The organism is Streptomyces sp. CNT372 (assembly GCF_000377145.1).
Map to the genome: position 1 here is coordinate 517,359 of NZ_KB897776.1, position 115,094 is coordinate 632,452.

99 protein-coding genes and 1 pseudogene (1 of these 100 only partly in view) are annotated in these 115,094 nt (G+C 73.3%); 38 read left to right on the plus strand and 62 right to left on the minus strand.

What is annotated here, in order from left to right; translation table 11 throughout:
- Positions 1-81: 81 nt before the first annotated feature.
- The 3 genes from C593_RS0102180 to C593_RS0102190 all read right to left on the minus strand — a co-directional run bounded on the left by C593_RS0102180 (position 82) and on the right by C593_RS0102190 (position 1,807).
- A complete protein-coding gene (locus C593_RS0102180; RefSeq protein ID WP_051093571.1) occupies positions 82-516 on the minus strand; it encodes a (deoxy)nucleoside triphosphate pyrophosphohydrolase in 435 nt (144 codons plus the stop codon).
- A 115-nt stretch (positions 517-631) separates the two neighbouring features.
- Positions 632-811, minus strand: a complete 180-nt coding sequence (locus C593_RS0102185) for an SPOR domain-containing protein (protein ID WP_018845672.1) — start codon at positions 809-811, stop codon at positions 632-634.
- A gap of 243 nt (positions 812-1,054) precedes the next feature.
- Positions 1,055-1,807 (minus strand): GntR family transcriptional regulator, encoded by a 753-nt coding sequence (locus tag C593_RS0102190; protein WP_018845673.1) that lies wholly within the window; start codon positions 1,805-1,807, stop codon positions 1,055-1,057.
- A 241-nt stretch (positions 1,808-2,048) separates the two neighbouring features.
- Here C593_RS0102190 and C593_RS0102195 point away from each other — a divergent pair, with 241 nt between their 5' ends.
- Positions 2,049-3,473, plus strand: a complete 1,425-nt coding sequence (locus C593_RS0102195; RefSeq protein ID WP_018845674.1) for a glycoside hydrolase family 18 protein — start codon at positions 2,049-2,051, stop codon at positions 3,471-3,473.
- 88 nt (positions 3,474-3,561) lie between these two features.
- Here the strand turns inward: C593_RS0102195 and C593_RS30845 are convergent, their stop codons facing one another.
- Together C593_RS30845 and C593_RS0102205 are read right to left on the minus strand one after the other, a co-directional pair.
- Positions 3,562-4,743, minus strand: coding sequence for a DUF4190 domain-containing protein (locus C593_RS30845; RefSeq protein WP_018845675.1), 1,182 nt, complete (start codon positions 4,741-4,743; stop codon positions 3,562-3,564).
- A 350-nt stretch (positions 4,744-5,093) separates the two neighbouring features.
- Complete coding sequence (locus C593_RS0102205) at positions 5,094-6,668, minus strand: S8 family peptidase (RefSeq protein WP_026277273.1); 1,575 nt, start codon at positions 6,666-6,668, stop codon at positions 5,094-5,096.
- Positions 6,669-6,887: 219 nt separating this feature from the next.
- Between C593_RS0102205 and C593_RS0102210 the strand changes: the two genes are divergently transcribed.
- From C593_RS0102210 to C593_RS0102230, 5 genes are all read left to right on the plus strand, one after another.
- Positions 6,888-8,003 carry a pyridoxal-phosphate dependent enzyme gene (locus C593_RS0102210; RefSeq protein ID WP_051093573.1) on the plus strand — a complete coding sequence of 372 codons (1,116 nt, stop codon included), beginning with the start codon at positions 6,888-6,890 and terminating at the stop codon, positions 8,001-8,003.
- Between the two features lie 986 nt (positions 8,004-8,989).
- Positions 8,990-11,662 (plus strand): class IV lanthionine synthetase LanL, encoded by a 2,673-nt coding sequence (lanL, locus tag C593_RS0102215; protein WP_026277275.1) that lies wholly within the window; start codon positions 8,990-8,992, stop codon positions 11,660-11,662.
- A gap of 40 nt (positions 11,663-11,702) precedes the next feature.
- Entirely contained in the window at positions 11,703-11,858 is a 156-nt protein-coding gene (locus tag C593_RS33220; protein ID WP_018845679.1) for a VenA family class IV lanthipeptide, read from the plus strand.
- 302 nt (positions 11,859-12,160) lie between these two features.
- Positions 12,161-13,237 (plus strand): ATP-binding cassette domain-containing protein, encoded by a 1,077-nt coding sequence (locus C593_RS0102225; RefSeq protein WP_018845680.1) that lies wholly within the window; start codon positions 12,161-12,163, stop codon positions 13,235-13,237.
- Positions 13,234-14,106 carry an ABC transporter permease gene (locus C593_RS0102230; RefSeq protein WP_018845681.1) on the plus strand — a complete coding sequence of 291 codons (873 nt, stop codon included), beginning with the start codon at positions 13,234-13,236 and terminating at the stop codon, positions 14,104-14,106. The genes C593_RS0102225 and C593_RS0102230 overlap by 4 nt, the downstream gene beginning before the upstream one ends.
- Before the next feature lie 457 nt (positions 14,107-14,563).
- Here the strand turns inward: C593_RS0102230 and C593_RS30850 are convergent, their stop codons facing one another.
- From C593_RS30850 to C593_RS28630, 5 genes and pseudogenes are all read right to left on the minus strand, one after another.
- Positions 14,564-15,577 carry a hypothetical protein gene (locus tag C593_RS30850; protein WP_051093575.1) on the minus strand — a complete coding sequence of 338 codons (1,014 nt, stop codon included), beginning with the start codon at positions 15,575-15,577 and terminating at the stop codon, positions 14,564-14,566.
- Between the two features lies 1 nt (position 15,578).
- Positions 15,579-17,837, minus strand: a complete 2,259-nt coding sequence (locus tag C593_RS0102240) for a hypothetical protein (protein ID WP_051093602.1) — start codon at positions 17,835-17,837, stop codon at positions 15,579-15,581.
- An 85-nt stretch (positions 17,838-17,922) separates the two neighbouring features.
- Entirely contained in the window at positions 17,923-18,345 is a 423-nt protein-coding gene (locus C593_RS0102245) for a hypothetical protein (RefSeq protein WP_018845684.1), read from the minus strand.
- 79 nt (positions 18,346-18,424) lie between these two features.
- Positions 18,425-18,946 (minus strand): S8 family serine peptidase, encoded by a 522-nt coding sequence (locus C593_RS28625; RefSeq protein ID WP_018845685.1) that lies wholly within the window; start codon positions 18,944-18,946, stop codon positions 18,425-18,427.
- Positions 18,947-19,507: 561 nt separating this feature from the next.
- A pseudogene (locus tag C593_RS28630) lies at positions 19,508-21,280 on the minus strand (SNF2-related protein).
- Between the two features lie 147 nt (positions 21,281-21,427).
- Between C593_RS28630 and C593_RS0102265 the strand changes: the two are divergent.
- Together C593_RS0102265 and C593_RS0102270 are read left to right on the plus strand one after the other, a co-directional pair.
- Positions 21,428-21,679 carry a hypothetical protein gene (locus C593_RS0102265; protein WP_018845686.1) on the plus strand — a complete coding sequence of 84 codons (252 nt, stop codon included), beginning with the start codon at positions 21,428-21,430 and terminating at the stop codon, positions 21,677-21,679.
- Complete coding sequence (locus C593_RS0102270; protein ID WP_018845687.1) at positions 21,679-22,071, plus strand: hypothetical protein; 393 nt, start codon at positions 21,679-21,681, stop codon at positions 22,069-22,071. The genes C593_RS0102265 and C593_RS0102270 overlap by 1 nt, the downstream gene beginning before the upstream one ends.
- Positions 22,072-22,191: 120 nt before the next feature.
- Here the strand turns inward: C593_RS0102270 and ychF are convergent, their stop codons facing one another.
- Entirely contained in the window at positions 22,192-23,280 is a 1,089-nt protein-coding gene (ychF, locus tag C593_RS0102275) for a redox-regulated ATPase YchF (RefSeq protein ID WP_018845688.1), read from the minus strand.
- 325 nt (positions 23,281-23,605) lie between these two features.
- Here ychF and C593_RS0102280 point away from each other — a divergent pair, with 325 nt between their 5' ends.
- Positions 23,606-24,139, plus strand: a complete 534-nt coding sequence (locus C593_RS0102280; RefSeq protein ID WP_018845689.1) for a DUF6542 domain-containing protein — start codon at positions 23,606-23,608, stop codon at positions 24,137-24,139.
- Positions 24,140-24,193: 54 nt separating this feature from the next.
- On the opposite strand, the gene ppgK is transcribed toward C593_RS0102280, so the two are convergent.
- Both ppgK and C593_RS0102290 read right to left on the minus strand, forming a co-directional pair.
- Complete coding sequence (gene ppgK, locus C593_RS0102285) at positions 24,194-24,934, minus strand: polyphosphate--glucose phosphotransferase (protein WP_018845690.1); 741 nt, start codon at positions 24,932-24,934, stop codon at positions 24,194-24,196.
- A 245-nt stretch (positions 24,935-25,179) separates the two neighbouring features.
- Positions 25,180-26,172, minus strand: coding sequence for a 4-hydroxy-3-methylbut-2-enyl diphosphate reductase (locus C593_RS0102290; protein ID WP_199789979.1), 993 nt, complete (start codon positions 26,170-26,172; stop codon positions 25,180-25,182).
- 310 nt (positions 26,173-26,482) lie between these two features.
- Here C593_RS0102290 and xseA point away from each other — a divergent pair, with 310 nt between their 5' ends.
- The gene (gene xseA / locus C593_RS0102295) at positions 26,483-27,691 is read left to right on the plus strand and encodes an exodeoxyribonuclease VII large subunit (RefSeq protein WP_018845692.1); all 1,209 of its coding nucleotides are present in this window, start codon (positions 26,483-26,485) and stop codon (positions 27,689-27,691) included.
- Positions 27,692-27,882: 191 nt separating this feature from the next.
- Positions 27,883-28,122, plus strand: coding sequence for an exodeoxyribonuclease VII small subunit (locus C593_RS0102300; RefSeq protein ID WP_018845693.1), 240 nt, complete (start codon positions 27,883-27,885; stop codon positions 28,120-28,122).
- Positions 28,123-28,252: 130 nt separating this feature from the next.
- Here C593_RS0102300 and C593_RS0102305 read toward each other — a convergent pair whose 3' ends face one another.
- Both C593_RS0102305 and C593_RS0102310 read right to left on the minus strand, forming a co-directional pair.
- On the minus strand, positions 28,253-28,843 hold the full coding sequence (locus tag C593_RS0102305; RefSeq protein ID WP_018845694.1) for a malonic semialdehyde reductase: 591 nt from the start codon (positions 28,841-28,843) through the stop codon (positions 28,253-28,255).
- 203 nt (positions 28,844-29,046) lie between these two features.
- On the minus strand, positions 29,047-29,613 hold the full coding sequence (locus C593_RS0102310; protein ID WP_078521100.1) for a DUF4245 domain-containing protein: 567 nt from the start codon (positions 29,611-29,613) through the stop codon (positions 29,047-29,049).
- A gap of 124 nt (positions 29,614-29,737) precedes the next feature.
- On the opposite strand from C593_RS0102310, the gene glpX reads away from it, so the two are divergent.
- Positions 29,738-30,769 carry a class II fructose-bisphosphatase gene (gene glpX / locus C593_RS0102315; RefSeq protein WP_018845696.1) on the plus strand — a complete coding sequence of 344 codons (1,032 nt, stop codon included), beginning with the start codon at positions 29,738-29,740 and terminating at the stop codon, positions 30,767-30,769.
- Positions 30,770-30,975: 206 nt separating this feature from the next.
- Here the strand turns inward: glpX and C593_RS0102320 are convergent, their stop codons facing one another.
- Entirely contained in the window at positions 30,976-31,341 is a 366-nt protein-coding gene (locus C593_RS0102320; RefSeq protein WP_018845697.1) for a WhiB family transcriptional regulator, read from the minus strand.
- A 153-nt stretch (positions 31,342-31,494) separates the two neighbouring features.
- Positions 31,495-32,169, minus strand: coding sequence for a DUF1707 and DUF2154 domain-containing protein (locus C593_RS0102325; protein WP_018845698.1), 675 nt, complete (start codon positions 32,167-32,169; stop codon positions 31,495-31,497).
- A 284-nt stretch (positions 32,170-32,453) separates the two neighbouring features.
- Between C593_RS0102325 and C593_RS0102330 the strand changes: the two genes are divergently transcribed.
- Positions 32,454-34,124, plus strand: coding sequence for a fumarate hydratase (locus C593_RS0102330; RefSeq protein WP_026277277.1), 1,671 nt, complete (start codon positions 32,454-32,456; stop codon positions 34,122-34,124).
- Positions 34,125-34,319: 195 nt separating this feature from the next.
- On the opposite strand, the gene C593_RS0102335 is transcribed toward C593_RS0102330, so the two are convergent.
- Positions 34,320-35,834: a ricin-type beta-trefoil lectin domain protein gene (locus tag C593_RS0102335; RefSeq protein WP_020610206.1), complete on the minus strand. Its 1,515-nt coding sequence runs from the start codon at positions 35,832-35,834 to the stop codon at positions 34,320-34,322.
- 144 nt (positions 35,835-35,978) lie between these two features.
- On the opposite strand from C593_RS0102335, the gene C593_RS0102340 reads away from it, so the two are divergent.
- The 4 genes from C593_RS0102340 to C593_RS0102355 all read left to right on the plus strand — a co-directional run bounded on the left by C593_RS0102340 (position 35,979) and on the right by C593_RS0102355 (position 42,334).
- Positions 35,979-37,496 (plus strand): class II fumarate hydratase, encoded by a 1,518-nt coding sequence (locus tag C593_RS0102340; RefSeq protein WP_018845701.1) that lies wholly within the window; start codon positions 35,979-35,981, stop codon positions 37,494-37,496.
- 90 nt (positions 37,497-37,586) lie between these two features.
- Positions 37,587-38,270: a cytidylyl-2-hydroxypropylphosphonate hydrolase gene (gene fomD, locus C593_RS0102345; RefSeq protein WP_018845702.1), complete on the plus strand. Its 684-nt coding sequence runs from the start codon at positions 37,587-37,589 to the stop codon at positions 38,268-38,270.
- A gap of 528 nt (positions 38,271-38,798) precedes the next feature.
- Positions 38,799-40,697, plus strand: a complete 1,899-nt coding sequence (locus C593_RS0102350) for a SpoIIE family protein phosphatase (protein WP_018845703.1) — start codon at positions 38,799-38,801, stop codon at positions 40,695-40,697.
- 173 nt (positions 40,698-40,870) lie between these two features.
- On the plus strand, positions 40,871-42,334 hold the full coding sequence (locus tag C593_RS0102355) for a catalase (RefSeq protein ID WP_018845704.1): 1,464 nt from the start codon (positions 40,871-40,873) through the stop codon (positions 42,332-42,334).
- 65 nt (positions 42,335-42,399) lie between these two features.
- Here C593_RS0102355 and C593_RS0102360 read toward each other — a convergent pair whose 3' ends face one another.
- Positions 42,400-44,637 (minus strand): transglycosylase domain-containing protein, encoded by a 2,238-nt coding sequence (locus tag C593_RS0102360; protein ID WP_018845705.1) that lies wholly within the window; start codon positions 44,635-44,637, stop codon positions 42,400-42,402.
- A 352-nt stretch (positions 44,638-44,989) separates the two neighbouring features.
- Between C593_RS0102360 and C593_RS0102365 the strand changes: the two genes are divergently transcribed.
- The 5 genes from C593_RS0102365 (at position 44,990) to C593_RS0102385 (ending at position 49,972) form a co-directional block, all read left to right on the plus strand.
- Complete coding sequence (locus C593_RS0102365; protein WP_018845706.1) at positions 44,990-45,955, plus strand: SPFH domain-containing protein; 966 nt, start codon at positions 44,990-44,992, stop codon at positions 45,953-45,955.
- The gene (locus C593_RS0102370) at positions 45,952-46,242 is read left to right on the plus strand and encodes a hypothetical protein (RefSeq protein WP_018845707.1); all 291 of its coding nucleotides are present in this window, start codon (positions 45,952-45,954) and stop codon (positions 46,240-46,242) included. The genes C593_RS0102365 and C593_RS0102370 overlap by 4 nt, the downstream gene beginning before the upstream one ends.
- 147 nt (positions 46,243-46,389) lie before the next feature.
- Complete coding sequence (locus C593_RS0102375) at positions 46,390-46,914, plus strand: PadR family transcriptional regulator (RefSeq protein WP_018845708.1); 525 nt, start codon at positions 46,390-46,392, stop codon at positions 46,912-46,914.
- Positions 46,911-47,597 (plus strand): ABC transporter ATP-binding protein, encoded by a 687-nt coding sequence (locus tag C593_RS0102380; RefSeq protein ID WP_018845709.1) that lies wholly within the window; start codon positions 46,911-46,913, stop codon positions 47,595-47,597. Before C593_RS0102375 ends, C593_RS0102380 begins: the two co-directional genes overlap by 4 nt.
- A complete protein-coding gene (locus C593_RS0102385; RefSeq protein WP_037744405.1) occupies positions 47,594-49,972 on the plus strand; it encodes an FtsX-like permease family protein in 2,379 nt (792 codons plus the stop codon). Before C593_RS0102380 ends, C593_RS0102385 begins: the two co-directional genes overlap by 4 nt.
- A gap of 285 nt (positions 49,973-50,257) precedes the next feature.
- On the opposite strand, the gene C593_RS0102390 is transcribed toward C593_RS0102385, so the two are convergent.
- Positions 50,258-51,190 (minus strand): LysR substrate-binding domain-containing protein, encoded by a 933-nt coding sequence (locus C593_RS0102390; protein ID WP_020610207.1) that lies wholly within the window; start codon positions 51,188-51,190, stop codon positions 50,258-50,260.
- Between the two features lie 142 nt (positions 51,191-51,332).
- Between C593_RS0102390 and C593_RS0102395 the strand changes: the two genes are divergently transcribed.
- Together C593_RS0102395 and C593_RS0102400 are read left to right on the plus strand one after the other, a co-directional pair.
- Positions 51,333-51,887 carry a peroxiredoxin gene (locus tag C593_RS0102395; RefSeq protein WP_018845712.1) on the plus strand — a complete coding sequence of 185 codons (555 nt, stop codon included), beginning with the start codon at positions 51,333-51,335 and terminating at the stop codon, positions 51,885-51,887.
- Positions 51,888-51,889: 2 nt separating this feature from the next.
- A complete protein-coding gene (locus C593_RS0102400) occupies positions 51,890-52,423 on the plus strand; it encodes an alkyl hydroperoxide reductase (RefSeq protein ID WP_018845713.1) in 534 nt (177 codons plus the stop codon).
- An 87-nt stretch (positions 52,424-52,510) separates the two neighbouring features.
- Here the strand turns inward: C593_RS0102400 and C593_RS28635 are convergent, their stop codons facing one another.
- The 5 genes from C593_RS28635 to C593_RS0102425 all read right to left on the minus strand — a co-directional run bounded on the left by C593_RS28635 (position 52,511) and on the right by C593_RS0102425 (position 58,515).
- Positions 52,511-53,269, minus strand: coding sequence for a hypothetical protein (locus tag C593_RS28635; protein ID WP_018845714.1), 759 nt, complete (start codon positions 53,267-53,269; stop codon positions 52,511-52,513).
- Complete coding sequence (locus C593_RS0102410) at positions 53,266-54,609, minus strand: AI-2E family transporter (protein ID WP_026277280.1); 1,344 nt, start codon at positions 54,607-54,609, stop codon at positions 53,266-53,268. Before C593_RS0102410 ends, C593_RS28635 begins: the two co-directional genes overlap by 4 nt.
- A gap of 173 nt (positions 54,610-54,782) precedes the next feature.
- Positions 54,783-55,484, minus strand: a complete 702-nt coding sequence (locus tag C593_RS0102415; protein WP_018845716.1) for an aggregation-promoting factor C-terminal-like domain-containing protein — start codon at positions 55,482-55,484, stop codon at positions 54,783-54,785.
- A 430-nt stretch (positions 55,485-55,914) separates the two neighbouring features.
- The gene (phoH2, locus tag C593_RS0102420) at positions 55,915-57,237 is read right to left on the minus strand and encodes an RNA 5'-3' helicase PhoH2 (protein ID WP_026277281.1); all 1,323 of its coding nucleotides are present in this window, start codon (positions 57,235-57,237) and stop codon (positions 55,915-55,917) included.
- Positions 57,238-57,753: 516 nt separating this feature from the next.
- Positions 57,754-58,515, minus strand: a complete 762-nt coding sequence (locus tag C593_RS0102425; protein WP_018845718.1) for an isoprenyl transferase — start codon at positions 58,513-58,515, stop codon at positions 57,754-57,756.
- A gap of 115 nt (positions 58,516-58,630) precedes the next feature.
- Here C593_RS0102425 and mgrA point away from each other — a divergent pair, with 115 nt between their 5' ends.
- The gene (gene mgrA, locus C593_RS0102430; RefSeq protein WP_106434524.1) at positions 58,631-59,668 is read left to right on the plus strand and encodes an L-glyceraldehyde 3-phosphate reductase; all 1,038 of its coding nucleotides are present in this window, start codon (positions 58,631-58,633) and stop codon (positions 59,666-59,668) included.
- Positions 59,669-60,011: 343 nt separating this feature from the next.
- Here the strand turns inward: mgrA and C593_RS0102435 are convergent, their stop codons facing one another.
- Positions 60,012-61,001 (minus strand): prepilin peptidase, encoded by a 990-nt coding sequence (locus C593_RS0102435; protein ID WP_037744407.1) that lies wholly within the window; start codon positions 60,999-61,001, stop codon positions 60,012-60,014.
- Positions 61,002-61,086: 85 nt separating this feature from the next.
- Between C593_RS0102435 and C593_RS0102440 the strand changes: the two genes are divergently transcribed.
- The 3 genes from C593_RS0102440 (at position 61,087) to C593_RS0102450 (ending at position 64,290) form a co-directional block, all read left to right on the plus strand.
- Complete coding sequence (locus C593_RS0102440) at positions 61,087-61,452, plus strand: DUF192 domain-containing protein (RefSeq protein ID WP_018845721.1); 366 nt, start codon at positions 61,087-61,089, stop codon at positions 61,450-61,452.
- 286 nt (positions 61,453-61,738) lie between these two features.
- Positions 61,739-63,634, plus strand: coding sequence for an NAD(P)-binding protein (locus tag C593_RS0102445; protein ID WP_018845722.1), 1,896 nt, complete (start codon positions 61,739-61,741; stop codon positions 63,632-63,634).
- An 86-nt stretch (positions 63,635-63,720) separates the two neighbouring features.
- Positions 63,721-64,290, plus strand: coding sequence for a hypothetical protein (locus C593_RS0102450; RefSeq protein WP_018845723.1), 570 nt, complete (start codon positions 63,721-63,723; stop codon positions 64,288-64,290).
- A 19-nt stretch (positions 64,291-64,309) separates the two neighbouring features.
- Here C593_RS0102450 and betT read toward each other — a convergent pair whose 3' ends face one another.
- From betT to C593_RS28645, 15 genes are all read right to left on the minus strand, one after another.
- Positions 64,310-66,433, minus strand: a complete 2,124-nt coding sequence (betT, locus tag C593_RS0102455) for a choline BCCT transporter BetT (RefSeq protein ID WP_018845724.1) — start codon at positions 66,431-66,433, stop codon at positions 64,310-64,312.
- A gap of 28 nt (positions 66,434-66,461) precedes the next feature.
- Positions 66,462-68,033, minus strand: a complete 1,572-nt coding sequence (locus C593_RS0102460; protein WP_018845725.1) for a GMC oxidoreductase — start codon at positions 68,031-68,033, stop codon at positions 66,462-66,464.
- Between the two features lie 102 nt (positions 68,034-68,135).
- On the minus strand, positions 68,136-69,608 hold the full coding sequence (locus tag C593_RS0102465; RefSeq protein WP_018845726.1) for an aldehyde dehydrogenase family protein: 1,473 nt from the start codon (positions 69,606-69,608) through the stop codon (positions 68,136-68,138).
- 286 nt (positions 69,609-69,894) lie between these two features.
- Positions 69,895-70,539, minus strand: coding sequence for an OmpA family protein (locus C593_RS0102470; RefSeq protein WP_018845727.1), 645 nt, complete (start codon positions 70,537-70,539; stop codon positions 69,895-69,897).
- An 11-nt stretch (positions 70,540-70,550) separates the two neighbouring features.
- Positions 70,551-71,150 (minus strand): hypothetical protein, encoded by a 600-nt coding sequence (locus C593_RS0102475; RefSeq protein WP_026277282.1) that lies wholly within the window; start codon positions 71,148-71,150, stop codon positions 70,551-70,553.
- Between the two features lie 28 nt (positions 71,151-71,178).
- Positions 71,179-71,841, minus strand: a complete 663-nt coding sequence (locus tag C593_RS0102480) for a pilus assembly protein TadG-related protein (protein WP_026277288.1) — start codon at positions 71,839-71,841, stop codon at positions 71,179-71,181.
- Positions 71,838-72,077 (minus strand): hypothetical protein, encoded by a 240-nt coding sequence (locus tag C593_RS0102485; protein WP_018845730.1) that lies wholly within the window; start codon positions 72,075-72,077, stop codon positions 71,838-71,840. Before C593_RS0102485 ends, C593_RS0102480 begins: the two co-directional genes overlap by 4 nt.
- 494 nt (positions 72,078-72,571) lie before the next feature.
- A complete protein-coding gene (locus C593_RS0102490; protein WP_018845731.1) occupies positions 72,572-73,459 on the minus strand; it encodes a type II secretion system F family protein in 888 nt (295 codons plus the stop codon).
- A 60-nt stretch (positions 73,460-73,519) separates the two neighbouring features.
- A complete protein-coding gene (locus C593_RS0102495; protein WP_018845732.1) occupies positions 73,520-74,461 on the minus strand; it encodes a type II secretion system F family protein in 942 nt (313 codons plus the stop codon).
- Between the two features lie 8 nt (positions 74,462-74,469).
- Positions 74,470-75,807, minus strand: a complete 1,338-nt coding sequence (locus tag C593_RS0102500) for a TadA family conjugal transfer-associated ATPase (RefSeq protein ID WP_026277283.1) — start codon at positions 75,805-75,807, stop codon at positions 74,470-74,472.
- 110 nt (positions 75,808-75,917) lie between these two features.
- Positions 75,918-76,697, minus strand: coding sequence for a TadE family protein (locus C593_RS31210; RefSeq protein WP_018845734.1), 780 nt, complete (start codon positions 76,695-76,697; stop codon positions 75,918-75,920).
- Positions 76,694-77,149 (minus strand): TadE family protein, encoded by a 456-nt coding sequence (locus C593_RS0102510; RefSeq protein ID WP_486591065.1) that lies wholly within the window; start codon positions 77,147-77,149, stop codon positions 76,694-76,696. The genes C593_RS31210 and C593_RS0102510 overlap by 4 nt, the downstream gene beginning before the upstream one ends.
- A 237-nt stretch (positions 77,150-77,386) precedes the next feature.
- Positions 77,387-78,658 (minus strand): P-loop NTPase, encoded by a 1,272-nt coding sequence (locus C593_RS0102515; protein WP_018845736.1) that lies wholly within the window; start codon positions 78,656-78,658, stop codon positions 77,387-77,389.
- A 7-nt stretch (positions 78,659-78,665) separates the two neighbouring features.
- Entirely contained in the window at positions 78,666-79,400 is a 735-nt protein-coding gene (cpaB, locus tag C593_RS0102520; RefSeq protein WP_026277285.1) for a Flp pilus assembly protein CpaB, read from the minus strand.
- 138 nt (positions 79,401-79,538) lie between these two features.
- Positions 79,539-80,540 carry a hypothetical protein gene (locus C593_RS28645; RefSeq protein ID WP_018845738.1) on the minus strand — a complete coding sequence of 334 codons (1,002 nt, stop codon included), beginning with the start codon at positions 80,538-80,540 and terminating at the stop codon, positions 79,539-79,541.
- Between the two features lie 400 nt (positions 80,541-80,940).
- Here C593_RS28645 and C593_RS0102530 point away from each other — a divergent pair, with 400 nt between their 5' ends.
- Positions 80,941-82,641, plus strand: a complete 1,701-nt coding sequence (locus tag C593_RS0102530) for a glycoside hydrolase family 18 protein (protein ID WP_018845739.1) — start codon at positions 80,941-80,943, stop codon at positions 82,639-82,641.
- Between the two features lie 86 nt (positions 82,642-82,727).
- Here C593_RS0102530 and C593_RS0102535 read toward each other — a convergent pair whose 3' ends face one another.
- Positions 82,728-84,035: an Nramp family divalent metal transporter gene (locus tag C593_RS0102535; RefSeq protein ID WP_018845740.1), complete on the minus strand. Its 1,308-nt coding sequence runs from the start codon at positions 84,033-84,035 to the stop codon at positions 82,728-82,730.
- 249 nt (positions 84,036-84,284) lie between these two features.
- Here C593_RS0102535 and C593_RS0102540 point away from each other — a divergent pair, with 249 nt between their 5' ends.
- Entirely contained in the window at positions 84,285-85,634 is a 1,350-nt protein-coding gene (locus tag C593_RS0102540; RefSeq protein ID WP_018845741.1) for a M14 family metallopeptidase, read from the plus strand.
- A gap of 181 nt (positions 85,635-85,815) precedes the next feature.
- On the opposite strand, the gene C593_RS0102545 is transcribed toward C593_RS0102540, so the two are convergent.
- The 3 genes from C593_RS0102545 to C593_RS0102555 are packed head-to-tail and all read right to left on the minus strand — an operon-like array spanning position 85,816 to position 88,126.
- Positions 85,816-86,247, minus strand: coding sequence for a RidA family protein (locus C593_RS0102545; protein ID WP_018845742.1), 432 nt, complete (start codon positions 86,245-86,247; stop codon positions 85,816-85,818).
- Complete coding sequence (locus tag C593_RS0102550; protein WP_018845743.1) at positions 86,244-87,008, minus strand: IclR family transcriptional regulator; 765 nt, start codon at positions 87,006-87,008, stop codon at positions 86,244-86,246. Before C593_RS0102550 ends, C593_RS0102545 begins: the two co-directional genes overlap by 4 nt.
- Positions 87,005-88,126 (minus strand): sugar kinase, encoded by a 1,122-nt coding sequence (locus tag C593_RS0102555; protein WP_018845744.1) that lies wholly within the window; start codon positions 88,124-88,126, stop codon positions 87,005-87,007. Before C593_RS0102555 ends, C593_RS0102550 begins: the two co-directional genes overlap by 4 nt.
- A 240-nt stretch (positions 88,127-88,366) precedes the next feature.
- Here C593_RS0102555 and C593_RS0102560 point away from each other — a divergent pair, with 240 nt between their 5' ends.
- Entirely contained in the window at positions 88,367-89,671 is a 1,305-nt protein-coding gene (locus C593_RS0102560) for an alanine racemase (RefSeq protein ID WP_018845745.1), read from the plus strand.
- 99 nt (positions 89,672-89,770) lie between these two features.
- Positions 89,771-91,384 (plus strand): D-aminoacylase, encoded by a 1,614-nt coding sequence (locus tag C593_RS0102565; RefSeq protein WP_018845746.1) that lies wholly within the window; start codon positions 89,771-89,773, stop codon positions 91,382-91,384.
- Between the two features lie 35 nt (positions 91,385-91,419).
- On the opposite strand, the gene C593_RS0102570 is transcribed toward C593_RS0102565, so the two are convergent.
- Positions 91,420-92,049: an alpha-ketoglutarate-dependent dioxygenase AlkB gene (locus tag C593_RS0102570; RefSeq protein ID WP_018845747.1), complete on the minus strand. Its 630-nt coding sequence runs from the start codon at positions 92,047-92,049 to the stop codon at positions 91,420-91,422.
- A 202-nt stretch (positions 92,050-92,251) separates the two neighbouring features.
- Here C593_RS0102570 and C593_RS0102575 point away from each other — a divergent pair, with 202 nt between their 5' ends.
- Complete coding sequence (locus C593_RS0102575) at positions 92,252-92,509, plus strand: chaplin (protein WP_018845748.1); 258 nt, start codon at positions 92,252-92,254, stop codon at positions 92,507-92,509.
- A gap of 239 nt (positions 92,510-92,748) precedes the next feature.
- Here C593_RS0102575 and C593_RS0102580 read toward each other — a convergent pair whose 3' ends face one another.
- The 3 genes from C593_RS0102580 to C593_RS0102590 form a co-directional block, all read right to left on the minus strand.
- A complete protein-coding gene (locus C593_RS0102580) occupies positions 92,749-93,609 on the minus strand; it encodes a tyrosinase family protein (protein ID WP_018845749.1) in 861 nt (286 codons plus the stop codon).
- A 17-nt stretch (positions 93,610-93,626) separates the two neighbouring features.
- The gene (locus C593_RS0102585) at positions 93,627-94,184 is read right to left on the minus strand and encodes a tyrosinase family oxidase copper chaperone (protein WP_018845750.1); all 558 of its coding nucleotides are present in this window, start codon (positions 94,182-94,184) and stop codon (positions 93,627-93,629) included.
- 161 nt (positions 94,185-94,345) lie between these two features.
- Complete coding sequence (locus tag C593_RS0102590) at positions 94,346-94,867, minus strand: hypothetical protein (RefSeq protein ID WP_018845751.1); 522 nt, start codon at positions 94,865-94,867, stop codon at positions 94,346-94,348.
- 195 nt (positions 94,868-95,062) lie between these two features.
- On the opposite strand from C593_RS0102590, the gene C593_RS0102595 reads away from it, so the two are divergent.
- Positions 95,063-96,331 carry a cytochrome P450 gene (locus C593_RS0102595; protein ID WP_018845752.1) on the plus strand — a complete coding sequence of 423 codons (1,269 nt, stop codon included), beginning with the start codon at positions 95,063-95,065 and terminating at the stop codon, positions 96,329-96,331.
- Between the two features lie 52 nt (positions 96,332-96,383).
- Here C593_RS0102595 and C593_RS0102600 read toward each other — a convergent pair whose 3' ends face one another.
- Positions 96,384-96,884 (minus strand): DUF5949 family protein, encoded by a 501-nt coding sequence (locus C593_RS0102600; RefSeq protein ID WP_018845753.1) that lies wholly within the window; start codon positions 96,882-96,884, stop codon positions 96,384-96,386.
- 104 nt (positions 96,885-96,988) lie between these two features.
- Positions 96,989-97,522 (minus strand): hypothetical protein, encoded by a 534-nt coding sequence (locus tag C593_RS30855; RefSeq protein WP_018845754.1) that lies wholly within the window; start codon positions 97,520-97,522, stop codon positions 96,989-96,991.
- A 225-nt stretch (positions 97,523-97,747) separates the two neighbouring features.
- On the opposite strand from C593_RS30855, the gene C593_RS28655 reads away from it, so the two are divergent.
- On the plus strand, positions 97,748-98,002 hold the full coding sequence (locus C593_RS28655) for a hypothetical protein (protein WP_018845755.1): 255 nt from the start codon (positions 97,748-97,750) through the stop codon (positions 98,000-98,002).
- Between the two features lie 275 nt (positions 98,003-98,277).
- Here the strand turns inward: C593_RS28655 and C593_RS0102615 are convergent, their stop codons facing one another.
- Both C593_RS0102615 and C593_RS0102620 read right to left on the minus strand, forming a co-directional pair.
- Entirely contained in the window at positions 98,278-99,552 is a 1,275-nt protein-coding gene (locus tag C593_RS0102615) for an NAD(P)-binding domain-containing protein (RefSeq protein ID WP_018845756.1), read from the minus strand.
- Positions 99,534-100,922, minus strand: a complete 1,389-nt coding sequence (locus C593_RS0102620; RefSeq protein WP_018845757.1) for an ATP-grasp domain-containing protein — start codon at positions 100,920-100,922, stop codon at positions 99,534-99,536. The genes C593_RS0102615 and C593_RS0102620 overlap by 19 nt, the downstream gene beginning before the upstream one ends.
- A gap of 146 nt (positions 100,923-101,068) precedes the next feature.
- Here C593_RS0102620 and C593_RS28660 point away from each other — a divergent pair, with 146 nt between their 5' ends.
- Positions 101,069-102,355, plus strand: coding sequence for a glycosyl hydrolase (locus tag C593_RS28660; protein ID WP_037744411.1), 1,287 nt, complete (start codon positions 101,069-101,071; stop codon positions 102,353-102,355).
- On the opposite strand, the gene C593_RS0102630 is transcribed toward C593_RS28660, so the two are convergent.
- The 9 genes from C593_RS0102630 to C593_RS0102670 form a co-directional block, all read right to left on the minus strand.
- Positions 102,321-103,544 (minus strand): GNAT family N-acetyltransferase, encoded by a 1,224-nt coding sequence (locus C593_RS0102630; RefSeq protein ID WP_018845759.1) that lies wholly within the window; start codon positions 103,542-103,544, stop codon positions 102,321-102,323. The genes C593_RS28660 and C593_RS0102630 overlap by 35 nt on opposite strands.
- A complete protein-coding gene (locus C593_RS0102635; RefSeq protein ID WP_018845760.1) occupies positions 103,541-104,242 on the minus strand; it encodes a hypothetical protein in 702 nt (233 codons plus the stop codon). Before C593_RS0102635 ends, C593_RS0102630 begins: the two co-directional genes overlap by 4 nt.
- Positions 104,239-105,543 (minus strand): glycosyltransferase, encoded by a 1,305-nt coding sequence (locus C593_RS0102640; protein ID WP_018845761.1) that lies wholly within the window; start codon positions 105,541-105,543, stop codon positions 104,239-104,241. Before C593_RS0102640 ends, C593_RS0102635 begins: the two co-directional genes overlap by 4 nt.
- Positions 105,540-106,310, minus strand: a complete 771-nt coding sequence (locus tag C593_RS0102645; RefSeq protein WP_018845762.1) for a polysaccharide deacetylase family protein — start codon at positions 106,308-106,310, stop codon at positions 105,540-105,542. The genes C593_RS0102640 and C593_RS0102645 overlap by 4 nt, the downstream gene beginning before the upstream one ends.
- Positions 106,300-108,105 (minus strand): murein biosynthesis integral membrane protein MurJ, encoded by a 1,806-nt coding sequence (murJ, locus tag C593_RS0102650; protein WP_486591067.1) that lies wholly within the window; start codon positions 108,103-108,105, stop codon positions 106,300-106,302. The genes C593_RS0102645 and murJ overlap by 11 nt, the downstream gene beginning before the upstream one ends.
- A gap of 650 nt (positions 108,106-108,755) precedes the next feature.
- On the minus strand, positions 108,756-110,153 hold the full coding sequence (locus tag C593_RS0102655) for an O-antigen ligase family protein (RefSeq protein ID WP_018845764.1): 1,398 nt from the start codon (positions 110,151-110,153) through the stop codon (positions 108,756-108,758).
- A 2-nt stretch (positions 110,154-110,155) separates the two neighbouring features.
- The gene (locus C593_RS0102660) at positions 110,156-111,619 is read right to left on the minus strand and encodes an exopolysaccharide biosynthesis polyprenyl glycosylphosphotransferase (RefSeq protein ID WP_018845765.1); all 1,464 of its coding nucleotides are present in this window, start codon (positions 111,617-111,619) and stop codon (positions 110,156-110,158) included.
- The gene (locus C593_RS0102665) at positions 111,616-112,800 is read right to left on the minus strand and encodes a glycosyltransferase (RefSeq protein WP_018845766.1); all 1,185 of its coding nucleotides are present in this window, start codon (positions 112,798-112,800) and stop codon (positions 111,616-111,618) included. The genes C593_RS0102660 and C593_RS0102665 overlap by 4 nt, the downstream gene beginning before the upstream one ends.
- 54 nt (positions 112,801-112,854) lie before the next feature.
- Positions 112,855-113,886 carry a PLP-dependent aminotransferase family protein gene (locus C593_RS0102670; protein ID WP_018845767.1) on the minus strand — a complete coding sequence of 344 codons (1,032 nt, stop codon included), beginning with the start codon at positions 113,884-113,886 and terminating at the stop codon, positions 112,855-112,857.
- Between the two features lie 456 nt (positions 113,887-114,342).
- On the opposite strand from C593_RS0102670, the gene C593_RS0102675 reads away from it, so the two are divergent.
- Both C593_RS0102675 and C593_RS0102680 read left to right on the plus strand, forming a co-directional pair.
- A complete protein-coding gene (locus C593_RS0102675) occupies positions 114,343-114,642 on the plus strand; it encodes a hypothetical protein (protein ID WP_018845768.1) in 300 nt (99 codons plus the stop codon).
- Positions 114,643-114,796: 154 nt separating this feature from the next.
- Positions 114,797-115,094: the 5' portion of a rodlin gene (locus tag C593_RS0102680; protein WP_018845769.1), read on the plus strand. The gene runs 113 nt beyond the window's last position; 298 of the gene's 411 nt are visible here — the first part of the coding sequence; it begins with the start codon at positions 114,797-114,799; the stop codon falls past the right edge of the window.

Sequence of the window (115,094 nt, forward strand, 5' to 3'; positions counted from 1 at the left end):
GGGACGGGTGTGACGGGCCCGGCGCGCGGGGGCGCAGGCAGGGCAGGCGGCAGCCGCGCGGGGACGCACGCAGGGCAGGCGTCAGCCGCGCGGGGGCTCGTCGGCCCGCTCCCCCGGCTCCGCACGGGCGAGGAGCAGCCGGACGGCCTCCGCGACCGCGGGCCGGTCCTGGTCGAGCCAGTCCACGTCGTCCCGTTCGTGCGGGGCGAGCCAGCGGACGGCGTCGTGCTCCTGGAGCGGGCGGGGGCGGCCGGAGAGGATGCGCACGGTCCACACCTGGAGGACATAGCCGGGCTTCAGGGGCCACTGGCCCGGGACGCGCTCCACGGGCTCGGTCTCGATGTCCAGTTCCTCGCGGAGTTCGCGCACCAGGGCCTGCTCGGGGCTCTCCCCCGGCTCCTGTTTGCCGCCGGGCAGCTCCCACCGGCCCGCCAGTTCCACGGGGGTGCTCCGACGGGCGGCGAGCAGCCGCCCGTCGTCGTACACGGCACCGGCCACCACCACACGCTCGTCCATGCGCCGGAGCGTACTGCGCCGACGCACGGGGGTGCGGACGGGCCGGGGGCGGAGTCACGGGCGGGCGGGCCAGGGGCCGGGGGACGGGCCGTCAGGGGCCCGTCCGGCCGGTGGATCAGCGCCCCGGCTGACCGACCGGTTCGACCGAGTAGAGCTGCTTGTGGCCGCGCACGTCGAGGGAGTCCGCGATCCGTTCCGCTTCGGCCCGGGTCGCGTACCGGCCGACGCGGTACCGGTTGCCGTTGTCGTCCTGCCGTACCACCTGCCAGGGGAGCACGGCGGCGCCTTCCGTCATCGCGTCCCTCCCCAGGTCGTGCCGAGCGTCCGTAACCATCGCCGGGAAACCGCACTACGCATATGCCCAAGCGTACGCCTGACCTTCACTGAGCGGATACGTGTTTTCACAAAGAGACAGCACGAGGGGGCGCATCCGGCTGGATACGCCCCCTCCACGGCCGAGGAAGCGCCATCCGCAGCGCCCTCCCCCGTCCCCGGTTCTCGGCTCCCCGCCCCCGGCTCCTGGCTCCCGGCTCCCGGCTCAGCGCACCGGGAGGTGGTACGCCACGCGGTAGCGGTCCGCCGGGACCACCACGTCCGCCGTCTCGACCGCGCGCCCGGAGGCGTAGTACGTCCGCTCGATCACCATCACCACATGGCCCGGCACCCCGCCGAGCGCGAGCAGTTCCTCGGCGAGGCCGGGGCGGGCGCCGACCTGCTCCACCACGTTGTCCACGACGACGTCGATGGCGGCCATCCGCTCGACCACACCGCAGCCGCCGAGCGGCCCCTCCTCGGGGAGCATCACGGGAGTGCGCCCGGTGACCGCCAGCGGCTCCCAGGAGGTCGAGATCATCATGGCCTCGCCCGCGTCCCGGTAGAGGTAGCGGGTGCGCATCACGCGGTCGCCCAGCTCGACGCCGAGGCGCCCGGCGATCTCGGGGCCGGCGACCTCCTGCTCACTGCTCGACTCCCAGGTGCCGCGAGCCCCCTCGTCCGCCTGCTCCTGCCGGAAAGGGCTGGCGCCCGACGGCGGCCGGAAGCCCGTGCGGGCGACCCGGCGCGGCACGGGCCGCTCGCGCACATACGTCCCCGAGCCGGACCGGCCCTCGACGAGCCCCTCTGCCATGAGCACCTTGCGCGCCTCCAGCGCGACGGTGTCCGAGACTCCGTACTCCTGGCGGATGCGCGCCTGCGACGGCAGCCGGGTGTGCGGCGGCAGCGCGCCGTTCACGATCTTCTGCCGCAGATCGCTCGCAACGCGAAGATAGGCGGGCTGCTCACCGAATGTCACTGGCCACTCCCAACAGGTTGACAGACAGCAACAGAGTGGCAACCGTCGGTTGTTGACCGCAAGTGTGGGCCACAGTTTCACTCGATGTGATGACTTACCGGTGAGCAGGGGTTTACCCGGGGTATGCCCGGTCGCTCCGCCCGACCCCTTGACCCTAATGGTCCAGACCAATAACTTCCTGCGTGCACGCACGACTTCGCTCCTCCCCCGTCGGCACACGCACAGGAACGAGCCCAGCCCCATGCGTCGAAACACCCTCCTCCGCACGGCAGTCGCCGTCAGCGCCCTCTCCCTCGTGGCCACCCTGGCCCCCGCCGCGGCCGCCACGGGCGGCGAGCGGCACGGGGAACGACACGGGGACCGGCCCGGCGACCGGCACTCCGCCCCCGCCTACAAACGCGTCGGCTACTTCACCCAGTGGGGCGTCTACGGCCGCGACTTCCAGGTCAAGGACATGGACACCAGCGGCCAGGCCGCCAAGCTCACCCACATCAACTACGCCTTCGGCAACGTGAGCGCCGAGGGGAAGTGCTTCACCGGCAACATCCCCGGGGAGGCCGACGCCTGGGCGGACTACGCGCGCCCGCTGGAGGCCGCGGACTCCGTGGACGGTGTCGCCGACACCCCCGACCAGCGCCTGGCCGGCAACTTCAACCAGCTTCGCGAGCTCAAGGCCAAGCACCCCGGGCTCAAGGTGATGATCTCCCTCGGCGGCTGGAGCTGGTCCACCCACTTCTCGGACGCCGTCCGCACCCCCGCCTCCCGCAAGGCCCTGGTCTCCTCCTGCATCGACCTCTACATCAAGGGCGATCTGCCGGTCGACGGCGCCCGCGGCGGCGAGGGCGCGGCGGCCGGGCTCTTCGACGGCATCGACCTCGACTGGGAGTGGCCCGGCTCGGCGGGCGACACCGACACCGTCTTCAGGCCGGAGGACAAGAAGAACTTCACCGCGCTGGTCCGCGAGTTCCGCTCCCAGCTCGACGCGTACGCGAAGTCGCAGGCGAAGCCGAACGCGACGGTCAAGGCGCAGGAACACGGCGACGGCAAGGGCAAGCACAGGCCGAAGCCCAGGCACTACGAGCTGACCGCCTTCGTGCCCACCGCACCGGAGAAGATCGACGCCGGCTTCGAAGTCCGCAAGATCATGCGGGACCTGGACTTCGTGACCCTCCAGGGTTACGACTTCCATGTGTCGGGCGAGCCGGTCACCAACCAGCAGTCCGCGCTGCGCGCCCCGGGCGACTTCAGCGTCGACCAGACCGTCCGCGACTGGCTGCGCCGGGGCGCTCCGGCGCGCAAGCTGGTGGTCGGCATGCCGTTCTACGGACAGGGCTGGACCGGGGTGACGGGCGGCGGCGACGGCCTCAACCAGCCCGCCGCGGGCCCGGCCCCGGCGACCTGGGCGAACGGCTACGAGGACTACAAGGCCCTCAAGAAGCTGGCCCGGTCCGGCACGTACAGGATCCACCGCGATCTGCGGAACGGGCACGCGTGGATCTTCGACGGCACCACCCTGTGGACCTACGACGACCCCCAGGTGCTGCGCACCAAGTCCGCGTATGTGCGGTCGATGGGGCTGGGCGGCGCGATGTTCTGGTCGCTGGACGGCGACACGGCCGACGGCGAGCTGATGACCGCCGTCGACCGGGGGCTCGGACGCCGCTGAGGCCCGCGTCCGCCTGCCCGGACGCCCTTGAGAACCCCTGTCCCGGGGCGGGCCGCTCCGGGACGGGGCAGGCGGGACCGGCGTCGGCTCAGACGCCGGTCCCGCCGTCCGGCGTGCGCGCCGTGGCGGCGGCCGCGCGTGCGGCGGCGCGTGCGGCCGGGGCGCGCTCGCCGGTTCCGGTGGCCTCGTCCGTCCCCACCGCCTCGTCCGTCACGGCGGCCTCCTCCGTCCTGGTGGCCTTGTCCGTCCCGATGGCCTCGTCCGTCACGGCGGCCTCCTCCGTCCTGGTGGCCTTGTCCGTCCCGATGGCCTCGCCTGTCCTGGCGGCCTCGTCCGTCCCCGCAGCCTCGCCTGTCCCGGTGGCCTCGTGGGTCACCGCCTCGGCGCCGCCGTCCGTGTCACCGGTACCGCCGGTGGCTCCGTCGGCGCCCTCCCCCGTGCCCTCGTCCGTGCCGGCGCCGTCCGCCAGGGTGCCGGTGAGCTTGCCCTCGGTGGCCGCCAGGGCACAGGTCACCGTCCGGTCGCCGAGGGCCCAGCTTTCCCGGGTCGGCAGGTAGTAGTAGTTGGCGATGTGCGGTGCCAGGGCGGTGGGGTCGGGCACATGGGCGTCGCTGATGGCGTTGCACCGCCGCTCCATGGCCGTGTCGTCCGCGGCCGAGCCGGGGTAGCCGTCCGAGCCGCGCAGGCGGTAGCCGCCGGTCACCTCGGCGTCGTGCGGCTCCGCGCAGTCGACGGTCGGGACGGAGGCCGTCTCGGTCTCGTCGGGGACCTCCGCCCCCGGGATGTCGAAGCAGTCGCCCTTCTCCAGGTCGAAGGGGCTGCTGGAGTTCGTGGCCTCCTCCACGCCCTCGCTGAAGCCGCGCCAGAACTCGCCCGCCGCGCCCGAGACCGTCCAGACCACCACCAGCAGGGTGCTGACCGCGGACAGAGCGACGCCCGCCACGGCCATGCCCTTGCCGCGCTGCCCGGTGCGCCGGATCTGGCGGAGCGCGATCAGACCGAGGATCAGGCCCAGGGGCGGCAAGCAGCAGACGATGCCGGTGACGAGGGCGGCGATGGCGAGGCCGTTGTGGGAGTCACCGCCCTGGCGCGGGGGCGGTGGGTAGGGGCCGTAGCCGCCGCCGTAGGGGTACGGAGCAGCGGGCGGGCCGTAGCCGGGCGGGGGCGTCCCGTACGGCTGCTGCGGGGGCACGGGCGGCTGCTGGGGGTGCGGGGGCCCGCCCCACGACTGCTGCGGGTCCGGCCGGCCGCCGGGGGCTGCGGGGTCCACGACTCGGTGCTCCTCGGTGCTGTAAGGAATCGGCGTCCGGTGTCCGGGGTTCCGGCGGAACCCTGCCCGGTGTCCGGGGTTCCGGCGGACCCGGGCCGATCGGCCGCGCGCGTTCGGAACGGCGGGCGGATCATACGACGAAGCACGGCGGGGGCGGCAGGCGCGGGGCGGTCCCGGCACATGAGAGCGGACGGGGCGGGAACGGGCGCGGGGCGGGGCGGGCGGGACCGGTCGGACGCGGGGCCGGGCGCGCGGAGCGGGCGGCGGCCCGGGAACGCGGGAGGGACGGCCGCGGACGGCCGTCCCTCCCTCACTGCGCCGGCGCGCGCCTCAGCGCACAGCCGGGTACCTCAGAACTGCAGCGACCAGGCGTCGATCTTGCCCGTGTCCCAGTTGGCGTTGTCCGCGACCCGCAGCTTCCAGACGCCGTTGGCCGGCTCGGAGGAGGCGTTCACCGTGTAGGTGGTGATCACGTTGTCCGAACTGCCGCCGGAGCCGAAGGCCTTCAGGTTGTAGACCGAGCCGTCGGGCGCGACCAGGTCGATCTTCAGGTCGCCGATGTAGGTGTGCTTGATGTCGACCGAGACGGCCAGGTTCGACGGCGCGTTGCCGGTCACACCGCTGACGGTGATCGGCGACTCGACGGTGGAGTTGTCCTGGATCGCGTAGTCGCCGGTGTTCTCGAACTTGTCTCCGGGCGGCGGCGTGGTGCCGCCGCCGCCCACGTTGAGCAGCCGGTTCGGCGAACCGGAGCCGGGGTTGGTCACCTTGCCCTGGGTGGCGGCGGAGGTGAGCGCGGCCGAGACCTGCGCCGGGGTGGCGCTCGGGTTCCCGTCCAGGTAAAGCGCCGCCGCGCCCGCGACGTGCGGGGCCGCCATCGAGGTGCCGGAGATCGTGTTCGTCGCCGAGTTGCTGGTGTGCCAGGCGGACGTGATCGAGGAGCCCGGCGCGAAGATGTCCACCACGCTGCCGTAGTTGGAGAAGCTGGAGCGGGCGTCGGTGCTGGTGGTGGAGCCGACGGTGATGCCCTCCGTGACGCGCGCCGGCGAGTAGTTGGCCGCGTTGGCGCCGCTGTTGCCCGCCGCGATCGCGTAGGTGATGCCGGATGCGATCGAGTTGCGGACGGCCGCGTCGAGGACCGGGTCGGCCCCGCCGCCGAGGCTCATGTTGGCGACGGCCGGCTTCACCGCGTTCTGCGTCACCCAGTCGATACCGGCGACGACCTGCTCGGTCGTGCCGGAGCCCTGGTTGTTGAGGACGCGGACGCCGACGATCTTCGCCTTCTTGGCGACGCCGTGGGCGGTGCCGGCGACGGTTCCGGCGACGTGGGTGCCGTGGCCGTTGCCGTCCTGCGCGGTGTTGTCGTTGTCGATGGCGTCGTAGCCGTTGAAGGCCCGTCCGCCGAAGTCGCTGTGGGAGATGCGGACACCGGTGTCGATGATGTAGGCGGTGACGCCCTCACCGGCCGGGTCCGGGTAGGTGTAGCTCTGGTTCAGCGGGAGCGACTGCTGGTCGATCCGGTCGAGGCCCCAGGACGGCGGGTTCGGCTGGGTGCCGGTGATCGTGAACGTGCGGTTCTGTACGACGGACTCGACGGCCGGGTCCGCTGCGAACTTCTTGGCCTGCGCCTCGGTGAGCTGGACCGAGTAGCCGTTGACGGCGGCCTTGAACGTCCGCTTGATCTTGGCTCCGTACTCGGCCGCGAGGGCCTTGCCCTCCTTGGAGCCCGCGTCTGCCTCGGACTCGTCGAGCGTCACGATGTAGCTGCCCTTGATCGCGCCGGGGGCGCCGGCGTTCGCGATGACGCCGTCCGGGGCCGGCTCGGCCGCGGCGGGAAGGGCGGAAACCGTGCCGGCCGCGAGGGCGGCGACGGCTATGGCGCTGGCCGCGGCGATTCTTCGCCGCGAGTTACGCATCACAGACATGTGAGGGGTCCTCCTCATAGGTGGTGCGTGCTGTGGGGGTCATGACAAACGCGAGAGGGGGGCCTCCGAATCACCGACGGCTCGTCAACGATTCGGCATCCACGGGCGGCTCCCCCTTGCACGTCCGCCGTCCGAAAGATTGACCGATCCATAGGAATCGCACAAGGGGCCCGGACACGGTGAAACACAAGCGCCACACGGCTGCCATGCTGACGACCCATGACGCGTTATCAGTGCCCCGACTGCGGAAACGAATGGCCGGGCGATTCTGTCATCTGGTGCTGCCCCGACTGTCAGGGGCCCCTCGACCTGGCCTTTGACGCCGGCGCGGTGCCCCGGGACGCCCTCCCCCACCGGGTCGACTCCCTCTGGCGGTACGCGGAAGCGCTGCCGCTCGCGGCCCCGGGAGCGCCGGGTCCGGGGCCGTCGCTCTCGCTCGGGGAGGGGAGAACTCCGCTGGTGGAGCTGACCCCTGCGGTTTCGGCCAAACTCGACTTCCTGATGCCCACCCTGTCGTTCAAGGACCGCGGCGCGGTGATGCTCGCCGAACTGGCCCGCCGGCTGGGGCCGCGCCGGGTGGTCGCGGACAGCAGCGGGAACGCGGGGACGGCCGTCGCGGCATACTGCGCGAGGGCGGGTCTCGACTGCACGGTCTATGTGCCCGACAGCACACCGGCGAAGAAGACGGAGCAGATCAGGGCGCACGGGGCGGCTCTCGTGGCGGTGCCCGGCGGGCGCGAGGCGGCGGCGGACGCGGCGCGCGCAGCGGCCGGCGAGCCGGGCGTCTTCTACGCCAGCCATGTGTACAACCCGCACTTCCTGCACGGCACCAAGACCTATGTCTACGAGCTGTGGGAGGACCTCGGGGGCGCGCTGCCGGACGCGATCGTCGTCCCGGTCGGCAACGGCACGCTCCTGCTGGGCGCGGCGCTGGCCCTGGCCGAACTGCGTGCGGCGGGGCTTACGGATGCCCGGCCGGCACTGGTGGCCGTCCAGGCGGAGGCGGTGTCGCCGCTGGCCACGGCGTTCCGGGCGGGCGCGGACGACCTCCTGTCCCCCGCCGCCCCGGCCCCCACCCTCGCCGAGGGCATCGCGATCCCGAACCCGCCGCGGGCCCGCCAGATCCTCCGCGCGGTCCGCGAGTCGGGTGGCGAATTCCTGACGGTCACCGAACCCCAACTCCGCACCGCCCAGGCGGACCTGGCCCGCCGCGGCCTCTTCGTCGAGTCGACGGGCGTCGCCTGCTGGGCCGCGGCTTCCTCCTGGACCGACCGCACGGCGGTGGTGCCGCTGTGCGGGGCGGGGGTGAAGACGGGGGTGGCGGGGAGCCCGTGAGGCGACCGGCAACCGGGGGGCCGGTAGCCCGGGGTGTTCACCGGGGCCACCGGTCCACGGCGGCGCCGACGTCCACCGCGTGAGAACCGGTCACCGGCATGGCTCCGGAACGGGAAACGGTCACCGGCTCGGCCCCGGAACGAGAAACGGTCACCGGCATCGAATGTTCCCGCGCGTCCGGGTCCACCGCCGCAGCCGTCACACACAGCCCATCGGTAAGTCCAGGCGTCACATACCTCTGCCATATCGAACGACTGACCGGCTGCACCCTTTTTGATCAAACCCGACGGCGGGCCGTGTTCGCTGTTTTCGGCCGAAGCGTGCGGACGGTGCGAAATTGCAGGTCCCCGGGGGATTTCACGGGGAGGGCGACCCGGACGGATGACCGGGATTCGCCGAAGCGCGACCTGTCACGTACCGCAACCAGTCAATCGCATGGCGAAATGAGGCTCTTTACTCGGGGCTGTTCGGCGACGAAGCTTTGGGCCGGGACATCGCACCGGGGCCGTCCTCGCGGCGGTTGCCGCGACACGGCCCGAACCTGGCGTTCTCCAGGGACCTGGCATGTCGAAGGGGGGCACGCGCACGGTTCGCAGCAGATCCGGGGCACGGCAGGCGGTGCGGGAGCGGGCGGTCGTGTTCGTTGTCCGCGGTAGGGATTTCTGCGTCTGTTGGGGATTCTTCCGCGTGGGTGGGCTTTCCGTCCGACGGCCAGGCCGAATGCGCGATCCGAAAGGGAGAGGGGCTGGGTACCGGATGAATCCTGGCGCAATTCACAGGTGATTCCGGGGCGCGGGAAAATCCGGAGAACCAGGGAATCGAGCCCGAATGCGCCCCCTGCACTCCCTTGCCCGCGCCCTACGAAACATCCGGCACCGTGAACGACACAGTGCGCTCCCTGCGCCGGGGTGACGCTGGGCACTCACGCTCTATATGTTCCGAGGGCATAGTCCAATCCGCAGTCCTCGTGGTGGAGAGGGATGGGCATGACGAGCCAGGCAAGCGAAGTCGAACTCCAGGACCTGCTGAACAGGTCGCTGGAGGCCACCGGGCAGGCCGCGCGGTGGACCGTGGACACCGACGCGATGTGGTGCCGCCTCATACCCGCCTCCGCGGCGCAGCCCGGACAGGGCTGGAAGCTGCACGTGTCGGCCACGTCCGCTTCCGCTCCCGCGGTGCTGTCGCGTTGCCTGGACGTGCTGCTGCCCCGGGAATCCATGTTCAAGTTCGCCCGGTCCGTGGAGCAGGTGAGCGCGCTCAACTCCCGGGCCACACCGAGGGGCAACTCGGGCAAGTTCATCACCGTCTACCCTCGCTCCGACGCCGACGCGGCCGCGATCGCGCTGGAGCTCCACCGGGCCACGGCGGGACTCGCCGGCCCGCGGATCCTGTCCGACCAGCCCTACGCCCCGAACAGCCTGGTGCACTACCGCTACGGGGCCTTCGTCGGTCGCCAACGGCTCTCCGAGTCGGGCCTGTTGGTGTGGTACATGGAGGATCCGGACGGCAACCCCGTGGAAGACGTCCGCACGGGCCGCTACTCCCCGCCGTCCTGGGCGGTGAGTCCCTTCCCGGCCTCCGTGCCCGCCCCGCCGACCACGGAGCGGGCCACGACGGGCCCGGTGCTGCTGGGCGGCCGCTTCTCGGTACGGGAGGCGATCCGCCACACGAACAAGGGCGGTGTCTACCGGGGGACGGACGTCACCGCGGACGTGCCGGTGGTCATCAAGGAGGCGCGGCCCCACGTGGAGGCCGACGCCGCCGGATCGGACGTGCGCGACTGGCTGCGCGTCGAGGCCCGGGTGCTGGAGTTCCTCGACGGCACGGGCCTGGCCCCGCGTCTCCTCGCGATGTTCGAGCACGGCGGACACCTCTTCCTCGCCGAGGAGGAGATCCCGGGTGTCCCGCTGCGCAACTGGGTCGCCGAGCGCTTCCGCGACCTCGGGGACGAGCGTTACCGCGCCGAGGCCCTGGCACAGGCGGGCCGTCTGGTCGACCTCCTCGCCGAGGCCCACGCCCTGGGCTGCGTCCTGCGGGACTTCACGCCCGGCAACATCATGGTCCGGCCGGACGGTGAACTGCGCCTCATCGACCTGGAGCTCGCCGTCCTCAAGGACGACGTCCCGCTCCCGACCACGGTGGGAACCCCCGGCTTCAGCGCCCCCGAGCGGCTGGCCGGCGCGCCGGTCTCGCCGACCGCCGACTACTACAGCCTGGGGGCCGCCGTCTGCCTGGTCCTCACCGGAAGGGTTCCCAGCCTGCTGCCCGAGGAGCCCGCGGCGAGGACCACGCACGAGCGGCTCGCCGGCTGGCTGGCCGCCTGCGACGACGTGCTGCGGCTGCCCGAGGGCCTGACCGAGATGATCCTCGGGCTGATGCGTGACGACCCCGCCGAGCGCTGGGACCCCGAGCGGGCCGGCGCGGCCCTCCGCCGGTCGTTGCGGGGAACCGCGGGCCCGGCCGCCGCCCGCCCGGCCGACCCGCCCCCGCGCACCGACGCGACGCAGAGCGCGGTGGCGGGGATGGTGGACCACCTCATCAATTCGATGACCCCGGAGGACGAGCGCCGCCTGTGGCCGGTGTCCACCATGGCGGGGGAGACCGACCCCTGCACGGTGCAGCAGGGCGCCGCCGGTGTCCTGGCGGTCCTGACCCGCTACTTCGAGCTGACCGGCGACGAGCGCCTGCCGCAGGTGCTCTCCACCGCGGGGCACTGGATGGCGGCGAGGACGGACACCCGCTCCACGCGGTCCGGCCTGCACTTCGGCGGCCGGGGAACCGCCTGGGCGCTGTACGAAGCCGGCCGTGTCCTGGACGACCGCGTGCTCGTCGAACACGCGACGGCCCTGGCCCTGGCCCCCCAGGAACCGGCGCCCCACCACGACATCACCCACGGCCGGGCGGGCGGCGGACTCGCCGCCGCCCACCTCTGGTACCGCACCGGGGACGAGCGTTTCGCCGAACGCGTCGTCGAGGCGGCCGACGCGCTGGCCGCAGCCGCGACGCCCGAGCAGTCCGGCGTCAGCTGGCCCGCGCCTCCCGAAGTGATCACCGGAAGCGCCGGTGAACGCTATCTCGGCTTCGCCCACGGGACGGCCGGCATCGGATGCTTCCTGCTCGCCGCCTCGGCCGTCACGGGCCGTCAGGATTACCGGGACCTGGCCCTGGCGGCGGGAGACGCACTGGCGGCCGCCTCCCTGACGGTCGGCGGGGCGGCACAGTGGCCCTCCAAGGCCGGTGACGTGCCCACAGCACCGTACTGGTGCCACGGTTCGGCAGGAATCGGCACCTTCCTGCTCCGGCTGTGGCAGGCCACCGGCGACGACCGGTACCGCGACCTCGTCCTGGGGGCGACGAGGGCCGTCGTGGAGCGCGCCTCCCGCGCCCCCCTCGCCCAGTGCCACGGCCTGGCCGGCAACGGCGACTTCCTCCTCGACGTGGCCGCCGCCACGGGGGATCCCGCCCACCACGCGTCGGCCGAGGCCCTGGCCCGCCTCATCACCGCCGAGCAGACCCACCGCAACGGCCACGTCGTCTTCCCCAACGAGTACGGGGACGTCTCGACGGGCTGGAGCGACGGGTCCGCAGGAATCCTGGCGTTCCTCCTGCGGACCCGCCACACAGACTCCCGGCTCTGGATGATCCAGCAGCCGGGCTGACAGGAAACCCTGTCGACACCACCGAGAGAAGGAGAAAGTCATGGAGAACCGCGACCTCGAACTGCTGGCTCACCTGCACGCCCTTCCGGAGACCGACCCGGTCGGCGCCGACGGCGTCGCGTTCGCCGACACGTGCGCGTGCGTCGGCCTGCTCACCCTCCTCAACACCGTCTGCGTCGGCGTCAGCTGCGCCTGACCCAGGCCGTAGCCGCCGGGATCCGATCCCGCCCGGCGGCCGCGCCGACCGCTCCGCTGTCGACGAGGCAGTGAACGCCGGTCGCCTGTAGGCCGACAACTCCCGTGCACCCGCGTCGCCAGTCGATCAGGGCAGCACGAGGGATCCGGCCGGCCTCCGGCCGGTGGCCGCCCCCGCGGCAGCCACCGGCCGGAGCGTGGGGCCCCGCCTCCACGGGGCACGAAGAACCCGCCCCGCCGCACCGCCCTTCGAAGCAGCGCGCGCCCAAGTCCCTTGACGCCGACCAGCAAACGAGGACCTGAGTGACCACGCACTCGCACGCCGATGCCGATGCCCCCGCGCGAGCACCCCTTCCCACCTCAGCCACGGCCCCGGACGGCGCGCGGCCCGCGGACCGGAGGCCGTACGCCATCAGCACCCGCGGTCTGGTCAAGAGCTACCCGGGTCCGGACGGCACCCTCACCCCCGCCGTGCGCGGCCTGGACCTCGACGTGCACCAGGGCGAGACCTTCGCGTTCCTCGGCCCCAACGGCGCGGGGAAGTCCACCACCATCTCCCTCCTGTGCGCCCTGACGCGCCCCACCGCCGGAACGGCCACGGTGGCAGGCATGGACGTGCTCACCCACCCGGGCCAGATCCGCCGCCAGGTCGGCATGCTCTTCCAGCACAGCGCACTCGACATGGAACTGACGGTGCAGCAGAACCTGCGTGTCCATGCCCGGCTGTACGGCATGAGCCGCCGCGACGCCCGCCGGCGCACCACCGAGACCCTCGATGCCATCGGCCTCGGCGACCGGCGGCGGGCCCCGGTCCGCACCCTCTCCGGCGGCATGCGCCGCCGCCTCGAACTCGCCCGCGGCCTCCTCCACGAGCCACGGGTCCTCTTCCTCGACGAGCCCACCACCGGACTCGACCCCCACGCGCGCGCCCAGGTCTGGGACTACCTGCGCCAGTTGCGCGAGCGGCAGGGGACCACCCTCTTCGTCACCACCCACTACCTGGACGAGGCCGAGAACTGCGACCGCCTCGCCATCATCGACGGCGGCCGCCTGGTCGCGCAGGGGGCGCCCGCCGCGCTGAAGGCGGCCATCGGCAACGACCGGGTGATCCTGCGCACCCACGACGACCCGGCGGCCGACCTCGTCGTGCGCCGCGCCGCCCCGCCGGGCACCCGAACCGCCCTCGGCCCCGACGGGATCAGCCTGCGCCTGCCCGACGGCAGTTCCTGGATCCCCCGCCTGTGCGCGGCTCTCGCCGCCGAGGGCATCCCCGTCCGGGCCGCCTCCGCGACCCCGCCGACCCTCGACGACGTCTTCTTCCACCACACCGGGCGCAGCATCCACGCCGCAGGAGCCGGGACGGCGGGTGAGGGCCGGTGACCGCCCCCGCCGTCACCGCGCCGGGAAGCCCCGACGGCCACGCCGGCCCGCAGCCGACCCTCCCGGCCCGGATGCGCCGGGAACTGCGCGCGGTCCACGCCCTGGTCCACCGCGACCTGCTGCGCCTGTCCCTGCAGCGCACCCACACCGCGCTGATGCTGATCCAGCCGGTGCTCTACCTCTTCATCCTCGGAGGCGGTCTGGCGGCCCTGATCCCCACCGCCGCGCTCGGCGTGGGCTACCAGGTGTACCTCTTCCCCGGCATGCTGATGATGACCGTCCAGAGCCCCGCCATCATGGTCGGCATCCGCCTCATCACCGACCGGCAGACCGGATACCTGCGGGAACTCCTGATGGCCCCGGTCAGCCGGGCCACCCTGCTCCTGGGCAACTGCGCGGGCGGCACGGTGGTCGCCACCGTCCAGGGAGCCGTCCTCCTCGCCCTGGCCGGCGCGGTCGGCCTGCCCTACGACCCGCTGCTGCTGGCCCTGCTCCTCGCCGGAATGATCCTGTCCTCCTTCACCATCACCGCACTGGCGCTCGCCCTGGCCGTGAGCCTCGGCCGCGCCGAGCTCTTCCACATGCTCCTCGGCCTGGTGATGATGCCGCTGCTCTTCCTCTCCGGCGGCTTCTTCCCCCTCGACAACCTCCCCGGCTGGGCACGCGGGCTGGCCGCCCTGAACCCCCTCGCCTACGGCGTGGACCTGCTGCGCCGCTCCATCACCCTGCGTGTGCCCGACCAGACGACCGCGGCCGGGATCGAGTGGTTCGGCCACCAGCCCCCGCTCCTCCTGGAGGGCGCGGCCCTCCTCGTCGCAGGCGTGCTCGCCCTCCTCTACGCCACCCGGCGCTTCAGCCGCCCGGAGTGACCCCGCCCGCACGGGTCGCGCCCACCCGACGGCCGCCCGCACGTACTGAGCCTCGGCTACGCCCGCGGCCTACAGAATTCACCACGGTGCGGAAGAGCGGCAACACAGCGGCGGATCGCGGGTTGCCGAAACCGGTGATCCGCCGCATACCGGTAGCTCCACCACCACTCACTGGTGCAACCACCAGAAGACAGAAGGCGACAGTCGGGGCGACGTCCAGCAGGACATCGCCCGGGTCGTGGACGGCCCAGCCTCCCTTTGATCACGGCCCTCACGGACACCGTGACCTGGAAGCCGCGGCCACACTGCGGCAAGACTGTCAGAGCACGGCTGCTTCCGTATCCGCTTCACAGCACCAGCAGTCACTGCTAGTGACGTGGTCGAGAGGGCGGGTCTCGGTGCTCGGCGGTCGACCCTTGATTGCTCCTCTAGCTGCCAGGCGTATGCCGCCGCGTGCTCACCGCGCGCCGCAGCCGTACTCCTTGCCTGCGGTCTTCACGAAATTCTCCATGAGCTCGCTCCACTTGGGTGTCTCGGGATAGTCCGTGTCGTCCTGGAATGCCGATCCTGTCCCTAGGGAGAAGTAGGTCGGTTGACCGGAACACTCCGCGACAACGTGCTGTTGGTCGAAGCCGGACACGTCCAGTCCTGCGACTGGCCGCTGCTTTGCGTATTCGGGCGAGGACTGGATGGCGGCGACCAGATGCGGGTCCTGGGTCACCGCATAGGTCGCGCGATCCTCTACCTCGCAGGCCCAGATGACCTTCGTGCGATCCTGCACCGATTCCGTGCTGCCCGCCTGGAACTTCCGCCCGGGGAACGTCAGACCTTCCAGGCCGCACACCGCGCCGTCCCGGACCGCGCGTTGCTTCGCCGAGGCGGTGAGCGAAGCCGGGGCCGCGAGCGGCCCTCCGTCTGCGCACTCGGCTTGCTTGGTCGCATTGTTGGCGATGTCGGTCAGGAGGCGGGCGATGGCGAGCGGGTCGGACTCTTGCCGCAGGGACACCCTGACGGTGGCCGGCCCCTGCTGTGTCGTGCATGCCTGCGGGAGGAGTATCCATCCGCCGAACCCGTCGACCCCACCCGTGGTATCCCCCGTGAAGTACGACGTTCTTGCCGCGCCGTCTCCCTGTTCCAGGGTCACCTCGGGGAGCGCGCCGCGTACGCGCTCTCCATCAACTCTCAGCTCTTTGCGCTCGGAGCCGAGTTGAAACGTCGTGCTGTCGACGACGCAGTGAAACTCCACCGCGTCGTCCGGCTCGCGGTCCAGCTCCACTCCGTCGGCGATACGTCCGGACCCGCCGAAGGCGTCAGCTGCCTTGTCGGCGGACACCAGGCCACCACACGCCCTGTCCTGACCGAAGAGATTGGTGTTCAGCGACACGTAAGCACCGGCGGCCACAAGGCAGAGCGCCAGGGCGCAGACGGTTGCCTTTCGTCCGCGGGAGAATCGACCTTTGGTGTTCGTCATCTCATTTCCTCGTTCGCAAAGCACCGAAGGCGTCCTCACGCCCTGTGATGAAGCTCTGATCCGCTTCGCCCAGTGCGTGCTTGTGGGCTTCTGTTCCCTTGATGCCGTGTTCTTCGCCCCAGCCGTTCAGGAGCTGATTCGTCCCGGTGATGCCGGCTGAAGAGTCGGAGCTTGACTGGTAGCGGGCCGCATCCTCGGCTGCGGCCGACACGTCCTTGGAGTGCTCGTAGGTCACCGCGTCGACCATGCGCTGGATCGGGTCACCGACGATCGGGATCTGCGTGAAAGCACCCCCGATACCGTGGTACGCGTAGCGCATGTCGTCGTTGAGCTGGCCGATCTTGGCGTCGCGATCGTCCAAGATCAAGTCAGCTCCGATGGCGGTCATCGCGCCGTTCACCTCGGCCACATGCCGGGCCTTGTTGTCCCAGTCGCCAACAACGTTGTTCTGCTGGCCGGCTTCAGCCTCCCTGGCGGTGCCCAGGTACTCCGCCGAGTAGAGCTTCTCGTTTTCGTACAGCAGGTCATACACGAGGACAGGATCACCGTCAGGTGTCTTGGCGTACTCGGCGTCGGAAACGCCGCGCATCACGCGAAGCAGACTATCCTTGTTGCTCGTGAGGTTCGATTGGTCACCATTCGCCCTGGCGTTCAGTTCGCCACCGGGGCTGGTCTCTTCGACGCCGCTCAGAATCGAGTGCGTGTCGACCGTGTAGTCGGCCAGAGCGCGTCCGAGGGGGACCTTCAGATTCTCCGCGATCGAGTCTCCCGTGCCGTCCCGGTCGAGGAGCGCAATAGTGTCCTGCATGACGCGGGCCTCTGCTGGAGAGTGGCGCCCGAACTCCGCTCCCTCGGCACCTGGTTCCCGCCCGGTACTCGCCGCTTCGATGGCGGCCGCCAGCCCTTGCTTGCTGCTTGTGAGTTCAGCGTCCATCGAGTCGCCGAGTTCGTGTTCGGCGGCGACGCCCCAGTCGTAACGATCAATGAAGTCGGTCTCCCGATCGAGCAGCCTCTCCAGGCGATCGTTTCCGCGGTGTTCCGCGTCCTTACCTCCCTCGCCGGGGTCAAGGTAGGCAGTGGCGGTGGCAGGGTCCTTGCTCATGATGCCGAGGGCGCCGTCGACCGGGTCGTGAGCGAACCACCCGGCCTCCTTGGTGTCGAAGCTCCCACGCAGGTCCCAGAGGTTGGGTTCTTTCTCCTCCGCATCGAGCATGTCGTCGGTGATGTCGCTCAAGAACTGTGGAGAGTAGCCCTCGCCGTTTTGCATCAGGGTCACCAGGGCCTGGTAACCACGTATCTCCTGATCGCCACCCTTGTGCCCCTCGAACTTCTCCGTGACGGCCTTGAGGTCATATTGCTCGATTCCGGCCTTCTTCAACTCCTTCCGGAAGTCCTTGTAGAACTTGGAGTTGGTGTCCTTCGTCGCGTTGGCGAGCGTTGCGGCAAGGCCTTTCTGCAGGCCAAGGTATTCCTGCTTGCGGCCCTTGTCGTCGAAGTAGGCCAGGTCGTTGAGCTTATTGGTGAACTTCAACGTGCCGTCGGCGCCGAGGCTGTTGAGGAAGGTCTGGGTGAAGTCCTTGTTACCGGCGTTGTCGCGGAAGGCGCGCTGGAGTTCGGCGCGGTCAGCGGCGGAGACGCTTTCGCCACTGTTGATGCGGGTGGCGATATCGGCCGCCTTATCCGCTTCGTACTTCTCGATGTCCTTCTCCGCATCGGCTTGGCCGTTGAAGCCGATGCCGTCCATCGGGTTGCCGTCGACGACGACGGCTTCCAGAGCGATCTTCACGCCCTCGTCCGCGTCGGTGAACGCTTTGACCGCGCCTGTGATGGCCTGGTGCCACTCCCCTTCGCGGGTGCGGACGGTGGACTCGAAGTCCGGGTCGTGCCGGGCGGCGTAGAGAGCCTTGGCGTCGAGTTTGTCGTAATCGTAGGCGACGTTGCCCTGTTCGGAGACCTTCATGCCCGCCGTGACGGCGTCCGCGACGACGGACTTGAGGCGGCCGCGGAGATCGGTGAACTGGGTGTGAGCCTCGCGCAGGATGGCGGCGAGAGCTTTGGCTTCCTTCTGGGCGAACTGGTATTCGCGCAGGGTGGCATCGAAGCGTCCGTTCGCGGCGGTGGCGGCGAAGCCGCGCCAGGTCTCGCCGAGGGATATTTTGTGCACGTCGCGTTTGTAGGCGTCTTCGAGTTTCTTGAACTTGCCCGCCATGTCTTCCCACTTGTCCGCCGCGGAGGTGAGCGTGGACAGGTCGGTGGTCATCGCTTCGTGGTAGGTCGGCATGTTCTCCCCCGTGGAGACGGCGCGGATCGTGGCGCGGGGGTGGCGTGAGCGCGAGTGTGGTGGATCAGTAGTTGTCGAGGTTGGACGACGGGTGGACCTGGTTGGCGATGCCGACGTCGTTGTTCTGGAACAGGATGTGCGTGCTGCGCAGCGCGCTCTTGTCGCCGCCGAGTCGGTCCATCAGCGCTTTGACCTGCTTCTCCCAGGTGCTGTGGGCCTTCTTCAAGGCGCCGGAGGTGTCCCAGCCTTTGCCGTCCTTGCCGTTGAACTCTTTGACCGCCGTGTTCGTCTTCTCCTCGGCGACGTTGCCGGCCTTCTTGGTGTCCGGTTCGAGATGCTGCTCGATCGCGTTCGCGGCGGCCTTCTTCTGCGCCGGGGTCGACGCCAGGTCGGATGCGTTGCCCCCTCCGTTGCCGGGATCCACCTGGTTCAGCCGCATCCGCTCACCGGCCTGCGTCGTCATCTGATCCCACTCGTCCCATCCCACTGCCGTACTCCCTTCTCCTTGTTCCCGTGCTTTGCGTGCACTGCGTGCTGCGCGATCGATGGCAACCGGCCTGTCGAGGTCATGAGGCTCCTCTGCGGCGCACTACCACGGTAGTAACCGCGCCCGCGAGGAGGACCGCGGTGCCGAGGCCCGCCAGCACAGGCCAGGACGCTCCGTCGCCGTCGGATTCGGCTCCCGGGGCTTTCGCGGCGGTCTGGTTGTCGTGGCCCTTGGTCTGCTGCTCGCTGGGCGTCGGTGACGTGGCCGCAGCTGCGAGGTCCGGACGCGGGTACTCGTCGGCGGGGCCGGGATCGCCGGGGTTGGTCAGGGCGATGCGGGGGCGGACGATGCCGTAGCCGATGTGATTGTTGCGCTTCTCGCCGCTGGCAGGGCCGCCGGCCGTGTTGAGCATGACCCGCAGGACCTGGTTGTTTGTCCAGGAAGGACTCTTGGACCAGATCAGGGCCGCGCTGGCGGAGGCGGCGCTGGTCCCGTGACCGGTGCAGATTCCGGGCTTGCCGGTGCATGCCTGCACCATGTCCTCGCCGGGCGCGGCGAGGTCCACCTGCGGGCCGTATTGGGAACCGTCGGTCTTGTGCAAGTCGACCCGCCCCCGTCAGCCACCGTTCCCTCCCGTAAACATTCCGTTGGAGGATCACCCTATCCAGAGCCACCGACACCACAAGGCCCGGGTGCCCCGTTGCCAGCGCCCGATCAAATGCCTCGATGCAGGTGCACCGACCCACACCCACGACCCTGACCCCGGGCAGCCGCGCCGACTCCCGCGAACCTTCGGCGCGGATGCCCGGACCTACCGGACCGGGGATCGTGAGCCTCCGCCCACAGTCAGCACCGAGTCAGCACAGGAGGGCTCAAAAGGGGTGATGACAGGTGCTTAAAGGTCAGCACCAAGTCAGCAAGGGCATAAGAAAGGGGCCTGACCCCGAAGAGTCAGACCCCATGTGACCTGCATGTTTGCCAGACGGGTCACGTCATGCCAACGAGCCCGCTACACGTTGAAGCGGAATGTCAGCGGCCTGATCCTGACCTGCGGCGAAGCCTCGCACAGGGCCCTGAGCTGGGATTTCCTCGTTGGCACGCGTTGGCTCCCGACGGCCGTTTACGGGTGTCCTGCGGACTGGATGCGGACCGGAGGACACCCTCACTCGGATGACGCGGGCCTCTCATCCGTCATACCCAGACGCGCCTGTTCCTCCTCGACGATCCGGCGTGCCAGCTCGGTGTCCGACACGTCGACCGCGTCCGGGGTGGCTTCGGCCACGGCGCTGCGGCGGGCATAGGCATCGAACAGGCGCGTCTTGGTTTCCAGCATCTTCACCATGCGTTCGTCCACGCCTCCGGTGGCGAGGAGGCGGTGCACACTAACCGGCCTGACCTGGCCCATACGGTGGGCCCGTGACACCGCCTGATGTTCGATGGTCGGCTTGATCTGGGGTTCGCAGATGACGACGACGGAGGCGGCCTGCATGTTGAGGCCGACGCCCGCTGCCTGGATCTGCCCCAGGAGCACCGCCGGGCCCTGGACACCGGCGAAGTCGTCGACGATCTCCTGGCGACGCTGGGCGGGGACGCCGCCGCCGCCGTCGAGCATCCGGACGAAATTGCGGAACTCCACGACCCTGTTCTCCATCGGGGTTCCGGTCATGAAAAGGGTGCGCTCGCAACGCTCCGCCCACAGGCCGACCGCTTGGGACCGCTTGGCCTTCGGGTTCTTCACGGAGTGTGCTTCGTCGACCACCAGCAGCCCGACCTCCCCACCGCCCGGTGCGGGAAAGCCGCGCAGCGCGTCGAACGTGGTCACCCCGACGCCGCCCCGCCCCTTCCAGTCGGCAAACGCGTAGTGCCGGTCAGGACCGTGGAGCACCATGACGCGCAGAGCGCTGCGGGCCTCGATCTCCCGTGTCCAGTTCACGAGGACGCTCGCCGGGCAGACGACCATGAAGTGACTCTGTCCCTCGGCAGCCAGGTGGGCGAGGACGGCGATCGCCTGAATGGTCTTCCCGAGGCCCATCTCGTCGCCGAGTATCACCTTGCGCTGCGCAAGCGCGAACCGTGCGCCGAACGCCTGGTAACCGCGCAGGGAGACCCGCCGGTGCGTGTCGTCGAGGTGCTGGGTCCGTACCCGCTCCGCGATCTCGTCCGGCAGAAAGCCCTCTGCGGCAGCCGCCCGGAGATCTCGGCGAGCAGGCTGTAGTACTCGGCAGAGCGGAGTTCGAAGTCCACCCAGGCCAGCGACGTCGGACGAGAGCCCCCGGAGCAGGTCCACCGACGCCTGGGCGAGCAGCTCGGGCAGACCGGCCTGCTCCGCCTCGTCCACCAGCGACCGGATCTCGGCGACCGCCGCCCACGCGCGGGCCTTCTTCTCCCGGCCGGCCAGAAGCATGCGGACCCTTCCGGCGGCGGGCCTCGCGTCGGCCAGCAACGGACCGAGCCGTTCCGCCAGGACGGTGGCCTTGTCGACCGCACGCCGGGCGTCCGGGCCGGCCTCCACCAGGACGTGTAGGGCCATGACGAGCGCGGTGGTGCGCGGTTCCGGCCGGTCCACGTCGATGTGGACGGCCACGGTCTCGTGCACAGCCTCGGAGAGCCGACGGGCGGCGGCGAGCATCTGGTCGACGGTGCGCTTCCCGACTCCGGGAATCTGCCGCAGCCGGTAGGGGCCTGCTTCGAGAACACTGCCCAGGGTGCGCAGTCCGCTCTTCTCGACGCTCCCCAGCCGCAGCCGCCCTTCGGTGACGTCCTGCAGCCGGGCGACGGGAATGGCGTCGAGCTCCCGCTTCACCGCCGCATCGTGGATCGGCCTCAGTGCCGCCCGTACCGCCTCCACCGCCCTTCCGTGGTCACCGACCACTGCCTGCGCCGCCTCATGCAGTCGCGCTCCCCTTGCGACTGTGTCCCGCTCGCCACGCCCCACGTTTCCCGCCCCTCGCCGGCCCTCCCCGCATCTTCCCACCGCCCCCACCGGGCATCGCCGGGCATTCGCAGCTCCCCTGCGGAGCAACCGAACCTCGGGGCGGTCATGCACACCCCCGGACTTACGACCACCGGTAGGATCAGCACCATGAGCGGTAGCAGGAAGTACTCGATCAGCCTGCCCGAGGATCTCGCCGAGGCCGTACGCGCCCATGTCGGACCCGGCGGTTTCTCCGCCTACGTCGCCGAGGCTCTCGAACAGCGGGTCGCCATGGACAAGCTCCGGGAGATCGTCGCCGACTTCGAGACCGACAACGAAGCCCTCACCCGCGAGGAGGTCGAGGCCGCCCGGGCGCTGCTGCGCCACGACCACCGACAGGCCGGCGGGGCCGCCGCCTGATGCCCGGAACGCTCCTGCTCGACAGCGAAGGACTCTCGAAGCTCTACCGCAAGGACCGCACCGTCGTGGCTCTGGTCCAAGCGGCATCGGAAGAGGGTGTCCGCGTCGCCACCAGCGCCATGACCACCCTCGAGGCCGACTACGAGCGCGTCCATCCCGCCCGCATCAAGTGGGTTCTCTCCCGCGTCGACGTTCACGACGTCACCAAAGAGGTCACCGACCAGGCCGCCGCGCTTCTGCGCGCCCATCACCTCCACGGCCACAAGTACGCCATCGATGCCGCCTTCGCCGCCATCGCCCGCAACGCACCCCGGCCGGTCACCGTCCTCACGTCCGACCCCGAGGACCTGACACTCCTGTGCGGCCCTTCCGTGGAAGTCGTCAAAGTCTGAGGCGGCCTGACGCCGGCCAGACCTGCCGCCGCCCCACGTCACAGGACAGGGACTCCACGCGGACAGACACCTGTGCCCGACCTGCCAACAGGCGGGTCGGGCACAGTTCTTGACGAGACGTCACACGTTGAAGCGGAACTCCACCACGTCCCCGTCCTGCATCACGTAGTCCTTGCCCTCCATGCGCGCCTTGCCCTGCGCGCGGGCCTCGGCCACGGAGCCGGTGGTTACGAGGTCGGGGAAGGAGATGACCTCGGCCTTGATGAAGCCCTTCTGGAAGTCGGTGTGGATCACACCGGCGGCCTCGGGGGCGGTGGCGCCCTTCTTGATCGTCCAGGCGCGGGATTCCTTGGGGCCGGCCGTCAGGTAGGTCTGGAGGCCGAGGGTGGCGAAGCCGACGCGGGCGAGGATGGCGAGGCCGGGCTCCTCCGCGCCGACGGACTGGAGGAGTTCCATCGCGTCCTCGTCGTCCAGCTCGGCGAGGTCCGCCTCCAGCTTGGCGTTGAGGAAGATCGCCTCGGCCGGGGCGACCAGGGCGCGCTGCTCGTCCTTGAAGGCGTCGTCGGTCAGCTCGTCCTCGTCCACGTTGAAGACGTAGAGGAACGGCTTGGTGGTGAGCAGGTGGAGGTCGTGCAGGAGCTCGGCCTTCTCTGAGCCCTGGACGATGCCCTGGGAGAAGAGGGTGTCGCCCCGCTCCAGGATCTCCTTCGCCGCCTCGACGGCCGCAACCTTCGGTGCCACGTCCTTCTTGATGCGCGCCTCCTTGGCCAGGCGCGGGAGGACCTTCTCGATGGTCTGGAGGTCGGCGAGGATCAGCTCGGTGTTGATCGTCTCGATGTCGTCCTTCGGCGAGACCTTGCCGTCGACGTGGACGACGTTCTCGTCCTTGAAGGCGCGGATGACCTGGCAGATCGCGTCGGACTCGCGGATGTTCGCCAGGAACTTGTTGCCCAGGCCCTCGCCCTCGCTCGCGCCGCGGACGATGCCGGCGATGTCGACGAAGTCGACGGTCGCGGGCAGGACCCGCTGGGAGGAGAAGATCTCGGCCAGTTTCGTCAGGCGGGTGTCGGGGACACCGACCACGCCCACGTTCGGCTCGATGGTGGCGAAGGGGTAGTTGGCCGCCAGGACGTCGTTCTTGGTCAGGGCGTTGAACAGGGTCGACTTGCCGACATTCGGCAGACCGACGATTCCGATCGTGAGCGACACGTTGGCGACTTCCTGAGTGGGTGGGTGGTGGGCCGATCCCCCAGTTTACGGGCGGCCCGCGGCGGCCGGTGACGGCAGCCGGGACCCTGCTCGGCCCGGCCCGGCCCGGTTCGGGGCCCGCTCGGCGAGGCGCGCGGTCGAACGCACGGCCAAGGTCGGCCAAAGGGCGTGTCTGGTACCTGTACGGCGGTGCCCGGAGACCTACGTTGTGGGGGTGGAGCAGCACAAGACTCGTCGTCCCGGGGCCGGGCAGCGCCCGCAGCGTACGCAACGGCCCGCCCAGGGGCCCCTTCCCGCGCGCGGGGCACTCGCGGACGGTCCCGCCGTGCCCGTGGTTCCGGCCCGCGCCCCCCGGCCCGCGAGCCCGGCGGTCGTCGCGCTGCGCCGGTTCCCGAACCCCCGGCTGACAGGACTGGGCGCCGGTCTCTTCGCCGCCGCCGTGATGCTGGTGCTGGGCTTCTTCGACTGGTTGCTGCTGGACGGCTCTGCCGCGGTGTACGGGGTGCTGTTTCTGCTGGTCAGCGCGCTGACCGCGTTCTGGGTACGAGAAGCGGACCTGGTGATGGCGCCGGTCATCGTGCCCATCGCCTTCACCGTCGGCATCGTGCCGATCTCCGGCGGCGAGGGCGGCATCGGCGGGCAGACCATGGCCGTGATCACCTCCCTCGCCGTACACGCGGGCTGGCTGTACGGGGGCACCCTGATCGCCGGACTGATCACCTGTGTGCGGAAGGTGCGGGCGATGGGACGGCGGCGGAAGGCAGCCGGGGCCGCGGCCAGGCCGGGTGGCTCACCCGGCGGCCGGCCCGGCGGCAGCGCGCAGGCCCGCCCAGCCCGCCGCCCGACGTCCCAGGGCTGAAAGGGAGGGCGGCCGGGCCCGGACCGGCGGGCTCCGCCCGGACCCGCCGAGCCCTCAGCGGCCGGCCGCCGCCATCGCCGCCCCCACGATCCCCGCGTTGTTCCGGAGCTCGGCCGGGACGATCTCCGCCCGGATGCCCTCGATCAGGGGCAGGAACTTCTCCGCCTTGCGGCTGACGCCGCCCCCGATGACGAACAGTTCGGGCGAGAACAGCATCTCCACGTGCGCGAGGTACTTGGTCACCCGCCGGGCCCAGTGCTCCCAGCTCAGGTCGTGGTCCTCCTTGGCCTTGGTGGAGGCCCGCTTCTCGGCGTCGTGGCCGTGGAGCTCCAGGTGGCCGAGTTCCGTGTTGGGCACCAGTCGGCCGTCGGTGAAGACCGCGCTGCCGATGCCGGTGCCGAAGGTGAGGACGATGACCGTGCCCTTGCGGCCGTGCCCGGCGCCGAAGGTCGTCTCGGCGACGCCCGCCGCGTCCGCGTCGTTCAGGATCGTCACGGGCAGGCCGCCGAGCCGGTCGCCCAGCAGCCGGGCCGCGTCCTTGCCGACCCAGCCCTTGTCCACGTTGGCCGCGGTGCGGGTGACCCCGTGGGTGACGACCCCGGGGAAGGTGATGCCGACCGGCCCGCTCCAGCCGAAGTGACCCACCACCTCGGCGACCCCGTCCGCGACGGCGTCCGGCGTCGCCGGGTGCGGGGTGAGGACCTTGTGGCGCGCCTCGGCCAGGTCGCCGCGTTCCAGATCCACGGGAGCGCCCTTGATCCCGGATCCGCCGATGTCCACTCCGAAGACGTTCATGGACCCAACGTTAGACCCAACGTTAGACCCAACGTGACGACCGGGAGCCGACCGTCACGGCGAGGACGGTCGGAGAGCCGGCCCCGGGGCGAACCGGAGAGCGGCCGGGGGCGGTCCGGGAGAACCACGGCCGGCCCCGGGAAACCGGAGACCGGCTCGGAGCGGTCCGGGAGAACCACGGCCACCTCCGGGCCGGTCCGGGAGAACCACGGCCGGCCCCGGGGCGAACCGGGCCGGCCCGCGCGTCACTGCCCCGAGAGCCTCGCCGCCTCCGCGCGCAGGTCGCGGCGGAGTTCCTTCGGGAGGGAGAAGGTGATGGACTCCTCGGCCGCCTTGACCAGTTCGACGTCCTCGTAACCGCGCTGGGAGAGCCACTCCAGCACGCCCTCCACGAGCACCTCCGGAACGGAGGCGCCCGAGGTCACGCCGACCGTGGAGACGCCCTCCAGCCATGCCTCGTCGATCTCCTCGGCGAAGTCGACCAGGTGGGCGTCCTTGGCGCCGGCGCCGAGGGCGACCTCGACCAGGCGGACGGAGTTGGAGGAGTTCTTGGAGCCGACGACGATCACGAGGTCCGCCTCGGCGCCCATCTGCTTCACCGCGATCTGGCGGTTCTGCGTGGCGTAGCAGATGTCGTCGCTGGGCGGGGAGATCAGACCGGGGAACTTGGTCTTCAGCGCGTCGACCGTCTCCATCGTCTCGTCGACCGAGAGCGTCGTCTGGGAGAGCCAGACGACCTTGTCCGGGTCGCGGACCTCGACGTTGGCCACGTCGTCCGGGCCGTCGACGAGGGTGATGTGCTCGGGGGCCTCGCCGGAGGTGCCGATGACCTCCTCGTGGCCCTCGTGGCCGATCAGGAGGATGTCGTAGTCCTCCTTGGCGAAGCGCACGGCCTCCTTGTGGACCTTGGTGACCAGCGGGCAGGTCGCGTCGATGGTGGCGAGCTTGCGCTCGGCGGCCTCCGCGTGGACGGTCGGGGCGACGCCGTGGGCCGAGAACATGACGATCGAGCCCTCGGGGACCTCCGCCGTCTCCTCGACGAAGATCGCGCCCTTCTTCTCCAGGGTCTGCACGACGTACTTGTTGTGGACGATCTCGTGGCGGACGTAGATGGGCGACCCGTACTGCTCCAGGGCCTTCTCCACGGCGATCACGGCGCGGTCGACTCCCGCGCAGTAGCCGCGGGGAGCGGCGAGGAGGACGCGTCGGGCGGTCGGCGCAGCAGTCATGCGTCCCATCGTAGGCCGTCCGGAGGGGGCGGGTGATCGGCGGCGCCCGACGCCGCGGACCGGCCCAGGACGGTAGTGCGTCACCGGCGCGCCGGTGACGCACGCGGGGCGGCCCGGGACCGTAGGGCGCCCGGCGCGGCGGTGAGGGCGGCGCGGGGCGGGGTGACGGGGAGCGCGGGCCCGGATCCGGGCGCGGGGTGACGGGGAGCGCGCGGGCCCGGAGCCGGGCGCGGGCGGCCGGGGCCCGGACAACGGGCCGGGGGCACGCGGCCGGGCCGGGACGCCGGGATTGTCACAGGCGGCCGATACGCTCCCCCGTATGGCTCTCAACACGTCCGCGGAGACGCCCCTGCCCGTCGGCGAGGTGTCCCGCCTCATCGGCGGGTGGATCGACCGCCTCGGCTCGGTGTGGGTGGAGGGGCAGATCACCCAGCTCTCGCGGCGCCCGGGCGCGGGTGTCGTGTTCCTGACCCTGCGGGACCCCTCGTACGACATCTCGGTGGGCGTCACCTGCTTCCGGCAGGTCTTCGACGCGGTCGCCGATGTGGTCGCGGAGGGGGCGCGGGTCGTGGTGCTCGCCAAGCCGGAGTGGTACGCGCCCCGGGGCCAGCTCTCGCTGCGCGCGGCGGAGATACGGCCGGTCGGCATCGGTGAACTGCTGGTGCGGCTTGAGCAGTTGAAGCGGGCGCTGGGCGCGGAGGGCCTGTTCGCCGCCGACCGGAAGCGGGCGCTCCCGTTCCTGCCGCACCGGGTGGGCCTGGTGTGCGGGCGCGCCTCGGCCGCTGAGCGGGACGTCCTGGAGAACGCGCGCCGGCGCTGGCCCCAGGTCCGCTTCGAAGTGCGGAACGTCGCCGTCCAGGGTGTGCACGCCGTGACACAGGTGGTCCAGGCGGTGAAGGAGCTGGACGACCACCCGGACGTGGACGTGATCATCGTGGCCCGGGGCGGCGGCAGCGTCGAGGATCTGCTGCCGTTCTCGGACGAGCAGCTGGTGCGGGCCGTGGCCGGCTGCTCGACGCCGGTCGTCTCGGCCATCGGCCACGAGCCGGACGCGCCCCTGCTCGACCTGGTGGCGGACCTGCGGGCGTCGACCCCGACGGACGCGGCGAAGAAGGTCGTCCCGGACGTCGGCGAGGAGCTCGAGCGGGTGGGCATGCTGCGGGACCGGGCGCTGCGCACGGTGCGGGGGCTGCTGGACCGCGAGGAGCGCGGGCTCGCGCACGCGCTGGCCCGGCCGTGCATGGAGCACCCGCAGCGGATGGTGGAGCAGCGCGAGGACGAGGTGGACGCTCTGCTGGCGCGGGGCCGCCGGGTCTTCGGCCACCTGCTGGACCGGGCCGACTCGGAGCTGGCGCACACCTCCGCCCGGGTCCTCTCCCTCTCCCCCGCGGCCACCATGGCGCGGGGTTACGCGGTGCTCCAGCGGGCGGACGGAGCCGTGGTGCGCTCCCCGGAGGAGGTCGCGGCGGGGGACGGGCTGCGGGCCCGGGTCGCCGACGGCGAGTTCGCGGTCCGGGTGGAGGAGTGAGCGCCTGGCGGACGGCGCGGACGGCGCGGACGGCGCGGACGGCGCGGACGGCGCGGACGGCGCGGACGGCGCGGACGGCGCGGACACGGCGGACACGGCGGACAAGCGGGACGCCAGGGAGCTCGGGGGCATCAGGCTCGCCGGGCACATCGGACGCATCGGGCCCAGCAGGCTCGGAATAGGGTGATCGCATGGCTGCCAGGACGGAAGAGGACGCGCTCGGCTACGAGCAGGCACGGGACGAGCTGATCGAGGTCGTGCGCCGGCTGGAGGCGGGCGGGACCACGCTGGAGGAGTCGCTCGCCCTGTGGGAGCGCGGCGAGGAGCTGGCCAAGGTCTGCCGGCGCCGGCTGGAGGGCGCCCGGGCGCGTCTGGACGCGGCGCTGGCGGAGTCCGCGTCGGCGGAGGGCGCGTCGGCGGACGGCGAGTAGCGGTCGGGAACCGGAACCGGAATCGCCTGCGTGCAGCGAAGGCCGCCGCCTCGGGATGACCGGGACGGCGGCCTTCGCCGTGCCATGAGAGTGCGGGCGCGAACGCCCCGCGCGGCGGCCGGGGCGCGCCTCAGACCGTCGTGACGACCTCGTCGTACGCGAGCCGCGGGGAGCGCGGGAACCAGGCGTCCTCGCCGGGGCGGCCGATGTTGACGACCATCAGCGGGGTGTGGTCGTCGTCGAGGAACTCCTTCTGGATGCCCGCGGCGTCGTAGCCGGTCATCGGGCCGGCGGCGAGGCCGGCGGCGCGGACGCCGACGATGAAGTAGGCGGCCTGGAGGGCGGCGTTGAGCAGGGCGGCCGACTCACGGGCCGGGCGCTCGCTGAAGAACATGTCCTTGGCCTGCGGGAAGTGCGGCAGCAGGGCCGGCAGCTCCTCGTGGAACTCGTTGTCGGCGGCCAGGATCGCGACGAGCGGGGCGGTGCGGGTCTTGGGCTGGTTGCCCTCGGCCATGTGCGCGACCAGGCGCTCGCGGGCCTCCTCGCTGCGGACGAGCACGATGCGCAGCGGGGTCTGGTTGAAGGCGGTCGGGCCGTACTTGACCAGGTCGTAGATCGCCTGGACCTGCTCGTCGGTCACCGGCTCGTCGGTGAAGGTGTTCGCGGTACGGGCCTCGCGGAACAGCAGGTCCTGCGCGGTGGGGTCAAGAACGAGGGACATGGGAACCTTCCCGGGGGCGAATAATGGGCCAACCAACTAACAGGCTCCACGGTAGCGCATTAGATTAAAGTTCAACAAAAATGAGGGCGCACGTGACCCGACTCACACAGTCCGATACGGGGGTGAGCCGGGCCGTGCGCCCTTCGGCGGGCTGCGCCTACGACGCGAGGGGGCGGTGGACTACCAACGCGAGGGGCGGCGGTCTACGACGCGGAAGGGGCCGCGGACGGCTTCTCGCCGCGCTCGGCGACCAGCGCGCCGGCCATCTCGGCGAGCCGGTCCTCGGAGGCCGTGCCCAGGACGACCGTGGTCGCACCGTCGGCGGTCAGCACCAGGGCGTCGTACTTCGGGCCCTCCCAGCGCTGCCAGGTCCGCTCACCGACCGTGCGGGTCTCCTTGGTGGGGCGCGCCTCGCGGGTCACCTCGCGGATGTACTTGTCGCGGGGCTCGGCCGAGGACTGCTTGACGGCCACGTACTGGCGGTCCGGGTCCAGGAAACCGAGGTGCCACGCGTGGGCTTCCGCGCCGTCGAACCGCACCGAGGTGGCCTTCCAGCCGGCGCCCAGCCCCTCGGGGGCCGCGACCGGGTACGGGGCGGCGCGGCGAGCCGTCAGGAGCTCGACGCGGTAGTCCTGCTCCTTGATCGGGTCCGCGTTCTCGTCGTGCGGGACCAGCATGTAGATACCGGCCACGACGATGCCGATGACCGCCATCGACTGGAACATGCCGCGGATTGTCTGTCTGCCTCGATTGCCTGCCACGCCATCCATCGTCGCATCCGGGGTCCGTGCTCAAACGTGGCCCCCTCTGCTCAGTTTGTCGATGTACCGATAGAGTCGGCACCACCCTCTCTTTACCTACGGCCGTCGCGTCGTACAGAAAGGTGCGCTCCCGATGACCGAGCATCAGCTGCCGTCCCCACTGGAGGTCTCGCCCGAGGCCCCCGACCGCAACCTCGCCCTCGAGCTCGTCCGGGTCACCGAGGCCGCCGCCATGGCCGCCGGCCGCTGGGTCGGCCGCGGCGAGAAGAACGGCGCCGACGGCGCCGCCGTCAAAGCCATGCGGACCCTCGTCTCGACCGTCTCGATGAACGGCGTCGTCGTGATCGGCGAGGGCGAGAAGGACGAGGCGCCGATGCTGTTCAACGGCGAGCGCATCGGCGACGGCACCGGCGCCGAGTGCGACATCGCCGTGGACCCCATCGACGGCACCACGCTGACGGCCAAGGGCATGCCGAACGCCATCGCCGTGCTGGCCGCCGCCGACCGCGGGACCATGTTCGACCCCTCCGCGGTCTTCTACATGGACAAGCTCGTCACCGGCCCCGAGGCCGCCGACTTCGTCGACATCAACGCCCCGGTCTCGGTGAACATCCGCCGCGTCGCCCGGGCGAAGAACTCCTCCCCCGACGACGTCACCGTGGTCATCCTGGACCGCCCGCGCCACGAGGGCATCGTCAAGGAGATCCGCGAGACGGGCGCCCGGATCAAATTCATCTCGGACGGCGACGTCGCGGGCTCGATCATGGCTGTCAAGGAGGGCACCGGCGTCGACCTGCTGCTCGGCATCGGCGGTACGCCCGAGGGCATCATCTCGGCCTGCGCGATCAAGTGCCTGGGCGGTGTGATCCAGGGCAAGTTGTGGCCGAAGGACGACGAGGAGCGGCAGCGCGCGATCGACGCCGGGCACGACCTCGACCGGGTGCTGTCCACCGACGACCTGGTCAGCGGCGAGAACGTCTTCTTCGTGGCCACCGGCATCACCGACGGCGAGCTGCTGCGCGGGGTGCGCTACCGGGCGGAGACGGCGACCACGCAGTCCCTGGTGATGCGGTCCAAGTCGGGCACCATCCGCCAGATCGACTCGACCCACCGGCTCTCCAAGCTGCGCGCGTACAGCCAGATCGACTTCGACCGCGCGCAGTAGGCACGCCGGCCGCGAGTGCGTCGCGGCGAGCGCGCACGCGAGAGGCGCCCCTGTGCGGAGGGGCGCCTCTCGCGTTGCGTACGACCGACCGTGGTGCGGGGTGTGCGCCGTGCCGCCGGTGCCGCGCGTGTCCTGCCCGAACCGCGCAGCGAAACCAGAGGCTCGGTCCGCGCGCCGGGACCGGGGCCCGGACCGCGCGACGCGCCTCAGGCCGCGGACGCGGGCTTGGTGACCTCCGTCTCGCGCCGGCGCCGCCGGGCCAGCACCACCCGCCGCTCGGCCGCGGTGAGTCCGCCCCAGACGCCGTACGGCTCGGGCTGGAGCAGGGCGTGCTCCCGGCACTCGATCATCACGGGACAGCGGGCGCAGACCCGCTTGGCCGCCTCCTCGCGGGACAGCCGCGCGGCCGTGGGCTCCTTCGACGGCGCGAAGAACAGCCCCGCCTCGTCGCGGCGGCAGGCCGCCTCCGCGTGCCAGGGCCCGGCCTCGTCGTCCCGGGTGGGGACGCGCTGGCGGGGGACGGCGGCTACCTGCGCGGCTACCTGCAGGGACTGAGGCGGCAGTTGCAGCACGGTCTACTCCTGACGACGAATTCGCGAGCGAGAGACGATGCAGCAGTCCCTACCCGCTGTGCGCACGCCTATGCACTGAGTGGCACGCCGCCGGGAGGCGCGGAATCACGCGCAACCGCGCACGGCGTGAAATCCCCCGCACGCGCCGGGTGTTCAGCCCAGGTGTTTGCGCAGGCGGCCGTGGAGGTCGGAGATCCTGCGCCCCCGCCTGGGCTTCGCCTCGACGCTGCCGAAAACCGAGTACCCGTTGACGACCACGACCGGAGCCTCCGGGTCCTCGGCCTCCAGGGTCACCACCTCGAAGCTGCCGAAGACGCCCGTGCCGCTCCCCCGCAGGGTGATGTTCTCCGGGACGCGGATCTCCACGCTGCCGAAGATCGACGTCGCGTTGATGACGCTGAGGCGCTGGCGGAACAGCGCCTGGGTCAGGTCGATCTCGACGCTGCCGAAGAGGGAGAAGGCGTTGGTGCGGCGGCCGACGCGCCAGCGGCCCTTGCGGGTGGAGCCGGAGAAGACGGCGACCAGGTTCTCCGCGGGGGCGGTGTCGTCCCCGTCCTCGGCGCGGGCGGCCGCGGAGGACGGGTGCCCCGTCGCGGGCAGATCCCGCACCAGGGGCTCCAGTTCACCCATGGTCTTGGCGCGGTAGACCGCGTCGATCCGCTCGGCGTGCTCCTCGGCGTCCAGCCGGCCCTCCGCGAGGGCGTCCCGCAGGATGTCCGCGACGCGGTCCCGGTCGGCGTCGGACGCGCGCAGGGCCTGCTCGGCGTCGGCGGGGACGGCAGGGCCGGCGGGGACGGCCGGCTTCTGGGAGTGCTTCTCGAGGTCCACGGAGCCAGCGTAGCGAAACGCGATAGATCGCGACCAGGGGTGGCACACGGCGCGGCGCGGAACCGGGCAGGGGCCGGCGCCGGGGCGGCGACAGGGACCAGCAGGGGGAGCCGGGCCGGGACCGGGACGGATGCCCGGCCGGGACGGTGGGCCGGAGCCCGGCCGGGACCGGGGCGGCGGCAAGTGAGCCTTACCTCACAAGGTCCGGCTCCGGGGCTCGCCCTACCCTGGATGGCGCTGCCAACGGAGGCACACCGCTGTCTGTGAAGTGAGGAATGGGCGACATGCCGGAGTTCGCGTATACGGATCTGCTCCCGCTGGGCGAGGACACCACCCCGTACCGGCTGGTGACCTCCGAGGGTGTCTCCACCTTCGAGGCCGACGGGCGCACCTTCCTCAAGGTCGAGCCGGAGGCCCTGCGTACCCTCGCGGCCGAGGCGATCAAGGACATCCAGCACTTCCTCCGCCCCGCGCACCTCGCCCAGCTCCGCCGGATCATCGACGACCCCGAGGCGTCGTCCAACGACAAGTTCGTCGCGCTCGACCTGCTGAAGAACGCGAACATCGCGGCGGCCGGGGTGCTGCCCATGTGCCAGGACACCGGCACCGCGATCGTCATGGGCAAGCGCGGCCAGAACGTCCTCACCTCCGGCGGGGACGAGGAGGCGCTCTCCCGGGGCATCTACGACGCCTACACCGAGCTGAACCTGCGCTACTCGCAGATGGCGCCGCTGACCATGTGGGAGGAGAAGAACACCGGCTCCAACCTGCCCGCGCAGATCGAGCTGTACGCGACCGACGGCGGCGCGTACAAGTTCCTCTTCATGGCGAAGGGCGGCGGTTCGGCGAACAAGTCCTTCCTCTACCAGGAGACCAAGGCCGTCCTCAACGAGGCGAGCATGATGAGGTTCCTGGAGGAGAAGATCCGCTCCCTGGGCACCGCCGCGTGCCCGCCGTACCACCTGGCGATCGTGGTGGGCGGCACCTCCGCCGAGTTCGCGCTGAAGACCGCGAAGTACGCCTCCGCGCACTACCTGGACGAGCTGCCCTCCGAGGGCTCCGAGCTGGGGCACGGCTTCCGGGACGAGGAACTGGAGAAGAAGGTCTTCGAGCTGACCCAGAAGATCGGCATCGGCGCGCAGTTCGGCGGCAAGTACTTCTGCCACGACGTGCGCGTGGTCCGGCTGCCGCGCCACGGCGCGTCCCTGCCGGTGGCCATCGCGGTCTCCTGCTCCGCCGACCGCCAGGCGGTCGCGAAGATCACGGCGGAGGGCGTCTTCCTGGAGCAGCTGGAGAAGGACCCGGCGCGCTTCCTGCCCGACACCACGGACGAGCAGCTCGCGGAGGAGGGCGAGGTCGTGCGGATCGACCTCAACCGGCCGATGGACGAGATGCTGGCGGAGCTGACCAAGTACCCGGTCAAGACCCGGCTCTCGCTGACCGGCCCGCTGGTCGTCGCGCGCGACATCGCGCACGCGAAGATCAAGGAGCGGCTGGACGCGGGTGAGGACATGCCGCAGTACCTGAAGGACCACCCGGTCTACTACGCGGGCCCGGCGAAGACGCCGGAGGGCTACGCGTCGGGGTCCTTCGGGCCGACGACGGCGGGCCGGATGGACTCCTACGTGGAGCAGTTCCAGGCGGCGGGCGGCTCGAAGATCATGCTGGCGAAGGGCAACCGCTCCCGGCAGGTGACGGACGCGTGCGGGGCGCACGGCGGCTTCTACCTGGGCTCGATCGGCGGCCCGGCGGCCCGGCTGGCGCAGGACTGCATCAAGAAGGTCGAGGTCGTCGAGTACGAGGAGCTCGGCATGGAGGCGGTCTGGCGGATCGAGGTGGAGGACTTCCCGGCGTTCATCGTGGTGGACGACAAGGGGAACGACTTCTTCACTTCACCGGAACCCGAGCAGCCGACCTTCACGGCGATTCCGGTACGGGGGCCGGGGCTGGGCTGACACCCCGGGCGCCGGAGGGCTCGTCGGCCCGTCCGGCGACCGGGCCACCGCGCGGAGCGTGGTGCCCGGGTACGGCGGGTGCACCGCCGTACCCGGGGCTCCGCCCCCGGACCCCCGCGCCTCCAACGCCGGCGAGGCCGGCAGGTCTCCGGCGAGGCCGCGAATCCGGCCCGTCCGACGGGGGCGGACGACCGCCTACGCGAAGCGCTGCCCCGCGGACCCGTCGCACGCCCGCAGCCGCAGCGCCTCCCCCTTCACCGCCGCCGTCGCGCACAGGGACTGCGCCCCGGCCGGGCGCAGCGTGTCGCCGACCCGTACGAAGCGCTGGTTCTCGCCGCCGTGGCAGTCCCACACGATCAGGCCCGCGCCTGCGCGGTAGTCACCGCCGCGGACGTCCAGACAGCGGTCCTGGGTGAGGGCGGTGTGGACCGAGCCGCGGGACGTGTCGTGCCACCACGCCTGGTTGCGGCCGTCGTGGCAGTCCCAGCCCAGCACCGCCGTGCCGTTGCGGGTGACGGCGCCCTCCACGTCCGCGCACGGGCCGGCCGCCGACCTCAGCGGGCGGAAGGCGTCGTCCCAGGCGAACGGGAAGAGCTTCGGGCTGCCGGTGGACGCGACGTCCGCGCAGCTCGCCTCGTTCAGGCCCGAGTTCCAGAGCTGGGTGAGGCAGCTCGCGAAGGCCGCGTGCCCGCGCGCGTTCGGGTGGAAAGACTGGCGGACCGAGTTGGAGTCCGGCGGGAAGGGGTTGGAGAGGTCGATGTAGAGTCCGCGCGCCCACGCGTCCTCGTGGCAGACCTCGTGGCCGTGGAAGAGGCGGGAGTTGTCCAGGTAGACCGCGCCCGTGGTGCGGGCCGCCTGCCGGATGCCGCGTTCGAAGGCGGGGACGGCGGTGTTGCGGCCCCACACCGTGTCGGAGTCGTAGCCCATGCCGCCGCAGATCAGCTTGCCGGGGAACTTCGGGTTGTCGCGGAAGTCGGGGCCGATCGGGCTCGGGTAACTCATCAGGACGAGCTTGTAGTCGGTGTCCGCGTACCCCGCGTCGCGCATCACGGTGCGCAGGTCGCGCGCGGTCTGCTCGACCTTGGGGACGAGGCCGTCGACGCGGGCCTGCCAGCCGGGCGCGTACTTCGGCTCGCACGGGCCCTGGATCAGGATGAAGCGGGTGACGCAGTCGGTCATGACCGGGCCGAACTGGAGGTCGTCGTTGGCCCCGGCGACCAGCAGGACCATCTTGATGCGGGTGTTGCGGGCCTTGATCGCGAGATTGTCGCTCTGGACCAGTTCGTCGGCGTACTGCTTCGTGCCGCCGATGCGGATGTTGACCGAGGAGGCGCCGGAACAGGAGACGTTGTAGGTGACGTCAACGGCGATGCCGGTGCGGTGGACGGCGGCCTGCGGGGAGCGGTGGCACCAGTTGTCGGGGCCGTTGGTGCCGCTTTCGTAGGTGCCCACGCCCTCGCCCGAGATCTCGCTGTCGCCGAGCGAGATCAGGCCCGTCTTCCGCTGGGCGAGGGGACGTTCGGCGGGGCTGCCGTAGAGCGCGGTGGCCTCGGCGGCGCGGATCGCCTCCAGTTCGGGCGGCAGCGGGACGGCGGCGGTGCGGGGGCCGGTGCCGGACGCGGCGGGGGCCGGGGCGGGGGCCGCCGTCGCGGCGGACCCTCCGAGCACGGTGGCGAGGAGGACCGCGGCCGCCACCGTTCTCGAGAGCATGCGAAGTCCTGTTCCTGAACGCTTCATTGCGCCTCCGCGGGTTGTGGTTACCCGGGGTATTTACTGGCGGGTAGTGCGGTTGGGAATACGCAGAACAAGACAACTGCTCAACTTTTCGAGCGGAAGCCGGAGGAAGGACGAGCGATGAGCGGCACCGAGGCGGCGGCGGACGGCGGCAGGCACGAGACCACGAGCGGCGACACGGCCGGTGGGACGACCGGCGGGACCGGCGAAGCGGCAGGCGGGGGGACCCGGGAAGCGGCGGGCGGCGGGGCCGGGGAGGCGTTCCGCGTCGAGCAGGACTCCATGGGCGAGGTGCGGGTCCCGGCCGACGCCAAGTGGCGGGCCCAGACCCAGCGGGCGGTGGAGAACTTCCCCCTCTCCGGACAGCGGCTGGAGCGCGCCCACATCGAGGCCCTGGCGCGTGTCAAGGGCGCCGCCGCCGTGGTCAACGCGCGGCTCGGCGTGCTGGACGGGGAGGTCGGGGAGGCGATCGCGGAGGCCGCCGAGGAGGTCGCCCAGGGCCGGTGGGACGCCCACTTCCCCGTCGACGTCTTCCAGACCGGCTCCGGCACCTCCTCCAACATGAACGCCAACGAGGTGATCGCCACCCTGGCGGCCGAGCGCCTGGGCCGCGGTGTCCACCCCAACGACCACGTGAACGCCTCCCAGTCGTCCAACGACGTCTTCCCCTCCTCCATCCACATCGCCGCCACCGCCGCCGTGACCGGCGACCTCGTCCCGGCCCTGGAGCACCTGGCGGCCTCCCTGGAGCGCAAGGCGGCCGAGTTCGCGGCCGTGGTGAAGTCGGGCCGCACCCACCTGATGGACGCCACACCCGTCACCCTGGGCCAGGAGTTCGGGGGTTACGCGGCGCAGGTGCGGTACGGGATCGAGCGGCTGCGGGCGGTGCTGCCCCGGCTGGCCGAACTGCCCCTGGGGGGCACCGCGGTGGGGACCGGCATCAACACCCCGCCCGGCTTCCCGGCGGCCGTCATCGCCGAGGTCGCGCGGACCACCGGGCTGCCGCTGACCGAGGCGCGCGACCACTTCGAGGCCCAGGGCGCGCGGGACGCGCTGGTGGAGACCTCGGGGCAGCTCCGCACCATCGCGGTCTCGCTCACCAAGATCTGCAACGACCTGCGCTGGATGGCGTCCGGGCCGCGCACCGGCCTCGCCGAGATCGCCCTGCCCGACCTCCAGCCCGGGTCCTCGATCATGCCCGGCAAGGTGAACCCGGTGGTCCCGGAGGCGGTGCTGATGGTGGCCGCGCAGGTCACCGGCAACGACACCACGGTCGCGGTGGCCGGGGCCGCGGGCAACTTCGAGCTGAACGTGATGCTCCCCGTGATGGCGAAGAACCTGCTGGAGTCGGTCCGGCTGCTGGCCAACGCCTCCCGGCTGCTCGCGGACCGGACCGTGGACGGCATCACGGCGAACGCGGAACGCGCCCGCGCGTACGCGGAGTCCTCCCCCTCGGTGGTCACCCCGCTCAACAAGTACATCGGCTACGAGGAGGCCGCGAAGGTCGCCAAGCGGTCCCTCGCGGAGCAGAGGACGATCCGGGAGGTGGTGCTGGAGTCCGGCTATGTGGAGCGGGGCGCGCTGACCCTGGAGCAGCTGGACGAGGCGCTGGACGTGCTGCGCATGACCCATCCCTGACCGCGCCCGGCCCGGTCCCGGCCGGCCGCCGCGGCACGCCCCGTGACCGGGATCGCAGCGGGGCGGTGGCACTCCTCCTAAGATCTGCTCATGACAGGCACGGAACGCATCGCACGCTGGACGCCGGGAGACCACATCCTGTGGCGGTACCGCGGCCATGCCCCGGACCTGGACGGCTCCTCCGTGCACATCTGCCGGCCGGTGACGGTCGTCCAGGACACCGAGGACCTGCTCGCCGTGTGGATGGCGCCGGGCACCGAGTGCGTGAAGCCGGTGCTCGCGGACGGTACGCCCGTCCATCTGGAACCGCTCGCCACCCGCTACACCGCCCCCCGGACCCTCACCACGGACCGCTGGTTCGGCTCCGGGGTGCTCAAGCTCGCCCGGCCCGCCGACCCGTGGTCGGTGTGGCTGTTCTGGGAGTCGGACTGGCGGTTCAGGAGCTGGTACGTGAACTTGGAGGAGCCGCGCACCCGTTGGGCCGGCGGGGTGGACTCCGCGGACCACTTCCTCGACATCTCCGTCTACCCGGACCGGACCTGGCTCTGGCGGGACGAGGACGAGTTCGCCCAGGCGCAGGCGGTCGGGCTGATGGACGCGGCCACGGCGGAGCGGGTGCGGGAGGCCGGGCGGGCGGCGGTGGCGGCGATCCGGGCCTGGGAGGCGCCGTTCTCCTCCGGCTGGGAGCACTGGCGGCCGGACCCGTCGTGGACGGTGCCGCGGCTGCCCTCGGACTGGGCGGCGGGCGTCCCGGAGCGCCGGCTGGCGTCGTAGGGGCCCGGCCCGGCGCGGACCACGGGCGGGCCGTGGCGGGCCGGGCGCAGCCGGGTACCGCGGGGGTCCGGCGGGCGGACGTGGCGCGCGCCGGGGTTGACGCGGACCGGATCTGGCCGAAAATTTGCGTTTCGCACCTCGCGGTGCCCGATCTCTCCGGTCCTGCCGCCTCCGCCGCTGCCGCTCTCTGTCCGGTTCCGGTCAGGGAACGCGCTCCGGCGCGTACGACCTCGTGAGACTCTTGATGCGCCCCCTGGGGGCAAACGTAGGATCGTCCTCCGCGGTGCCGCATGTCACGAGGGAGAGTGCGCAGGACAGGCCGCACGTCAGTACCAGTCACCGAAGTCAGCACGCGTCGCACAGAGGGGGTCGAACCGTGCCGGACGTCCGCCGTCCCGCCGGGGCCGGTCCCCGGACGGGTACCCCGCCCTTCGCGGCAGACCCGCGCAGCGGTGTCCGCCGCACCGGCACCGGACACCCTCCAGCGATCACCGCGTACCACCGGCACGGACGGACGGAACCCCAGGCGTGACGGAGCATCCCACCGCCCATGAAGGCCGGCAGCCCCTGGCTGCCCGGTCGCAGGAACGCACCCGGCCGCGGGCGCAGGCCGCCGGGTCCGTGCCCGCCGGTCCGGCGCCGGCCCCCGGGCCCGTGCCCCAGCCGCACACCGTCCAGGCCCCGGCGCAGGACCTCGCCGGGATCGCCCGGCGGGAGGGCGACCGGCTGCGCTTCGTGGGCGCGGCGACCCGGCGGATCGCGCGCGGGATCGACCTGGACGAGATCGTCCTCGGGCTCTGCCGGGCCACCGTCCCCACCTTCGCCGACGCGATCCTGGTCTATCTGCGGGACCCGCTGCCGGTCGGCGACGAGCGTCCCGTCTCCCCGTTCGTGCTGCGGCTGCGGCGCAGCGACCGCCTCCGTTCCGCCGAGGAGGGCGGCGCCGAGGCCGCCGGCTCCGGTCCCGGCGCGCTGATCCCGGTACTGGAGCCCGGCACCGACCTGGCCCCGGCCGCCGAGCTGTGCGAGGTCCGCTCCGGCGGCGCGCTCTCCGAGGTGCTGCGCGGGGTGCGCCCGGTCTTCGGCGACTCCGCCGCCGCCCGCGCCGCACTGCCCGAGCTGCTCGGCGACGGGCGCAGCGTGCCCAGCGGCCACCGGGCGATACTCGCCCCGCTGCGCGGCCGCCGCCGGGTGATCGGCGCCGCCGTCTTCCTGCGCCGCCCGGACCGGCCCGCCTTCGAGCCCAACGACCTCCTGGTCGCGGCCCAGCTCGCCACCCACACCGCCCTGGGCATCGACAAGGCCGTCCTCTACGGCCGTGAGGCGTACATCGCGGACGAGCTCCAGCGGACCATGCTCCCGGACTCGCTCCCGCAGCCCACCGGCGTCCGCCTCGCCTCGCGCTACCTCCCTGCCGCCGAGACCGCCCGGGTCGGCGGGGACTGGTACGACGCCATCCCGCTGCCCGGCAGCCGGGTCGCGCTGGTGGTCGGCGACGTCATGGGCCACTCCATGACCTCGGCCGCGATCATGGGTCAGCTCCGCACCACCGCGCAGACCCTCGCCGGCCTCGACCTGCCGCCGCAGGAGGTCCTGCACCACCTGGACGAGCAGGCCCAGCGCCTGGGCACCGACCGCATGGCCACCTGCCTGTACGCGGTCTACGACCCGGTCTCGCACCGCATCACCATCGCCAACGCGGGCCATCCCCCGCCCATCCTGCTGCACCTGGGCGGCCGCGCCGAGGTGCTGCGGGTGCCGCCCGGCGCGCCCATCGGCGTCGGCGGCGTGGACTTCGAGGCCGTCGAGCTGGACGCCCCGGCGGGCGCGACCCTCCTCCTCTATACGGACGGTCTGGTGGAATCCCGGCTGCGGGACGTCTGGACCGGGATCGAGCAGCTGCGGGAACGCCTGGCCGCGACCGCCCAGCTCACCGGCCCGGACCACTCGCCGCCGCTGGAGGCCCTCTGCGACGACGTCCTGGACATGCTGGGCCCCGGCGACCGGGACGACGACATCGCCCTGCTCGCGGCCCGTTTCGACGGGATCGCGCCGAGTGACGTCGCCTACTGGTTCCTGGAGCCGGAGGACGCGGCCCCCGGCCGCGCCCGCCGCCTCGCCCGCCGGGCGCTGGAGCGCTGGGGCCTGGCGGACCTGTCGGACTCGGTGGAACTGCTGGTCAGCGAGGTCGTGACCAATGCCGTGCGGTACGCGGAGCGGCCGGTGATGCTGCGGCTGCTGCGGACCGATGTGCTGCGCTGCGAGGTCGGCGACGACTCCCCGCAGCTGCCCCGGCAGCGCCGTGCCCGGGACACCGACGAGGGCGGCCGCGGCCTGTTCCTGGTGAACCGGCTGGCCCGCCGCTGGGGCGCGACCCGGCTCTCCACGGGCAAGGTCGTCTGGTTCGAGCTGCCCACCCGGGGCTGACCCCCCGGGGCGGACCCGGAGCTGCACCCCCCTGAGCCGGTCCGTCGGACGACCCCGCTCGGATGCGGTACAGGTCCGGATTCCATCCACATGTTGCCGGAGGGGTGTCGTAGGAGTTCACTGGGGCACACGGCCGAAGCGACCACAAACCCCAGATCGACGGGAGGACGCTCGTGTCCGAGTCACCCCCCAGGGCACCCTTCACCACCAACAACTCCGGCATCCCGGTCGAGAGCGACGAGCATTCCCTGACCGTGGGACCGGACGGCCCGATCCTGCTCCAGGACCACTACCTGATCGAGAAGATGGCCCAGTTCAACCGTGAACGGGTCCCCGAGCGGGTGGTGCACGCCAAGGGCTCGGGCGCCTACGGCTTCTTCGAGGTCACCAACGACGTCAGTCAGTTCACCAAGGCCGGCCTCTTCCAGCCCGGCCGCCGTACCGACATGCTGGCCCGCTTCTCCACGGTCGCGGGCGAGCAGGGCTCCCCCGACACCTGGCGGGACCCCCGGGGCTTCGCGCTGAAGTTCTACACCGAGCAGGGCAACTACGACCTGGTCGGCAACAACACCCCGGTCTTCTTCGTGCGCGACACGATCAAGTTCCAGGACTTCATCCGGTCCCAGAAGCGCCACCCGGTCACCGGGCTGCGCGACCACGACATGCAGTGGGACTTCTGGACCCTCTCCCCCGAGTCCGCCCACCAGGTCACCTGGCTGATGGGCGACCGGGGCATCCCGAAGACCTACCGGCACATGAACGGCTACAGCTCGCACACCTACATGTGGATCAACGAGGGCGGCGAGCGGTTCTGGGTGAAGTACCACTTCAAGACCGACCAGGGCATCGACTTCCTCACCCAGGAGGAGGCGGACGAGGCCGCGGGCTCGGACCCCGACCTGCACCGCCGCGACCTGTTCGAGGCGATCGAGTCCGGAGACGCGCCCTCCTGGACCCTGAAGGTCCAGATCATGCCGTTCGACGACGCACCGGACTACCGTTTCAACCCGTTCGACCTGACGAAGGTGTGGCCGCACGGCGACTACCCGCTGATCGACGTCGGCCGGATGGTCCTCGACACCAACCCCGAGGACTACTTCATCCACATCGAGCAGGCCGCCTTCGAACCGTCGAACATGGTCCCGGGCATCGGCCCGTCGCCGGACAAGATGCTGCTGGGCCGGCTGTTCTCGTACCCCGACACCCACCGGTACCGGATCGGCCCGAACTACGCGCAGCTGCCGCCCAACCGGCCGCGTTCGGCCGTCAACTCGTACGCGAAGGACGGCCCGATGCGCTACGAGCCCTCCTACGCCTCCCGGCCGTACGCGCCGAACTCCTACGGCGGCCCGGCGGCCGACGTGGAGCGCTTCGGCGACCCGGCGGGCTGGGCCACGGCGGGCGAGATGGTGCGCGAGGCGACGAAGAAGCACCGTGACGACGACGACTTCGGGCAGGCGGGCACGATGGTGCGCGAGGTCCTCGACGACGCCCAGCGCGAGCGGCTCGCCTCCAACATCAGCGGCCATCTCCTGGACGGGGTGAGCCGGCCGGTGCTGGAACGGGCGCTGCAGTACTGGCGGAACGTGGACAAGAACCTCGGCGACACGGTCGCCAAGAAGGTCAACGGCGGCTGACGCCGACGCCACCACCCGCGACGAAGGGGCGCCCCCGCGGGGGCGCCCCTTCCCGTGTGCCGTGCTCACTCCTCCCGGAGGAACCCGCTCTGCGGGCGGACCGGGTCGGTTTCGTCGTCCGGTTCCACCGGCGGGGAGAAGGTGCCTCCGCCGGACGGGGACGGGAGCGGCGGCCTGCTGGTCGGATCGCTCGGCGTCGGGTCCGGGGACTCGGACTCGGACCTGGAGGGCGAGGGGTCGGGCGACTCGGACTCCGACTCGCTCTCGCTCGGCGTCGGCTCCGGGGACCGCGACTGGGACCTGGAGGGCGAGGGGTCGGGCTCGGGGCTCGCGGGCTCGGCCACCTCCAGGTCGAAGCGGGCGTCGGAGCCGCCGTTCAGCGCGTCGGTCGTGTAGGCGGCCCAGATCCGGGCCGGGAAGCCGCCGCCGTTGGCACGGCCGGAGTTGGCCGTGCCGGTGAGGCTGACCTGACCGGTACCGTCCGCCTTCTCGCCGAAGAGGGCGACCACCGTGGTCAGCTCGGGGGTGTAGCCGGCGTACCAGGCCGAACGGTTCTGCTCGGAGGTGCCGGTCTTGCCCGCCGCCTGGTAGGGGCCGGCGGCCGCGACGCCGGAGCCGTTGCGCACCACACCGGTGAGACCGGAGGTCACCGTGTCCGCGGTCTCCCGGCTGACGGCCTGGCCGCCGACCGGGTCCGCCAGCTCGACGGTGCGGTCCTTGTGCTCGGCCTTGGCCACCACGGCGGGCGTGATCTTCTTGCCGTGGTTGTCGAGGGTCGCGTACACCCCCGCCATGTCCATGGTGGAGGCGCCCATCACACCGAGGGAGATCGCCGGGCGCTCGGGGAAGTTGACGTCCGGGACGCCCAGTTCCAGGGCGGTCGCCTTCACCTTGCCGAGACCGACGTCCACCGCCATCTGCGCGAAGGCGGAGTTGATGGACCGGTTGAGGGAGGTCTGGACGCTGACCGGGCCGTAGCTGCGGCCGAGGTCGTTCTGCGGGGCGAAGGGGGTGTCGCTGCCGACGACGGGACGGCGGCTTGTGCCGTCGTAGACGGTGTTCAGGCCGATCGGCGAGCCCTTCTGGGTGGTGGACCCGTTCTCCAGGGCGGAGGCGAACACCACGGGCTTGAAGGTGGAGGCGGGCTGGTAGTCGCGGCGGGTCGCGTTGCTGATGTAGTGCTTCACATAGTCCGTGCCGCCGTAGAGTGCGACGACCTTGCCGGTCTTCGGGTCGACCGAGGTGGCGCCGGCCTGGACGGTGGCGTCGACCTTGCTGCCCTCGCGGTCGAGCTCGTCCTCCAGCTTCTCCTGGACGGCGTTCTCCAGGGCCTTCTGGCGCTTCTTGTCGATGTTGAGAGTGATCGTCCAGCCGCCGGCGTCGAGGTCCGCCTCGGTGAGGCCCTGGCGGGCCAGCTCCTTCTTCGCGGCGTCGACCAGATAGCCGGTCTGGCCCTGCATACCGGGCGCGGGGCGGGGCTCCTCGGGCACCGGGAAGGACATCCCGGCCCGCTTGCCCGCGTCCAGCCAGTCCTCCTCGACCATGTTGTCGAGGACGTAGTTCCAGCGCTCCTTCACCAGCGCCTTGCCGTCCTTGGAGGCCACGGCCCAGTCGTACTGGCTCGGGGCCTGGAGGAGGGCGGCGAGGTACGCGCCCTGCTCGACGGTCAGCTTCTCGGCGTCCACGCGGTAGTACGCCTGGGCGGCGGCCTGGATGCCGTAGGCGCCGCGGCCGTAGTAGCTGGTGTTCATGTACCCGGCGAGGATCTCGGACTTGCTCTTCTTCTGGTCGACCTTGAGGGAGATCACCAGTTCCTTGAGCTTGCGGGTGACCGTCTGGTCCTGGTCCAGGTAGTAGTTCTTGACGTACTGCTGGGTGATGGTCGAGCCACCCTGCTTCCCCTGGCCGCTGAGGGTGTTCTTCAGCCCGCGCAGGGTGCCCTTGATGTCGACGCCGGAGTCCTGGAAGAAGGTCTTGTTCTCGGCGGCGACGAAGGAGTACTGGACGTCCTTGGGGATCTCGTCGAGCCCGACGATCTCACGGTTGACCTCACCGGTGCGGCCGAGGATCGAGCCGTCGCTGTACTTGTAGACGTTGCTCTGCATCTCGGCCTCGGCGTTGGCCTTGGGGACCGGCACCAGCAGGTAGACGACGAAGAACGCGCCCATCGCCAGCAGGCAGAGCCCGAAGAAGGTGCCCAGCATCTTCCGCCAGGTGAAGAAGCGGCGTATGCCGCCGCGTCCGTCCCGCCCCGCCCGGCGCGCATCGCGCTGCCGAGCCTGCCGCTCTTCCGCTCGGCCCATCGTGTCGCCGCTCCGCTCTTCCGTGTCGCCGGTCGTGTCCGTGGTCGTGCCCGTGGTCGTCTTCGCGGTCGGTCCCGCCGGGTCGTCTTCGCGGTCGGTCCCGCCGGGTCGTCTCCGCGGTCGGTCCCGCCGGGGCGCCGGGCCCCGAATCAGCTCAGAAAGGTAACACCGGTAGTGCAGACAAAGGGGATTCGATCCGCCCTTTTCCGGACGTGAGAATCAGCACCCCCTCCCATGGAACCGACTCACCAGGGGTGCGCAGGGTTGCCGCGTGGGCTAAAGTGATATCACTTTGCTAGGCAGTGGGCCGGCCGCCCGGGGCGTCCGGACGATCACGAACGGGGAGTGGGACATGAGCACGAGCGACCAGGTGGCAAGGCCGCACACGACCGCGACACAGGCGGCACCCGCCGACGCCCCGCAGATGCCGGCGCCCCGGGTGCGGGAGTTCGCGGCGCACAGCATCGGGGGCGGGCTCGCCCTGCTGCTCGGCCTGCTGGGGCTGGCGGCAGGGGCCGGGATGCTGGTGAGCGCCGGCCCGGTGGAGTCCGCGGGCGGCACGGCGGCGCTGATCACCGGCGGGATCCTGGTGGCGGTCCTCGCCTTCCTCGCGATGTGCGGGCTGAACATGGTAGCGCCCGGCGAGGCCCGCGTCGTCCAGCTCTTCGGCCGCTACCGGGGCACCATCCGCACCGACGGACTGCGCTGGGTCAACCCGCTCACCTCCCGCACCAGGATCTCCACCCGGGTGCGCAACCACGAGACCGCCGTCCTCAAGGTCAACGACGCCTACGGCAACCCGATCGAGCTGGCGGCCGTGGTGGTGTGGAAGGTCGAGGACACCGCCCAGGCCATGTTCGAGGTCGACGACTTCCTGGAGTTCGTCTCCACCCAGACCGAGGCAGCCGTGCGGCACATCGCGATCGAGTACCCGTACGACGCCCACGACGAGGACGGCCTCTCGCTGCGCGGCAACGCCGAGGAGATCACCGAGAAGCTCGCCGTCGAGCTGCGCGCCCGGGTCGAGGCGGCCGGTGTCCACATCATCGAGTCCCGCTTCACGCACCTCGCCTACGCGCCGGAGATCGCCGCGGCGATGCTCCAGCGCCAGCAGGCGGGCGCGGTCGTCGCCGCGCGCCGGCAGATCGTGGACGGCGCGGTCGGCATGGTGGAGGTGGCGCTCGCCCGGCTCACCGAGCACGACATCGTGGACCTCGACCCGGAGCGCAAGGCCGCGATGGTCTCCAACCTGCTGGTCGTCCTCTGCGGCGACCGCGCGGCCCAGCCGGTCGTCAACGCGGGCACGCTGTACCAGTGAACCCGCCGCCCCCTCCCCCGCCCGCCGGGGAGCGCAAGCAGGTACTGCTCCGCCTCGATCCGGCGGTGTACGAGGCCCTGGCCCGCTGGGCCGGCGACGAGCTGCGGAGCGCCAACGCCCAGATCGAGTTCCTGCTGCGCCGGGCGCTCGCCGAGGCCGGGCGGCTGCCGGGGGGCGTCTCCCCGCAGCCGCGGCGCGGACGGCCGCCGCGCACTCCGCCGCCGGGTCCGGGGGGCCCGGCGGGCACGGGCGACCCGGCGGGCACGGGGGACCCGGCGGCGGGATAGCGCGGTGGCGGGCCGGGTCCCGCCCAGGCCCCGGACACCGGGGCTGCCGCTTCGGCCGCGAGGCCCCGACCCCCCGGGTCCCCCGCTGCACCGAAACGGGGGACCCGCTATACACCGCGCGTATACACCCCGTGTACGGTGACCGCCATGTCCATCGGCCACACCCTTCTCGCCCTGCTCGAAGCCGGCCCCCGCCACGGCTACGACCTCAAGCGCGCCTTCGACGAACGCTTCGGGCAGGACCGCCCCCTGCACTACGGCCAGGTCTACGCGACCATGTCCCGCCTCCTGAAGCACGGCCTCGTCGAGGTCGACGGCACAGAGGCGGGCGGCGGCCCCGAACGCAAGCGGTACGCGATCACCGACGCCGGGATCACCGATGTGTCCCGCTGGCTCGCCGAGCCCGAGAAGCCCGAGCCGTACCTCCAGTCCACGCTCTACACCAAGGTCGTCCTTGCGCTGCTCACCGGCCGCGGCGCGGCCGAACTCCTCGACACCCAGCGCGCGGAGCACCTGCGGCTGATGCGCGCGCTCACCGACCGCAAGCGCCGGGGCGACCTCGCCGACCAGCTCATCTGCGACCACGCGCTCTTCCACCTGGAGGCGGACCTGCGCTGGCTGGAGCTGACCGCCGCGCGCCTGGACCAGCTCGCCGCGCAGGTGCGCGCGTGATCCCCGACGGCTCCCTGCTCGCCGCCGAGGACCTGCGCAAGTCCTTCGGCCCGACCACCGCCCTGGACGGGGTCTCGTTCTCCGTCCACCCGGGCGAGGTGGTGGCCGTGATGGGCCCCTCCGGCTCCGGCAAGTCGACCCTGCTGCACTGCCTCGCCGGGATCGTGACCCCCGACGCGGGCTCCGTCCGCTACGACGGACGCGATCTCGCCGCGCTCGGCGACGACGGCCGCAGCGCGCTGCGGCGCGCCGAGTTCGGCTTCGTCTTCCAGTTCGGCCGGCTGGTCCCGGAGCTGACCTGCGTGGAGAACGTGGCCCTGCCGCTACGGCTCGGCGGGGCACGGCGCAAGGACGCGGAGCGGACGGCCACCGAGTGGCTGGAGCGGCTGGAGACCGCCGACCTGGCCCGCAAGCGGCCGGGGGAGATCTCGGGCGGCCAGGGCCAGCGGGTCGCGGTCGCCCGGTCCCTGGTCACCTCGCCGCGGGTGCTCTTCGCCGACGAGCCGACCGGCGCGCTGGACTCGCTCACCGGCGAACGCGTGATGGAGCTGCTCACCGGGGCGGCGCGCGAGCGGAACACCGCGGTCGTCCTCGTCACCCACGAGGCACGGGTCGCGGCCTGGTCCGACCGCGAGGTCGTCATCCGCGACGGCCGCTCCCGCGACCCGGAGTTCGCCCGATGAGACGGTTGCTCCACGAACTCGCGCTCGGCGCCCGGTTCGCCCTCGGCGGCGGACGCGAAGGGCTGACGCGGACCGCGCTGACCGCGCTCGGCACCGGCCTGGGCGTCGCCCTGCTGCTCCTCGCGGCCTCCGTGCCGCAGATCATGGCGGCACGCGAGGCCCGGGAGGCGGCGCGGACGGCCTCCGACCGGTACAGCGCGGAGCCCGTGCAGCGCTCGGACCGGACCGTGGTGCATCTGGAGGCCCGCACCGAGTACCGGGGCGAACCCGTCGCCGGGGAGCTGCTGCGCGCCGACGGCACCCGGCCCGTGCTGCCGCCCGGGCTGGAACGGATGCCCGCAGCGGGCGAGATGTTCGTCTCCCCCGCGCTCGGCGAGCTGCTCCGCTCCCCCGGCGGCGCGCTGCTGAAGGAACGTCTCGGCGCCCGGACGGCGGGCACGATCGGTGACAAGGGCCTGCACGATCCGCACGATCTGCGCTACTACGCGGGCAGCGACGCCCTGACCACCGCCAACGGCGGCACCCGCACGGCCGGTTACGGCACCGGCCGGCCGCACGATCCGGTGGACGCCCCGCTGGTCGTGCTGATGGTGCTGATCTGCGTGGTGCTGCTGGTCCCGGTGGCCGTCTTCCTCGCGACCGCGGCGCGCTTCGGCGGCGAGCGCCGCGACCAGCGTCTCGCCGCACTGCGGCTGACCGGCGCGGACGTCCGCGCCACCCGCCGGATCGCGGCCGGTGAGGCGCTGATCGGCTCGCTGCTCGGACTGGCCGTGGGGGCCGGGGTGTTCGCGGCGAGCCGGCGGTTCGCCGGTTCGGTGCGGCTGTGGGATCTGAGCGCCTTTCCGCACGACGTGGTCCCGGCGCCGTGGCTCGCGGCCCTGGTGCTGGTCGCCGTGCCGCTCTGCGCGGTGGTGACGACCCTGGTCGCGATGCGTTCGGTGACCGCCGGACCGCTGGGCGTCGTACGGGGGTCGGCACCGGTGCGGCGGAGGCTGTGGTGGCGCCTGGCGATACCGCTTGCGGGCCTCGGGGTGCTGCTGGCGATCGGCAGGGTGACGCCCGGCGGGGCCGTGGACACCTTCCCCATCGCGGCGGGCGCGATCCTGGTGCTGCTGGGGCTGTCCACGCTGCTGCCCTGGCTGGTCGACGCGGTGGTCCGGCGGCTCGGCGGCGCCGGACCGCTGCCGTGGCAGCTCGCCGTGCGGCGGCTCCAGCTCAGCGGCGGGACGGCGGCCCGGGCGGTGAGCGGCATCACGGTCGCGGTCGCCGGGGCGATCGCGCTCCAGATGCTCTTCGCGGGCATGCACGCGGAGTTCGCCCGTGCGATCTCCCACTCGGCCTGGGCCGGGCGGATGACCGTCCAGGCCGAGTACGCGGCTCCGGGCCTCGCCTCCGAGGCGGAGAAGGCGTTCCGCGCCACGCCGGGGGTCCGGGAGGCCACCGCGGTGATCGAGGCGAGCGCCGTCGGCACCGGCCCCGTCACCGGGGACGGGACCCGGTCGATGACCTCCCTCGTGGTGGCCTCCTGCCCGACCCTGCGACGCCTCGCGGAGGTCTCCCACTGCTCGGACGGCGACGCCTTCGTGGTCCACAAGCGGGGCGACGCCGAGCTGAACCGGTGGACCGACCGGACCGCCCGCAAGGGGCAGGCGGTCGATCTGAGCGACCCGTTCGAGCGGGAGGGGAAGCGCGAGCCGCTGCTGTGGACGCTGCCCGCGGACAGCCCGACCGTCCCGGCCCGGCCGGACGCGGGCGGCGAGGAACTCTTCGGCATCTTCGTGACGCATGGCGCTCTCACGGGGGCGACCGCGCGGGGCGCCGCGGGCCCGGTGGATCCGGCCGCGCTGCCGGACGCGCGGACGATCACACAGGTGCACCTCGACGCCGGGGTCCCGGACGCGGCCGAGCACGTCCGCAACACGGCGGCCCGGCTGAGCCCCCTGCTCGCCGTGCACGAGGCCGCCGACGCCGACCGGGACCAGCGGTACGCGAGCGTGCAGCGGGGTCTGCCGGCCGGCGCCTGCGGGACGCTGGCGCTGATCGCCGCGTCCCTGGTGGTGGCGCAGACCGAGCAGTTGCGGGAGCGGCGGCGGCTGCTGTCGGTCCTGGTCGCCTTCGGGACGCGCCGCGCCACGCTGGCCTGGTCGGTGCTGTGGCAGACCGCCCTGCCCGTCGCCCTGGGCATGGCGGTGGCGACCGCGGGCGGGCTGGCCCTGGGCGCGGTGATGCTGCGGATGACCGGCAAGACGGTGACCGACTGGTGGGTCTTCGCGCCGCTGGCGGGGGCGGGCGCGGGCGTGGTCGCGGGGGTGACGCTGCTGACACTGCCGGCCCTGTGGCGGCTGATGCGGGCGGACGGGCTGCGGACGGAGTGACGCCGGGGGACTCCGCGGCCCGGGCCCGGGCCCGGCGAGAGGGTCCCGTGTGCCCGTCGCGCAGGCCCGCGAATCCGGCGCGCCGCGGAGGAGTCAGGCGGACGGACGGGCCGGGACGGAGTGAGCCCGGGGGCCCCGCGGCCCGGGGCCGGGCCCGGCAAGAGGGCCCCGTGGGCTCGCCGCGCAGGCCCGCGGCTCCGGCGCGGCTCGGGCGGACGGCGGGGCCCGGCGGCTCCGGCGCGCCGCGGACGGCGGGCCCCGGGGCGGGGCCGGGGCCCGGCCCCGTCAGTCCGCCACCCGTACCGGCAGCTCCCGCATCGCCTCCCGCAGGGCCCCCGCGAACTCGGCGAACTCCCCTGCCCGGGCCGTGCCCGCCCGCATCGCCAGGGCGATCCGCCGGCACGGAGCGGGCGCGGCGAAGTGCGCGGTGCCCAGCCCGCCCCGGCCCGCCTCCACCTCGACCGCGGTGCGCGGCAGCAGGGTCACGCCCATACCCCCGGCCACGAGCTGGACCAGGGTGGCGAGCCCGGCCGCGGTCGTGGTGACCGGCGCCCCGGCCTCGCGGCCGGCCTCCCGGCAGATGTCGAGCGCCTGGTCGCGCAGGCAGTGGCCCTCGTCGAGGAGGAGCAGCGGCAGCCGGCGCAGGGCCTCGCGCGGCAGGTCGTCCCGGCCGCCCAGCTCGTGGCCCTCGGGGGTGACCAGCACGAAGTCCTCGTCGAAGAGCGGGAGTTCGGTCACCCCCGGCACCCCGAGCGGCACCGCGAGCAGCAGCAGGTCCAGCCGCCCGGCGGTGAGCCCATCGAGCAACGAGGAGGTCTGCTCCTCGTGGACCTGGAGGTCCAGCTGCGGGTAGCGCCGGTGGACCAGGCGCAGCACGGTCGGCAGCAGATAGGGCGCGACCGTGGGGATCACCCCGAGGCGCAGCACGCCGGTGAACGGTGCGCGCACCGCCTCGGCCTCCTCCAGCAGCAGCCCGACCGCGTCCAGGACGGCCTTGGCGCGCACCGCGAGGCGCTCACCGGCGGGCGACAGCAGCACCCTGCGCGTCGTACGCTCCAGCAGCTGGACACCGAGTGCCTCCTCCAGCGCGGAGACGGCGCCGGACAGGGCGGGCTGGCTCATCCCGATCGCTGCCGCCGCGTCCCGGAAGTGCAGATGCTCCGCCACGGCCGCGAAGGCGCGCAGCTGGGCGATGCTCGGCTGTTTGCCCCGGTTCATCTGTGCCACTGATAAGTACCTCCGATCGCGATGACCGAGTCTAGCTATTTCCGCGATCAATGCACCCTGTGCCACTATCAAGATCCGTCCAACCCCCATGGAAGACCCCAAAAGGGAACCTTCCGGTATGCAAGGAGAGCGCGTGCTCACTGTCGGTGACCAGTTCCCCACGTTCGAGCTGACCGCCTGCGTCTCGCTGGAGAGCGGCAAGGAGTTCGAGACCATCGACCACAAGTCCTACGAGGGCAAGTGGAAGGTCGTCTTCGCGTGGCCCAAGGACTTCACCTTCGTCTGCCCGACCGAGATCGCCGCCTTCGGCAAGCTGAACGACGAGTTCGCCGACCGCGACGCCCAGATCCTCGGCTTCTCCGGTGACTCCGAGTTCGTCCACCACGCCTGGCGCAAGGACCACGCCGACCTGCGTGACCTGCCCTTCCCGATGATGGCCGACTCCAAGCACGAGCTCATGCGGGACCTGGGCATCGAGGGCGAGGACGGCTTCGCGCAGCGTGCCGTCTTCATCGTGGACCCGAACAACGAGATCCAGTTCACCATGGTGACCGCCGGTTCCGTGGGCCGTAACCCCAAGGAGGTCCTGCGGGTCCTCGACGCCCTGCAGACCGACGAGCTGTGCCCCTGCAACTGGACCAAGGGCGAGACCACCCTGGACCCGGTCGCCCTCCTGGCCGGTGAGTGAGCATGGCCCTCGACGAGCTGAAGTCCGCCGTCCCGGACTACGCCAAGGACCTGCGCCTCAACCTGGGCTCGGTCATAGGCAACAGCGACCTGCCCGAGCAGCAGCTCTGGGGCACCGTCCTGGCCTGCGCCATCGCCTCCCGCTCCCCGCGGGTGCTGCGTGAGCTGGAGCCGGAGGCCAAGGCCCGGCTGTCGCCCGAGGCGTACACGGCCGCCAAGTCGGCCGCCGCGGTCATGGCGATGAACAACGTCTTCTACCGGACCCGGCACCTGCTGTCGGACCCCGAGTACGGGACGCTGCGCGCCGGTCTGCGGATGAACGTCATCGGCAACCCGGGTGTGGAGAAGGTCGACTTCGAGCTGTGGTCGCTCGCCGTCTCCGCGATCAACGGCTGCGGCCAGTGCCTGGACTCGCACGAGCAGGTGCTGCGCAAGGCCGGTGTGGACCGCGAGACGATCCAGGAGGCGTTCAAGATCGCCGCCGTGATCCAGGCCGTGGGCACCACCCTGGACGCCGAGGCCGTGCTGGCCGAGTAGTCCTCCCCGCACGACGAAGAGCCCCCGCGGGCCGGAACATCCGGCCCGCGGGGGCTCTTCGCATCGGCGGCTCTTCGCGTCGGCGGTTCAGCCCTTGAGGCGGGCCAGCAGCGCCCTGGCGTCCTCGATCAGCAGGGCCTCCACGTCGGCCGTGTCGACGGTCTGGTCACTGCCGATGGCGCCCTCGTAGGTGAAGACCACCAGGCTGAACGTCGCCTGGCCGTCGAGGACGTCCAGCTTCACGCTCGTGGAGTCCCGGGTCACCAGGGCGCGTTCGCCGAGGCCGTCGACCGTACGGGGCTCCTCCCCCGACTCCAGGAGGTACCGGGCCCCCACATGGATCCGGCCCTCGAAGTCCACCCCGGGGTCGGCCTTGCGGTGCAGCGTGTAGGTGATCATCAGCTCCGGGTTCGACCAGTACTCGTTGCCCTCGTCGTCGACCTCGGGCTCGGCGCCCTCCGGCTTCAACGACAGCTGGCAGGTCGCCTCGGCGAGGTCGGGGTGCCGGCGGACCTCGGCCGGGGTCACCTCCTCCGGCCTGCCCAGCACGCCCTTGATCGAGGCGAAGTCCCCCTCCTCGCAGATCTCCGCCGTGTCGCGGTACCCGCCCAGGTCCGGCTTCTGCTGGCCGTACGCGTACAGCCCGCCCGCCCAGACGGCCGACGCGGCCAGCGCGCCGCCCACCGCCCACAGCCAGGCGCGGCGCCGGCCGCCGGGGCCGCCGCCCGGGACGGGGTCCTCGCCCGAGACCGTGTCGGGGCCCTGACCGGCGCCCGGCTGCCCGGGAACGGTCCGGCCGGGGCCCTCGAAGCCGTGGTCACCCACCAGTTCGGGCTCGGAGATCACCGCTGTCCCTCCTCGGTTCCGGAGCGGGGCGCCGAGGGCTGGGCCGAGGGCGCGGGGGTCGGCGCGGTGGCCAGGGCCGTCGCGCCGTGCGGCGGCGGTGAGGCGCGCAGCGCCTGCTCCTGGCTGTACGCGCGCAGATAGCCGACGACGGTGTTGGTGACGGCCACCAGGGGCACCGCGACCACCGCGCCGCCGATGCCCGCGGTCAGCCCGCCCGCCGCGACGGCGAGGACGACCGCGAGGGGATGCACGCGCACCGCCCGGCCGAGGATGAACGGCTGGAGGACGTGCCCCTCGATCTGCTGCACCGCGAGCACGACGACCAGCACCATCAGCGCGGTGAACACGCCCTGGGTCACCAGCCCGACGACCACCGCGAGGGCACCCGAGATCACGGCGCCGACGAGCGGGATGAACGCGAAGAGGAAGATGAACACGGCCAGCGGCACGGCCATGGGCACGTCCAGGAACCAGATCCCGAGCCCGATGAACACCGCGTCGATCAGGGCGACCAGCACCGTGCCCCGCACATAGGCGGTCAGGGTCCGCCAGGCCCGCGGCCCGGCCCCGGCGACACCCGCCCGCGCCTGGGCGGGCACCAGCTTGAGGCTCCACTCCCAGATCCGCCGCCCGTCGTGGAGCAGGAAGAGGGTGGAGAACATCGCCAGCAGCATGCCGGTGAGGACCTCGACCATGACGGTCACGCCCTGGAGGCCGGCCGAGGTGATCTCCTCGGTGTTGGTGCCGATGGTGTCGCTCAGGTTCTGGGCGATGTCGTTGATCTGGCTCTCGGTCACATGGAACGGGCTGACCAGCAGCCAGCGCTTGAGCTCGTCGATGCCGTCCCGGACCCGGGCGGAGAGGGTGTCCAGGTTCTCCATGACCTGCCACACCACGAACCAGCCGACCAGGCCCATGATGACGAAGCCGAGGACGGCGGTGACCGCGGTCGCCAGCCCGCGCGGCAGCCCGGCCCGCTTGAGGCGGGCGACCGTGGGCTGGAGCAGGGCGGTGACGAGGAGCGCCGCGACGAAGGCCAGGACGACCAGTTGGACGGCGCTGATGACCCGCATCAGGACCCAGAGGGTGCCGGCGAGGACCAGCAGACGCCAGCCGGCCTCGGCCGCCACGCGCATGCCCCACGGGATGGCCGCGACCGGGTCGGGCCGGGCGGCGACATCGGGGGCGTAGGACGGCGGCGCGGGGACCAGTTCCTCGGACGGCGGGGCGTCCGGCAGGTCGTCGTCCGCCACGGCTTCCTTGCGGCGCTGTTCCAGCCGCGCCCCCGCCCGGGTGAGCCCGGAGCCCACGCGCCCCAGCCACCCTGGAACCTTCGACATCATGCTCCCTCGTGTGCCCCCGCTCTCCCCCCGCACCCGGAGGGGGCGCGGAGGTGCTCCCGCCCGGGACGTTCGGCCCCGAACGCTACACGCACCGAGCCCCTCACCGTAGGACGGCGAGGGGCTCGTGGAGGTTGCGCGCCGGGCCGGGCCGGCCGGGGCCGGTGGCCGGCCTAGTACCAGTGGTTGGCCTGCCAGAAGGACCAGGCACCGCACGGGCTGCCGTAGCGGCTGTCCATGTAGTTGAGGCCCCACTTGATCTGGGTGGCGGGGTTGGTCCGCCAGTCGGCGCCGGCCGAGGCCATCTTGGAGCCGGGCAGCGCCTGGACGAGGCCGTACGCGCCCGAAGACGGGTTCTGCGCCTGGTAGTTCCAGGTGGACTCGCGCTGGACGATGTTGCTGAAGCACTGGAACTGGTCCGCGGGAATCATCTGCCGCGCCATCGCCTGGACCTGCGCGACGGTGTACGAGGCCTGCGGGGCGAAGTCGGAGGCGGAGCGGATCGAGTCGCGGTTGGCGCGTGCCTCGGCCTCCTCGCGCTCCTTCTTCTCCTTCTCCGCCTTCTCGACGGCGGCGGCCTTCTTCGCCTCGGCGGTCTTGGCCGCCTGGACGCGGGCCGACTCCTCGGCGGACTTCTTCGCGGCGGCGTCCGCGGCGGCGGCCTGTGCGTCGGCCTGCTGCGTCAGCGACGAGAACTGCACCTGGGCCTGCTGGCCCACGGGGATGTCCGCGAGGAGCGTCGTGTCGGCGGCGGCCGCTTCGAGGTTGTCCCCAGCGGGCTGGGTGCCGCCCGACGCGACGCCGACGACGGCGCCGACGGTGGTGACCGCTGTCGCGGAGGCGACGGCGAATCCCCGGACCGAGATCCGGCTCACACGGTTTCCTTCCAGCAGCGCCCACCCGGGTGACCTCGCGGACGCAATCGTGCCCCTGGCACTGGCCTCCGCACTGCATGGGTCACGGGAGGCGCGGGCCCGGTGGGCAACTCCTTTCCGGAGTTGCCGCATTGTGCTCGCGGGCGGCATGCGACGGCAAGTCTTGAGTTGTGTGTTGCTGTGCACCACGGGTGGTGCGGTCGAGTCGCATGCGGGGCCTGACGGAAGCAAGACTCTGCCGGACGCCGACAGCGCAAGGCAATTATTCGTTGCGTGGGAAAGGTCACACCCCGTTTGGCCCAGGGGTTTTCGAGGAAATACCGCGCAGCACGGCGCCGCCCGGCTAGGCTCTCGCGCTTCGCCGGACGGCGCCAACTGCTATGTCCCGGTTGCCGGGAGAATCCCTGAAGCCACCTCAGGGACGAATCGGTCAGACGTGCCCGTCCTCCAGCATTTCGGTCACCAGGGCGGCGATCTGCGAACGCTCCGACCGGGTGAGCGTGACATGGGCGAACAGCGGATGCCCCTTCAGTTTCTCGACCACGGCCACGACTCCGTCGTACCGGCCCACCCGGAGGTTGTCCCGCTGGGCCACGTCGTGGGTGAGGACGACCCGGGAATTCGCCCCTACCCGGGACAGAACGGTCAGCAGGACGTTCCGCTCCAAGGACTGGGCCTCGTCGACGATGACGAACGCGTCGTGCAGGGACCGGCCGCGGATGTGGGTCAGCGGCAGGACCTCCAGCATCCCGCGCCCCAGGACCTCTTCGATGACCTCCCGCCCGGCGACCGCCGAGAGGGTGTCGAACACGGCCTGCGCCCAGGGGCTCATCTTCTCGGCCTCGGTGCCCGGCAGATAGCCCAGATCCTGCCCGCCCACCGCGTACAGAGGCCGGAAGACCATGACCTTCTGGTGCTGCCGCCGCTCCAGCACCGCCTCCAGACCCGCGCAGAGCGCGAGGGCCGACTTGCCGGTGCCGGCCCGGCCGCCGAGGGAGACGATCCCGACCTCCGGGTCCAGCAGCAGGTCGAGGGCGATCCGCTGCTCGGCGCTGCGGCCGTGGATGCCGAACGCCTCCCGGTCGCCGCGCACCAGGCGCACGTTCCCGTCCGGCGTGAGACGGCCGAGCGCCTTGCCGCGCTCCGACTGGAGGACCAGACCCGTGTGCACGGGCAGCTCGGCGGCCTCCGGCACGTACAGCCGCTCCTCCCCGTAGAGGAGGTCCACCTGTTCGGCGGTGAGGGACAGTTCGCTCATCCCCGTCCAGCCGGCGTCGGTGATCGCCAGCTCGGCCCGGTACTCCTCGGCGAGCAGGCCCACCGACGACGCCTTGATGCGCAGCGGCAGGTCCTTGGAGACGACCGTGACGTCGTACCCCTCTGCCTGGAGGTTGCGGGCCACGGCCAGGATCCGCGAGTCGTTGTCGCCGAGGCGGAAGCCCGCGGGCAGGATGCCGGGGTCGGAGTGGTTCAGTTCGACACGCAGGCTGCCGCCCAGGTCGCCGATCGGGAGGGGAGCGTCGAGACGGCCGTACCGGACGCGGAAGTCGTCGAGCAGGCGCAGGGCCTGCCGGGCGAAGTACCCGAGTTCGGGATGGTGTCTCTTGGCCTCCAGCTCCGTGATCACCACGATCGGGAGCACGACCTCGTGCTCGTCGAAGCGGCTCATGGCGCGCGGGTCGGCCAGCAGGACGCTGGTGTCGAGAACGTAGGTGCGCCTGTCGGGCAGGCGGCGCTTTGTGCTGTTCACCACGGAAGGACGTACCCCCTCGGACGAGGTCGGGGCGCGGCGCCGGACGGCGGCGTCGCGGACCATGGGTCCAGCCGGCGGAGCGGCGGACGGGCCGGGACGGGCCTCTGCGCGCGGGCCGGGGACGGGCCCCCGGCGCGGACCGCCGCTGCGGCACGGACCGCGCGGTCCGTACCTCGGCCGCGTGGGCCTGAGCAGTCCTCGGTGTGCAAAGGGCCTCCCGGGTGAGCGGTGTCGGCCGCTCACTGAGATACGACGTTCGTGGATCGGACGTCGACCTGGAGGGGGTATGCCCGCGAACAACTCCGGCCATGCCATGGCACGTGTCGTCATGCGGATGAACAGGGGATGACACCTGGCGGGCGCGGGGGGCGCGGGGTCGCACACGGGGCGCGTGGCGGGGTTTCCGGGCGGCGCGGCCGGGGCCCGGCGGAGGCCGCCGGGACTTCACGGGGCGCCGGGGGGCGCGGGCCGGCGGGGGCTTCAGGTCCGCCCCGGAGCTTTCGGAGGGTCCCGGGCTCAGGCGCCGTAGCGCCGGTGGCGGGCCGCGTAGTCGCGCAGCGCCCGCAGGAAGTCGACCTTGCGGAAGGCCGGCCAGAACACCTCGCAGAAGTAGTACTCCGAATGCGCGCTCTGCCAGAGCATGAATCCCGACAGCCGCTGCTCACCGCTGGTACGGATGACGAGGTCGGGGTCGGGCTGGCCGCGGGTGTAGAGGTGCTCGGAGATGTTCTCGACCTCGACGGTCTCGGCGAGTTCCTGGAGGCTCGTCCCCTTCTCCGCGTGCTCCAGGAGCAGCGAGCGCACGGCGTCGGCGATCTCCTGGCGGCCGCCGTAGCCGACGGCGACGTTGACGATTATCCCGTCGATGGCGCTGGTCGCCTCCTCCGCCTCCTTCAGCACGGTCTGCGTGTGCGCGGGGAGGAGGTCGAGGGTGCCGACGTGGTGGACCCGCCAGCGGCCGTCGGCGGCGAGGTTGCGGACGGTGTTCTCGATGATGCGCAGGAGGGGGGTGAGCTCGTCCTCGGGGCGGTCGAAGTTGTCCGTCGACAGCAGCCACAGGGTGACGACCTCGACGTCGGTCTCGTCGCACCAGCCGAGCAGTTCGGAGATCTTGTCGGCGCCCGCCTGGTGGCCCTGGGCGGCGGTGCCGCCGGACGCCTTGGCCCAGCGGCGGTTGCCGTCGAGGATCACCCCGATGTGCTTGGGCACCTGGGCGTGGTCGAGGCGGCCCTCCACCCGGCGTGCGTAGAGCCCGTACACCAGGTCGCGCAGGTTCACTGTCTTACACCCCTCGAAACGGCTGTCCCCGAAGGCGCAACAGTACTGCGGCCGGGTCACGGCGGCCCAACCCGGTGTGTCACAAGTCCGTGATAGCCCGTGATAGCAAGAAAGGGTGAACGCATCCCCGCACTGGACCCCCGCACCGGACCGCTACGACGCCATGGAGTACCGGCGCAGCGGCCGTTCCGGCCTGAAGCTCCCCGCCATCTCGCTCGGCCTCTGGCACAACTTCGGCGACGACCGCGCGCTCGACTCGCAGCGCGCGATCCTGCGCCGCGCCTTCGATCTCGGCGTGACGCACTTCGACCTGGCGAACAACTACGGACCGCCGCCCGGCTCCGCGGAGCTGAACTTCGGCAAGCTCTTCGCCCAGGATTTCGCCCCCTTCCGGGACGAACTGGTCATCTCGACCAAGGCGGGGTACCTCATGCACCCCGGCCCGTACGGCGAGTGGGGCTCCCGCAAGTACCTGCTCTCCTCGCTCGACGCCTCCCTGAAGCGGATGGGCCTCGACCACGTCGACATCTTCTACTCGCACCGCTTCGACAAGGACACCCCGCTGGAGGAGACGATGGGGGCGCTCGCCTCCGCCGTCCGGCAGGGCAAGGCGCTCTACGCCGGCGTCTCCTCCTACACGGCCGATCAGACCGCCGAGGCGGCCCGGCTGCTGCGCGAGATGGGCGTCCCGGCACTCATCCACCAGCCCTCCTACTCCATGATCAACCGCTGGATCGAGGACGACGGGCTGCTCGACACCCTGGAGGGCGCGGGCATGGGCTGCATCTCGTTCGCGCCGCTGGCTCAGGGGCTGCTGACCGGCAAGTACCTGAAGGGCATCCCGGAGGGCTCCCGTGCCACCCAGGGCAAGTCCCTCGACCCCGGCCTCCTCTCGGACGACGTGCTGCGGCGGCTGCGCGGGCTGAACGAGATCGCGGCGGGCCGGGGCCAGTCCCTGGCGCAGCTCGCGCTCTCCTGGGTGCTGCGCGACCCGCGGATGACCTCGGCGCTGATCGGGGCGTCGAGCGTGCGTCAGCTGGAGGAGAACATGGCGGCCCTCGCCGCTCCCGCGCTGACGGAGGCGGAGCTGGCGGAGATCGACACCTTCGCGGTGGACACCGCGGGCACCAACATCTGGGCCGCGCGGAGCTGAGCCCCCTTCGTCCCCTGGCGGGAACGGAAAACGGGCCGGTCCGTGGGGGGGATACGGACCGGCCCGAGGGGGGGTTTCCACCATAACCCTTCGTCAGCGGTGATGAGTGCCATGACCTGCCAACGCGGCGTGGCGGATCGCGCGGACGGGGTGGAGGGGGCCGCCGGAGGGGGTGCCGGACGGCCTGTGGCCTGGGGTCCGCCCGGTCCGTTGCGGGGGCACCGGCGGTGCGGGTCCGGCGCGGGCCGGGCCGCCGAAGAGTGCCCGTCCCTCCCACGGGTGACCCTGCGCGACGGGACCCGCGTTGACGAACGGACGGTGGCGCCCCGCCGGGCGGGCGGCCTCAGGAAGCGCCCAGGGCCCCGGCGAGCAGCCCCAGGTACGCCCCGGCCAGCATGAACGGCCCGAAGGGGATCGCCGTCCGCCGCCCCGCTCGGCGCAGCGCCATGAGCCCCAGCCCGTAGACCGCGCCCAGCAGGAACCCGGCGAACGCCCCGGCGCACAGGACCGTCCAGCCGTACCAGCCGAGGAACACCCCCAGGGCGAGGGCGAGTTTGACGTCGCCGAAGCCCATGCCGTCCGGGTTGACCAGGAACAGCACGAAGTACGCGCCCCCGAGGGCCGGCCCGCCCATCAGCGCCCCCGACCAGGACCCGGCCGCACCGGGCACGAGTGCGGCGAGCCCGAGCAGCCCGGCGGCCCCGGCGGCGAGCGGCAGCGTGAGCCCGTCCGGCAGCCGGTGCACCGCCCGGTCCACGACGGCGAGCAGCACGGCGACCGGCGCACCGAGCAGCCAGACGGCCACCTCGGGCCGGGGCCCGGTGGCGAGGGCGAGCAGCACGCACAGGAGCGCGGTGACGAAGGGCAGGGCGGGGGCGGGGCGGTAGCGGGGGGCCGGGGCGCCTGGGGCGCCGGCCGCCGGGCCGGGGACCTCGCCGGGGCCGCCGGCCGCGGGGCCCGGGGGCGGTCCCGGGCGGGGTGCATCGGGGCGGGGTGCGCCGGGGCGGGGCACGTCGGGGCCGGGTGCGCCGGGGCGGGGCACGTCGGGGCCGGGTGCGCCGGGGCGGGGCGCGTCGAGGCCGGGTGCGCCGGGGCGGGGCGCGTCGAGGCCGGGTGCGGGCGGTCCCGTCGTCGCCGCGCGGTCGGGGGCCGGGCTCGCGCACTCCCGGCACCGGGCGAGCCCCACCCAGCCGCGCACCGGGCCACCGATCGGATGCCCGGCGGGGCACGCGTCCCGCCACGCCTCCCCCGGCTCGACGGAGAGACGGTAGGCGGCCCGGGGCACGAGCAGCCCCGCACCGCCGCCCCACAGGGCGGCGGCCACGGCGAGCATCGGCGTCGGCTCCACGCCCGGATCCTAGGGCCCCTCTCCGGGTCCGTGGGGGCCCGGAGTGAGGACGGCCCGCTACCGTCCCCCCATGGGTGAATGGCGGGACGGCGCGGCCGAGTTGTGGATACCCGGGCGGGCCGAGGCGGTCGGGCTGGTGGTGGCCGCGTCGTACCGGGCGCGCAGGCGGGGGCTGCTGGGGCGGGACGGGGTCGAGGGGGCGATGCTGCTGACGCCGTGCGCGTCCGTGCACACCTTCCGGATGCGCTTCGCGATCGACGTGGCCCATCTGGACCGGGATCTGCGGGTGCTCGCCGTGTGCACGATGGCGCCCGGGCGGCTCGGGCCCGTGCGGCCCCGGTCGCGCCATGTGCTGGAGGCGGAGGCGGGCGCGATGGCGGGGTGGGGGCTGGCGGCCGGCGTACGGGTGGACGTCCACCAGGTCGCCGGGGGCTGAGCGCACCGGGGCGGGATTCACGCCAACGCCCCTGCGGGCACGTCTGGTTGTGGACTGGCCCGGCGGAGGGTTCCGTGCCACCGGCATCCGGGACGAGCCGGGAAGTGCCGGACACCGGCAATGCGGAACCGGCCTCCGCGATGGCACGATCACCGCGAACGCCCGCCGCACGCGGGCAGCTTGGCGGGCGTCCCCGGTGGCGTCCGGGGTGCGACGGGGAGGCGGACGCGTGGTGGCACAGCGGGGCGGAGGGGCCGGGCAGCGGAGGGCCCCGGCCCAGGGGCGGATGGTCGTCTGCGGGGACGACGGGCTCGCCCACCGGCTCGCCGTCGAGCTGCGGGACGTCTACCGCGAACGCGTCACCGTCGTCGTCCCCGCCGACCGCGAGCCCGCGGCCGACAGCGGCGGCCGGACCCTGCGCTTCCTGGGCTCCGGCCTCCTCGGCCGCGTCCCGTCGCCGGGCGCGCGGCCGCGGCCGGGTGAGCGTCGGGCCGCCGGTGACCTGCGGGTGATGGAGGCCCTCGAACCGGACGAGGAGGTCCTCACGGCCGCGGGCGCGGCCACCGCCTCCGCCCTGGCGCTCGTCTACGAGGACGACGAGACCAATCTGCGCGCCGCGCTCGTCGCACGGCGGCTCAACCCCCGGCTGCGCCTGGTCATCCGGCTCTACAACCGCAAACTCGGCCAGCACCTGGAGGAGTTGCTCGACCAGGCGGCGATCGTGGCCGAGCCGGACATCGACCTCGCCGAGCTGGACTCCTCCACCACCGTGCTCTCCGACGCCGACACCGCCGCCCCCGCCCTGGCCGCGACCGCCGTGGCCGGCACCGGCAAGGTGATCCACGCCGACGGTCTGCTGCTGCGCGCCGTGGAACGCACCCCGCCCGGGGAGGGCGCCGTCGCCGACCCCGGTCTGTGCACCCTGGCCCTGCTGTCCGCGACGACCACGGACCCGGCGGGCACCGAGGGCTCCGAGGACAGCGGCGAGCAGGGTCCCCAACTGCTGCCGGACGACGAGGCGGTGGCCCGCGCCACCGGCCGGGGCACGGTCGCGCTGGAGGCCGTGTCGTACGCCGGTGGCCCCCAGGCCGCCTCCCGGCTGGCGGGCGCGGCGCTGCCCATGGGGTCGCTGTTCTCGCGCCGGCTGCGCTGGACCCTGTTCGGGCTGCTCGCGGCGGTCGGGGCGCTGGCACTGACCGCGTGGGCCGTCTCCGGCGAGGACCCCCTGCATGCCGCGTACATGACCCTGCTGGACATCTTCGCCATCAACGACCCGGCCGTGGACGAGGCCGCAGGCCGCCAGGTCCTCCAGCTGCTCGCCGGGCTGGTGGGAATCCTGCTGCTGCCGGTGCTGGTCGCGGCCGTGCTGGAGGCCCTCGGCGCGTTCCGTACGGCGACCGTGCTGCGCCGGCCGCCGCGCGGGCTGTCCGGGCATGTGGTCCTCCTCGGCCTCGGGAAGGTCGGCACCCGGGTGCTGGCCCGGCTGCGCGAGCTGGAGATCCCGGTGGTGTGCGTGGAGAACGACCCCGAGGCGCGCGGCCTCGCCCTCGCGCGCAGCCTGCGGGTGCCGGTGGTCCTCGGTGACGTCACCGACGAGGGCGTCCTGGAGACCGCCCGGATCCACCGCGCCCACGCGCTCCTCGCGCTGACCAGCTCGGACACCACCAACCTGGAGGCGACCCTGTACGCGCGGTCGATCCGGCCCGATGTGCGCACCGCCCTGCGGCTGTACGACGACCAGTTCGCCACCGCCGTCCACCGCACCCTGCGCACCGCCCACCCGCGTGCGCTGACCCGCAGCCGCAGCGTGACGCACCTGGCGGCACCCGCGTTCGCCGGGGCGATGATGGGCCGGCGGATCCTCGGGGCGATCCCGGTGGAACGGCGGGTGCTCCTGGTCGCCGCCGTGGACGTCGCCGGCATCCCGCAGCTGGAGGGCCGGACCGTGGCGGAGTCCTTCCGGCCCGGCGCGTGGCGGGTGATCGCCCTGGACACCACGGACCCGGAGAACCGCCGTGCCGACCTCGGTCCGCAGGGCGGGGCCCCGGCCGGCGAGCACGGCTCGGGCCTGGTCTGGGACCTGCACCCGGGCCATCTGCTCACGGAACGCGACCGGGTGGTGATCGCGGCGACCCGGCTGGGGCTCGCGGAGCTGATGGGCCGCCACACCGTGCGCGTCTGAGGGCGGACGGGCCGGGTGCGGCACCCGTCCGGCGAACCGGGCATCATCGAGGGCGGCCGTGGACACGGCCCGAGGGGGGACACGGGGTGGAATGGGGAACGCTCGTCGCCACGCTGGGCGGCGGTCTGATCGCGATAGCGGGCACGGTCCTCGCGGACCGGCTGCGCACCCGCCAGGAGCACCGGCGCGGGCTGGAGGCGCGCCGCCGGGACGTCTACACGGAGTTCATCACGGCGGCGGGCGCGGCCCACACGGAACTGCGCCGCCTCGCACAGGGCGGCGCCGGTCAGTCCGGCCTCGAGGAGGCGAGCCGCGCCGCGCTGACGGACGCACGGATCTACGAGGTGCGCGAGCGCCTCTTCCTCGACGCCAGCACCCGGATCGCCGGCGCGGGGCAGACCATGTTCGAACACCTGCGGGCCCTGCGGAAGACGGTCGCGGCCGGTGCGGACATCGCGTCCCCCGCCTTCCACGACGTCTACCACCCCTACCTGGACGCGGTCTGGGCCTACCGCGAGGCCGTCCGCGACGAACTGGAGGGCCGCGCCCTCGCCCCGGCGGACTTCGGCTGGTCCGCCTGGGACGGCCGCGAACGCTGCCCGCACTGCGCGGGGCAGGGCGCGAACGCGCTGACCGCGCCGCGCCCCGCTCCGTGAACTGCCGTGCTCCGGGCCCCTACTCCGGCAGGTGGACGTCCGGGGCGTCCGGGCGGTGGTCGGGGAAGGCGGAGTCGGCGGTCGCCTCGTGGTGGAGGCGGAGGAATTCGAGGTGGCGTTCGTACTGGTCGAGGATGTCGGCGATGAGCTGCTCCTTGGTGTAGCCCATCACGTCGTAACCCTGGTTGCCCTCGGCGAGCTGGACCTCGAAGCGGACGTAGCTGTCGTGGGTGCTGACCGAGCGGGTGGCGAAACCGGGAGTGGGCCGTTCCACCGGCCAGACGCGGTAGACGAACTGGTCCCTGGTGCCGATGGGCACCATGACGCCGACGTGCGGGAGGCCGTTCTCCTCGTCGGTGCCGGTGAGGATCTCCGCCTCCGCGCCCTGCTCCCGCAGGGCCTGGCCGACTTCGTCGAAGGCCGGCCGGCACACCTCGTCCACGAAGCGGACCGCCGCCCGGCGCCCCGGGAAGGCCATCGCGCGGCCCAGCCGGCGGCGCCAGTTCTGGGCGCCCAGCGGGCCCTGCTGGGTGGTGCGTCCGGAGAGCGAGCCCGGCAGTGTGGTGGCCAGCGCCTCCTCGCGCATGCGTTCGGACCGGAGGGCCAGATAGAGCCCCGCCATGATCAGGAACATCACGAAGGAGAAGGGCAGGCCCATGATGATCGTGGCATCGGTGAGCGCCTGCACACCGCCCACGATCAGCATGGCGAGGGTGAGCAGACCGGTGGTCACCGCCCAGAAGACGCGCATCCAGGTCTTCGCGTCGGTCACCGGGGTGGGCAGGTCCGAGCTGAGGTTGCCCATCACGAGCGCGCCGGAGTCGGCCGAGGTCACGTAGAGCAGCAACCCGACGAAGGTCGCGAGTCCCACGCTGAAGGTCGCCCCGGGGTACAGGTCGAGCAGTCCGTAGAAGGCCTGTTCGGGGGAGTTCAGCGCGGTCTCCCCGAAGGCGGCGTTCCCGTCCTGCACGACGAACAGCGCGCTGTTCCCGAACACCGCGAGGAAGAGGCCGGTGAAGAGGAAGGGGATGATCAGGGTCGCGGCGACGAACTGGCGCAGGGTGCGTCCGCGGGAGATGCGGGCGAGGAAGAGACCGACGAACGGGGCCCAGGCGATCCACCAGGCCCAGAAGAACAGGGTCCACGCGTCCAGCCATTCGGTGGGCTGGTCGTAGGCGAAGGTGTTCAGGGTCATCGACGGGAAGCCGCTGATGTAGTCGCCGACGTTCTGGACGAGGGCGTTCAGCAGCCGGAACGGCTCGCCGACGACCAGGATGTACAGCATCAGCAGCACGGCGAGAAGGACGTTGAGCTGGGACAGCCGGCGGATGCCCTTGTCGACGCCGGCGACGGCGGACACGGTCGCCATGACCACGGCCACGGCGATCAGGCCGATCTGGGCGGGCAGCCCCTCGGGCACGTCGAAGAGGACGTAGAGGCCGTAGTTGAGCTGGACGACGCCGATGCCGAGCGAGACGGAGATGCCGAAGACGGTGCCGATGATGGCCGCCAGGTCGACCGCGTCGCCGAACCGGCCGTGGATGCGGCGGCCGATGATCGGGTAGAGGGCGGACCTGATCGCCAGCGGGAGCTTGTAGCGGAAGGCGAAGTACCCGAGCACCATGCCCATCAGGGCGTACATGGCCCAGCCCGTGATGCCGTAGTGGAACAGCGTCCACACCACGGCCATCCGGGCCGCCTCCAGCGACTCCGGGTCCCCCTCCGGCGGGGCCAGGTAGTGGCTCACCGGCCCGGCGACGGAGAAGAACATCAGGTCGATGCCGATGCCCGCCGCGAACAGCATGGCCGCCCAGGCGAAGAGCCCGTAGTCGGGCTTGTAGTGCTTGGGGCCCAGCTTGATCGTGCCGTACTTGGACACCCCGATGAAGACCACGAACACCAGGTACAGGGTCGCGGCGAGGAAGTAGTACCAGCCGAACCAGCCGGAGATCTTGTCGACCACCACGCCGATGACGCTCTCGGCTCCCGAGGGATCGATGATCGCCCAGATGGAGATGGCCAGGATCAGGGTCGCCGATCCGTAGAAGACGAGGGGTTTCAGCGTGCCCGTGCCGGGCCCGTCGGCCTCGTGCTGGATCTCGTCCGGGGCTTCCCCGGTCTCTCCGGTTCCTACCGTCGGCACGATCGGCTCCCTTCGTCTGGAGTGCGGCTCATCGGGCGGTGCCGGCCGTGGCGGGCCCGGAACGGCCGGTGAGCAGGTCGGCGGCGCGTTCGGCGACGAGCAGCACGGTCACCATCGGGTTGATGGTGGGCATCGTCGGGAACACCGAGGCGTCCACGACCCGCACGCCCTCGACGCCCCGCAGCCTCAACTGCGGGTCGCAGACGGCCATCGGGTCGTCCGCCGCGCCCATCCGGCAGGTGCCCGCCGGGTGGTAGACGGTGTGCGCGACGCGGCGTCCGTACTCGGACAGTCCGGCGTCGGAGGTGACCTCGGGACCGGGTGCGACCTCGCGGACCAGCCAGTCCCGCAGCGGTTCGGTGGCGGCGACCTCGCGGGCGATCCGCAGCCCGTCCACGACGGTGCGCTCGTCGTACCCGTCCGGGTCGGTGAAGTACCGGAAGTCCAGGGCGGGATGTTCGGACGGATCGGAGCTGCGCAGCCACATCCGGCCGGTGGAGCGGGCGCGCGGCACGTTCGGCGTCATGCACACCCCGTGCTCGGGGACGGGGTAGCCCAGGCGTTCCGTGTTGACGGTGAACGGCACCTGGTAGAAGTGGAACATCAGGTCCGGGCGCGGCTGGTCCGGCTCCCGGCGCAGGAAGAGCCCCGCGTCGGAGTCCATCGCGGAGTTGGGCGGCAGCGGCCCGGCGGTCTCCCACACGATCACGGACTCGGGGTGGTCCAGCAGGTTCTCCCCCACGCCCGGCAGATCGGCCCGCACCTCGATGCCGAGGCCGCGCAGGTCGTCGGCCCGGCCGATGCCGGAGAGCATCAGCAGCCGGGGGGTGTCCACCGCGCCCGCGCAGAGCAGGACCTCCCGCTCCGCGCGGACGGTGGCGGGCTCGCCGTCCGCCCCGCGCACGGCGACCCGGGTGAACCGCCCCGCCTCGTCGGGCAGCAGCCGGTGCGCCCAGGTCTCCAGCTTCAGGGTGAGGTTGGGCCGGTCCAGGACGGGGTGCAGGTAGGCGACGGAGGCGGAGGAGCGCAGATTGCCCTCCGGCTGGTACGCCAGGGAGAAGAAGCCGGTGCCGTCGGCGAAGGGCCGGGCGTTGAAGTCCTCGACGACGGGGACGCCGAGGGCGCGGGAGGCCGCGGAGACGAAGTCCCGTGCGATCGGGTTCCGGTCGGCCTCGGCCACCGGGACGATGTTCGTCAGCAGGCGTTCGCGGTAGGGCAGGATCGTCGCCGGGTCCCAGCCGGTGCAGCCCTCGGCCACCCAGTCGTCCAGGTCCTCCGGCAGCGGCAGAAAGCTGATCAGGGTGTTGTGGGAGGAGCAGCCGCCGAGCACCCGGGCACGGGAGTGCAGGATGTGCGAGTTGCCGCGGGGCTGCTCGACGGTGGTGTAGCCGTAGTCGAACTCCGAGCCGAGCAGGTTGATCCAGTTGCGCAGGCGCAGGATGCGGTCGTCGCCGACGTCGCTGGGGCCGCCCTCGATGACGCAGACACGGCAGTCGGGGTCCTCGGTCAGCCGGGCGGCGAGCACGCAGCCGGCGGTGCCGCCGCCGACGATGACGTAGTCGTAGGCGGACTCGGCGCCGTGCGGGGTGATGGGAGCCATGGGGTGCCTGGGGGCCTTCCTGGGTGGGGGCGTTGGGGGCGTGGGGGCCGGGGAGTGGGGTGGGCGCGTGGTCAGCCCTTGAACCAGCCGGTGGGCGCGTGGTCAGCCCTTGAACCAGCCGGTGGGCGCGGGAGCGAGGTTCTGGTAGATGTGCTTCGCCTCCTGGTACTCGCGCAGCCCGGTGGGCCCCAGTTCGCGCCCGACGCCGGAGTGGCCGAAGCCGCCCCACTCGGCCTGCGGGACGTACGGGTGGAAGTCGTTGATCCACACGGTGCCGTGCCGCAGCCGGCGGGCGACGCGCTGGGCGCGGCTCGCGTCGGAGGTCCACACGCCGCCGGCCAGGCCGTAGCGGGTGTCGTTGGCGAGGGTCACGGCCTCGTCCTCGGTGCGGAAGCGTTCGACGGTGACGACCGGTCCGAAGACCTCCTCCTGGACGATGCGCATGGACCGGTCGCAGTCGGCGAAGACCGTCGGCCGGAGGAAGTACCCGCGGCTCAGGGCAGGGTCGTCGGGGCGTTCGCCGCCGGTGACCAGGCGGGCGCCCTCCTCCCGGCCGACCGCGATCATGGCCTCCACCTTGGCGCGGTGCTCGGCGGAGCTGAGCGGTCCGCTCTCGGTGCCCTCCGCCATGCCGTCGCCGAGCCGGACGGCGGCGGCGCCGCGGGCGAGGGCGTCGACGAAGCGGTCGTGGAGCGGGTCCTCGACGATGAGGCGCGATCCGGCGGAGCAGACCTGCCCGGAATGCAGGAACGCGGCGTTGAGGGCGTTGTCCACGGCCGCGTCGAAGTCGGCGTCCGCGAAGACGACGTTGGGGTTCTTGCCGCCCAGTTCGAGCGCGATGTTCTTCGGCCCGTCGGCGGCACCGGCCATGATGGTGCGCCCGGTGGCCAGGCCGCCGGTGAAGGAGACCAGGTCGACCTCGGGGTGGTTGGTCAGGGCCGCGCCGACCGTGGCGCCGGAGCCGAGGACCAGGTTGGCGACGCCGGGCGGGGCGCCGGCCTCCTCGATGAGCCGGATCATGGCGATGGTGGTGAGCGGGGTGACCTCGCTGGGCTTGAGGACGAAGGTGTTGCCGGCGGCCAGGGCCGGGGCGACCTTCCAGGACGCCTGGAGCAGGGGGTAGTTCCAGGGGGCGACGAGGGCGCACACCCCGATCGGCTCGTAGACGACCCGGCTGAGGACGTCCGGGCCCACGTCAACGACCCGTCCGCCGTCCTTGCCCGCGAGTTCGCCGAAGTACCGGAAGGTGTTCGCCACGTCCTCGACGTCGATCCGGGCCTCGGTGAGCGTCTTGCCGGTGTCGAGGGTCTCGGTGCGGGCGATCTCCTCCTTGTCGCGCAGGAGGAGGTCGTGGACGCGGCGCAGGAGGTCGGCGCGGCGGCGGGTGGGTGCGCCGGCCCACTCCCCGTCGTCGAAGGCCCGCCGCGCGGCGCGGACGGCGCGGTCGACGTCCTCGGCGTCGGCCTCGTCGACGGTGGTGACGACGGAGGCGTCGTACGGGTTGACCACCTCCCGCCGGCCGCCGGCCGCCGCCCGCGTCCACTCGCCGTCGATGTACAGCTCGCCCTCGCCCACCGCGGGCCTCCTTCGCGTCCGGCCGGCGCCGTGGCGGTCCGTACCCGGTCCGTACCGGTCCGTACCGGCATGGGCCGATCCGTGCTGATCCGTGCTGATCCGTTTGACGGTCAGCAAGATGGCCCATCGGACGGCCCACGGCCACGGGACGCACCGCCGCGAGGGCGAGCGGATGCTCCAGGCACCCCGGGCGGGCTAACGGGACGGGGGTGCGCGGGCGGTGGCGCGGGAGTGCGGGAGGCGGGGGCGGGGGTGCGGGTAGCGGGGGTGGGTGGGTGGCGTGGTGCTAGCCGGGGGCGCCGGCCGCGCCGCGCGGGTAGGAGACCTCGACGCGGCGGTTCTTCTTGCGGCCCTCCTCGGTGGAGTTGTCGGCGATCGGGAACTGCTCGCCGTAGCCGCGGACCTCGTAGGTGATGCCCGCGTCGGTGAGCGATCCGGAGAGGACCGAGTGCACGGCGTCGGCGCGCTTCTTGGACAGCACGTCGCCGTGGGCGGAGGACCCCAGGTCGTCGGTGAAGCCGAAGATCCGGACGCGCCGGGCGTTCTCCTTGGTGATCTCGGCGGCGATCGCCTGGATCCGGGTCCTGGCCTCGGGCCCGAGTTTGGCGCTGTTCTTGCCGAACAGCACCTCGGCCTGGAGCGCGAAGGTCACGTCGGAGTTGGTGTCCTCCCGGCGCTCCTCGCCCCCGGGCGACTCGACGACGGACTTGATGTCGAGCACCTTGGCGGGCGCGAGCGTCGCCCCGTCGACCATCTTGAGCCCCGGCGAGGAGGGATCCACCTCCACGGGCGGCGTCGCGGACGCCTCGGTCCCGGGCGGGACGCTGGGCGTCTCGTCGGCGTGGGCCGCCCCGGGGGCGGGGGTGACGGTGAGGAGCAGAGCGACGGCGACCGCGCCGAGGGCGAGGCGGGGGGTCCGGGTGGGGGGCATGTCGTGGCCGCTCATCCGGTGATCTCGACGGTGGTGGTCTGGAACGTGGGGAGTTGGAAGTCCACCGACGTCGTGTCCTGCGGGGGCGCCGGGAACTGGATGAAGATCGGGAGCTCCTGACCAGCGTCGACCTGAGTGAAGCCCGAGGTACACAGGCAGCGGCCGTCCGTGTCCCGGAGCACGTAGTAGCGCTTCTTCCCCACCTTGTCGACCAGGGTGGCCCCGCCCACCGACTGGCCGCCGCCCTGGAGTTCCTGCTCGTTCCCCCGCCACGGCGTGGTCTGGTAGTAGGTGGCACTGCCGGTGTTCTTGATCTGGCCGTTCACCGTGACGAATCCGCCGGAGTCACGTTCGACCGAGGTGACCTCCAGAACGATGCCGTTCCTGCCCCTCGCTGTGGCGATGACTTCGGTGGGCTCGGGCTGCGGTGCGCCGGAAGCTTCTCCGGCGCCTTGGCCTTCCTTCTTCGGCGGAGCGGAGGAGGAGCCGGACTTGTCCGCGCTGCTGTTGCCCTCGCCCCCACCACAACCGGCCATCGCCAGAGCCAGCACGGCGCACACCACGGCCGCTGCCGCACCCCTGCGTACCGCCGTGACGCGCCGAATGCTCATCGATCGGATTCCCTCTCTCGTTTCATTGTCAGTCGACCAGCCGGACTTCGAAGAGGTCCTTCGCCTCGGGCAGGTCGTGCGGGTCGTCTCCCAGGTCCCAGATCCTGTCCTGGCAGACCAGCGTGGGAAGTCGCGGGCCCTCGCCCTCCCCCGGATCAGGGTCAGGCGTCGCACTCGGGCTAGGGCTCGGTGAAGGGGTCGGCTCCGGGGGCAGGCGACCAACCGTACACAGGGGCTCCACCACCGCTCTCGCGTCCGCCTTCGCGTACTTGCCCTCGGTCCCGGGGACGACCGACGCGCCGATCGGTTCGATGGTCTCGACCTCGACGCCGTAGGTGAGCCACGGCGTCATGTCCGCACGGCAGGGCGCGGTCAGCCGAGCTCCGTTGCGGGCGGCGAAACCCTCGGCCTCACCGCAGGCGAGCACGTCTCCCCCGCCGTCAAGAATGGCCTGCCAGGCAGCAGGGTCATCGAGCGCGTCGAGCCACTGGCCGGTGAGCTGACGACGGGCTTCCTGGGCGGCTGCCAGGGCTGCGGCATCCGCCGCGCCTTGCGCGGTGCTCCGCGTCGCGGACGCCATACCGACGGCGAAAAGGGCGAACGCGAGGAAGAGCAGACCACCCACCATCACCAGGTACAGAGGGAAGGCCTGCCCTTGATCCCGGGGGCGTCGGCGCGCAGTCGGATTCAGCCGGCCTTGATCTTGTCGATCTGCTCGTTGATCTTCTCCGTGATCTTCCCGCCGATCCCCGTCCCCACGATCGCCCCGATGATCACCACCACCACCATGATGATCCCCAGGTACTCCAGCGCCGTCTGGCCCTTCGAGCGGTCGGGGCCGGTCATGCGGCGGACGACGGTGTTCCGCCAGGTGGCCAGGCGGAGCTGGGTGCTCACCGCGGCCTTCAGCAGCGAGTCGTTGGACATGTCGTCCCCCTTCGGGTCCGGCCGGATCGGGGCCGGCCGGTGCGCGTGTCTCGGTGTCGGTGCCGACACCCGGAACGTACGGGGGGCGGGGCGTTCCCGTACAGGGCTCCTGGGCCCAATTCCGGCCGAAATAAGCCGTCATGGCGCGATCAGACATGGTCCCGCACCACCCCTCCCCCTCCCGTACAACCCGGCCGTGCCCGACGACGTCACGGGGTGGACGCCGGGCCGCACCGGACCCGGGACGGGCCGTCCGCGTAGCGGACGCGTCACCCCTCGTGTTCGGGAACGACTGTCCCACAGCCGGTTGCAGGTGCGAAGCAAGTTCGCCTGAATTCAACGAAGTCGAGACGTTCGGGCCGCACGGCCCCGGCCGCGCAGCCGCTCGGACCCCCTGCCCCGGGCCCGCAGCCACTTGACCCCCGCGCCCCCGCCCCGCAGCCGCTCGGACGGCCGACTCAGCCACCGACTCGGCCACCGACTCGGCCGTCACCTCAGCCGCCCACCGAGCCGAAGTCCGCGTCCGCGCCGAAGACGAAGGCCGCGATCAGGAGGATCATCGTCGCCGGGACCATGACCGAGGTGATCGTCAGCGTCGCCTTGGGGACCGCCTTCGCCGCCCGCCGCCGGGCGTTCTGCGCGTCCGTGCGGCGCATGTCGTTGGCGATCTGGATGAGCGTCTCGGTGATCGGGGCGCCCAGTTCCTCGCCCTGCTGCAGGGCGGTGACGAACTGCGCGACCTGCTCGCTGTCGTTGCGCCGCCGCAGTTCGTCGAAGGCCTGCCGGCGGCCGACGCCCATGTCCATCTGCCGCAGTGTGATGCGCAGTTCGTCGGCCCACGGCCCCTCGTAGCTCTCCGCGACCCGCTCCAGCGCCTCGCGGAAGCCGAGCCCCGCGCTGACCACCACCGCGAGGACGTCCAGGAAGTCCGGCAGCGTGCGCTCGATGCGGTCCTTGCGCTGGCGGATGGCCGCGAGGATGCCGACCTCGACCCAGAAGAGGCCGAAGGCGACCATCAGCAGGGCGAGCAGCGGCTGCCCGCGCAGGACCATGGCGAGCGCGCCGAACGCGCCGAGGAGGCCGTAGACGGCCCGCCGGGCGGCGTAGCGGTCCAGGGTGAGGCCACCGGGGTTGCCCGCGAGGTCGATACGGCGGCGGACCTTGTTGACGCGCGCGGGGCCCATCAGGCGCAGCACCGCGGGCGCCCACCGCATGCCGAGCCGGTCGACGGCCGAGCCGACGGCGGTGGTGCGGGTGGCGCCGACCTCCAGGGCGAGGGCGAGGTCCCCGGGCAGCCGGGCCTCGGCCCGGTACATGCGGACGCCGTGGAAGACGCCGACGACGCACAGGGCGATCACCAGGGCGAGGGCGAGTGAGGTCATGGTGGCGTGCGTTCCTCTCGGGCCGCGCGGGCCGCTCGGGGCTCCCGGGGCGTCCGGGCCTCAGACGTCGATCTTGGACAGCCGGCGGATGACGAACACGCCCAGCCCGTACAGCACCAGGGCCACGACGACCGCGGCCTGGCCGAGGAAGGAGTCCGTCATACGGTCGATCGCGCCGGGCAGGACCCGGTCGAGCAGCAGCAGGGCGGCCAGGCCCATCGCGGGCACGGCGTAGGCGGTCAGGTTGACCTGGGAGAGCTGGGTGCGCACCTCGCGGCGGGTCTCCTTGCGCTCCTCCAGGGTCTCGGTGAGGTTGCGCAGCGAGCCGACGACGGTGCCGCCCGCCCGGTTGGAGAGCACCAGCGTGGTGACGAGGACGACGAGTTCACGCGAGGGGAGGCGTTCGGCCAGCTCCCCGAGGGCGGTCTCCACGGAGTGCCCGACGGCGAGCTGGTCGGAGACCCGGGCGAGTTCCTCGCCGGCCGGGGCGTCCAGTTCCTCGGCGGCCATCGACAGGGCGGTGCGCAGGGCGAGTCCGGCCTGGGTGGCGTTGGCGAGGATGCGGGACAGTTCGGGGAGCTGGTTGATGAACTTCTCGATCCGCTTGTTCCGCTGCCAGTCCAGGAACCCGAACGCGCCCCAGACGGCGAGGAGTCCGGCGATCGGTCCGAAGAACGGGGCGAACAGGACGTGTGCCAGGATCCAGAGCCCCCCGGTGGTGGCCGCGGTGCCGACGAGGAACTCCGCCGGGGTCAGGTCGAGCCCGGTCACCGCGAGCCGCAGGGTGATCCAGCGGCCGAGGCGGGTGCGGCGCAGCCGCCGGTCGACGCCCCGGAAGCGCCGGCGACGGCCACCGGGCGTCTCGGCGGGGCCGGTGCGGTCGAGCCGTTCGACCAGGGCCTCGTGGCGGGCCCGGCCGGTCGACCAGGCGTGCACGCCGAGGACGGCGAGGACCCCGCACAGCAGGGTGGCGCCGATCGTCAGCCAGACGGTGGTGGTCATGTCGTCGCCTACCGGGCCTCTCTGACGGTGAGCTGGTCCTCGCGCGCGGCGACGCCGAAGGACTGCGGGACGGGCTGGCCGGCGAGAAAGAGCCGGTCGGCCAGCCGGCGGGGCAGCGGCAGATGCTCGTGGACGCCGTGGACCCGCCCGTCCGCGCCCATCGGCCGGGCGGCGAAGCGGGCGACGGTGGCGAGCCGGTAGGGCTCCTGCCCGCGCGAGTCGAGGACGGCGATCTCCCGTACCCGCCGGGTGCCGTCGGCCTGCCGGGTGAGCTGGACGATGCAGTCCACCGAGCTGTTGATCTGGTCCCGCAGCGCTTCGAACGGGATGCGCACCTCGGACATGGACGCGAGGGTCTGGAGCCGCATCAGGGCGTCCTCGGCGCTGTTGGCGTGGACGGTGGCGAGGGAGCCGTCGTGGCCGGTGGACATGGCCTGGAGCATGTCCAGTGTCTCCCCGCCGCGGACCTCGCCGACCACGATGCGGTCGGGGCGCATGCGCAGGGAGTTGCGGACGAGGTCGCGGATGGTGATGCGGCCCTTGCCCTCGACGTTCGCGGGGCGGGACTCCAGCCGGATGACGTGGGCCTGCTGGAGCTGGAGTTCGGCGGAGTCCTCGATGGTGATGACCCGTTCGCCGTCGGGGATGAGCCCGGAGAGGGCGTTGAGCAGGGTGGTCTTCCCGGTGCCGGTGGCGCCGGAGACGATGATGTTCATCCGGGCCTGCACCAGCGCGGAGAGCAGCAGCACCATGGGCTCGTCCAGGGAGCCGACGCCGATCATCTCGTGCAGGGTGAAGGCGCGGGGGAAGCGCCGGATGGTGAGGGTGGCGCCGGAGAGGGCGAGCGGCGGGATGATCACGTTGACGCGCTCGCCGGTGGGGAGGCGGGCGTCGACCATCGGATTGGACTCGTCCACACGCCGGTTGACGGTGGACACGATGCGTTCGATGGTCTGCATCAGCTGCTCGTGGGAGGCGAAGCGCAGTGGCAGGAGTTCCACGCGGCCGTCGCGCTCCACGAAGATCTGGTCGGGCCCGTTGACCATGATCTCGGTGATGGAGGGGTCCTCCAGGAGGGGTTCGAGGATGCCGAGGCCGAGGGCCTCGTCGACGACGCGGCGGATCAGCCGGCCGCGTTCGACTGCGGAGAGGACCGGGCCCTCGCGGCTGATGATGTGGCCGAGGACGCGTTCCAGCCGGGTGCGGCGCTCGTCGGCGGCGAGCGCGGACATCTCGGCGAGGTCGATCTCCTCCAGGAGCTTGGCGCGGTAGGTGGCGACGAGACGGCCGTCGTCGTGCCCGCCCCCGCGGTCCTCGGGGGCGGTGAGGCGTGCCCGCAAACTCATCTGTGACTCTCCTCGGAGGGCGGAGGGCGGAGGGCGGGGGGCTGGTGGTGAGCCGGGACGGACGGGCGGCGGGGCCGTGTCGGCCGACCGGGCGGTCAGTCGGCCGGGGGTCAGTCGGCGGGCATGGTGGAACTCCGTTCGGCGTGGCCCCAGTCGACGAACGGGATCACGGACGGGATGCGGATGCGGACGGTGGCGGTGGCCTCCCGTCCGCCGGGGCCGCCACTGTGGACGAGGTCGTCGGCGAGCCAGCCGGAGACGGCGGCGCGGGCGGCCTGGCCGCCGGTGGTGGCCGGGTCGTCGTCGCTGTCGGCACGGGCGGCGGCGCGGGCCGCGGTGCCGGCCTGGAGGGCGGTGTACGCGCCGACGCCGAGCTGGAGGGCGGCGAGGGCGAGGATCATCAGGATCGGCAGGAACCCGGCGAACTCTAGGGCGACCTGCCCCAGGTCGCGGCGAGCGGCCGCACGGGCGGGGCGGTACCGGAGGGCGCGGTGCCACCGGTGGGGGCGCCGCCACCGGTGGGCGGCGCGGGCGTCGCGAGGCGGCTCCTCGGGGGTGCGGAGGGCGGGACGGACCGGAACCGGAACCGGGGCCGTGCGGAGGACGGGACCGACCGGAACCGGGGGCGTGCGGAGGACGGGACCGACCGGGACCGGGGGCGTACGGAGGGCGGGACCGACCGGAACCGGGGCCGTGCGGAGGACGGGACCGACCGGAACCGGGGGCGTACGGACGACGGGACCGACCGGAACCGGGGGCGTACGGACGACGGGACCGACCGGAACCGGGGGCGTACGGACGACGGGGCGAGGCGGGCACGGGGGCGGCGTCCGGTGTCCGGGGCGGGCCCGGTCCGGGGGCGGCGTCCGGTGCGCGGCGGGGCCCGTCATCGTTCCTCCACCGTCGCCGCGCGGGAACTCGCCTCGAAGGGGAACGGGGCGAAGCCCGGGAAGAGCACCGGCACCCGCAGTGTCACCGTCGCCCGGTACATCCCGCCGCCCGCGCTGCCGCAGGCGACATCCGCGCCCTGCCGCCACGTGTCCAGGTCCTCCAGCGCCGCCGCCTGGCAGCGCCCGGCCCCGCCCTCACCCACCGCGCCCTGCCGGGCGGCCTCGTCCGCCGCGTTCCCCGCGAGGACATAGGTGTAGCCGAGGAGGGCGGCCTGCCACAGCAGTACGCAGGTGACCGCGATCGCGGGCAGCATCCCGACGAACTCGACGGCCACCTGCCCCCGGTCGCCGCCCCGCCGCCACCCGGGCGGGCGCACCCAGGCGCCGCCGCCCCGGCGGCCCTGTGGGGGCCCGCCCGCGAGGGCACCACCCGGATCACGCCCGGCTGCCACCGCCGGTGCGGTGCGGCGGCCGTCGAGCGCCTCGCCCGTGCGGGGCGTTCCGGACCCGGCGCCTCCCGCGGGACCGGCGGGGCCGGCGGGGCCGCTCCCGTCCGCGCCCCGCGGGCCGGTGGCGCGATCCCGGGCCGCGGGGGCGCCGCCGGCGCGCCGCAGGCGCGCGCCGGCCCCCCGGGCGGGGGTGCGCCTCCGGCCCGCCGGTGTCCGCCGTGCGCTCGCCTCGCGCATGGTTCAGCCCTCCCCCTTCGCCCCGCCGATCGCCCGGCGGCGGCGCAGGACGGTCGTCGCGGCGGCGGCCCGGCCTATGCGTTCGCCGGTCTGCTCCTCCGTCGTCCCCTTCACGATGCCCAGTTCGCCCGCCAGGGACCAGAGGGCCTGCTTCACCGAGGACTTGGCCTCCAGGTCCTGGAGCCGGCCGGCGTCCACGACCGCGTGGAGTTCCTTGAAGTTGGCGGGCACGGCCGCGCGGGCGACCCGGGTGCCGGTGATCCGGGCGACCAGGGCGGGCTGGATCTCGGTGCTGCGCACATGCCGGTTGACCACGGTGGTGATCTCCTCCGGCTTGCGGATCTGGAGCCGGTCCCAGAGCCGGATCATGCGCTTGGCGGCCCGGACGGCGACCACATCGGGCGTGGTGACGAGGACCGAGGTGTCGGCGCTCTCCACGACCGCCGCGTTCGCGCCGGTGACCTGGGTCCCGCAGTCCACGACGACCACCTCGTACCGCCCGCGCAGCGCGCCGAGGATCTGGCGGACGGCACGCTCGTCGACCTCCTCGCCGCGTTCGCCCTCGCCGGGCGCGAGGAGGAGTCCGAGGCCGCTGTCATGGGCGAAGACGGCGTCCTGGAGAACCCGGGGGGAGATGTCCTGGATCCCGGCGAGGTCGACGACGGACCGGCGGAACTGCACGTCCAGGTAGGAGCCGACGTCCCCGGACTGGAGGTCCATGTCGACCAGGGCGGTGGTCAGACCGGAGGCCCGGGCGGCGAGGGCCAGCTGCACGGCGGTGACGGTGGTGCCCACCCCGCCCTTGGCGCCGGAGACGGTGACCACCCGCCCGCCGGGCCCGGCGGGCGCGACGCCCGCGTGGCCGAGGTGCCGCCGCACCCCGAGCGACCACGAGGCCGCGGCCTGCACCCGCTGGGCCAGTTCGTCGTAGGTGAGCGGCAGGGCGACCAGCCCCCGGGCACCGGCGTCCATCGCGGCCGAGTAGAGCCCCGGCCCGGTGCCGGCGGCCACCAGGACGACGCCGACGCCGGGGAAGCGCAGCGCGACCTCCCGGACGAGTTCCAGTGCGGGGACCGGCCCGATGCGTTCATGGACGAGGACGACCTCGGGCAGCTCGTCCAGGGACTCGGCGGCCAGCCGGGCAAGGGTGTCCAGGAGGGCGGTCGAGTCGGCGACGGGTGCGGCGGGGTCGGCGTCGGGCAGCCGGCCGAGCAGCGCGGTGACCGTCCGGGCGGCGTCGGGGTCGCCGACGGCCGGGAGGATGCGTACGGTCATCCGGCCCTCACCTGTTCCTGTCCTCTTCGAGGGTGTACGTGCCTTCGCCCGGCCCGAGTTCGGCGGATCCGCCCTTCGCGACCAGGGCGAGGCGCACATGCACGGCGAAGGACTCGGCGTACGCCACCCGTTGGGCGTCCTGGGTGCCGAGGGCGAAGGTGATGGGGACCGCCTGGCTCGCGGCCCCGGCGCGGTCGTCGCCCCGGGGCTCCAGCGCGGTCAGCCTGCCCACGTCGATGACCCGGGCGCCGGGGACGATGATCCGGGACTCGGCGGCGGACCGGCTGCCGGAACCGCCGGAGCCGCGTTGCTCGCCGTCGAAGGTGGCGAAGATGTTGACCCGGTCGCCGGGGGTGATCTTGCCCGCGACCCCGGTGGCCGCGTCGATCATGATGGCGATCTCCTGCTCGCCCTCCTCCAGCGCGGGGCGGTCGACGACCATGTCGCTCTGGAGCAGGGAGCCCTCGCGCAGTTCGGTGACGGCGATCTTGCCGTCGACGGCGGAGATGTCGGTGACCGCGCTCGGGGACAGCCAGCGCTCGGGCATCGATATCCGCTCGAACTGGTCGGCCCGCAGCCGCGTGTAGGGCGCGACCTCGGACTTGACGCGGTAGGCCGTCACCTCGGGCCCGACCTTGGAGTTCACGTCGCCGATCACCGACAGGACGCCGGCGAACGCGGCGAGCGCGCAGAGGACGGACAGGAGCAGCAGGATCACACCGCGGCGTTGCCGTGAGTTCATGAGCGCAGCGACCTCGTAGGGGAGTTGCGGGAGCGGTCAGGGGGGTCGGGGGTCGTCTCGTGGGCGGGGGTCGTCTCGTGGGCGGGGCGGGACAGGACGCGGGCGGGACGGGCAGGCGGGCCGGGGTGCGGCGGGCCGTCAGCCGCCCCCGTCCACGGACCGCGGCAGCGCGCGCGGCGCACGCCCCGGCAGGGTGCGGGGCGCCCGCCCGGGGAGCCCCCGGGCCGCCGCCGGGGACAGCTCGCGGGCCCCGGTGCCGGCGGGCTCCCGGCCCGGCACCGGCCGGTCCCGCCCCGCCGAGCCCGGCAGCAGCGGCGCGGCGCAGAAGCAGCAGCGGTCGCCGATGATCTCCAGCCCGCACCAGGTGCACCGCTCGCGCCGCACCGAGGAGACGAGTTGGTGGATCATGCCGATGTCGGGGAGGTACGCGGCGAACTCGACGAGCTTCGCGGTCGCCCACCAGCGTGTGGACTCCGCAGGCAGCGCGGCCTCCAGCACGGCGGCCGACTGCCAGGCGGGCGCGAGGCGGGCGGTGGGCCAGTCGCTCGGCGACTGACCCCGGGCGACCACCAGATGGTGTCCGAACTGGGGCCCCTCCAGACCCACGGCCTCCCCCGCGTCCCGGACGCCGCCGCCGATCCGGATGAGCTGCGGCACCGGGTTGGCGAGGACCGCGAACTGGGAGCCGGGCACCCAGGAGCGGGCGTGCGAGGTGAGGCTCACCGGTACCCGGTCCAGGCGGGCGACCGAGTGCAGCACCGCCCCCGCGTGGACGTAGTGGGCGAGCAGCCGGGCGGCGCAGGCGACGACCCCGGGGCCGAAGTCGCAGATCGACAACTGCCGCAGCTGGCGCACCAGGACGGCCACCGCGAGGGGCGGCAGGGCGAGCTTCAGCAGGGCGATCCGGTCGCTCTCCAGCACGGACCGGACGGTGTGCAGCCGCCGTTGGTGGGCGTCGGGAAGGGAGGCGGGGTAGAGGGCGACGACATGGCCGTGCTGTTCGAGCAGGAGCTGCATGTCGACGAGGGCGGCGTCCAGGGACTGTTCGGCGGGGGCGGGGAGCAGGGCGGCGGTCGGGGTGTGCGGGTCGGTGGGCGGCAGCACCAGGTCGGCGCTGGTCACGGCGATGGCGGTCTGCACGCTCGTTTCCCCGTTCGGATCCGGTCGCCGGCCAGGCGGCTGCCCTTCTGCCTGACGTCTCTGCCCTGATCGTGCTCCTGTCGTGCTCCTGCAGCAGCACTCTAGCCACGTCGTCCGAGGCGGAGAACACCTTTCGGACTCCCCGTGCACGGTCCCTCACCCGATGCGCCCGGACGAAATCCGGAGGAAGCGGTCAGTGGTGAACTCCCGTACCACCGCGCGGGCTTGCCGCGACGGAGCGTCGAGTCCCGTACTCCGGGCCGGGTTCCTGCCGGAGGTCTTGACAAGCAAATTGGTCTGGACCAACTTGGACCTCCACGGTGGCCGCCGCACGCACCGGGACCCGGAACGCCCCGGGCTCCCGGCCCTCCCTCCCCGACTCCCCCACCGGAGGACGCACGTGGACCGCAGCACTCCCGCCCGGAAAGGGCTGGGCGCCGCACTGGCGCTCGCCCTCGGCTCCGGGCTCGCTCTCATGGGCACGGCCGGGCCCGCCTCGGCCGCCGACGTGAACGTCGTCAAGAACGCCGGGTTCGAGTCCGGGCTCGCCAACTGGTCCTGCTCCGGGGGCAGCGGCGCGGCCGTCTCCTCCCCCGTGCGCACCGGGACGGGCGCGCTCCGGGCGACCCCCGCCGGGCACGACAACGCCCGCTGCACCCAGACCCTGAAGGTGAAGCCGGGCTCCAGCTACACCGTCAGCGCCTGGGTCCAGGGCGGTTACGCCTACCTCGGCGCAACCGGCACCGGCACCCAGGACGTGTCCACCTGGACCCCCGGCGGCAGCGCCTGGACCAAGCTGTCCACGACCTTCACCACGGGCGCGAGCACCAGCTCGGTGACCCTCTACACGCACGGCTGGTACGGCACCGAGGCGTACCACGTCGACGACGTCAGCGTCTTCGGCCCGGACGGCGGAGGCGGCACCGACCCCGAGCCGACCGTGCCCGCCGCCCCGGCGGCACCCTCCGTCGGCACGGTGACCTCCTCGTCCGTCGCCCTGAGCTGGGGCGCGGTCACCGGGGCCACCGGGTACCACGTCTACCGCGACGGGACGAAGGTCCAGTCGGTGAGCGGCACCTCCGCCACCGTCACCGGGCTGGCCGCCGACACCGCGTACCAGTTCCAGGTGACGGCCGCCAACGCGGCGGGCGAGTCCCCGAAGTCGGCCGCCGTGACGGGCCGGACCAGCAAGGGCGGCACCAACCCGGGCAACCCGGCGGTGCCGAAGCACGCGCTGACCGGCTACTGGCAGAACTTCGACAACGGCGCGACCGTGCAGAAGCTCCGGGACGTGCAGGCGCAGTACGACATCATCGCGGTCTCCTTCGCCGACTCCACGGCCACGCCCGGTCAGATCGTCTTCAACCTGGACCCGGCCCTCGGCTACTCCTCCGTCGCCGAGTTCAAGTCCGACGTGGCCGCGAAGAAGGCCGCGGGCAAGTCGGTGATCATCTCGGTCGGCGGCGAGAAGGGCAACGTCCTGATCAACAGCGACGCGGCCGCCACCGCCTTCGCGGACAGCGCCTACGCCCTGATGCAGGAGTACGGCTTCACCGGGGTCGACATCGACCTGGAGCACGGCATCAACTCCACCTACCTGACGAAGGCGCTGCGCCAGCTCTCCGCGAAGGCCGGCCCCTCGATGGTCCTGACGATGGCCCCGCAGACCATCGACATGCAGAACACCAACACGGAGTACTTCAAGCTGGCACTGGCCGTGAAGGACATCCTCACGGTGGTCAACATGCAGTACTACAACAGCGGTTCGATGATGGGCTGCGACAACAAGGTCTACTCGCAGGGCTCGGTGGACTTCCTCACCGCCCTGGCCTGCATCCAGCTGGAGGGCGGCCTCGACCCGTCCCAGGTGGGCCTGGGCGTCCCCGCCTCCACCCGGGGCGCGGGCAGCGGCTACGTCTCCCCGACGATCGTCAACAACGCGCTGGACTGCCTGACCCGCGGCACCCACTGCGGCCAGTTCAAGCCGTCGAAGACGTACCCGTCACTGCGCGGCGCGATGACCTGGTCCACCAACTGGGACGCGACCGCGGGCAACGCCTGGTCCAACGCGGTCGGCCCGCACGTCCACAACCTGCCGTAGCGGCGTCCCGAACGGCGAAGGCAGGCCCTGGGGCCGTGCGCACCGCTCCCCCGGTGTGCACGGCCCCGGCGCTTGCGGAAACAGCCTCACCAGGGCAGTTCGCGCACCTGCTGCACGCACAGCACCACGAACAGCAGCCCGGCCGCCGCCAGCATCGTGTTGCTGACGATGCCGTTTCGCCACTGGGCGGGCGTCCGCGAGGAGTTGAGCAGCCAGAGCAGGGTGAGCGCCAGGAACGGCATGAAGAACGCGCCCAGCACCCCGTACGCCACGACCAGCCCGAAGGGCTCGTCCAGGAAGAGCAGGGAGATCGGCGGGAAGGTCAGCCACAGCAGGTACGCGCGGAACGCGGGCGAGCGCTCCTTCGCCCCCGCGGCGACCTCCCCGGTGGTGCCCGCCTCCACCACGACGCCCGCGCGGTCGCGCCGCAGCCGCTCCACGAAGTCGGCGAAGAGCAGGCTCACGCCGTGCCAGACGCCGATCAGGGAGGAGAAGGAGGTCGCGAAGAAGCCGACCAGGAACAGCTTGGCGGTCGCCGTGCCGTAGCGGTCCTCCAGGACGGTTCCCAGGTCGATCAGGCCCCGGTCGCCCTTGGTGAGGGCGAGCTGCGAGGAGTGCAGCAGCTCCGCGCCCACGACGAGCATGGCGACCACGAACACGCCGGTGGTGAGGTAGGCGACCCGGTTGTCCAGGCGCATGACCTTCATCCAGCCGGAGTCGGTCCAGCCCTTGGCGTTCACCCAGTAGCCGTACGCGGCCATGGTGATGGTGCCGCCCACGCCGCCGATCAGGCCCAGGGTGTAGAGCAGGGAGCCGTCCGGCAGCACGGGGGCGAGGCCGGCCAGGGAGGCGCCGACGTCGGGGCCGACCCGGATCGCGACATAGACGACGACCAGGAACATCACGCCGACGAGCACGGTCATGACCTTCTCGAAGACCGCGTACCGGTTGAACCAGACGAAGGCCAGGCCGGTCAGGCCCGTGACCACCGCCCAGGTCTTCAGCCCGGGGCCGTCCGGGAAGAGGGCGACGACGGGCAGGGCGGTGGAGGACATGGCCGTCGCCCCGTAGACGAATCCCCAGACCACGACGTAGAAGGCGAAGTAGACGGTGGTCCACCGTCCGAGGGAGCGCCAGCCCTCGAACAGGGTGCGACCGGTGGCCAGGTGCCAGCGGCCGGCCGCCTCGGCGAGGGAGATCTTGACGACGCAGCCGATGACCGCCGCCCACATCAGGGTGTAGCCGTACTTGCTGCCGGCGATCAGGGTCGCGACGAGGTCGCCGGCGCCGACACCCGTGGCCGCGACGACGATGCCGGGGCCGATGTAGCGCCAGGCGGACTTCCGGGGGACGGCGTCGGTCCCCTTCGGCTGCTCCTCGGTGGTGTCTGTCATCGCACCGTCGCCTTCCCTCTCGTTCCCACTCGTCCCACCAGGTGACCGTGGTCACGTAAGCCTGGCGCGGGTGATCGCGCAAGAGGCCCTGCGGTGATCGACTGGGGCGGAACCTGTGCAGGCGCGGAGCCGCGGGCTTGGCCGGGAGTGGTATTGACCGGGACATGCCATGACCTCAGGATGGGTCCGCGGCCGGTCCGCCGGGGCCGTCCGATCCCCGCGCAACCCCCCACTCCTCAGGAGCAGTCCATGAGACGTCGCACCCTCGGGAAACGCACGGCCGCACTCGCGGCCGTCGTCGCCCTCGCCGTGGCCGTCCCGCTCACCGCCAACGCGAGCCCCGCCGCCGAGCGCCCGGCAGGCGCCCGCGCGACCGGGGCGGCGGCGGACGAGCAGACCCGGCAGTACCTCATCCACGGGCCCGAGACGCCCGCCGACCGGACCGCCGTCGCCGCCACCGGCGCGTCCATCGACGAGGTCGACGACCACACCCTGGTGGTCAGCGCCGACGCGGCCGAGGCCAAGCGGCTGCGCGCCCTCGGCCACAGGCTCACCGCCCTGCCCGGCCCGCCGCAGCGGCACGGCGCGGCGGCGGACGTGGAGCCGTTCGACTTCCCGCCCGCCGACTCCCGCTACCACAACTACGCCGAGATGTCGGCGGAGATCGACCAGCGGATCGCCCAGTACCCGTCGATCATGAGCAAGCGGGTCATCGGCAAGAGCCACCAGGGCCGGGACATCGTCGCCATCAAGATCAGCGACAACGTGGGGACGGACGAGAACGAGCCCGAGGTCCTCTTCACCCACCACCAGCACGCCCGCGAGCACCTCACCGTCGAGATGGCGCTGTATCTGCTGCGCGAGTTCGGCGAGGACTACGGGAGCGACTCCCGGATCACCAACGCGGTGAACAGCCGGGAGATCTGGATCGTGCCGGACCTCAACCCGGACGGCGGCGAGTACGACATCGCCACCGGCTCCTACCGGTCGTGGCGCAAGAACCGGCAGCCCAACTCCGGCTCCACGGCGATCGGTACCGACCTCAACCGCAACTGGGCCTTCAAGTGGGGCTGCTGCGGCGGCTCCTCGTCCTCCCCCGGCTCGGACACCTACCGCGGCCGGGCCCCCGAGTCCGCGCCCGAGGTGAAGGTCGTCGCCGACTTCGTGCGCAGCCGGGTGGTCGGCGGGAAGCAGCAGATCCGCACCGGGATCGACTTCCACACCTACAGCGAGCTGATCCTCTGGCCGTTCGGCTACACCTACAGCGACACGGCCCCCGGGATGACCAGGGACGACCGGGACGCCTTCGCCGCGGTCGGCCGCAAGATGGCGGCCAGCAACGGCTACACGCCCGAGCAGTCCAGCGACCTGTACATCACGGACGGGTCGATCGACGACTGGCTCTGGGGCGACCAGCGGATCTTCGGCTACACGTTCGAGATGTACCCGGCCGGCTGGGGCGGCGGCGGCTTCTACCCGCCGGACGAGGTGATCGAGCGGGAGACCAGCCGCAACCGCGACGCGGTCCTCCAGCTCCTGGAGAACTCCGACTGCATGTACCGGTCCATCGGCAAGGAGGGCCAGTACTGCACCGGGTGACCCCGGGCGACGCAGCGTGCCCCGCCCCTCTGTGCGCGCGAGGGGCGGGGCACGGTGCGTCCGGCCGCACCACCGGGTTGGGCGGTGCGGGGCGGGTCCCCGGTGCGGCGAAGGGGCCCGGGCCGGGCCGGCGCGCGGCACGGCGGCGTGCCGTGGCGCGCCGGGTGCGGTGTGTCCGGGATCAGCCCAGGACCGCCAGGGCGTCGATCTCGATGAGCAGGCCGGGGGGCAGGCCGACGTAGACCGTGGTGCGGGCCGCCGGGGCGACCGTCAGGTCCTTGAAGTACTCGTTGTAGATCTCGTTCATCTCGGCGAAGTGGGCCGTGTCGGTGAGGTAGACGCGGATCATCATCACGTCGTCCCAGCTCGCGCCGCCCTCGGTGAGGATCGCCTCGACGTTGGCGAAGGTCTGGAGGGTCTGCTCGCGCAGGGTCGGACCGGCCGGGGTGGGCGCCCGGCCCTCGACGGCGGGCAGGAAGCCGACCTGGCCGGCGACCTGGAGGATGTTCCCCTTGCGGACGCCGTGGGAGAACTTCGCGGGCGGCGCGGTGTGGGTGGGGGGTGTGAGGGCGGTCTTGGCGGCCTTGCCGTGGGGCGCGGTCTGCTCGGTCATACGCGTGCGTCCTTCTGCGGGGTGTGTCCGGAGTAGTCCCGGCTGATGGCGTCGGCGGTGCGGCGCACCAGCGGGAGGAGGGCGAGGAGTTCCTCGGCGGTGACGACCACGTTCGGCGCGGACACCGACATGGCGGCGACGACCCGGCCGTCCGCGCCGCGCACGGGGGCGGCGACGCAGTTGATGGACTCCTCGTGGCCGCCGAGATCGGTGGCCCAGCCCTGTTCGCGCACGGTGGCCAGCTCCTTGAGGAAGGCGGCGGCGTGCGGGATCGAACGGGCCGTGTACATGGGGTAGTCGAGCTTCTCGGCGAAGGCGCGCCGCTCGGTCTCGGGCAGGTCGGCGAGGAGGAGCTTGGCCACGGCGGCCACGGTGATGGCGACGGGCCTGCCGATGCGGGAGTACATCCGCACCGGGTAGCGGCTCTCCACCTTGTCGATGTAGACGACCTCGCTCTCCTCGCGTACGGCGAGGTGCACGGTGTGCCCGGTCCGCTCGTTGAGGGCGGCGAGGTGGGGGTGGGCGACCTCCCGCACGTCGAGGTTCTCCACGGCCTCCTGGGCCAGCGCGATCAGCCGGGCGCCGAGCCGGTAGCGCTGGTCCTGCTGCCGGTAGACGAGGCCGTGCTCGTGCAGGGTGCGCAGCAGCCGCAGGGCGGTGGACTTGTGGACGCCGAGCCGGTCGGCGACCTGCCCGAGGTCGGCCGGCCCTTCGGCGAGCAGCGGCAGGATGCTGAGCGCCCGGTCGACGGTCTGGCTCATGGCGTGCGTACCTCCTGGTCCTGGCCCGTCCAGCCGGGGCCGAGGTGCAGTCTCCCCCAGGCGTCGTCGTCGAGGGCGGTGAGCCGGTCCGCGAGCGGGCCCGCGGGCGGGGCGCCCAGGTCGCCGGGGACGGTGAGGGCGGCGGCGGCGAACAGGTGGCCCAGGCGCAGCCGCTCGCGCAGCGGCACCCCGCGCAGGGTCCCGGAGAGGAAGCCGGCGGCGAAGGCGTCACCGGCACCGACGGCGGCGACGACCTCCACGGCGGGCGCGGGGACGAGGACCCCCGCCGGCTCACCGGCCGTGTACGCGACCGCCCCGGCCGCGCCCCGCTTGACCACCAGCACGGCGGGCTCGGGCAGCGCGGCCCGGATCGCGTCCGCACCGGTGAGCCCCCACGCCTCGGCGGCCTCGTCCTCGCCGGCGAACACCACGTCAGCGCCGCGCGCGAGGTCCAGCAGCACCCCCGGTCCGTCCCCGTGGCCGCCGGCCGTGGCGAGGGCACCGGCGGTGCCGCTGGCAGGGTCGGTGCCGGGGGCGGGGTCGGTGCCGGGGGCGCGCCACAGGCCCGGCCGGTGGTTGACGTCGAAGGAGACCAGCGGGCGGCCGGGGCGGCGGACGGTCACCTCCCGCATCAGCGCCAGGCACTCCCCCGAGAGGGCGGCGGTGATGCCGGAGACGTGCAGCACCCGGCCGGCCCACAGGTCGGCGCGGGCCACGGTCGCGGGCGACATGGCCGAGGCGGCGGACCCGGCGCGGTAGTAGAGGACCTCGTGGTCCTCGGCCGCGCGGTCGGTGGCGGTGCGGAAGTAGATGCCGGTCGGCCGCCCGGGGTCCCGGGCGACGGCGGAGGTGTCCACCCCGTACGCCGAGATCGCCGAGACCAGGTGGTCGCCGAAGCCGTCCGCGCCGACCCGGCCGACCCAGCGGACGCGGTGCCCGGCCGCGGCCAGGGCGCAGGCGACGTTGGACTCCGCGCCGCCGATGGCGCGGACGAAGGAGGTGACCTCGGCGAGGCGGCCGTCCCCCTCGGGCAGGAACGTGACCATGGACTCGCCGAGGCAGACGACGTCCACGGACCCGGTCGCACCGGGGACGGTCGCGTTCAGGGTCGCGGTCATCGCGGCGGGGGCTCCTCGCTGGTCGGCGGACGTTCCGGTGGGTGGCGGCGGGTGCGGTCCCGGAGCGGGGTTCCGGATCGGGTTCCGGGTCGGGTTCGGGATCCGATCCGGGGTCCGGTCCCGGGGCCGGGCACGGAGCCGGACACCATTGACCCGGCATTGGCTCGGATGTTAGACAGCGCTGAGCGATATACGCAATGACCGTTGCACACAACGCAACGGTGTGGAGGAGGACGCCTCATGGCCGCCGACGACCCCGCCGCACGACTCGCCGCGGAACTCGCTTCGGGACTCGCCGGGGAAACGGTCGACCACCGTTTCAAGGCACTCCCGCCCGACGCCCTCGGCCTGACCGTCGGCGAACTGGCGGCGGCCCGCCGCAACCTCTTCACCGGCGGCTTCACCACCCCGGTCCTCGCCCTCGCCGCCGAACCCCTGGCACACAACCTGGACCTGCTGGAGCACTACGCCGAGCAGCACGGCCTCGCCTTCGCCCCGCACGGCAAGACCTCCATGTCCCCCCAGCTCTTCGCCCGCCAGCTGGAGCGCGGCGCCTGGGGCATCACCGCCGCCGTCCCCCACCAGGTCCGCGTCTACCGGGCCTACGGCATCCGCCGGATCTTCCTCGCCAACGAGGTGGTCGACGCGGCCGCCCTGCACTGGATCGCGGGCGAGCTGGCGGCCGACCCGGAGTTCCGTCTGATCGTGTACGTGGACTCGGTGCGCGGGGTCGAGCTGATGGACGAGGCACTGACCGGGGCCGGGGCGTCCCGCCCGCTGGACGTGGTGGTCGAACTGGGCGCGGGCGAGGGCGCGCGCACCGGGGCGCGCACGGAGGCGGAGTGCGCCGCCGTCGCCGACGCGGTGGCCGCCTCGGTGCGCCTGCGGCTGGTCGGCGTCGCCGGGTACGAGGGCGAGGTCCCGCAGGCGGACGAGGAGCGGGTGCGGGCCTGGCTGCGCCGACTGGTCGCACTGGCCGGGGACTTCGACGCGGCGGGGCGCTTCGACGGCGCCGGGGAGATCGTGGTCAGCGCGGGCGGCAGCGCCTGGTTCGACACGGTCGCCGAGGTGTTCGCGAAGATCCCGGAGCTGTCCGCCCCCGTCCTGAAGCTGCTGCGCTCGGGCGCCTATGTCTCCCACGACGACGGCCACTACCGGCGGCTGACCCCGTTCAACCGGGTACCGGCCGAGGGCGCCCTCCAGCCCGCGTTCCGGCTGTGGGCGCAGGTCGTCTCCCGCCCGTCCGGCGAGCAGGCCTTCGTCAACGCGGGCAAGCGGGACGCCGCCCACGACCTGGACCTGCCCGAGGCGCAGGTCGTCCGCGACGGGCGCACCGGGGAGATCCGCCCCGCCGAGGGGATGACCGTCACCGGCCTCTCCGACCAGCACGCCTGGCTGCGTACCGCGCCGGACGCGGACCTGGAGGTGGGCGACTGGGTGGGCATGGGCCTCTCCCATCCGTGCACGGCCTTCGACAAGTGGCAGCTCATCCCGGTCGTGGAGCGGGACGGCACGGTCACCGACTACATCCGCACCTTCTTCTGATCACAACGCTTCTGATCGCACACGGCCCGCGCACAGGCCCCGGCCCGCGCGGGCCCGCGCCCCCCGCCCGACCTGGCCGTCCCCGTCCGAAAGGCCCCCATGGACCTCGTCATCCGCGGCGCGCGTGTCGTCGACGGCAGCGCCGGCCCCTCCTACCGCGCGGACGTCGGCCTCCGCGGCGGCCGGATCGCGGAGATACGCCGCGACCCGGGTGCCCCGTCGCTCACCGGCGCCCGGGTCCTCGACGCGTACGGCCTCGCCCTGGCCCCCGGCTTCATCGACATGCACGCGCACAGCGACCTGGCCCTGCTGCGCGATGCGGACCACTCCGCGAAGGCCGCGCAGGGGGTCACCCTGGAGGTCCTCGGCCAGGACGGCCTCTCCTACGCCCCGGTGGACGACGCCACCCTGGCCGCCGTCCGCGCCGCGGTCAACGGCTGGAACGGCGGCGGTCCGGACGACGACCGGGTGGACTTCGACTGGCGCACGGTCGGCGAGTACCTGGACCGCATCGACCGTCAGGGGACCGCCGTCAACGCCGCGTACCTGATCCCCCAGGGCACGGTCCGGATGCTCGCCATGGGCTGGGAGGACCGCCCGGCGGGCCCCGCCGACCTGGACCGGATGCGGCAGCTGGTCGCCGAGGGCCTGGAACAGGGCGCGGTCGGCATGTCCTCCGGGCTCACGTACACCCCGGGCATGTACGCCTCGGAGGCCGAACTCACCGAGCTGTGCCGGGTGGTGGCCCGCTACGGCGGCTACTACTGCCCCCACCACCGCTCCTACGGCGCGGGCGCCCTGGAGGCGTACGCGGAGATGGTGGGCCTGACCCGCAAGGCGGGCTGCGCCCTCCATCTCGCGCACGCCACCATGAACTTCGGTGTCAACAAGGACCGGGCCCCCGACCTGCTGGCCCTGCTGGACGAGGCCCTGGACGCGGGCGCGGACATCACCCTGGACACCTATCCGTACACCCCCGGCTGCACCACCCTGGTCGCGATGCTGCCCAGCTGGGCGGGCGAGGGCGGACCCGAGGCGGTCCTCGCCCGGCTGCGGGACGAGGCCACGGCCGAGCGCATCCGCCACCACCTGGAGGAGACCGGCTCGGACGGCTGCCACGGGGTGCCGATCGAGTGGGACACCGTCGAGATCTCCGGCGTCACCGACCCCGCCTTCGCCGACCACGTCGGCCGGACGGTCGCGGAGACGGCCGCCGCGCGCGGTGAGGCGCCCTGGACCACGGCCCGGCGGCTGCTCATCGGCGACCGGCTCGGCCCGACGATCCTCCAGCACGTCGGCCACGAGGAGAACGTCCGCGCGATCATGCGCCACCGGGTCCACACCGGCGGCAGCGACGGCATCCTCCAGGGCGCCAAGCCCCACCCGCGCGCCTACGGCACCTTCCCCCACTACCTCGGCCACTACGCCCGCGAGCTGGGCATCCTCTCCCTGGAGGAGACCGTGGCCCATCTGACCTCCCGCCCGGCCGCCCGGCTGCGCCTGCCGGACCGGGGCCTGGTGCGCGAGGGGTACCGGGCCGACCTGGTCCTCTTCGACCCGGACACGGTCGCCGCCGGCTCCACCTTCGAGCGGCCGCGCGCCCTGCCGACGGGCATCCCCCACGTCCTGATCGACGGCCGCCCGGTGATCGAGGACGCCCGGCGCACCGATGTCCTGGCGGGCCGCTCGGTCCGCCGCACCCCGGTGGGCTGAGCCCGGTCGGCCGCACCCCGGTCCGGCGGCGGCGGTCAGCTGACCCCGCGCGGGCGGAACTGGACGCTGATCCGCGGCCCGGTGGGGCGCGCGGTCTTCGGCACCGCGTGCTCCCAGGTCCGCTGGCAGGAACCGCCCATCACCACCAGATCGCCGTGCCCGAGGGCCCGCCGGACGGACGTGCCCCCGCCCCCGGCCGGGCGGAGGACCAGGTCCCGGGGCGCGCCCACGGAGAGGATCGCGACCATGGTGTCCTCCCGGGCGCCCCGGCCGCTCCGGTCGCCGTGCCAGGCGACGCTGTCGTGGCCGTCCCGGTAGTAGCAGAGCCCGGCCGTCACGAAGGGTTCGCCCAGCTCCCGCGCGTAGTGGCGGGACAGAGCCTCCCGGGCCTCCACCAGGACGGGGTGCGGCAGCGGGTCGCCGGCGCCGTAGTACGCGAGCAGCCGGGGCACGTCCACCGTGCGCTCGTACATCCGGCGGCGCTCGGCGCGCCACGGGACCTCTGCCTCCAGTACGGCGAACAGGGCGTCCGCCCCGCTCAGCCAGCCCGGCAGGACGTCGAGCCACGCCCCCGCCCCGAGGACCGTCCGCCGCAGCCCGCCGAGCGGGCCGGGCCGGATCTCGTCGGCCTGGTCGAACAGGGAGCCCTGGAGATGTGCTGCCATGACGTCCAGCGTACCCCGAAAATAGAACACACGAACGAAAGCACCGTCGCAGAGGGCGCTCGGACTCCTCCGGGAGGGTGCCGACGGGACCGTTGGGGTCGGAGTTCGTCCTGATCCGTTACCGCCGTCCGCTTTCGGCGTTGAACGGTGCGTGATGGCCGCAAACCCCTGCGGCCGCCTCTGATCGTGCAAGGAGAAGTTGATGTCGCGTATCGCGAAGGCCGCCGCCGTTGTCGCGGGCACGGGTGCCATCCTGGCCGGCGGCGCCGGCATGGCTGCCGCCGACGCCGGAGCGCACGGTGCGGCCGTCGGTTCCCCCGGTGTCCTCTCGGGCAACATGGCTCAGGTCCCGGTCCACATCCCGGTCAACGTCTGCGGCAACACGGTGAACGTCATCGCGCTGCTCAACCCGGCGTTCGGCAACACCTGCGTCAACGCCGACGGCAACGGCGCCTACTGATCACCTCGGTGACAGGGCTGTACCGCACCACCACGGCATGACCGGCGGCCTCCCCCGTGTTCCGCACACGGGGGAGGCCGCGGCCGTGTGTGCCGCGCCCAGAGCGGGGGCGCGCACGGAGAACCGGCGCGGCACGCGGAAGCGGCGCGGCCACAGAAGCGGCGCGGCACGCGGAAGGGTCCGGGCCGGACGCAGAAGGGGCCGGTCCGGATGATCCGGACCGGCCCCTTCTCCCCGCCTCAGACGTAGCGGTAGTACCGGGTGTGGTCGAGGAGCGCCGAGGGCTTCACGTCCCACGGCGGCAGCGGCTGGTCCGCGGCGAAGACCTGCCCCGCCGCCGGGTCGGAGGCCGGCAGCGGTTTCGCGGGCTGATAGCCGGACTCGGGGTGCGCCGTCTGCCAGCGCGCCCACAGCAGGTCCACGAAGGCGTGGTGCAGCCAGAACACCGGATCGTTGGGCGAGGTCGCGCCCATCATCAGCCCGCCCACCCAGCGGTGCACCCGGTTGTGGTTGAGCCAGCGCGCCTCCGCGCCTCCGTTCCAGCCCTCGATGGTGTTGCGGAAGCCGCGGGGCGCCGTGGAGTTCCAGGGGGCGGTGTCGTAGACCGGGTCGGCGAGCGCCCTGGCCACCTCCTCCTTGGTCGGCAGGGCCACCGGGTCGCGGGGCCGGCCGAGGTCCCGCGTGAGGAACCTGCCGTCCGTGATCCGGCTGTTGATCCGCCAGTTGCCGTTGGTGTGCGCGAACGGGCCGGTCATCACCTGCCGGTCACCGAGGCGCCCGGTCCCGCCCATGAAGTCCTCCGCCCAGAGGGAGGAGGTGGGGCTGTTGTCCACCGTCCAGTCCCAGTACGGGACCGAGACCCCCGGGTCGATCTGCTGGAGGGCTCGCTCGAACTCCAGCAGGTAGCGGCGGTGCCAGGGGAAGAACGAGGGGGTCATGTGCGCGGCCCGGGCCCGGTCCTCGGCGTCGGTCACATAGAACTGGCCGTGCATCCGCACGAATTCGTCGTAGCGGCCCGAGCGCTTCAGCGCGAGTACGGCGTCGACGAAACGGCGTTTCTGCGCGCGGGTCAGGTTCCGCTGGTTGGCGCGGGTGTACACGGGCGCTCCCTCCCGGGTCAGACGTGGTGCAGGGGGGTCAACGAGAGCTGTGCGTCGCCCAGTTCGTCGACGGCGGCCCGGGCCACCTCGCGCAGGGTCGGGAACGACTCGTAGTGGTTGACCAGGCTCAGGTAGCTGCCGTCGGCGCGGCGCATCACATGCAGGGGGCGGCCGTCGATCCGCACCTCGACGCTCGGCACACCGGCCCGCGCCCGGGCCTCCGCGTCCGTCCCCCGGAGGAGGCCGTTCGCGACGGCGGCCGGGACCATGACGGTGGCGCTGCCCTGGATGTGGCGCCCCCGGTAGGTCTCGGCGAAACGCTCCAGCGAGTGCGGAGTGCCGCCGCCGGGCGCCTGCGGGCGGCCGGGTGCGCCCTCCCGGCGCAGCAGCAGGGGGGCCAGGGCGCCCGCCGTGCCGGCGATCGCACCGGCCGTCAGCAGGGCGCGGAGCAGCAGACGGCGGGCGAGGGAGCGGCCCTCCGTCGCCCCGGCGTGTTCACCGGTGGCGGTGGCCGGTTCCCCGGCGGCGGCCGCACGCACGCCGCCGGTCCCCGTGCTGCCGTCGGTCCGGTCCATGTCGTCACCCTCCCCGTGGGTCCGTTCCTGCGGTGCAGGCAGGCTCTGCCCGGGACAACGAGGGCGCGCCCGAAGGGTTGCTCGGCCGGACGGGGGCCGAAGCGGCCCGCACGCCCGGCGCGGCCGGACCGCCACCCGGACCGCCCGCGCCCCCGCCGCGATCAGCCGAGCAGCAGCGCCGCCGCCGGCGCGCCCCGCAGCACCGGGGCGACGATCCCCGCCTGCGGCAGGGTCGGCTCCGGCTGCCCGAGCAGCTCGGGCCGGGGCTGGGTCAGCGGCGCGCCGAGGGAGGCGCCGGGGCTCTCCAGCGTGAGGTCGGACGCCTCGGACACCACGTGGGCGACGCCGAGGTTCCCCTCGCCGAGCGGGCTCTCCACGGGCAGCTCCAGCAGCGTTTCGGGCAGCTCGGCGGTGAACGGGACGGCGGGCAGGGTGTTCTCGGGCAGCAGGTTTCCGGTGACGTGGCGCGGCCCCTCGGGCGCACCGGGCACCGGGACGGGAACGCCGGTGCTCAGCGCGGGCGCGTCGACCGGCAGCGCGGCCTCCACGCTCTCCAGCGGCACGGTGACCGGCACGGACCCGGCGGCCGCCGCGGGCGTGGCGCCCATGGCCGACGCTCCGACCGCCGAGGCCACACAGGCCACGACGGCCGCCAGGGTTCCGCGCGTTGTCGACTTCTTCACTGTCTTCGTCTCCTCGGGAGTGACCCGGACGCCTGTCGGTCCGTTGCCTGCAACAGCAGGCACAACGAGAACAACGAGCACACGGCCGCGACCCGTGCGGATTTCCGCCGTCTTTCCCCTGTCCGCAGCAATCCGGGGACGGAAACTGACGGGGACGGAACCGACGCGGGCCGGCCCTGGCGACAGGAGGTCGTCGTGGCACAGAGGATCCCGGGACAGCAGCAGACGGTGCCGCCGCCGGAGTCGGCGGACCTGGCGGACCCCGCGTTCTGGTCCCTGCCGCGCTCCGCGCGCCTCGCCGCCTTCGCGCATCTGCGCACCCTGCCGGGGCCCGTCCGCTTCGGGGAGGCCGCCGGGCGGCCGTTCCACGCCCTCGTCCGGCACGCGGACGTGGCCGGGGCGAGCCGGCGGCCCCGGGACTTCGCGAGCGCGCCGGGGGTGACCACACCGGAGCCGGCCGCGTGGGCGAAGGCGCTGTTCGGCAACTCGATGGTCAACCTGGACGGCGCCGGACACGCGGACCTGCGGCGGATCGTGGGCCGCTCGTTCACCCCGCGTCTGCTCGCGGCGGCCGAGGAGAACGTGCGGGAGGTGGCCCGGCGGATCGTCGACGAGATGATCGCGCGCTACCCGTCCCGGGGCACGGCCGCGGACTTCGTGCCCGCCGTCGCCTCCCGGATGCCGTTCGAGGTGATCTGCGACCTGATGGGCGTCCCCGCTGAGATGCGCGCCTCGATCGCCGCCCGGATCGACCGGGCCTCGGAGAACGTGGGCGTGCGGCGGGGACTGCGGGTGCCCGGCCGGGGTGTGGCGGCGCTCGCCCGGATGCAGTGGGAGATGGCGCGGCTCGGCCGGGAACGGCGGCTGCGGCCCGCCGACGACCTGGTGTCGGCGCTGGTCGCCGCCGATGTGGACGGACGCGGCCTGACCGGACGCCAGTTGGGCGCCTTCTTCTCGCTGCTGCTGGTCGCCGGTGTCGAGACGACCCGCAACGCGATCGCCCACGGCCTGGACCTGCTCACCGCGCACCCGGAGCAACGGGCCCTGCTGGAATCGGACTTCGACCGGTACGCGGACGGGGCGGTGGAGGAGATCGTGCGCCACTCGACGCCGATCATCCAGTTCCGCCGGACGGTCGCGACCGAGTGCGAACTCGGGGGCCACCGCTTCCTGCCCGGCGAGAAGGTGGTGCTGTTCTACGCCTCGGCCAACCGCGACGAGGCGGTCTTCACCGACCCGGACGTCTTCGACATCACCCGGGACCCCAACCCGCATCTGGGGTACGGCGGGGGCGGTCCCCACTACTGCCTGGGCGCCCATCTGGCCCGGCAGGAGATGAAGGCCCTGTTCCGTGAGTTGCTGACCCGCGCCGAAGGACTGCGGGCGGTCGGGGAGCCCGGGCTGGTGGACTCCAGCTTCGACAACCGGGTCCGCAGTATGCCGTTCGCGCTCGGCCCGTCGTGACGCCCGGCCGGTCCGGGCCCCCGAGGAGGCCCGGACCCGGGGCGCGCGGGGGTCAGCCGCGCAGGCGGGAGACCGGGAGCAGGACGTGGGCGGTGTCGGCGAGGACGGCCTCGTCGCCCAGGAACGCCTGGAGGACCGCCTCGGTGAGCGGCTGTCCGGGCGTCGCCTCGGGCCACGGACGGGCGGCGATCATGAAGTGGACGGTGCCGCGCTGCTCGGCGGCGGCCAGCCATTCGGCGGGCGCCGGGCACTGGGCGTTCATGTGCGGCATGGTGACGACGGCCTGGCCGGCCTGGATGAGCAGCTGCACCGGGAACGTGCCCTCGCCGGTGCGGTCGTGGAGCACGTCCCCCGTGGCGAGTCCCAGCTGCCCGATGAGCGCGGTGAGGGCCCGGCCGGCCGCCTCCGGGCCGCCCCGGCCGTCGCCCAGCGAGTAGGCCACGAGGTACGGGGTGTCGTGCCCCTGGTCCGGGTCGCCCGTCCAGGCGAGGAGCACGAGGGTGCCCAGCTCCGCCGGGTCGACGGCCGTTGTGAGGGAGTTCGCAGTGGTCATGGCTCGGCACCCTAGTGCCCGGCCGGGGCTCTCCCGGTCCGCGTTCACCTGCGCGGGTGAACGCGGACCGGGGGCCGTGCCCCGCGCGGTGCGCGGCCGTCCGCTCACAGGGTCCAGCGGTGCTCCGCGTCCCCGGACGGCCAGTGCAGGCTCACCGCGCGGGAGCCGTGCGGGAGCGCGAACACGAGCCAGCCGTCGCGGTGTTCGCCGGCGCCGAGCCGCGCCCGGGCGAGCGGGAAGCCGGTGGTCAGCTCCCCGGTGGTGACGGCGCGGTGCCTGCGGCCCCGCTCGTCGGCCACCCAGGCCCCGCCGCCCACGGCCTGCTCGTACGCCGTGCCGCCGACGTTGACCACGGACAGGTCGAGGCCGACCCAGCGGTGCCCGGCGGCGGGGCGGGGCTCGGCCCGGACGCCGAGGGCGGGGTCGACGACCCCGTTCAGGGTGACGCGCAGATGTCCGCCGCCCGCGCGGTCGTCGGCGTCGGCGGTGCCGCCGATCCCGGCGACCGCCGGGGCCGCGCCGGCGGCGCGTCTGGCGTCCCGGGGGGCCGTCTCCCCCGGCTCCCCCGGTCCGCCGTCCGCCTGGCAGGCGGTCAGCCCCAGCACGAGCGCGAGCGCCGGCGTCAGCGCAGTGGCCATACGTCTCATCGGTCCCCTTCCCGCGGCCCGTCGTCGGTATCTTCGGGTCCCACCGACCCAAACGACGGCGACGCGCCCCGTGTCACGCGGCTGATCACGCGGGCGGCCCGGGGCCCGCCCGTCGAATGGCCGTTCCCGACGTCCCCCGGCGCCCCGGCGCGGCAGTGACCTCCCCCGCGCGGCGCGCGTTGGCCGCTCATGGCAAGCACTACGGCGCCGGCTCGCATGCAACGCGTCCGGCCGACCGCGGACCCGGCCCCGACCGCCCCGCCACCGGTCGCCCCGAGCCCGATCTACGACCAGCTCGCCCTGGAGTGGGCGGCCGCGGGCCGCACCCTCCCGGGCCGTGCGGACGGCGAGTGGCAGCGCCTGACGCTCTACCCGCCCGCGTCCGGCCCGTCCCCGGACGCACCGGACGCGATCCCGTCCCCACCACCCCGCCGCGGCTGGCTCCACGACCACCACCGCGTCTCCGCCTGACGGCCCGAACCCGCCCGGCCGCGGACGCCGGCCGGACCGGCCGAGCACCCGCACCCCTGCGGGCGCGAGCCGGCCGGGTGGCCTCCGGAGCGCGGCCGACAGGCCGGGGCCGGGGGCCCGCGGTCGACCCGCACCCGGGCGCCGCCCCGTCCGGCCGCGGGCCCACCGGCCGGACATCCCGCGGCCGGACGCGCACCCTCCCGCCCGCGGCGCGAGCTGCTCCGGAAGGCGGCTGCGGGCTCGGCCGGGGCCTGCCCGCCCGCGCCCCCTGAGGCTCAGTGGCCCGCGCCCCTCGTCGCTTCCGGCGCGGGCAGCGGGCGGGCCGGGCGCGGGAACGCGGTGCGGCGCGGGGTGTCGCGCAGCCGGCGGCGGACGCCCGCGACGAGGCGGGGGGCCGTGTACGTCGCACCGTGGACGAAGCGCATCGCCGGGCCGAAGGTCGGCGCGGAGAGCAGGCCCGCGAAGAACAGGCCCGGGTGGGAGGACTCGAAGGCGGCGCTCAGGTCCGGGGCCCGTGTCCCCGGGGAGAGCCGCAGCGTCCGGCCCAGGGCGTCGTCCAGGAGGTCCAGGCGCTCCAGGTCGGGGGTGAAGCCCGTCGCGGCGACGACATGGCCGGTGTCGAGGGCGCTCGTGGTGCCGTCCGGGCCGCGCAGTTCCAGGCGGACGCGGCCGTCGGGGCGGGCCTTCGCGGCGCGGACGGTGCTGCCGAGCAGTTCGGGCACCCGGCCCTCGTAGCGTTCGCGCAGCCACCACGCTCCGGCCGGGCCGAGCGCCGTGTCCGCGCGGCGGCGGCGGGTACGGGCGGGCAGCCGGCGGACCGCGCCCGGGAGTTCGGCCCACACCCAGGTGCTCCAGCCGGTGCCGAGACCGCTGTGCGGGGTGCGCATCGCGCGCGGCAGGGGCCGGTCGAGCGGTGCCGGAAGGGTGTTCCAGCGCAGGCGGTGGGTCCGGGCGACCAGGACGGGCCGGGCACCCAGCTCCGCCAGGAGGGTCGCGGTCTCCAGCGCCGCCTGCCCCGCGCCGACCACAGCCACCTCCGTCCCCGCGAAGGCCGCGAGGTCCCGGTGCCCGCTGCTGTGCGTGCACAGCCCGGCCGGCAGGGCGGCGAGCGGGTCGGGGACGTCGCGGAAGGGCATCACACCGACCGCGAGCACCACCGTCCTGGCGCGGACCTCCTCCCCGTCGGCGGTCCGCACCCGGAAGCCGCCGTCCGCCGGGGCCACCAGGGTGACGGTCCGTTCGTCGACGGCGGGCACGGCCCGCCCGGCGAACCACGCGCCGTACCCGGCGAAGGCGTCCACCGGGATCGGCCGCCCGTGCACCGCCTCGAAGCCGTGCGCGGCGGCGTACTGCCCGAGGGTGTGGCCGCCCCCGGGGTGGGACAGGCTGGACGACCAGGGCTCGGACTTGAGGAACATCCCGCCGGGCATGTGGTCCCGCCAGGACGCCATCACGCGTCCGAAGACCCGCAGGTCCAGTCCGGCGGCGGCCGCGTGCGCCGCCACCGACAGCCCGTAGGGGCCCGCGCCGATCACTGCCAGGTCGTACATGGTGCGCTCCCGTTCCTCGGGTCGTTGTCCGTACCGGCGGCTCCGGGCGCGCCCGTCTCCGGCCCGTTCCCGGCGGCTCCGGGCGCCGGGGTGCCCGGTCCCCGCATGGCCTCCCGCCCCGGCGCGGCCTCCCGCCGTGCCGCCGGCACGGCCGCCGCCCCCGGTACCGCGGCCCGCAGCCGCCCTGCCGCCTTCGCCAGGCCCCGCCCGGCGAACGCCCCGGCCATCGCCGCGAACGGCGCCGGGTCGTCGCCCGCGAACCACGCCGTCTCCACCCCGGCGCCCGCCCGCAGCCGCACCCCGGAGCCCGGCCGGGCGGAGGCCAGCGCGGAGAGGACCGCGTAGTTCTCGGCGAGGAACACCCGGCCGGGCCGGTCGCCGGAGGCGTTGACGGCCCGCCCGGTCAGGTCCAGGTGCAGGGCGCGGACGACGTCCAGTCCGTCCGCCCCCGTGAACAGCCGGAACTGCGCCCCGGGCCGCGGGTTCGCGTCCAGCAGCCGGTACGCGCCGTCCGCGTCCCGCCGGAAGTCGAGATCGAGGATGCCCCGGTAGCCCGCCTTCTGAGCGAGCCGGCGGCCCGCCTGCGCCACCTGCTCGTTGTGCTTCCAGCGCCCGAGGGCGGTCAGCCCGGTGCGCGGCGGCCAGGACAGCTCCTTGCGCCCGGTGCCCCCGTGCAGACAGACCGCCTCCGCGCCGAAGCAGCCGTGGAAGAACCAGTCCGCGTGCGGTCGGTCCGGCAGCCGGCGCTGGAGGAGCAGCCGGCTCCCGGCTTCGGCGCTGCGCTCGAACAGCCGGGCGGCGGCGGCCGGGGAGCCCACCAGGCTGGTGCTGCGCAGGCCGGACGCCGGGTCCAGCAGCCACGGCCGGCTCCACTTGGCGACCAGCGGCACCCCGATCCGCCGGACCGCCGCCGCGGCCTCCCGGGCGTCGCCGGGGACGGCGGTCTCGGGGTGCGGGATGCCGTGCGCGGCGCACAGCTCGGCGAGTTCCGCCTTGTCGGCGAGGGTGCCGGGCAGGTCGGCGGGCTGGGGCGGCAGCAGGAACCGCCCGGCGAGGCGGTGGGCCTGCCCGGCGACGAGGACGGCCCCGAGGTCGTCCATCGGGATCAGCACGGCGGGCCGGCCGATCCGCTCGGCGACCCGGTGCAGGGCGTCGACGAGGACGTCCGGTTCCGGCGCGCCGGGCGGCCGCGGATGGGCCCGGCGCAGGTGGCGGGAGCGGGCGACGGGGCTGCGCGGCGACTCGACGACGGCGTGCACCTCCACGCCCGCGCGGCCCAGGGAGCGCACGGCGCCCAGGGTGCCGTGGTGGAAGGGGTTCCGGTCCAGCCGCAGCACCAGCGCGGGCACCGACCGGTCGAGTTCGGGCATTCGGGTCACAACTTTCACCTGGACGGGCCCGCAGCATGCGCGCCTGTTCGCTAATGGCCTAGGGACGTGCCTCACGACAGCTCGCCGCAGGAGCTTTCTGCCTAACGTCGTGTCAGTCGCAGAGAACGCTCCACAAGGAGGAAGGCATGCCGCGAAGGCACCATCTGATCAACTCATGCATAGCGGCGGTCGCAGCCGGACTTCTTGTGTCCGGCGGACCGCTCACGACCCCCGCGTCGGCCGATTCCCGGGCCGGTTCCGCAGTTGATTCCGCGTCCGATTCCCCGACCGCCCACGGCGCGTATCTCCACTACGGGCCGGAGGGAATCCAGCGCATGTCGGAACTCTCCGAATGGCTGGGCGGACGCGAACTGACCGTGGCTCACACCTATCTCCCCGGGGATGTGTGGACGAACATCGAGGGCCGCCCGGAATTCCTGCGGCCGTGGGCCGAGTGGCGGCGGGCGTCGGCCGGGCGGACCTTCGTCCTCAACGTGCCGATGCTGGACCGCAACGAGGACCGGCTCCCGGACGCGGCGGTCGCGCGGCTGCTCCGGGCCGGCGCCAAGGGGCAGTACGACCACCACTTCCGCACCCTCGCCTCCCGTCTGGTGGACCTCGGCGCGCAGGACACCGTGATCGTGCTCGGCTGGGAGATGAACGGCGTCACGTACACCCACCGCTGCGGGCCGGACCCGCAGGCGTGGCGGACGTACTGGCGGAACATCGTCGCGGCCATGCGCTCCGTTCCCGGGCAGGAGTTCCGATTCGATTTCGCGCCGAATCGCGGACTGGACGCCATCGCCTGGACCGAGTGCTATCCGGGCGACGACGTGGTGGACATCATCGGAATGGACTCGTACGACCAGCCTCCCGGCGGTTCGTTCGACGACCAGGTGAACGCGCCCTACGGACTGCAGAAGCAGGTCGATTTCGCGGCGGAGCGGGGAAAGCCGATCTCCTATCCGGAGTGGGGTCTCTTCCGCAACGGCGACAATCCCGAGTACATGCGGCGCATGCTCGAATGGATCGAACGCCATCAGCCGCTCTACCAGACCATCACAGACTACTGTCCGCACGGGGTCTGGCAGTGCGGGAGCAATCCGGAGTCCTCGAAGGTGTTCCGCTCGAAGCTTTTTGCGAAGAGCGAGGAGCCCGGAGCCCCGGAGGAGCCGGCGCCGAACGAGCCGGCGCCCACGGAACCCGTCCCCACCGACCCGGCGCCCACCGACCCGGCGCCGACCGACCCCGCTCCGCAGGAGCCCGCCCCCACGGACCCGGTGCCCACCGAGCCCGTCCCCGTGCCCGGTGACCCGGGCACCAACCCGGACGACTGGTGCGTGCCCCTGGACCTGGGCGACTGGGTGTCCCAGTGGGTGCCGGCGCGGGACTACTGCGTCAACCTCCCCGCGGAGGCCCGCTGGGCGCTGTGACCGGGGTCTGCCCGGGCGGACCGCCGCCCGTGCCCCGGGCCCGCCAGTCGTTGAGCCGGCCGCGCCACTCGCGCGCGGCCGGCACTCTGCTGCGGACCATCTCCGCCGCCCGCTCCCGCAACCGCGCCCGTGACTCGTGCAGCCGCAGCAGCGGCTCCAGCGCGGGGCGGGCGAGCAGCAGCCGGCCGCTGGTCACGGCCTCCGGGCGCCAGTGGTTCTTGTACGGCTCCGAACCGCGCAGCAGGCTCAGCACGGTCAGGCCGTGGCCGGTGGCCTGCCGGGCCTCCTCGCGCAGCAGCATCGCGGCCACGTCCGCCTTGCGTTCCCGCAGCACCGGGTCGGCCCCGTACAGATAGCCGCCGCTGAGCCGGCCCGCGCGCAGGGTGAGGCCCGCGGCGACCGGGCGGCCGTCCATCCGGAACTCGGTCAGCGAGGCGTGCCCGCGGGCCGCCATCGCGCCCGTCGCGCGGACCAGGTGGTCGCGGAAGCGGGGGCGCAGGTGCTCGACGTTGACGCCCCGGCCGCGCCACTGGAGTTCGTGCAGCCGCAGCAGCAGGTCGACGCCGCCGGGGACCTCGTGGGGCGGTACCGGGTGGGCCTCGATCCCGAGGGCGTCCAGTTTGCGGAGCTTGGCCCGGACCCGCTGGGCCCGGTTGGCGGGCATCCGCGCGACCAGGTCCTCGACGGGCAGGGCGGGCAGCTCCATGCAGACCGAGTCCGCCAGCCGGGCGCGCGGGCCCGGCCAGCTCTCCCACAGCCGCTCCGCCGCCCCACCGGGTCGCACCTCACGCAGGTCGACGACGGCGTGCCGGGCGGCGCGCCCGATGCCGTGCGCCAGGGCGGGCAGGGCGAGACCTGCGCGGGAGTCGTCGACGAGGACGTCCCCGTAGTCGGAGATCGCCCCGCCGAGTGGGACCAGCAGGGGCAGCGGGCGGTGCACCAGCATCAGGGGCGCGGCCGCGATCAACTCCCCCCGCCCGGGCGGGCCTTCGGCACGGACCAGGACGACGCGCAGCCGCCCCGGGGTGCCGTAGGAGAGCCACCACGAGTGGAGCCAGGCATGGCTCTGGAACGGGGTGGCGGAGCCGCAGGCGCGGTGCAGCCGGTCCCACTCGTCGGCCAGCGCCGCGAACTCCGCCGGGTCGCGGCACAGGCTGACGGCGCATCCGGCCGGGGCCTGGGCCCTCACACGCGCTCCCGCTCGGCGGGCGCCCCCACGGGCTGGGCGGGACCGGGCACCGCGGTGCCGCCCGCACCGGGCCCGCGCCGCCCGGGCCGGGGCCGGACCAGCAGGAACAGCCCGCCGACCAGTCCGCCCGCGCAGGCGCCGACGGCAGTGGCGACGGGCAGCGACGGGGAGACGGCCTCGTTCGGGGTGACCGCCTCGGAGAAGGTCATCAGCTTCACGCCGGTGTTCTTGGAGACCTGGTTGCTGCTGACGATGATCGCGTCGGAGACGGCGTTGGCGATGCCGGCGGCCTGGGCGCGGCGAGTGGAAGTGCCGGTGACGGCGATCATCGGCGAGTCCGGGGAGGTCTCCGTGCGCACCCGGTCCCGGAGTTCCCTCACGGGGAGGCCGGCGTCGCGGCGGGCATGGGCGAGGGTGGCGTCGCTGGTGGCGATCCGGCCGTACGCCTGGGCGAAGCCGAGGGCGGCGCCCGGTTCGGTGCCGCTCGCCGGTACCGCGACGACATAGCCGGTCGCCGCGTACTCGGGAGCCTTGACCAGGCCGTACGTGAGACCGGCGGCCGTGCCGAGGAGGGCGAGGGCCGGTACGGGCCACCAGGCGGGCCCGGCGGGGAACGGCATGCGCAGGCGGCGCGGTCGGCGCGTCCGGCCGGTCTCGGCGGGCTCCTGCTCGTGCTCGTGCTCGGGGGTGGTCGTCATGGGCGTGCCGCTCTCTCGGTGGTCTGGTCGGTCGGGGTGGTCGGGGTGTTCGGTTTGTTCGGGGTGGTCCGGGTGGTCGCCACGGGGACGGGGGCGGGGCCGGGGGCCGGGCGGGGGACGCGCGGCGGGCCCGGGGGTCCGGTGAGGTGCGCGTAGAGCTCGGCCAGCAGGGCCGCGCCACGGGCGATGTCGTAGTGCGCCACGGCGGGCGGGGGCGGCAGACGGGGGGCGCCGGCCCGGTGCAGGGCGGTCAGGGCGGCGGCCAGTTCGCGGGCCGTCCCCTCGCGCAGGGCGTGGGCGCCGGGGGCGTGGCCGACGGGCAGGTCGTCGACGGCCGGGCAGGCGCCGTGCAGCACGGGCAGGCCCGCGGCGAGGGCCTCCACGACCGCGAGCCCGAACGCCTCCTCCCGGGAGGTGGAGACGAAGGCGTCGGCCGCAGAGAGCACGGCGGGCACATCGTCGCGCTCGCCGAGGAGGCGCACCCGGCCGGCCGCGCCGAGGCGGACCGCGAGCGCCCGCAGCGCCTCCCGCTCGGGGCCGTCACCGGCGAGCAGCAGCACCGTCCCGGGCAGCGCGGCCACCGCCTCGATGAGGACCTCGAAGCGTTTGCCGGGCACCAGTCGGCCGACCCCGGCGACGGCGAACGCCCCCTCGCCGACGCCGAGCCGCGCCCGGAGGGCGGCGCGGGCGGCGGGGTCGAAGCGGAACCGGGCCGCGTCGACGCCGTTCGGTACGGTCCGCACCCGCCGGCCGGGCACGCCCCAGGCGCGCAGCCGGGCGGCGACCGTCGGGGAGACGGCGACGGTCGCGGCGCCGAGCCGTTCGGTGGCGAGGTAGAGGGCGCGGACCCCTCGGGTGAGCGGCCGGCCCTCGATCTCCGCCTCGCCCAGGGAGTGCTCGGTGGCCACGGACGGCACACCGGCGAGCCGGGCGGCGAGCCGTCCGTAGACGCAGGCGCGGTAGAGGTGGGTGTGGACGAGGTCGTAGCGCCCGGCCCGGATGCGGCGCACCAGCCGGGGCAACGCGGCCAGGTCGCGGTTGCCGCGCATCCCGAGGTCGGTGACCGCGACCCCGTCGTCCCGCAGCCCGGCCGCGACGGCACCGGGGTTGGTCAGCGTGATCACGTCGCAGACGTAGGAGGCGGGCAGATGGCGCAGCAGCAGCCGGAGTTGCTGCTCGGCCCCGCCGACGCCGAGGCCGGTGACGACGTGCAGGACCCGGACCGTCCGCTCGGGGGCGGGACCGGGACCGGGGGCGGGGCTCGGGAGGTTCGCGGTGTTCGGGAGGTTCGCGGGGGTCATCGGACGGACTCCTGGAGGGCCGGGAGACGGACGGGCCGCAGACCGGGGAGGCGGCGCAGGCGGTGGCGCAGGCCCTTGACCGCGAGCCGCCCGCGCCGGTCGGCGTGGCTGATGTGGGTGCGCGGCAGGGCGTACGGGCCGGCCGCCGGGCCGGGGTCGATGGCGCAGGCGTACGCGTACCCGGCCGCGCGGACCGCGTCGGCGGCCCGCGCGTCGAAGGTGCCGTACGGGTAGCAGAACCCGGCGGGCGCGATGCCGGTCAGCTCGCGCAGCAACTCCCGGCTGCGGACGGTCTCCTCGCGCAGCTCCCCGTCGTCCAGGGTGGTCAGGTCGCGGTGGAGGAGTCCGTGGGAGCCGATCTCGACGCCCGCGCGGGCCGCGGCGCGGATGCCGTCGGCGTCGAGGAGGGGCCGCCGGGGGCCCTCCGGGTCCCAGACGTTGACACCGCCGTTGCGGCCGGGGAGGACGAAGAGGGTCGCGGAGCAGCCGTGGCCGCGGAGCACGGGCAGCGCGGAGGCGGTGAAGTCGGCGTAGCCGTCGTCGAAGGTCAGCCCGACGAGGCCGTGGGCGCGGCCCTCGGCGTGGGCGCGCAGCAGGTGGGAGACCGTGACGCCGCGCAGTCCGCGGTCGCGCAGCAGACGGAGCTGGTGGTCGAGCCGGCCCGGGCCGACCGTGATGCCGTAGGGGTCGTCGGTGGGGTCGCCGACCGCGTGGTACATCCAGATCCACGGCTGGGGGCGGCGGGCGGTCGTCGGGTCAGTGGTCATGACGCAGCCTCCGGCGTACGAGGGCCAGCAGGTGGAGTGCCTCGGGCGCGCCCAGGGCTCGGGCGGCGCCCAGGAACACGGCGGGGACGAGGAGGGCTCCGGCGGCGAGGGAGAGGACCGGGCCGCCGGTCAGGGGCGCGGTGAGCAGGGCGGCGGTCACGGCGGCGGCCGCGGCGAGCAGCAGCCGGGCGATCCGCGCGCCGATGGCGCGGACCTCGATGGCGACCACCCGCGAGCCGAGGCCGTGCAGCAGCAGGACGGCGGTGGCGGTGATGCCGGCCGCGTTCGCGGCGGCGATGCCGTGGACGCCGTACGGGCCGACGGCGGCGGCCCCCGCCGCGACGGTGACGGCGAGTCCGGCGGCCATGGCGGCGGCCGGGTACCAGGTCGGGCGGCCGGAGGAGAAGAACGGGCGGCCGAGGGCGCCGACCAGGCAGTGGCCGAGCAGTCCGGCGGCGTAGACCCGCATCACGGCGGCGGTGGTCGCGGTGTCCTGGGCGTCGAACGCACCGCGCTGGAAGAGGACTTCGATGATGCCGGGGGCGTAGCCGATGACGAACGCGGTCCCGAGCAGGACGAGCGCCCCGGCGGTGGCGAGATCCTCCTCGACGCGGCGGCGGGCGCGTTCGCGGTCGCCCCGGGCCATCGCGCGGGCGACGACGGGAAAGGTGACGGTGCACACCATCAGGGAGAGCACCATCGGCATCTGCGCGACCTTCTGCGCGTAGTTGAGGTGCGAGATGGCCCCGGCGGGGAGCGGCGCGGCGAGGAAGCGCTCGACCAGCACCTGCGACTGCCGGCTGACGGCGAACAGCACGACGGGCGCGAGGACGGCCGCGCCGAGCAGCGGGGCGCCGGCGGGGGCGCGACGGGAGCCGCCCGGGGGGACGCGACGGTTTCCGGGGCGGGGCACGCGGAGCGGGGCGAGGAGGGGGCGCAGGCCGATGTTCCGAGCGAACGCGGGGAGTTGGACGAGGATCATCAGGACCCCGCCCGCCGCGACACCCGCGGCGGCGGCCCGCACGCCCCACCACTGGTGCAGGGCGAGGGTGACACCGATGATGCCGACGTTGTAGGCGCTGTAGACGGCGGCGGGCTGGAGGAAGCTGCCGTGGGCGCGCAGGGCGGCGCTGCAGTAGCCGGTGACGCCGAAGGTGAGCACGGTCAGGGCGGTCAACCGGGTGCACTCGACGGCGAGTTCCGGGTCGTCGAAACCGGGCGCGAGCAGCCGCACGACGAGCGGCGCGCCCGCCATCAGGGCGACGGCGACGCAGGTCAGCAAGGCGAACAGGCGCGGGAACGTGGCGGACACCAGGGCCCGGACCGCCCCCGGGTCGCGGGCGGCGAGGGCGTGGCTGAACGCGGGCACGAGCAGCAGCGCCATGGCGTCCTCGATGAGGAGGGTGGACGCCATCTCGGGCACGGTCCAGGCGATGAGGAAGGCGTCGCTCTCGGCGCTCGCGCCGAAGAGGTGTGCGATGGTCTGATCGCGCAGCAGCCCGAGCACCGCGCCGGCCACGGTGAGCGCCCCGGTGACGGCCGCGGCCCGCACCAGCACCCGCCCGAGCCGCGCCCCGCCGCCGGCCTCCTCCCCGCCGCCCCGCGCGGCGCTCCCGGCGCGGGGCTCGGCCCGCCGCGCGTGCCGGCCACGGGCGGGGGGCGTGGGCGCGGTTGCCCCGCTGCCGGGCCCGTCCGGCTCGGCGACGGGCTCCGCACCCCCACGCCGGGCGGGGCGGGCCGCGGCCTCCGCGCCGCCGGACGCGGTGCCCGCGCCGGTGCCCGGCGTACGCCGCACGTGCGGACCGGGCGCACCGGGCCCGTCCGGCACGGCGACGGGCTCCGCACCCCCACGCCGGGCGGCGTGGCGCGCCCGGCCCGGGCGGCCCGGGGCGACGGCGGGCGGCTGCCCGCCCGCGCCGGGCAGGGCGTCCGTCACGGCGGCACCGCTGTCCGGCGCGTGCGGCGGGACACCACCGGGCGCGGGCGTGGCGGCCGGACCGGGCGCGGATACCGCGGGCGTCACGCCCGAACCGGGAGCGGATACCACGGGCGTGGCGGCCGGACCGGGCGCGGCGGTCGGAACGGGAGGGGTGAACGCGGCGTCCGGGACCGGGTTCTGGACCCGCCGTGTGATCGGCCCGGCGCTGCCCGGGGTGGCGGCGGACCCCGGCTGCGACCGGCGGCCGGCGGCCTGCCGCCCGGACGGCGGGCGGGGCGGGGTGCCTGCGGGCCGGTCCCCGCCCCGGCCGGCGGCAGCGCCGTCCGGGCCCGCTGGGCGCCCGTCCCGCTCGGACGCGGACGCGGCGTCCGGGCCCGGGGCGGGGAGCTCGCTCGCGGGCGCGGCCCCGCCGGGCACGCCTCCCCCGCCCGGCGCGCGGGGACGGGGAGCCGTCGGCGGTGGGGCCGTGTCGTCGGGCCCCGCCGTGCGCGGGGTGCGGTCGCGGGTCATGGGCGGCGTTCGCGGGGGGCGAGGGCCCACCATGCGGTGAGGCCGAGGATGACGCCGGTCAGGACCGTGGAGGGGCCGCCGATGTCCGCGTACAGGAAGTCGACGGTCTGCCAGAGCATCAGGCCCACCGCCGCCAGCCCGCAGTCCGCCGCCGCGGCGCGGCCGCCGCCGCGGCGGACCAGGACGCGGCGGATCGCGCCCGCCAGGATCGCGGTCCAGGAGGTCAGGAACGCGGTGAGCCCGATCAGGCCCTGCTCGGCGAGGATGAGCAGGTACATGTTGTGCGGCGAGAGCAGCGGCTGCTTGACGAACTCCCGCCCCGCGCCCGCCGTGTCGCTGCCCGCGGAGAGCCCGATCGAGGCGTGCCCGTCGCGGTGGGCGGGAAAGCCCTTGAGGCCGACGCCGGTGGCCGGTTCGTCCCGCCACATCGCCGCCGCCGCGGCCCACATGCTGTACCGGTCGGTCACCGACCGGTCCGGTGTCCCGGTGACCTGCGTGATGCTGCTGACCCGCTGGGCGATCATCTCGGAGCCGACGCCCAGCCCGCCGACGAGGACGACCCCGAGCGCGGCGAGGACCGCCAGCACCCGGGCCGCCCGGCGCAGGCCGGACAGGAGCAGGATCGCCAGCGCGGCCGCCGCCGTGGCGATCCACGACCCGCGGCTGAACGACAGCCCGAGCGGCACCACCAGCGCCCCGGCCGCCGCGAAGGCGCCCGGCCGCAGCCAGGCGGGCGAGCCCGGCGGGGTGCGCAGGGCGAGGGCGAGCGCGGCGAGCAGCCCGTAGGAGACGACCGTGGCCATGCCCATCACGTCGGTGGGCCCGAAGGTGCCGACCGCGCGGATGTCCTGGCCCATGTACGAGGCGCCGGTGCCGGTGGCGTACTGGTAGGTGCCGACCGCGCCCTGCACCAGCGCCACCGCCACCATCGAGACGGTGACCAGCCGGAACGCCCACGCGTCGCGCAGCACCAGCAGCACCGCGCCGGGCACCAGGACGAACACCTGGAGGTAGCGCACGAGTCCGGGCAGGGCGGCCCCGGGGTCGGCCGCGGTCACCGTGGCGACGGCGAAGCCGGCCACCGGCAGGGCGAGGACGACGGCCCCGGTGACCGTCAGCGGCCGGGCGCGCAGCGCCAGCACGCGGGCGAGGCAGGCGAGGACGAGCAGCCCGGAGGCGATGTCGGCGGGCGCGACCGTGCCCGGTTCGCCGGATCGGCCGATGGGCAGGGCGACCAGCAGCACGGTGACCAGCAGCGGCAGCAGCAGGAGCCGGTCCAGCCGGGGCACCCGGCGGGCGGCGGCGAGCAGGACGTGCGGGGCTCCGGACGCGGATGCGGCGGGCACGGACACGGGCGCGGGAGCGGGCGCGGAGGGCGCGGCGGCGAGGGCCACGGTCAGCTTCCCCCGAGCCGGAACAGCGACGCGGCCGTGCGCGCCATGATGCACACGTCCTGCCACAGGGACCAGGTGTCGATGTAGTGGTTGTCGAAGCGGGCCCGCTCCTCGATGGAGGTGTCCCCGCGCAGCCCGTTGACCTGGGCGAGCCCGGTGAGGCCGGCGGGCATCCGGTGGCGCTCGGCGTAGCCGGGGTAGGTGTGGGCGAACTTGGCGACGAAGTAGGGGCGTTCGGGCCGCGGCCCGACGAGGCTCATGTCGCCGCGGAGCACGTTCCACAGCTGCGGCAGCTCGTCGAGGGAGGTGCGCCGCAGCAGGCTCCCGGTGGCACTCATCCGCCGGTCGCGGGCGACGCTCCAGCGGGTGGCGGACTCGTGCTCGTCGGAGGGCCGCAGGGTGCGGAACTTCAGCAGCACGAAGGGCCGCCCGCCCAGCCCGATGCGCTCCTGCCGGAACAGCACCCCCGGCCCGTCGGAGATCCGCACGGCGAGGGCGCAGATCGCGAGGACGGGCGCCGCCGCGACGAGGCCGACGGCGGCGAGGGCCGCGTCGAGGACCCGTTTGGCGGGCGGGAAGCCGCCGCGCGGGGGGTCCGTCTCCAGCTGCCGGACCGCGAAGCCCCACAGATGGTCCGCGTCCCGCCGCGATGGCGGGGCGGTGCCCTCGGCGGCGGGATGGGCGACCTGCCACACCCGGCAGCCGTACCCGCTGAACAGGCGCACCAGATGGGCCGGGAGGTCGGGCCCGGTGAACAGCGCGTGCCGGACCGCGTTCTGGATGACGGCGCGGCTGACGTCCTCGGGGGTGACGAGGACGGGCAGCCGGCCCTCGTCGGCCGGTCCGCCGCGGTGGCCGGGGTCGACCCGGCCGACCGGGCGCATGCCGTAGCCGGGGTGGGCGTACAGGGCGGCGGTGAGCTGCTGGGCGCAGGGGCCGCGGCCCACCACGAGCGCGGAGCGCGGCCTGCGGGCCGCGGCCCGGCGGCGCCCCTGGTGGACGGCGGCCCGCCCCGCGCAGGCGAGGGCGGCCTGGAGTACGGCGCCCGCCGCCGCGGCGGACGGCCCGGCCGCGTACCCGGGGTCGTGCACGGTGAACGCCGCGTCGAGGAGGAGCCAGCCGACGGCGGACAGCAGGAGCAGCGCGGGCAGTTCGGCGAGGGCGGAGGGCGATAGGCGCAGCCGGTACAGGCCGCGCCCGGAGTGGAGGGCGACCCCGGCCGCGGTGAGGACGAGGGCGGCCGGGACGACGGGCCAGGGCACCGCGGGGGCGAGCGCGCAGGCGGCGAGGACGGCGGCCGAATCGGCGGCGATCAGCGCGACGGGCCGCCGCTGCCGCCGGATGCGCCGCCTGGCGTGCGCGGCCGGGCGCCGGCCGGCGGTGCCGCGGGGCGGATGGACCGAGGGTGCGCGGCGGGTCGTCGCCACGGGGGCGGTGCGGGGCGCGGGAGCACTCTCCGTCGTCATCGTTCGGTGCGCTTCCTCGTCAGGGGTCGGTGCGTGCTGAGAAGTTCCTGGTAGAGGCCGAGCACGGCGTCGGCGGTGCGCGACACGCAGGAGGTGGCGCGGACGTGCGCGGCGGCCCGGCGGCCGAGGTCGCGGGCGAGTCCCGGCTGGGCGAGCAGCCGGGCCACGGCGGCGGCGAGCGCGGCCGGGTCCTCCGGTGGGACCAGGGCGTAGGACTCGTGCCCGGGCGGCAGGCTCTCCCGGGCGCCGCTGACATCGGTCAGGACGACGGGCCGCCCGCAGGCCATCGCCTCCAGCGGGGCCAGTGCCATGCCCTCCCAGCGGGACGGGAGGACCACCGTGTCGGCCGCGTACAGCCAGGGCCGGATGTCGTCCCGGGCGCCCGCGAACACCACCCCGGGAGGCGCGGCGGCCCGCAGCCGGTCCGCTTCGGGGCCGTCGCCGACGAGGACGAGGCGGGCTGCGGGGGCGCGGTCGACGACGGCGGGCCAGGCGCGCAGCAGGACGTCCTGCCCCTTCTGCCGGCAGAGCCGTCCGACGCAGACGACGAGGGGGGCACCGTCCGCGAGCCCGCCGGGGACGGGCAGTCCGGCCCTGGCGGCGGTGCGCCGGCTGCCGTCGGTGTCCTCGGCGAAGAACGCGGGGTCGACGCCGTTGCGGATGACGGACCAGCGGGCGTGGATGCCGGCCTGCTCCCCGGCCCGGCGCTCACTGTCGCTGACGCACAGGGTGCGGGTGCTCCAGCGGGTGCCGTAGCGCTCCCAGGTGAGGGCGAGCCGGGCCTCGCGGCCCTCGACGGCGTCGAAGGACCAGGCGTGCGGCTGGAAGACGGTCGGCACCCGGCCGCGTACGGCGAGGCGCCCGGCGAGTCCGGCCTTGGCGCTGTGGACGTGCACGAGGTGCGGCCGGACCTCGCGGACCAGCCGGGAGGCGGTGAGCACCTCCCGGGCGAGACCGGGTCCGGGCGAGCGGCCGGCGGTCCACGGGTGGACCCGGGCCCCCGCCCCGGCCGCGGCGGCGGCGAGCGGACCGGTGGGCGGGCAGGCGACGACCGGTCGTGCGCCCGCGTGCGCCTGGGCGCGCACCAGATCGGTGACGACGCGGGCGACGCCGCCTTCGACGGGCTGAACGAGATGGAGTACGGTCAGCCTGCTTTTCTCGGTCCAGTCTCTGTGCAGCACATGCGGCTCTTTTCCAACAGGCGTGAACGCGGTGGACTGTGAGGGGGCCGGAATTCAGCGGCGCACGTCGGCCTGCACGAAGAGGGCGCCGAGAAAGTAGCCGTTCCGCTCCCCGGTGAATCGGAAAGCGAGGGAATCGGCGCCGCGCCGGAGCGCGGGTGAGATGTCGTACACGTCGGAGTCGTATCCGAGGGTGTTCCGGTGGGCGGGTTTCCGGGCGGAGTTCGGCCCGCCGAGATCGGCGATCGTGGAATTCATCGGGTCGGTGCGGGGATTCGCCGCGTCGGTGAGCCGGTGGGCCGGGCCGCTCCCGGCGCGGACGGTGGCCGACTCGCCGGTGGCGCCGCGGTCGCCGTCGTAGGCGACCACGCCCGCACGTCCGGTGGCGCCGGGGGCGGCCCGCAGCCCGGAGAGGGTCACCTCGCGGGCCTTGCCGACGGTCTCGAAGCCGTCCCACAGGGCGACTTCGCGCAGCGGTTCGCGCTCGTCCTCGTAGACGACGACCATCGTCCAGCCGCCCCAGGCGCCGGCCTTCGAGTGCCCGCGGGCCACGTTGAGCTGGCTGACGGTCCAGTAGCCGGAGCGGCTGTCGCGCACCAGCGGGGTGATGTCGGCGGAGGCCTGGTAGGCGTCCCGGCCGTCGGCGTCGCGGTGCGCGATCCGGGTGTCGGCCAGGACCTCCTTGTAGCGTCCGCCCGGTTCGGCGATGAGGACGCGGCCGTTGTCCTGAGGGGGTTTCTGCTCGCCGACGCGCAGGTTGCCGCCCCAGTAGAGGCGGGCGTAGCGGACGGTGGAACCGGCGGGCAGGGCGAGTTCGGCGCGGGTGGAGTTGTAGGTGTTCGGGTCGTCGTCGAGGTCGACGTAGAACATCTCGTAGTCGCTGTTGGCGCCGGCCGCGCCGCGTTCCAGGTCCGGGCAGGCCGCCGCGCCCTCGGCGAGCGGGGTGCGGCAGGTGATGGCCGAATTGGCGATCCGGGTGACGCCGCCGTGGTGGACGGCGTGGTAGCGCTGGACGAACGGAATGCGGTGGGTCTCGGCGGGGACCGGTGGCGGGGCCGCGGCGGCGGTCGCCGGGGCGAGGGTCACGGCCGCGCACAGCAGTGCCCCCCAGCGGCCGAGGCTGCGTCCGGCGCGTCCGTCCCTGAACCGCGGGACTCCCCCTACCGCCGCCAAGCCTGACGACTTCGGCATGACTGGCTCCCATTTTCGGTCAACGCGAGAAAACAGGAGTGCACTTTGTCAGAAAGCCGGAGGGAAATCACGTCGGACCCGGGCGTTCGACCATCTGGAGGTGCGCCATTTCCGGTCCCCTACAGGCGCGTTGTGCGCGGCGTATCGCGCGCCCCCCACACTCGGGAATCAATCCATCGTGTGAGAGAGCGCAACCATCGGCCGAGTTGTTCGTTGCAGCGTCGTCACGGTGATTGAGGCAGATTGCCGGGACAGGGGCGAACGATGCGGCGCGAAGGGGTTTCCCCCTCCCGTGCTGATCGTTGTGCCTGTCGACGGCGGGGAGCCCCGCCGGGAACAGGATCACAGGACATGAAGCACTCCAGGGCCGCCGCCGTTCTCACCGGGTCCATGGTCGCGCTGGGCGCGGCCACGCCCGCCTTCGCCGCCGACGCCGCCCCCGCGGTTCCGATGAGCCTCAACGGCGGGATCGCGCACGCGGCCTCCACGCTGCCGCAGCTGGACGACGTGACCCAGGCCGGCCCGGCTGCCGGCCAGGCGGCCGACGCGGTGATGGAGCTCAACAACCTGAAGGGCAAGGCCCCGGAGCAGCTGCTGAGGACGGCCGCCGGGGCGACCCCGATGCTCGGCGGCATCTCGCTCGGCGGCTGACACGGCCGCGGTGCCTTCCGCCCGTCACGGCGGAGGCCGTCAGCAGCCGTACGGAAGAGGGCCTTTGGAGTGAACCGGAATAACCAACAGGCCGGGACGACGGTTGGTCAGGCAGCTCCAACGGCGGGCATTCTCTGAAACAGAAGGACGCAACATGTTCAAGAAGGTTATGGCTACGGCGGCACTCTCCGTCTCCGTGGCTGCCGCGGGCGCCGCCATGGCGCCGCAGGCTATGGCCGTGGGCGACAACGAGGGCACCCACTCCGCGAGCGGCAACGGCGCCTCGCAGTCGTACGGCAACGCCGAGACGTACGGGGACATGAGCCCGCAGATGAGCCTGGTCCAGGGTTCGCTGAACAAGCCCTGTGTCGGTCTGCCGCTCAAGGCCAACGTCGGTTCGCTGGTCGGCGTGGTGCCGGTCGCCCTCCAGGACATCCCGATCCTGTCGGCCC

Bases quoted from the DNA above. Each gene is read 5' to 3' on its own strand.
- C593_RS0102180 (WP_051093571.1), bottom strand. From the start codon at position 516: ATGGACGAGCGTGTGGTGGTGGCCGGTGCCGTGTACGACGACGGGCGG.
- C593_RS0102185 (WP_018845672.1), bottom strand. From the start codon at position 811: ATGACGGAAGGCGCCGCCGTGCTCCCCTGGCAGGTGGTACGGCAGGAC.
- C593_RS0102195 (WP_018845674.1), top strand. From the start codon at position 2,049: ATGCGTCGAAACACCCTCCTCCGCACGGCAGTCGCCGTCAGCGCCCTC.
- C593_RS0102205 (WP_026277273.1), bottom strand. From the start codon at position 6,668: ATGTCTGTGATGCGTAACTCGCGGCGAAGAATCGCCGCGGCCAGCGCC.
- C593_RS0102210 (WP_051093573.1), top strand. From the start codon at position 6,888: ATGACGCGTTATCAGTGCCCCGACTGCGGAAACGAATGGCCGGGCGAT.
- lanL (WP_026277275.1), top strand. From the start codon at position 8,990: ATGACGAGCCAGGCAAGCGAAGTCGAACTCCAGGACCTGCTGAACAGG.
- C593_RS33220 (WP_018845679.1), top strand. From the start codon at position 11,703: ATGGAGAACCGCGACCTCGAACTGCTGGCTCACCTGCACGCCCTTCCG.
- C593_RS30850 (WP_051093575.1), bottom strand. From the start codon at position 15,577: ATGACGAACACCAAAGGTCGATTCTCCCGCGGACGAAAGGCAACCGTC.
- C593_RS0102240 (WP_051093602.1), bottom strand. From the start codon at position 17,837: ATGACCACCGACCTGTCCACGCTCACCTCCGCGGCGGACAAGTGGGAA.
- C593_RS0102265 (WP_018845686.1), top strand. From the start codon at position 21,428: ATGAGCGGTAGCAGGAAGTACTCGATCAGCCTGCCCGAGGATCTCGCC.
- C593_RS0102270 (WP_018845687.1), top strand. From the start codon at position 21,679: ATGCCCGGAACGCTCCTGCTCGACAGCGAAGGACTCTCGAAGCTCTAC.
- ppgK (WP_018845690.1), bottom strand. From the start codon at position 24,934: ATGAACGTCTTCGGAGTGGACATCGGCGGATCCGGGATCAAGGGCGCT.
- C593_RS0102290 (WP_199789979.1), bottom strand. From the start codon at position 26,172: ATGGGACGCATGACTGCTGCGCCGACCGCCCGACGCGTCCTCCTCGCC.
- xseA (WP_018845692.1), top strand. From the start codon at position 26,483: ATGGCTCTCAACACGTCCGCGGAGACGCCCCTGCCCGTCGGCGAGGTG.
- C593_RS0102300 (WP_018845693.1), top strand. From the start codon at position 27,883: ATGGCTGCCAGGACGGAAGAGGACGCGCTCGGCTACGAGCAGGCACGG.
- C593_RS0102305 (WP_018845694.1), bottom strand. From the start codon at position 28,843: ATGTCCCTCGTTCTTGACCCCACCGCGCAGGACCTGCTGTTCCGCGAG.
- C593_RS0102310 (WP_078521100.1), bottom strand. From the start codon at position 29,613: ATGGATGGCGTGGCAGGCAATCGAGGCAGACAGACAATCCGCGGCATG.
- glpX (WP_018845696.1), top strand. From the start codon at position 29,738: ATGACCGAGCATCAGCTGCCGTCCCCACTGGAGGTCTCGCCCGAGGCC.
- C593_RS0102330 (WP_026277277.1), top strand. From the start codon at position 32,454: ATGCCGGAGTTCGCGTATACGGATCTGCTCCCGCTGGGCGAGGACACC.
- C593_RS0102335 (WP_020610206.1), bottom strand. From the start codon at position 35,834: ATGCTCTCGAGAACGGTGGCGGCCGCGGTCCTCCTCGCCACCGTGCTC.
- C593_RS0102340 (WP_018845701.1), top strand. From the start codon at position 35,979: ATGAGCGGCACCGAGGCGGCGGCGGACGGCGGCAGGCACGAGACCACG.
- fomD (WP_018845702.1), top strand. From the start codon at position 37,587: ATGACAGGCACGGAACGCATCGCACGCTGGACGCCGGGAGACCACATC.
- C593_RS0102360 (WP_018845705.1), bottom strand. From the start codon at position 44,637: ATGGGCCGAGCGGAAGAGCGGCAGGCTCGGCAGCGCGATGCGCGCCGG.
- C593_RS0102365 (WP_018845706.1), top strand. From the start codon at position 44,990: ATGAGCACGAGCGACCAGGTGGCAAGGCCGCACACGACCGCGACACAG.
- C593_RS0102375 (WP_018845708.1), top strand. From the start codon at position 46,390: ATGTCCATCGGCCACACCCTTCTCGCCCTGCTCGAAGCCGGCCCCCGC.
- C593_RS0102385 (WP_037744405.1), top strand. From the start codon at position 47,594: ATGAGACGGTTGCTCCACGAACTCGCGCTCGGCGCCCGGTTCGCCCTC.
- C593_RS0102390 (WP_020610207.1), bottom strand. From the start codon at position 51,190: ATGAACCGGGGCAAACAGCCGAGCATCGCCCAGCTGCGCGCCTTCGCG.
- C593_RS0102400 (WP_018845713.1), top strand. From the start codon at position 51,890: ATGGCCCTCGACGAGCTGAAGTCCGCCGTCCCGGACTACGCCAAGGAC.
- C593_RS0102410 (WP_026277280.1), bottom strand. From the start codon at position 54,609: ATGTCGAAGGTTCCAGGGTGGCTGGGGCGCGTGGGCTCCGGGCTCACC.
- C593_RS0102435 (WP_037744407.1), bottom strand. From the start codon at position 61,001: ATGCTCGCCGTGGCCGCCGCCCTGTGGGGCGGCGGTGCGGGGCTGCTC.
- C593_RS0102440 (WP_018845721.1), top strand. From the start codon at position 61,087: ATGGGTGAATGGCGGGACGGCGCGGCCGAGTTGTGGATACCCGGGCGG.
- C593_RS0102445 (WP_018845722.1), top strand. From the start codon at position 61,739: ATGGTCGTCTGCGGGGACGACGGGCTCGCCCACCGGCTCGCCGTCGAG.
- C593_RS0102460 (WP_018845725.1), bottom strand. From the start codon at position 68,033: ATGGCTCCCATCACCCCGCACGGCGCCGAGTCCGCCTACGACTACGTC.
- C593_RS0102470 (WP_018845727.1), bottom strand. From the start codon at position 70,539: ATGCCCCCCACCCGGACCCCCCGCCTCGCCCTCGGCGCGGTCGCCGTC.
- C593_RS0102475 (WP_026277282.1), bottom strand. From the start codon at position 71,150: ATGAGCATTCGGCGCGTCACGGCGGTACGCAGGGGTGCGGCAGCGGCC.
- C593_RS0102485 (WP_018845730.1), bottom strand. From the start codon at position 72,077: ATGTCCAACGACTCGCTGCTGAAGGCCGCGGTGAGCACCCAGCTCCGC.
- C593_RS0102490 (WP_018845731.1), bottom strand. From the start codon at position 73,459: ATGACCTCACTCGCCCTCGCCCTGGTGATCGCCCTGTGCGTCGTCGGC.
- C593_RS0102495 (WP_018845732.1), bottom strand. From the start codon at position 74,461: ATGACCACCACCGTCTGGCTGACGATCGGCGCCACCCTGCTGTGCGGG.
- C593_RS0102500 (WP_026277283.1), bottom strand. From the start codon at position 75,807: ATGAGTTTGCGGGCACGCCTCACCGCCCCCGAGGACCGCGGGGGCGGG.
- C593_RS31210 (WP_018845734.1), bottom strand. From the start codon at position 76,697: ATGACGGGCCCCGCCGCGCACCGGACGCCGCCCCCGGACCGGGCCCGC.
- C593_RS0102515 (WP_018845736.1), bottom strand. From the start codon at position 78,658: ATGACCGTACGCATCCTCCCGGCCGTCGGCGACCCCGACGCCGCCCGG.
- cpaB (WP_026277285.1), bottom strand. From the start codon at position 79,400: ATGAACTCACGGCAACGCCGCGGTGTGATCCTGCTGCTCCTGTCCGTC.
- C593_RS0102535 (WP_018845740.1), bottom strand. From the start codon at position 84,035: ATGACAGACACCACCGAGGAGCAGCCGAAGGGGACCGACGCCGTCCCC.
- C593_RS0102540 (WP_018845741.1), top strand. From the start codon at position 84,285: ATGAGACGTCGCACCCTCGGGAAACGCACGGCCGCACTCGCGGCCGTC.
- C593_RS0102545 (WP_018845742.1), bottom strand. From the start codon at position 86,247: ATGACCGAGCAGACCGCGCCCCACGGCAAGGCCGCCAAGACCGCCCTC.
- C593_RS0102550 (WP_018845743.1), bottom strand. From the start codon at position 87,008: ATGAGCCAGACCGTCGACCGGGCGCTCAGCATCCTGCCGCTGCTCGCC.
- C593_RS0102555 (WP_018845744.1), bottom strand. From the start codon at position 88,126: ATGACCGCGACCCTGAACGCGACCGTCCCCGGTGCGACCGGGTCCGTG.
- C593_RS0102560 (WP_018845745.1), top strand. From the start codon at position 88,367: ATGGCCGCCGACGACCCCGCCGCACGACTCGCCGCGGAACTCGCTTCG.
- C593_RS0102565 (WP_018845746.1), top strand. From the start codon at position 89,771: ATGGACCTCGTCATCCGCGGCGCGCGTGTCGTCGACGGCAGCGCCGGC.
- C593_RS0102570 (WP_018845747.1), bottom strand. From the start codon at position 92,049: ATGGCAGCACATCTCCAGGGCTCCCTGTTCGACCAGGCCGACGAGATC.
- C593_RS0102575 (WP_018845748.1), top strand. From the start codon at position 92,252: ATGTCGCGTATCGCGAAGGCCGCCGCCGTTGTCGCGGGCACGGGTGCC.
- C593_RS0102585 (WP_018845750.1), bottom strand. From the start codon at position 94,184: ATGGACCGGACCGACGGCAGCACGGGGACCGGCGGCGTGCGTGCGGCC.
- C593_RS0102600 (WP_018845753.1), bottom strand. From the start codon at position 96,884: ATGACCACTGCGAACTCCCTCACAACGGCCGTCGACCCGGCGGAGCTG.
- C593_RS30855 (WP_018845754.1), bottom strand. From the start codon at position 97,522: ATGGCCACTGCGCTGACGCCGGCGCTCGCGCTCGTGCTGGGGCTGACC.
- C593_RS28655 (WP_018845755.1), top strand. From the start codon at position 97,748: ATGCAACGCGTCCGGCCGACCGCGGACCCGGCCCCGACCGCCCCGCCA.
- C593_RS0102615 (WP_018845756.1), bottom strand. From the start codon at position 99,552: ATGTACGACCTGGCAGTGATCGGCGCGGGCCCCTACGGGCTGTCGGTG.
- C593_RS0102620 (WP_018845757.1), bottom strand. From the start codon at position 100,922: ATGCCCGAACTCGACCGGTCGGTGCCCGCGCTGGTGCTGCGGCTGGAC.
- C593_RS28660 (WP_037744411.1), top strand. From the start codon at position 101,069: ATGCCGCGAAGGCACCATCTGATCAACTCATGCATAGCGGCGGTCGCA.
- C593_RS0102635 (WP_018845760.1), bottom strand. From the start codon at position 104,242: ATGACGACCACCCCCGAGCACGAGCACGAGCAGGAGCCCGCCGAGACC.
- C593_RS0102640 (WP_018845761.1), bottom strand. From the start codon at position 105,543: ATGACCCCCGCGAACCTCCCGAACACCGCGAACCTCCCGAGCCCCGCC.
- C593_RS0102645 (WP_018845762.1), bottom strand. From the start codon at position 106,310: ATGACCACTGACCCGACGACCGCCCGCCGCCCCCAGCCGTGGATCTGG.
- C593_RS0102660 (WP_018845765.1), bottom strand. From the start codon at position 111,619: ATGACGACGGAGAGTGCTCCCGCGCCCCGCACCGCCCCCGTGGCGACG.
- C593_RS0102675 (WP_018845768.1), top strand. From the start codon at position 114,343: ATGAAGCACTCCAGGGCCGCCGCCGTTCTCACCGGGTCCATGGTCGCG.